We start from the raw sequence: 112,674 nt of genomic DNA on the forward strand, positions 1-112,674 counted from the left end.
ACCTCGTGCCGGGCCGCGCCCCCCGACCCCGGAGCCGCTCATGGGACGTTATGTGATCCGGCGTCTGCTGCAGATGATCCCGGTCTTCTTCGGCGCCACCCTGCTGATCTTCCTGATGGTGCACGTGATGGGCGACCCCGTCGCGGGCCTGTGCGGCGACCGCAGATGCGACCCCGCCACGGCCACCCGGCTCAAGGAGGAGTTCGGCCTCGACAAGCCGGTGGGGCAGCAATACCTGACCTACATGGGCAACGTCTTCGTCGGCGACTTCGGCACCGCCTTCAACGGCCAGAAGGTCACCGAGCTGATGGCGGCCGCCTTCCCCGTCACCATCCGGCTGACCCTCGTCGCCGTCGTCTTCGAGATCGTCATCGGCATCTCCCTCGGCGTCCTCACCGGACTGCGGCGCGGACGGCCCATCGACACCGGCGTACTGCTGCTCACCCTCGTGGTGATCTCCGTGCCGACCTTCGTCACCGGGCTCGTGCTCCAGCTGCTGCTCGGCGTCCGGTGGGGCGTCATCAGACCCTCCGTGTCAGCCGAGGCGCCCCTCGACGAACTGCTGATCCCCGGACTCGTCCTCGCCTCGGTCTCCCTCGCGTACGTCACCCGCCTCACCCGCACCTCCATCGCGGAGAACCGGCGCGCCGACTACGTCCGCACCGCCGTCGCCAAGGGACTGCCCCGGCGCCGCGTCATCACCCGCCACCTGCTGCGCAACTCCCTCATCCCCGTCGTCACCTTCATCGGCACGGACGTGGGCGCGCTGATGGGCGGCGCGATCGTCACCGAGCGGATCTTCAACATCCACGGCGTCGGCTTCCAGCTCTACCAGGGCATCCTGCGTCAGAGCACCCAGACCGTCGTGGGCTTCGTGACCGTACTCGTCCTGGTCTTCCTGCTGGCCAACCTCATCGTCGACCTCCTGTACGCCGTACTCGACCCGAGGATTCGCTATGCCTGAACCCCACCAGCCGGAGCGCGCGATCGCGGCGACCGGTGCGGGCGGCGCCATGGATCTCGCCGCGAGCGAGGCGACCTCGCTGGAGAAGACGCCCACCGGCCCCGACGGCACCGGCCCCGCCCGCAGCCTCTGGTCCGACGCCTGGCGCGACCTGCGGCGCAACCCCGTCTTCATCGTCTCGGGCCTGATCATCGTCTTCCTCGTCGTCATCTCCCTGTGGCCCTCGCTCATCGCCACCGGCAACCCGCTGGACTGCGACCTCGCCCGCGCGCAGAAAGGTTCCGCCCCCGGCCACCCCTTCGGCTTCAACGAACAGGGCTGCGACGTCTACACCCGGGTCGTCTACGGCACCCGGGTCTCCGTCACCGTCGGCGTCTGCGCCACCCTCGGCGTCGCCCTCCTCGGCAGCGTCCTCGGCGGCCTTGCCGGGTTCTTCGGCGGGGCGGGAGACGCGATCCTCTCCCGGATCACCGACGTCTTCTTCGCCATCCCCGTCGTCCTCGGCGGCCTCGTCCTGCTGTCCGTGGTGACCAGCTCCACCGTCTGGCCCGTGGTCGGCTTCATGGTGCTGCTCGGCTGGCCGCAGATCTCCCGCATCGCGCGCGGCTCGGTCATCACCGCCAAGCAGAACGACTACGTCCAGGCGGCGCGGGCGCTCGGCGCCTCCCACTCCCGGCTGCTCCTGCGCCACATCGCGCCGAACGCCGTCGCCCCCGTCATCGTCGTCGCGACCATCGCGCTCGGCACGTTCATCGCGCTCGAAGCCACGCTCTCCTACCTCGGCGTCGGACTGAAGCCGCCGACGGTGAGCTGGGGCATCGACATCTCGGCCGCCTCCCTCTACATCCGCAACGCCCCGCACATGCTGCTCTGGCCGGCCGGCGCGCTGGCCGTCACCGTGCTCGCGTTCATCATGCTCGGCGACGCGGTACGCGACGCCCTCGACCCGAAGCTGAGGTAGGCGCCATGGCAACCGCTTCCGAGGCGTTGACCGAAGCGCCGACCACGCTCCTCGAAGTACGCGACCTGCACGTCGAGTTCCGGACCCGCGACGGCGTCGCCAAGGCCGTCAACGGCGTCGACTACGCCGTCGCCGCGGGCGAGACGCTCGCCGTGCTCGGCGAGTCCGGCTCGGGCAAGTCCGTGACCGCCCAGGCCGTCATGGGCATCCTCGACACACCGCCGGGGAAGATCACCGCGGGCGAGGTCCTCTTCCAGGGCCGCGACCTGCTGCAGCTCAAGGAGGATGAGCGGCGCAAGGTCCGCGGCGCCGGCATGGCGATGATCTTCCAGGACGCGCTGTCGTCCCTGAACCCGGTGCTCAGCGTCGGCGACCAGCTCGCCGAGATGTACGTCGTCCACCGGGGCATGTCCAAGAAGGACGCCAGGGCCAAGGCCGTCGAACTGATGGACCGGGTGCGCATCCCGGCCGCCCGCGAACGCGTCGGCCAGTACCCCCACCAGTTCAGCGGCGGCATGCGCCAGCGCATCATGATCGCCATGGCGATGGCCCTGGAACCGTCGCTCATCATCGCCGACGAGCCGACCACCGCCCTCGACGTCACCGTCCAGGCACAGGTCATGGACCTCCTGGCGGAACTCCAGCGCGAGCTGCACATGGGCCTGATCCTCATCACCCACGACCTCGGGGTCGTCGCCGACGTCGCCGACACCATCGCCGTCATGTACGCGGGCCGCATCGTCGAGCGGGCCCCCGTCCACGAGATCTACCGGGCGCCCGCACACCCGTACACCCGAGGCCTGCTCGCGTCCATCCCGCGCCTGGACCAGAAGGGCCAGGACCTCTACGCGATCAAGGGCCTGCCGCCGAACCTCACTCGCATCCCGCCCGGCTGCGCCTTCCACCCCCGCTGCCCCATGGCCCAGGACGTCTGCGTCACCGAGGAACCGCCGCTCGCGCACGTGACGTACGAGGGCCTCGTCGCGGAACGCAGGAGCGCCTGCCACTTCTGGAAGGAGACGCTCGATGCCTCACGGTGAGCCCGGGCGCGAACCCGTCCTCCAGGTGCGCGGCCTGGTCAAGCACTACCCGCTGACCCAGGGCGTCGTCGTCCGCAAGCAGGTCGGCGCCGTCAAGGCCGTGGACGGCGTCGACTTCGACCTCTACCAGGGCGAGACGCTCGGCATCGTGGGGGAGTCGGGCTGCGGCAAGTCGACGGTCGCCAAGATGCTGGTCAACCTGGAGCGGCCGACGGCCGGTGAGATCCGCTACAAGGGCGAGGACATCACACGGCTCTCGGGCCGGGCCCTGAAGGCGGTCCGCCGCAACATCCAGATGGTCTTCCAGGACCCCTACACCTCGCTGAACCCGCGCATGACCGTCGGCGACATCATCGGGGAGCCCTTCGAGATCCACCCCGAGGTGGCCCCCAAGGGCTCACGCCGGCAGAAGGTCCAGGAACTCCTGGACGTGGTGGGCCTCAACCCCGAGTACATCAACCGCTACCCGCACCAGTTCTCCGGCGGCCAGCGCCAGCGCATCGGCATCGCCCGCGGCCTCGCGCTCAGACCCGAGGTCATCGTCGCCGACGAGCCGGTCTCCGCGCTCGACGTCTCCGTGCAGGCCCAGGTCATCAACCTCCTGGACCAGCTCCAGAGCCAGTTCGACCTCAGCTACGTCTTCATCGCCCACGACCTGTCGATCGTGCGGCACATCTCCGACCGGGTCGGGGTGATGTACCTCGGCCGGATCGTCGAGACCGGCACGGACGCCGAGATCTACGAACACCCCACGCACCCCTACACACAGGCGCTGCTCTCCGCCGTGCCCGTCCCCGACCCCGAGGCGCGCGAGCACCGGGAGCGGATCATCCTCAGCGGCGACGTGCCCTCGCCCGCGAACCCGCCCTCGGGCTGCCGCTTCCGCACCCGCTGCTGGAAGGCGCGGGAGCGGTGCGCCCTGGAGGTGCCCGCGCTCGCGGTGCCCGCCGAGTTCCGGTACACGGAAGGCCCCGCGGCGCACGACTCGGCCTGCCACTTCGCCGAGGAGAAGCAGGTCGTGCCGTAGCGCCCGCGCGGCCCCTACGCGAGCCCCAGCGACCGCTTCAGGAACCGCACCTGATGCAGCAACAGGTTCTCCGCGACGTCCTCCCGCCCCATCATGTGCGTCACCCCGGGCAGCGGCAGGACCTCGTGCGGGCGGCCCTCGGCGAGCAGCGCGGAGGACAGCCGCAGCGAGTGCGCCACCACCACGTTGTCGTCGGCGAGGCCGTGCACGATCAGCATCGGGCGGTGCGGCTCGGCCGCCTCCACCAGACCGTCGTCCCAGACCAGGGAGTTGTGGCGGTACGTCTGCGGGGTCCGGGTCGGGTCGCCGAGGTACCGCTCCTCGTAGTGGGTGTCGTACAGCCGCAGATCCGTCACGGGGGCGCCGACCACCGCCGCGTGGAAGACGTCGGGGCGGCGCAGCGCGGCCATCCCGGCGAGGTAGCCGCCGTAGGACCAGCCGCGGATCGCGACCCGGTCCAGGTCCAGGGGGTACGCCCCGGTCGCCGCGAGGGCGTGCAGGGCCTCGACCTGGTCGTCGAGGGTGAGCGTGAGGTCGTTCCTGATCGACTTCTCCCAGGCGGGGGAGCGGCCCGGGGTGCCGCGGCCGTCCGCGACGACCACCGCGAAGCCCTGATCGGCGAACCACTGCGAGGTGAGGAAGACGTGCTGCGCCCGCTGGACGCGCTGCCCGTGCGGCCCGCCATACGGATCGAGCAGGACCGGAAGCGGCCCGTCCGCCGCCTTGTAATCGGTGGGGAGCAGGACGGCGCACGGAATCCGCCGCGTGCCCCCTTCGGTCAGCGTCACGCGCGGCGTGAGCCCCGGACGCTGCGCGTGTGAGGCGACGGTGGCGATCCGCTTGCCGCCGCGCAGCACCTGGACCGACGCGCCGGGCCGCTCCAGGGAGGCCGAGACGAGTACGGTGACGCCGCCCGCGCGGACCGCCGAGTGCACGCCGGGCTCCCGCGAGAGGCGCTCCACGCCCAGCTCGTTGACCCGGTGGACGTGGATCTCACCGATCTCCGGATCGGCCGCCGCCTCGCCCGCCGACGCCGAGACGAGGATGTCCTCCTCGGTCACGTCGAGCACCGCGCGGACGTGCAACTGCGCTCCCGTCAAAGGCCGTTCGCCCCAGGCCAGGACCCGCGCGCCGCCCTCGTCGACGATCCGCACCAGCTTGCCGCTCGGTGACCAGCACGGCACCCCGGGGAACAGTTCCAGCCAGTCGGCGTCCTCCTCGGCATGCACCATTCGGGTCGTTCCGTCCCCGGGGTTCACCGCGAGGTACAACTGGCTCCGCTGGTCGCGGGACTGCACGAGCAGCAGCGGGGCACCGTCCGCCGACCAGTGCACCCGACCCAGATAGGGGAAGCGGACGCGGTCCCACACCACCTCCGTGCGCGACCCGTCCAGCCCGAGGATGAACAGCCGTACGTCCGCGTTGGCCGTGCCCGCGGCGGGATACGCGACCTTCGCGGGCTCGCGGTCCGGGTGCGCCGGGTCCGCGATCCACCACCGCTGGACGGGACTGTCGTCGACCCGCGCGACGAGCAGCCGCGTCGAGTCCGGCGACCACCAGAAGCCGCGGTGCCGCGCCATCGACTCGGCCGCGACATGCTCCGCGAGACCGTACGTGACCGTTCCCGTGTGGCCGGATTCCGGCTCCGCGAGCGCCCGGTCGCCCACGCCGTCGGCACCGGTCACCCGCAGGGCGCCCCCGGCGACGTACGCCACGTGCAGACCGTCCGGCGAGGGGCGCGGGTCGATCACCGGGCCCCGGGCGGGCAGTTCGCGCGCCGTGCCCGCGCGCAGCTCCGCCGTGAAGAGCCGGCCCGACAGCGCGAACGCCGCCAGCTCCACCGCCGCGTCCGTCGCGTACCCCACGATGCCCGCGCCGCCCTCCCGGCTGCGCTCGCGCCGCGTCCGCTCCCGCGCGGAGAGCCGCTCGGGCGCACCGCCCAGCAGCAGGCCCGGATCGGCCGCCAACCGCTCGCCCATGCCGTCCGCCAGGTCGAGGACCCAGAGCTGGTGCGTCCGGTCGGTCTCGGACGGCGAGCGCAGGAACACCACTCGGGAGCCGTCGGGCGCCACCGTGAACGCACGGGGCGCGCCCAGGGTGAACCGCTGCGTGCGGGCGCTCTGACGCGGGAAGGAGAGCCGTGGTGCCGGGCTCTCGTCGGGCCTGCGGATTCCGGGGTTCTCGGTGGTCATCCCCAGAGCCTAGGCCGCATGCGCCCCCCTGTGCTGCCGTGCTCCGAGTCATGCGTCCGCACGGATAGTTATGATCCGTAGCGCTTGGTGGGTATGAACCTGCTGGCGTCCGCACTGGGTTACGGCAACGACTTGGAGGTGACCGCCGTGGCACTCTCGATTTCGGCGGTGGTGCTGCTGGCGATCATCGTCTTCTTGCTGGTCAAGAAGTCAGGGCTGAAAGCGGGGCACGCTGTCGTCTGTACGCTGCTCGGCTTCTACCTGGCGAGTTCGTCCATCGCGCCGACGATCAGCGAGCTGACGACGAACGTCGCGGGGATGATCGGCGACATCAAGTTCTGACCCGGCCCCGGTCCTCGTGGGAGGGGCCGCCCCCCTCCTCGTAGGGTGGTCCCATGACGGAACCGCCCGCCCGGCGCCTGCTGCTCGTGCACGCGCACCCCGACGACGAGTCGATCAACAATGGCGCGACCATGGCCAAGTACGCGGCCGAGGGCGCCCATGTCACGTTGGTCACCTGCACGCTGGGCGAGGAGGGCGAGGTCATCCCGGACGGGCTCGCCCACCTCGCCGCCGACCGCGAGGACTCCCTGGGGCCCTGGCGCGTCGGCGAGCTGGCCGCCGCCATGAAGGAGCTGGGGGTCACCGACCACCGCTTCCTCGGCGGCCCCGGCCGCTACCGCGACTCCGGGATGATGGGCACCGAGCAGAACCACCGGCCCGGCGCCTTCTGGTCGGCCGACCTCGACGAGGCGGCCGCCCACCTCGTCGAGGTGATCCGCGAGGTGCGCCCGCAGGTCCTGATCACCTACGACCCCGACGGGGGTTACGGCCACCCGGACCACATCCAGGCGCACCGCGTCGCCATGCGCGCCGCCGACCTCGCGGCCGAGCCGGCCTTCCGCCGCGACCTCGGTCAGGCGCACGCCATCGCGAAGATCTACTGGAACCGCGTCCCGCGGTCCGTGGTCGAGGAGCGGTTCCGCCACATGGCGCGGGAACTGCCCCACTCGCCGTTCACGACCCCCGCCGCCGTCACGGACGTCCCCGGCGTCACCGACGACGAGCGGATCACCACGGAGATCGACGGCAGGCCCTTCACGGCGGCGAAAGCGGCGGCGATGCGCGCCCACGCCACGCAGATCACGGTGGCCGAGCCGCTCTTCGTCCTCTCCAACGACCTCGCGCAGCCACTCTTCGAGGTGGAGTACTACGAGTTGGCACGGGGAGAAACCTCGCCGGAAGGCGCTCGTGGACCAAGCGCGGTCCGCGAGCACGATCTCTTCTCGGGGCTCGAAAGGGTGACGGATGTGGCTGAGGTGACCGCGCTGTGAGTACGCGATCTCGAGCGTCGGCGGGCGCCGGTTCCGGGCCCGACAAGACTCCCGGAAGCTCGGGTTCCGCCTCCACGGCGGCCCCGACGGCCGCCGCGGCGCCCGCGGGCAGCTTCCTCGCACAGCCCCTGAGGGCGGGGCGGCTCGCCGCGTACGCCGGGCTGTTCGTGCTCGGCGCCGTCGTCGGTGCCGCGGGCGCGCTCGTCCAAGGGGGCTTCTTCCCGGCCGGGTTGCTGCTCGCGCTCCTCGGCGCCGCCGGCGCCTTTTACGGCGGGGCGCGCGCCCTCGGCAACACGGCGGGGGCCGTCGCGACCGCCGCCGGCTGGCTGGTCGCCGTCATGCTGCTCACCGCCACCAGACCCGAGGGGGACTTCCTCTTCGGCGCGGGCCTCGGATCGTACGGCTTCCTGTTCGGGGGCATGGCGGTGGCTGTGATGTGTGCCACGCTCGGTCAGCGGCCGCAACCGGGCCCGTCCGCCGCCCGACTTGGCAAGTGACGTACCACTTCAGCCCGTGTCGCGCACGGGTTTGACGCCGGTCACAGGATCAGCGCCGACGGCGGCCAGTATGGTGGTGCGGCCGCCGAGCCTCCCCAACCTCCGGCCGGGGGGACCCCGGACGAGGTCGAGACGGGCGGCGGAGTCAACCAGGAGAACCTGCCTTGAGTCGTGAAACTGACAGTTCGTCCTCCGGGCCCCAGGGGCGCGGTGGAGCCGCTTACCCCTCGGGGACGCCGCCGTACGGCTCCCCGGCGCAGGGCGCTGCCGCGGACGGCGGCGCGGACGGCGGGCGGCCCGGCGAACCCGAGACCCAGACCACGCTGACCACCCGCATCCGGATCAACATCCCCGGCTCGCGGCCCATCCCGCCGGTCGTCATGCGGACGCCCGTCGGCGACGAGGGCGGCTCCCGGGGCGACGCCTCGCGGGCGGACGACGAGAGCCGCCGTGACGGCGCGCCAGGGGCCCCTGGCGCGGCGGACGCGGGCGGAGCGGGCCTGGGCGGCGCCCCGGCCGCGTCCCACGCGAGCGGCGGCTCCGGCTCCCAGGGCTCCGGCTCCGGTTCCGGCAGCGATGCCGGGCCGGCCTCCGGTGCGGGCGGCGCGGGCGGTACCGGCGGTTCCGGTGGCCCTGCTGGCTCCAGCGGCTCCGGTGGCTCCGAGGAGAAGACCAGCGACTGGTTCGCGCCGCGCAGGCCCGCGCGGAGCGAGAGCGGCGGCGCGCCCGCGGCGAACGGTGCGGGCGGCGCGGGCGGCTCCGGCACCCCGGGCGGCTCCGGCACCCCGGGCGGCTCCGGCACCCCGGGCGGCTCCGGTTCCGGCTCCTTCGACGTGTCCGGCGCCGTGGCGTCGGGCCCCCTCGGCTCGGGCCCCCCGCAGGGCGGCGACCTGCCGTACTTCTCGCACGGCCCTGGCGCCGGTTCCGCGGGCTCCCAGGCCCCGCAGGACGCAAGGGGCCCCGCTGGCCCCACAGGCGGCCCTGTGACGGGCGACAGCCCGATGGCCGCGCCCGGCGCCCGCCCCTCGGGCCCCGGCGGCGGTTCCGGCAACCCCGCGGGAGGCCCGCCGCGTTCGGGTGCCATGAGCGACGACACCGCCATCCTGACCCCGCAGAAGGCCGGGCCCGGCTCGCCGCCCCCCGGTGGCCCCCGTCCGCCCGCGGGCGGCCCCGGCTCCCTGCCCGGCGGCCCCGGCGCCCCGACGCCCGGCACCAACGTCTCCGGGGACACGCTGACCAGCGGTATCCCCGTCGTGCCGCCCACGCAGGACAACTCGCCCTTCCCCGTCGGGCCGCAGAGTGACGGCGCGATGGCGCACACCCCGCCGAAGCTGCCGGACCCGGTGCGCTCCGACGTGCCGCCCGCCGCGCCCGCGAAGAAAAAGAAGGGCCGCAACAAACTGGTCCTCCTCGCGGTCGCCGCGGTCGTCGTGGCCTGCGGGGCGTACGGCGCAGGGCTGTTGATGAACCACGCGGACGTGCCGAAGGGCACCACGGTGCTCGGCGTCGACATCGGCGGCGGCACCCGTGACGAGGCCGTCAAAAAGCTCGACGACGCCCTCGGCGCGCGCGTCACCAAGCCGCTGAAGCTGTCGGTGGACGGCGAAACGGTCACGCTCAAGCCCGACCAGGCCGGCCTGACCCTGGACAGCCAGGCCACCGTCCGCGCGGCCGCGGGCAGCGACTACAACCCCGTCACCGTGATCGGCTCGCTCCTCGGCAACCAGCGCGTCGTCGAGCCGGTCATGCCCGTCGACGAGGAGAAGCTGGCGGCCGCCCTGGAGCGCGCCGCGGGCGGCTCGGGCTCGGCGCAGGACGGCACCGTCAAGTTCCTGCCCGGCAAGGCCGTTCCCGTCTACGGCAAGGTCGGCAAGGGCATCGACGCCGACGCCTCGACGACCGCCGTCGCCCAGGCGTACAAGAAGCAGGTCGAGACGGGCGGCGCGGGCGCCGTCCAGGTGCCGGTCACCACTCGCAAGCCGACGGTCTCCAAGGCCGAGGTCGACAAGTTCATGACCCGCTTCGCGAAGCCGGCGATGTCCGCCAACGTCACCATCAAGGCGGGCGGCCGGGAGATCCCGTTCGGCCCGGCGAGGTCCCTGCCGAAGATCCTGGAGGCGAGGGCCACCGACCACGGCACCCTCCAGCCGTACTACAACCTCGAAGAGCTCAAGAAGCTGTACGGCAACGTCTTCGACGGCGTCCTGATCCAGCGCGGCACCGGCGACAAGACGCCCGTCCAGCCCACGGACGTGGCCGGCGCCATGAACAAGGCGCTGGTCGGCAAGACGCCCGCCGAGCGCGTCGGGGTGATCGAGACCAACGCCGACTGACCCTCGTACGTCAGTGCGTCGCGCAGAGGCCGGACGGCCCGCCCGGGTGACCGGGCGAACCGTCCGGCCTCCCGCATGACATCTGTCATCCCGGAGACATCACTCCCGGCACTGCCACCCCCACCTGCGCTTTTGCCACGATGGTCGACATGACGACGACCTCAGCACCCACCGTGGCCACCAGCGCGGTCAGCTTCGAGCGGGTGACCAAGTCCTACGGCGACGTCCGCGCCGTGGACGGCCTCACGCTCGACCTGCGCCCCGGCGAGACGGTGGCGCTCCTCGGCCCCAACGGCGCGGGCAAGTCCTCCACCCTCGATTTGCTGCTCGGCCTGCGGCGCCCGGACAGCGGCACCGTCCGCGTCTTCGGGACGAGCCCGCGCGAGGCGATCGCCGAGGGCCGGGTCGGCGCCATGCTCCAGAGCGGCGGCCTGATGGGCGAGGTCACGGTGCGCGAGCTGGTCGAGCTGGCCTGCGCCCTGCACCCGAGGCGCCACCGCGTGAGCGACGTGCTCGCCCGCGCGGGGATCACCGAGATCGCTGGCCGCAAGGTCGACAAGCTCTCCGGCGGCCAGGAGCAGCGGGTGCGCTTCGCGCTCGCCACGGCCGGCGCGAACGACCTCATCGTCCTGGACGAGCCGACCACCGGCATGGACGTCACCGCCCGCCAGGCCTTCTGGGCCACCATGCGGGAGCAGGCGGACCAGGGCCGCGCGGTCCTGTTCGCCACGCACTACCTGGAGGAGGCCGACGCGATCGCCGACCGCGTCCTCGTCCTGCACCGCGGCCGCCTCCTCGCCGACGGCACCGCCGCCGAGATCAAGGCGAAGGCGGGCGCCCGCAAGGTCTCCTTCGACCTCGCGGAGATCGACGCCGACCTGGCCGCCCGGCTCCGGGAACTGCCGTTCCTGACCTCGCTGGACGTCGCCGGGCGCACGGTCCGCCTCCAGTCCACCGACGCCGACGCGACCGTGCACGCGCTGTACGGGCTCGGCGTCTACCCCTACAACCTCGAAGTCGCCGGTCTGGGCCTGGAGCAGGCCTTCGTGGCGATCACCGCGGCCGAGGAGGCCGCGTCGCAATGCTGAACACCTTGACGTCGTGGGCCCTGGTCCGGCTGGAGATCACCCGCGCCCTGCGCAACCGCAAATTCCTCTTCTTCTCCGTCATCTATCCCTCGCTGCTGTTCCTGATCATCGCGGGCAGCCAGAGCGGCTCGGACCAGGTCGACGACGGCTCGGGTCTGTCCCTGCCCGCGTATCTGATGGTCTCGATGGCGTCCTTCGGCGCCCTCACCGCCGTACTGATGGGCAACAGCGAGCGCATCGCCAAGGAGCGGGAGAGCGGCTGGGTGCGGCAGCTGCGCCTGACGACGCTGCCCGGCCGCGGCTACGTCCTCGCCAAGACGGCGAGCGCGGCCGTGGTCAGCCTGCCGTCCATCGTCGTGGTCTTCGTCGTCGCCGCGGTCTTCAAGGACGTCCGCTTCGAGGCCTGGCAGTGGCTGGCGCTGACCGCCGCCATCTGGGCGGGCAGCCTCTGCTTCGCGGCGCTCGGCGTGGCCATCGGCTATCTCGCCACCGGTGACGCGGTCCGTCCGATCACGATGATCGTCTACTTCGGGCTCTCGCTCCTCGGCGGCCTGTGGATGCCCACGACGACCTTCCCGCAGTGGCTGCGGGAGGTCGCGTCCTGGCTGCCGACCCGCGCGTACGCCGCCCTCGGACAGGCCATCGAGGCGGGCGGCGCCCCGCACGCGAAGGACGTCGCCCTGCTGGTCGCCTACTTCCTCCTCTTCGCGGGCGGCGCGGCGTGGCTGTACCGGAAGGACACACTGAAGGCGTGAGCGAGACCCCCCGCGCCGAGAACACGCGCGCCATCGACCGCCTCGAAGAGGCCCACCCGCTGTACACCTTCGGCCAGCCCGTCCGGGACCGCCGCCAGATCCTCGCCAAGTCCCTGTGGATCGGCATCTGGCTGGTCTTCCTGGCGAGCCCCGTGCGGGACCTGCTGACGGCGGAGCGCGGCGCCGCGGCCACGGCGCTGGGCTCGCTGGGCCTGACGGTCTTCGTGGTCTGCTACCTCTCGCTCGTCTTCCGGTACACCTCACGGGTGCTCGACTGGGGCCGGGTGCACGGCTGGCTGGCGGCGCAGTTCGCCCTCGCGGTGGTCCTCGCGTTCAGCTTCGGCACCAACTGGCTGGGCCTCTTCGTCTACGTCTCCGTGGCCGCGGGCGCGGTGCTGCCGGTGCGCCAGGCGGCCTGGACCATCCTCGCGGTCACCGCCGCGCTGATCGGGGTGGGCCTGCGCACCGACAACCTCCAGGACCTCCTCGGCAACCTCGCGGTGCTCAACGTCCTCATCGGCTTCGCGATGAGCGGCGTACGGCAGTTGGTGCGTACGGCGATCCAGCTCCGCCAGGCACGGGCCACCGTCGCCCAGCTCGCCGCCAACGAGGAGCGGCTGCGGCTGGCCCGGGACCTGCACGACCTGCTCGGCCACTCGCTCTCCCTGATCACGCTCAAGAGCGAACTGGCCGGGCGGATGCTCCCCGACCACCCCGACAAGGCCGCCCAGCAGGTCGCCGACATCGAACAGGTCAGCCGCCAGGCCCTGGTGGACGTGCGCGAGGCCGTCTCCGGATACCGCAGGCGCACCCTGGCCGGCGAGCTGGCGGGGGCCCGCACCGCGCTGACCGCCGCGGGCATCGAGGCGGACGTCCCGCTCCAGGTCCCCGCCGAACTGCCCGGCGAGGACGGCGAGGCGGCGCTCGCCTGGGCGCTGCGGGAGGCCGTGACCAACGTCGTGCGGCACAGCGGCGCCGGACGCTGCACGGTGGCGTTCACGGCCCGTCAGACCCTCACGGGGCCGCTCCTGGAACTTTCTGTGGAGGACGACGGCGTGGGCGGCTCGGGCGCGGCCGCGGGCAACGGCCTGACGGGCCTGGCGGAGCGGGTGCAGGCGGTCGGCGGCGCCCTGGAGACGGGTCCGGCGGGCCGCCGGGGCTTCCGCCTCGCGGCCCGCGTCCCGCTGGCCGGGGCGACCGTAGGATCGCCCTCATGACCAGCGAGGACGGCCACGCGGTGGCAGGGGACGGGAGCGCGACGATCAGGGTGCTCCTCGCCGAGGACCAGTCGATGGTCCGCGAGGCCCTCGCGGCGCTGCTCGGCCTGGAGCCGGACATCGAGGTGGTCGCCCAGGCGGCCCGCGGCGACGAGGTGCTCGCGGCGGCCCGCGCCCACGACGTGGACGTGGCGCTGCTCGACATCGAGATGCCCGGCTGCACGGGCATCGAGGCGGCGGCCCAACTGCACGCCGCCTGCCCCGAGGTGAAGATCGTGATCCTCACGACGTTCGGCCGCCCCGGCTACCTGCGCAGCGCCATGGAGTCCGGCGCCGACGCTTTCCTGGTCAAGGACGCCCCGGCCGCCCAGCTCGCGGCGGCGGTGCGCAAGGTCCTCGCGGGGGAGCGGGTCATCGACCCGACGCTGGCGGCGGCCGCCCTCGCGGAGGGCGCGAACCCCCTCACCGACCGCGAGCGCGAGGTGCTGCGGGCCGCGGCCGGCGGGGCCACCAACGCCGAGCTGGCCGCCGCCCTGCACCTCTCCCAGGGCACGGTCCGCAACTACCTCTCGACCGCCATACAGAAGCTCGCCGTCCGCAACCGCGCGGAGGCGGTCAGGACAGCCCGCGACAAGGGCTGGCTCTGACGGAAGGCGGCCCGGTCCAGTCCGGTCAGTTCAGCATGGCCCTTGCCGCCCGCGCCTGCTGGCGGACGCGCTCCGCCGTGGTCGGCTCCACGGCCGTCACCACGTCCGCGTACTCGTCCAGCTCGGCCGCGCCGCCCAGGAAGTCGCCCCGCTGGACGAGGAGTTGGGCGCGTTCGTAACGCAGCCGCGCCGGGTGCGCGGGCAGCAGCAGGGAGAGGTCGAGGGCCCACAGCGCGACCTCCGAGCGCTCGGGGCGCGCGGCCGCCCAGGCGCGGATGTTGTTCAGGATGCGCTGCACGATGTTCAGCGGGTCGGCGGGCGTCAGCATCGACGGCTGGATGCCGGTGCCCGCGGTCCCCGCCACCAGCAGCTCCGCGTCCTGCCCGGTCAGCAGCCGCCCGCCGTCGAAGGGGTCGGCGAGCACCTGGTCGTCGCGCGGCCCGAAGCCGACCACGAAGTGGCCCGGCAGCGCCACCCCGTACACCGGGGCGCCCGCGCGCCGCGCCACCTCCATCCACACCACGGAGAGCAGGATCGGCAGCCCCCTGCGGCGCCGCAGCACCTGGTGCAGCAGGGACGACTCCAGCCGCTGGTAGTCGCCCGGCCGCCCCTCGAACCCGCGCCGCTCGCCGAGGAGTTCGGCCATCGCGAGGGCCCACGCGCGCGGGCCGCCGGGCCGGAAGGGCAGCAGCCCCGCGAGCCGGTCCAGCTCGATCTCGGCGGCGTCGATGCCCGCCTCGTCCAGGGCGGGGTCGGCCTCCGCGCCGATCAGCAGGCACAGCAGGGCGAGTCCGGGCCGTTCGGACCGTGCCTCTTCGGCGAACCGCCGCCGCCATTCGCCGGACTCCGCGTGCATACGTGCCTCGTGTCTCATGCCCTCGCCGGGCTGCTTTCCGTGCCGTGCCGTTCTGCCGCCGGACCGTCCCGCTCCCTCGGGTCCCGCGTCGCGCCGGACCGTCCCGCTCAGGCCCCGCCGTGCCGGTAGTGGTGATAGGCGTGATGTGCCGCGAAGCCCATCCGGCCGTACAGCGACCGCGCGCCGTCGTTGCCGTCCTCGACCTGGAGCCAGGCCGCCGACGCGCCGTCGGACAGGGCCTGTCGGGCCAGCGCGGTCATCACCGCGGTGGCGAGCCCCTGCCGCCGGTGCTCCGGGTCCACCTCCACCGCCATGAACCCGGCCCAGCGCCCGTCCACCACGCACCGCCCGATCGCGGCCGTGGAGTCACCGCTCCCGGGCACGGAAGCGAACCACACCGAGGGCCCGCTCGCCAGCACCTTGGCCACATGAGGCGCCAACTCCCCTGCCCGCCCGTACCGTCGGAGCCACGCCTGATCGCAGGACCGGGACAGGTCTACGCGCGACACGTCCACGTCCAGATCGGCGACCGGCGCGAGGGCCCCGATGTGCAGCTCGGCGCTCACCTCGCGCTCCCACCCGCGCGCCTCCAACTCGGCGCACAGCAGCTTCTGCGTGCCCTCGGCGCCGGTCGCGGTCTGGACGTAGGGGGGCAGGTGGCGCGCCGCGTACCACTGGCGTACGTACGTCAGGGCCTCGTCCAGCGACCGTCCCGGATCGCCCAGCGGCAGCACCGAGTTGGCGCGCCGCGTGAAGCCGGAGGCGGCCCGCAGCTCCCAGTCGCCGAGCCGCTCGCTCTCCACCGGCCGCCAGGCCCGCGCGGTGACCCGGGCCAGCTCCGCGTACGAGGCGGCGGGCCCCCGGCGGCGCGCCGGCGCGGACGGCACCACCTTGCCCGCGACCAGCGAGCGTTCCGGAATGCGGACGCTCGCACCGTCCCGTCGTGTGATGAGCACCACACCATCGGTCCACGATGTGAGAACACCAACCGTGTCGGTGTACTTACCGCCAGGTGATGACGTCTCACTCAGGCGTCGGACGGAGACGCGTTTTCCCACGTCAGCAGGGGTGATGCGGACCTCAAGCCGTCCGCCCGCAGTGAATTCCACAGCTCTGTACGCCCCTCCTGTTCGGATCATGCCCGGGAACGGAGATACTAGGGGCGGGCATCGACGACGCCGCGCTCCCGCGCGCCAGGCGAGCGGAGCCTGAGGACGGCCCGCCAACGCCCGTATCGAGGAGGAACGACAGCGTGACCTACGTCATCGCGCAGCCTTGTGTCGACGTCAAGGACAAGGCGTGCATCGAGGAGTGCCCGGTCGACTGCATTTACGAGGGCTCCCGGTCCTTGTACATCCACCCGGACGAATGCGTCGACTGTGGTGCCTGCGAACCGGTCTGCCCGGTCGAGGCGATCTTCTACGAGGACGACACTCCCGAGGAGTGGAAGGACTACTACAAGGCGAACGTCGAGTTCTTCGACGAGCTGGGTTCGCCCGGTGGCGCGAGCAAGCTCGGCCTGATCGAGCGCGACCACGCCTTCATCGCCGCACTGCCGCCGCAGAACCAGTAACGGCAGCCTGAGCACCGCCCCGGTCCCGTACGGCACGTCCCGCGTACGGGACCGAGGTGTTTCCGCGGGGGCGCGCGAGCCGCCCCCGACGTAACAAGCGCACCACGGGAGTGAGCACGTGTCCGCAGTCTCCGATCGGCTTCCCGCCTTCCCCTGGGACAAGCTGGAGCCCTACAAGGCCACGGCGGCCGCGCACCCGGGCGGCATCGTCGACCTGTCCGTCGGCACGCCGGTCGACCCGGTCCCCGAGCTGATCCAGAAGGCTCTGGTCGCCGCCGCCGACTCGCCGGGCTATCCGACGGTGTGGGGCACCGCGGAACTGCGTGACGCGATCACCGGCTGGTGCGAGCGGCGCCTGGGCGCGCGGGGCATCACGCACCGCGAGGTCCTGCCGGTCGTCGGCTCCAAGGAGCTGGTGGCGTGGCTCCCGACGCAGCTGGGCCTCGGCCCCGGTGACGTCGTCGCCCACCCCCGCCTCGCCTACCCCACGTACGAGGTGGGCGCCCGGCTCGCCCGCGCCGACCATGTGGTCTACGACGAACCGACGGACCTCGACCCCACCCGCCTCAAGCTCCTGTGGCTCAACTCGCCCTCGAACCCGACCGGCCGGGTCCTCACGCGCGAGGAGCTGACCCGCACCGTCGCCTGGGCGCGCGAGCACGGCGTGCTGCTGGTCAGCGACGAGTGCTACCTGGAACTGGGCTGGGAGGCCGACCCGGTCTCGGTGCTGCACCCGGACGTCTGCGGCGGCTCGTACGAGGGCATCGTCGCCGTCCACTCGCTCTCCAAGCGGTCGAACCTCGCGGGGTACCGCGCCGCGTTCATCGCCGGTGACGCGGCTGTCCTCGGCGACCTGCTGCAGATCCGCAAGCACGGCGGGATGATGACCTCCGCGCCGACCCAGGCCGCCGTCGTCGCGGCGCTCGGGGACGACGAGCACGTGCGCGAGCAGCGTGAGCGGTACGCGGCCCGGCGCGCCGCCCTGCGCGACGCCCTCCTGAAGCACGGCTTCCGCATCGAGCACAGCGAGGCGAGCCTGTATCTGTGGGCGACGCGCGAGGAGTCCTGCTGGGACACCGTCGGCCACCTCGCCGAGCGCGGCATCCTGGTGGCCCCCGGCGACTTCTACGGCCCGGCGGGCGACCGCTTCGTGCGCGTGGCGCTGACGGCGACGGACGAGCGGGTGGCCGCGGCGGTCGAGCGCCTGGGCTGAGATCCCCTCGGGTGGTCGCACATCCGGACATGACGCGGGGCCCGGAGCCGATGGCTCCGGGCCCCGCGTCAGGACGGCCGGGTGATCAGCCGAGCGGCAGGCCCTGGGTCGGCAGGCCGCCCTTGGCCACCGCGTCGGTGGGCAGGCCGGCGCCGGTGGCCGTGCCCGCCGTCTCGCCGATCACCTCGCCGGCGCTGCCCGCGACCTCACCGGCGGCCTTCTGCGCGGCGGGGGTGGCGGTCTTGGCGCTCTTGCCGACGACCTTGCCCGCGGTCGGGACGCCCTTCTTCACGGCCTTGCTTCCGGTGTCACCGGCGACCTTGGTGGTCTTCTGGGCGGCGCTGTCGACGGTGTTGCCGAGGCCGGCACCGTCCATCGCGGTCAGCCCGCCCAGGTCGGGGGCGGCAGGCAGGCCAACGGCGCTCGCGGAGCCGGCCGCACCGACCACGGAAGCTGCGCCTGCTGCGCTGAGCAGCGCGGCGCGGGCGATCCGGCGGGTCAGGGGGAGGGACATGATGCTCCTTCAGACGGGGAGAGAACGTTGGGGTGTCCGGCCGGATCGGCTCCGGTCTCCCACCGGATGGCTTCCGGCGATCGGACACAGTGACTACCGCTCGAAGTCCGCGAAGGTTGCGGTGGGCCGACGTAAAGAGTTGGCAATGCGTCGCATTATCGGCTCTGGATAAAAACGGGCAAAAAGCTCGCGCTGCCGAAGTGCTGCCGAAACCTTCATCCCCTTGGCCCGCAAGGACTGTGCGAATGCCGTGACAGGATTCCGGGACATCCGGGCCGCGCGTCGCCCCGCCGTGATCGCCACCCCCCGAACGGGTGACCGGCCGCACTACTGCCCAGTGACGATTCGGACCTCGTCCGCGGCGCCGCCGGGCCCCGCGGCCCCTTCCCGGCGCACCGTGCGCCACGTCCCGGAGTCCGTGGCGCGCCACTCCCGGCCGCCGTACACGACGCGTTCGACCCGCAGCGCCGAGGCCTGCGCCACCGCCCAGTGCGCCAGCTCCCAGCCGCGCTGGGGCGCCCTGCCGTCGGCGGCGGCCGTCGCGGGCACCGGGACCGTCACCGTGCGCCCCCGGGCGTCGGGCCGCACCTCGCGGCCGAAGTCGCGCACGAGCGCGGCCCGCACCGCCGCCGGGCCACCGGGGTCCGTGCCCGGCCGGCCCTCGCAGGTGAACGTGGCGGGCGCGCGGCCGGTCAGCGCGGCGGCGAGCAGCACGGCGTCCGGCTCGTGCTTGGCGTAGGCCTGCGGGTAACCGCTGCGCTGCACGCGCTGCGCGGCGACCGTCAGCGGCAGCCGCGAATACCCCGGGACCTCGGCGAGGTGCTCGTAGAAACGCCCCGCCGAGTACGCCGGGTCCATGATCTGGCGCTCATCGCCCCAGCCCTGCGTGGGCCGCTGCTGGAAGAGGCCGAGCGAATCCCGGTCGCCGTGCCGGATGTTGCGCAGCCCCGACTCCTGGAGGGCGGTCGCCAGGGCGATGGTCACGGCGCGCTCGGGCATGCCGCGCGAGGTGCCGACGGCGGCGACCGTCGCCGCGTTCCGCGCCTGCTCCGCCGAGAACTCGTACGAGGCGCCGTCGTCGTTCGCCGACACCACCGTGCACCGGGGGGCGGGCTTGCCCCCGTACACGAACTGCACCGCCACATAGGCCGCCACGGCGAGCAGCACGAGGACCGCGACCGTGCGGCGGGGGAGGCGGCCGCGCCGGAGGAGGAGGGTGGGGGGCTCAGGCACGCGTCCAAGGTACTGGAGCCCGCCGACAGGCCGACGCGCCGGGGAGTCCGGCTGGCGCTAGGGTTTTCCGCATGCCTCACACCCCGCTTGACCTCACGCTGGACGCCGCCGAGCTGACCGCCCGGCTCGTCGACTTCCCGTCCCCGAGCGGCTCGGAGAAGGACCTCGCCGACGCCATCGAGACGGCGCTGCGCGGCCTTTCGCACCTCACGGTCGACCGGTACGGCAACAACGTGGTGGCCCGCACGAACCTCGGCCGCGCGGAGCGGGTCGTCCTCGCCGGGCACATCGACACGGTGCCGATCGCCGACAACCCTCCCAATGTGCCGTCCCGGCTCGACGAGGACGGCGTCCTGTGGGGCTGCGGCACCTGTGACATGAAGTCGGGCGTCGCCGTCCAGTTGCGCATCGCCCAGACGGTGACCGAGCCCAACCGCGACCTCACCTTCGTCTTCTACGACAACGAGGAAGTGGCCGCCCACCTCAACGGCCTCGGGCACGTCGCCGAGGCCCATCCCGACTGGCTGGCGAGCGACTTCGCGGTCCTCCTGGAGCCCACCGACGGCCAGGTCGAGGGCGGCTGCCAGGGCACCCTGCGGGTCCTGCTGAAGACCAGGGGCGTACGGGCGCACTCCGCGCGCGCGTGGATGGGCGCCAACGCCATCCACGCGGCCGGCCCGATCCTGGCGAAGCTCGCCGCGTACGAACCGCGCAAGCCGGTCGTCGAGGGCCTGGAGTTCCACGAGGGCCTCAACGCCGTCCGCATCGAGGGCGGCGTCGCCACCAACGTCATCCCCGACGAGTGCACCGTCACCGTCAACTTCCGCTACGCGCCCGACCGCACCGAGGAGGAGGCCGTCGCCTTCGTACGGGACTACTTCGCGGACTGCGGCGTCGACGAGTTCATCGTCGACGACCACACCGGCCCGGCCCGCCCGGGTCTCACCCACCCGGCGGCCGCCGCGTTCATGGCGGCCGTCGGCGGCGAGGCCCGCCCCAAGTTCGGCTGGACGGACGTGTCCCGCTTCAGCGCGCTCGGGGTGCCCGCCGTCAACTTCAGCCCCGGTGACCCGCTGCTCGCCCACAAGATCGACGAGCGTGTGAAGGCCTCGCTGATCCCCGAGGCGGAGGAGCGGCTCCGGAACTGGCTGACGTCGTAGGCGGCTCCCGGGCTCCTTCGAAGCGGCTGCCGGGCGGCCTCGGGGCCGGTCGTCCCGTCGTCCCTCGGGCGTAACCCGCGTGGATCTACGCTGTGAGTCACGCACGCATGGAGGGAGCAGACGATGACAAGTCCCGACAACGGTGGTGCCCCCGCTGCCAGGAAGCGTCCCGAGGAGCAGCGGCTCGGCCCGGTGCTGCGCCGGCGCGACAAGGTCCAGGCAGGCACCACCGATCAGCGTCTCCTCGACTCCGCCGGCCCGTCCGAGTGGGTGCACACCGACCCCTGGCGGGTCCTGCGCATCCAGTCGGAGTTCATCGAAGGTTTCGGCACCCTCGCCGAACTCCCGCCCGCCATCAGCGTCTTCGGCTCGGCGCGCACACCGGTGGACTCACCGGAGTACACGGCGGGGGTCGAGATCGGCAGGGCACTCGTGGAGGCCGGCTTCGCCGTCATCACGGGCGGCGGTCCCGGCGCCATGCAGGCCGCCAACCAGGGCGCGGTCGAGGCGAAGGGCACCTCGGTCGGCCTCGGCATCGAGCTGCCCTTCGAGCAGGGCCTGAACCCCTATGTCGACATCGGCGTGAACTTCCGCTACTTCTTCGTCCGCAAGACGATGTTCGTGAAGTACGCACAGGGGTTCGTGGTGCTGCCCGGCGGCCTCGGCACCCTCGACGAGCTGTTCGAGGCGCTCACCCTCGTCCAGACCCGCAAGGTGACGCGCTTCCCGATCGTCCTCTTCGGCTCGCAGTACTGGAACGGCCTGATCGACTGGCTGAAGAACACGGTCATCGCCCAGGGCAAGGCCTCGGAGGCGGATTTGCTGCTCTTCCACGTCACGGATGACGTGGAGGAGGCGATCTCCTTGGTGACGAAGGAAGTCGGGAAGTAGCCGCCCGCAGGGAAGTTCGGAGCCGGCCCCCGGTGGTTTAGCCCTGGCCCCCGGCAGTTCAGCCTTGGCCTCCGGCGGTTCAGCCCTGGCCTCCGGTGGTTCAGTCCGGGCCCCGGCGGTTCAGCGCCGGGGCCCGGGGTGGTTCTTCAGGCGGGGGCTCGTGGGCCGTTGCCGGGGGCCGGGGCGGTTCTTCAGGCCGGGGCTCGCCGGGCCGCTTCCGGGGGCCGGGGCGGCGGTTCCTGGGGCCAGGGCTCGCGGGCGGCTGCCGGGGGCTAGGCGCGGTTCTTCAGGCCGGGCCTCGCCGGGCCACCGCCGAAGGCTGGTGGCCAGTGGCCCGCCGTCGCCACCATGAGCCGTTCCTTCATGCCGCGCTCGCCCCACTCTGCGTCGGGGTGCCTGCGGGCTTCGCGTGGCTGTGCCGGGCCGTCCGACCGGTCGGGGCCGGGGCGGTTCCTCGGGCCGGGCCGCGCGGGCCGCTGCCGGGGCTGGGGCGGTTTCTGCGCCCAGGCCTCGCCTGGCCACCGCCCGGGGGTCGGTGGCCCGCGATCGTCGCCACCATGACCCGCTCTTCGGGCCGTCCTCGCACCACTCGGTGCCGGGGCTGCGGGGTTCGCGCGGCTGTGCCGGGCCGTCCAGGCCGGTCGGGGCCGGGGCGGGCCGTCAGGCTGGGCCTGCCGGTCCGCCGTCGGGGGTCCTCAGGCCAGGCCGCGCCTGGCCACCGCCGGGGGCCGGTGGCCCGCGATCGTTGCCACCATGTCGAGCACCTGCTTCGTCTCCGCGACCTCGTGCACGCGGTAGACCTGCGCGCCCAGCCAGGCCGAGACCGCCGTCGTCGCCAGGGTGCCGAGCACGCGTTCCTTGACGGGCTTGTCCAGGGTCTCGCCCACGAAGTCCTTGTTGGACAGGGAGACCAGCACCGGCCAGCCCGTCTCCACCATCTCGCCGAGTCTGCGGGTGGCTTCGAGGCTGTGCCGGGTGTTCTTGCCGAAGTCGTGCCCGGGGTCGATCAGCACCGACTCGCGCGGGACGCCCAGCTCGACCGCCCGCTCGGCGAGGCCCACCGTCACGCGCAGGATGTCGGCCATCACATCGTCGTACGTGACGCGGTGCGGCCTCGTGCGCGGCTCGGCGCCGCCCGCGTGCGTGCACACCAGCCCGGCCCCGTACCGCGCGGCGACCTCCGCGAGCCGGGGGTCGACACCGCCCCAGGCGTCGTTGAGCAGGTCGGCGCCCGCCTCGCAGACCGCCTCGCCGACGTCGTGCCGCCAGGTGTCGACGCTGATCACCACATCGGGGAACCGCCTGCGCACCTCGGCGACGAAGCCGACCGTGCGACGCGCCTCCTCCTCGGCCGTCACCTCCTCGCCGGGGCCCGCCTTGACCCCGCCGATGTCGATGACGGCGGCGCCCTCGGCCACCGCCTGCTCCACCCGGGCGAGCGCGGGCTCGTCGCGGAACGTGGCGCCCTGGTCGTAGAAGGAGTCCGGGGTCCGGTTGACGATCGCCATGATCACCGGCTCGTGCGCGTCGAACTCGCGCCTGCCAAGCCTGAGCATCCCCTGTGGCCCTCCTGGGTCCTCGTCACGTTCGGCCGCCTGCGACCTTAACTGTCACTGCCGCATGGCACGATCGGACCCTGACAGTTTCAGCACGGGCAGTCGAGCGTGGGGGCCTGACGACATGGTCTTGTTCTTGTTCCTGGTCATCGCCCTCGTGGTGGTGGTCGGTGCGGTGACCCTCGCCGTGGTCGGGGGCGGCGAGAGCGCGGCCCTGCCCGAAGCCGCGCCCGAGCGGTTCACCGACCCGCTGCCCGTCGACCGGCCGCTGCGCCGGGCCGACGTCGACGCGGTCCGCTTCCCGACGACCCTGCGCGGCTATCACATGGGCGAGGTGGACGACGTGCTCGGCCGCGTCGGCGCCGAGCTGGCCGAGCGGGACGCCCGCATCGCCGAGCTGGAGGCGGCCCTCGCCGGCGCCCAGGCCAAGGCGGTCGCGGGCCCCGCCCTCCTCGAGGGGTACGACCGGGGCCCGCGCGAGGCGGCCGCCGGCGACAAGGCCGAGGGCACCGCCCAGGCGCAGCACCAGAAGGGCGACGACGGCCGGTGAGCACCGAGATCGAAAGCGGCGCGGTCCCGGGCCCGGACGGCGCCCTGCGCTGCCCCTGGGGCCTGTCCACCGAGGACTACATCGCGTACCACGACGACGAGTGGGGCCGCCCGGTCCACGGCGACGACGCGCTCTACGAACGGCTCTGCCTGGAGGCCTTCCAGTCCGGCCTCTCCTGGATCACGATCCTGCGCCGCCGCGAGGGCTTCCGGGCCGCCTTCGCCGACTTCAAGATCGCTTCGGTCGCGGAGTTCACCGACGAGGACCGCGAGCGGCTCCTCGCCGACCCGGGGATCATCCGCAACCGTGCCAAGATCGACGCGACCCTCGCCAACGCGCGCGTGCTCGCCGACTGGCCCGAGGGCGAACTGGACGCCCTGATCTGGTCGTTCGCGCCGGACCCCGCCTCGCGTCCGGCCCCCAGGGCGCTGTCCGACGTGCCGGCGATCACACCGGAGTCCACCGCGCTGTCCAAGGCCCTCAAGAAGCGCGGCATCCGCTTCGTCGGCCCCACCACGGCGTACGCCCTCATGCAGGCCTGCGGTCTGGTCGACGACCACCTCGCGGACTGCGTGGCCCGCGAGGCGTCGCGCGGGACCTCCGCGGGCTAACGGCCCAGGTACTTCGGCTTCTCCTTGGCGATGAAGGCCTGGACGGCGATCGTGTGGTCCTGCGACGCGCCCGCCCGGCCCTGGAGTTCGTCCTCCTTGTCCAGCGCCTCGTCCAGGGAGTGGGAGGCGGCGTAGGCGAGGGACTCCTTGAGCGCCGCGTAGGCGAGGGTCGGACCCTCGGCCAGGGCGCGGGCCACCTTCGCGGCCTCGGCGGCCAGCTCGTCGGCGGGCACGACCTTGTTGGCGATGCCCAGGTCGTACGCCTCTTGGGCGCTGATGTTGCGCGGGAAGAGCAGCAGGTCGGCGGCGCGGCCGGGGCCGATCACGCGCGGCAGCGTCCAGGAGACGCCCGAGTCGGCGGTCAGGGCGACCCCGGCGAAGGAGGTGTTGAACGCGGCGGTGTCCGCGACCACGCGGTAGTCGGCGGCGAGCGCGAAGCCGAGGCCCGCGCCGGCGGCGACGCCGTTCACCCCGGCCACGACCGGCTTCGGCATGCCCGTCAGCGCCCGCACGATGGGGTTGTAGTGCTCCCTGACCGTGCTCATGGTCTGCCCGGTGCCCGCCTCACGGTCCGCCGCGAGGGAGCCGATGTGCTCCTTGAGGTCCTGCCCGACGCAGAAGGCGCGCCCGGTCGCGGTGAGCAGAACGGCGCGCACGGCGGCGTCCCCGGCGGCCGACCGCGCGGCCTCCCGCAGGGCGACCTTGGCCTCCGCGTTCATGGCGTTCATCGCCTCGGGACGGTTGATCGTGATCGTCGCGAGTCCGTCGCTCACCTCGTAGAGCACGCTGTCGGCCATGGTGTTCCCCTCCGTCGGTCCAATACGTGGACTTCAGCATGACGGAGATCATCGGGCTCCGGCATGAGGCCGGATATGTGACCTGCGTCAAAGAATTTCGGGTCTGTGAGGCGTATGGGGCGGCGAAGTATCGCAGCCACATCGGCGAATTGGGTGGTTTTGCGGGCGCGCGTTGCGCAAGCGATGCCGACCGATGTTGGTCATCGGGTCCCGCCATGCGGGATAATGACCTGGAAGCAATGTGTTCGATGCCGGTGACACCTGGGTTGTCGGCTGCGATGAGCTGGTTTCAGGAAGGGGAACGAGCATGGCGGCCATGAAGCCGCGGACGGGCGACGGCCCGCTCGAGGTGACCAAGGAGGGGCGGGGCATCGTCATGCGCGTTCCGCTCGAAGGCGGCGGACGACTTGTCGTCGAACTGACTCCGGACGAGGCCGACGCACTCGGCGACGCTCTGAAGAAGGTCGTCGGCTGACGCGCAAGCGCCACACTTTTTCACTGCCCCGGACCGGCCACGCCGACCCGGGGCAGTGCTGCGTCCGGCCCCAAAAGAAGCCGGCAGCCCCGAAAGCGTCGCGGGGAACTGCGCGCCGAGCCATGGACGGGCCCCGAAAGGGGCGCGGGGAACTGCGCGACCAGCCACAACCCACCCGCACCCGACAAACCACAGAAGCCACCCCCGGCGCCCCCGACCAGGCAGCACAGCCAACCGCCCAAGGCCAGCGCAGCGCTACCGCTTGACGGCGCAGAGCAGCCCGTCCCCCACCGGCAACAGCGAAGTAACCAGCTCCGGACTCTCCCGCACCGTCCGCAAAAGCTCCCGCAGATGCAGCACCTCGACCGGCTGCGGCCCGGAATCCACGGTCCTGCCGTCCGCGAAGGCACCCTCGAAACACACGAGACCGCCCGGCCTCAGCAGACGCAACGATTCAGCGAGGTACTCCAGGGACTCCACGCGGTCGCCGTCGCAGAACACGAGGTCGTAACCGCCGTCGGCGAGGCGCGGCAGGACATCCAGGGCCCGCCCCGGAATGAAGCGCGCGCGGTTGCCCGCGAACCCGGCGGCGCGGAAGGCCTGACGGGCGAACTGCTGGCGGTCCGGCTCCGGGTCGACCGTGGTCAGCACACCATCGGGCCGCATGCCGTGCAGCAGGTGAATCCCCGAGACTCCCGTGCCGGTGCCGATCTCGGCCACCGCTTTCGCGTCAACCGTGGCGGCGAGCATCCGCAGCGCGGCGCCGGTGCCGGGGGACACCGAGGGCAGCCCTGCCTCCCGGGCCCGGTCCCGGGCCCAGCGCACCGCCTCGTCCTCGGCGACAAACGCGTCGGCGAACGCCCAGCTCGTCTGCCGGTTGCCGGTAATGGCCCTCTCCTGTCCCCGTGGTTGCCTGGCCGTGACTGTATCCGTTGGGGCCGGGAACCCGCAGATGGGACCGCGCGTTTACAGGGGGTGGGAAGACAGCGGGGGGCACGGATGGACCGGGACCGGAAGCGGGCGCGTCGAAGCGGCAGGACAGCCGCGGCGAAGCCCGTACCAAATTCACGTAAAAACGCTTATCCGGAGCTAACGGGCGAGGTGGTTATGGTAGGGGCTCCACTGGACACCACCAGAGCCGACAGGGGAGGTGCGGCTGCGTCCGCAGATCGGGGAGGAGCGCTCCGGCGTTTTCTCGGATGGGCGGGTGAGCCGAAATCCGTGACCGACACCGCTGACCGCATCCGTGCCAACGACTCCGCTCAGACCGCGACCTTTGCCGCTGACGCGGAATCGCAGGCGTGGACTCCGCCCACCTGGGAGGAGATCGTCAGCACGCACAGCGGCCGCGTATACCGCCTGGCGTATCGCCTGACCGGCAATCAGCACGACGCCGAGGACCTCACCCAAGAAGTCTTCGTCCGTGTCTTCCGGTCCCTCTCGACCTACACCCCCGGCACGTTCGAGGGCTGGCTGCACCGCATCACCACGAACCTCTTCCTGGACATGGTGCGCCGCAAGCAGCGCATCCGCTTCGACGCCCTCGGGGACGACGCCGCGGAGCGCCTGCCGAGCCGCGAGCCGTCGCCCCAGCAGGTGTTCAACGACACGCACTTCGACGCGGACGTCCAGCAGGCGCTCGACACCCTCGCGCCCGAGTTCCGCGCCGCCGTGGTCCTCTGCGACATCGAGGGCCTTTCGTACGAGGAGATCGCCGCCACCCTCGGCGTGAAGCTCGGCACCGTCCGCAGCCGTATCCACCGGGGCCGTTCGCAGCTGCGCAAGGCCCTCCAGCACCGCTCTCCCGAGGCCCGCGCCGAGCGTCGTTCGCTCGCGGTCACGGGGGCTCTGGCGCTGGGAGGAGGGGGCGCGACCGCGTGAGTGGATCACGGTCGAATCCTGCCGAGCGGCATCTGGCCGAGGCCGAGCAGCATCTGGGGGACCGACTTGCCGCCCTGGTGGACGGCGAGTTGGGCCATGACGCGCGCGAGCGCGTCCTCGCACATCTGGCCACGTGTCCGATGTGCAAGACCGAGGCCGACGCCCAGCGTCGCCTGAAGAGCGTCTTCGCGCAGGCGGCGCCGCCGCCGCCGTCCGAGAGTTTCCTCGCCCGCCTCCAAGGCCTTCCGGCGGGCGGCACGGAGCCACCCGAGGACCCCGGACGGCCCGGTGAGGGGGGCGGCTTCGCCACCGGGTCCACCGGTTCAGCCGGCCTGCCGAGGACCGGCCTCTTCGGCATGCCCACCGAGCCCTTCATGAGGTACGCCCCTTCCGGCGCCCACGCCGCGGTGCTGCCCGGCACGGGCCGCGGTTTCCGCATCCACGACGTCACCCGGCATGACGGTGACCGCTCGCTCTGGCGCGGACGGCGCTTCGCGTTCGCCGCGGCGGGCGCGGTGTCGCTGGCCGCCATCGCGCTCGGCGGGGTCACCGCGGGCGTCCCCACCGACACGGGCGACCCGAGGGCCGGCGGTGCCAAGGCCAACAGCAATGTGACGCCCCAGCGGGCCCAGGGCTCAGGGGTCGCCGCGACCCCCGACTCCCTCCGGCGCCGCGGCGCGGGCAACCCGCTGTCGGCCCAGGGCCAGCGTCCCGGCGCCCTCTCCGCCCCGGTCGCCCCGACCGAGGCGACGGGCCCCCTGCTGCCCGGGACCGCGCGACCGCCCCGCACCCACGACGCGGTGTACGGACTGACGGCGCCGATGCTGGCGGGCGCCGCCACGATCTCCCCGCTGATACGCCCGCCGCAGCCGGACCACCGGCCCCTGGCTGCGCCCGGCCTCGCCCGGCCGCCCGCGGTGGGGCCCGTCGGCACGGCTGCGGACCCGCTGGAGACCACCGCCACCACCGACTCCGCCACGGCCGCCACGCCCCCGGGCTCGGGGCCTCTGCTGGGCGCCTCGCGGGGTTACTGAAGCGGCGGCCGAAGGGACGGTGCCCTGCGCTTCGGTGGGGGAACCTGGTTGAATCTCGGTGGGCCGTGCTTGCCGGGGGACTTGGCGGGCGCGGGATTCGAGCATCTAATCGGCGTCCGCCGCGGGCCAGTTGTGGGGAGAGCATGGACGAGGGCAGGCCCACGAAGGCCAAGTGGTGGAGCCGCCCCCGGCAGGAGTCGCCGGGGACCACGCAGCAGCCGCCCTCGGCGGAGGCGGAGCAGCCCGCCGCCGGGCACACCGGAGCCTTCGCGCAGGGCCCGGCCCCGCAGCAGACGGCCGCCCCGCAACCAAGCGGGCCCCAGGCCGAGCAGCGCCCCGCCGTTCCCGCGCAGAGCACCCCCGCCACAGGCACGGCACTGCCCGCCGAAGCCGCCCCGCCCCCGCAGGCCGAGCGGCCCCGCCCCCTGCACGACCCCGACCCGTACAGCACCCCGCCGTACGGCGAACCGGGCCCGTGGGCCCCCGCGCCCCCGGTCCAGCACCCGGCCGCGACCCCGGCCCACGGCACCACGCTCCCGGCGACCTCCCCGACCGGCACGCCCCCGCACGGCACGCCCGGCCAGCCCCCGATGCAGGCCGGTACGCCTCCGCACGGCACGCCCGGCCAGCCCCCGATGCAGGCCGGTACGCCTCCGCACGGCACGCCCGGCCACGCCTCGACGCAGAGCGGCACGCCCGCCCCGGCACCGACGTATGGCGGCACGCCTCCGCACGGCACCCCGGGCCAAGCCCCGATGCCGGGCGGCACCCCCGCTCCAGCGCCGACGTACGGCGGCACGCCCCCGCACGGCACCCCAGCCCCCGCTCCGATGCACGGGACCACGCCGCCCCCGCCCGGCGGAACCACCCCCGCCCCCTACGGAAGCGCCCCGCGCGCCCAGGCCCCGCAGCACGCCGAAGCCCCCGCGCCGCCCCACGCCCAGGCCCCGCAGCACCCCCAGGCGCCCACCCCGCACGGCCAGGCCCCGGCCCCGCACGCCCAAGCCCTCGCCGCGTCCCACGCTCCGCAGCCCCAGATCGCTCACGGAGTGCCCCGGCAGGCGTACGACCCCTGGAATCAGCCGCTCCAGCAGATCGGCTCGCTGCCTCCGGAGACGCGGGAGGGGCAGCGCAGGCGAGGCAGGCGGCTCCTCGTCCTCGGCGTCGCCCTCATCGCGCTGGTGTCCGGCCTCATCGGCGGTGCTCTCGGCTCGTACCTGGAGCGCAACGGCGTCGACGAGGTCGAACTCCCGCAGACCGGCGCGGAGTCCGCCGACCGCCCCAAGGGCAGCGTGGCCGGTATCGCCGCCGCGGCCCTGCCCGGCGTCGTGACCCTGCACGTCAGCGGCGACTCGGCGCAGGGCACCGGCACCGGATTCGTCCTCGACCGCAAGGGCCACATCCTCACCAACAACCACGTCGTCGAGCCCGCGGGCACCGGCGGCGAGATATCGGTGACCTTCAGCGGCGGCGACACCGCCGAGGCCAAGGTGATCGGCCGCGACTCCGGTTACGACCTCGCGGTCGTCAAGGTCTCCAACGTGCGGGGGCTGAAGCCCCTGCCCCTCGGCAACTCCGAGAACGTCCAGGTCGGCGACCCCGTCGTGGCGATCGGCGCCCCCTTCGACCTGGCGAACACGGTGACCTCCGGGATCATCAGCGCCAAGGAGCGGCCCATCACCGCGGGCGGCGAGAAGGGCGACGGCAGCGACGTCAGTTACGTCGACGCGCTCCAGACGGACGCCCCCATCAACCCGGGCAATTCGGGTGGCCCGCTGGTCGACGCCAAGGCGCGCGTCATCGGCATCAACAGCGCCATCCGCTCGGCCGGCGACGGCTCGGACATGAAGGGCGGCCAGGCCGGCTCCATCGGCCTGGGCTTCGCCATCCCCATCAACCAGGGCAAGCGCGTCGCCGAAGAGCTGATCAACTTCGGCAAGGCGACGCACCCCGTGATCGGCGTCACGCTCGACACCCGGTTCACCGGCGACGGCGCCCGTATCGCCGACAAGGGGAAGGACGGCGGCCCCGCGGTCAACGCCGGCGGCCCCGGCGACAAGGCGGGCCTCAAGCCGGGCGACGTCATCACCGAGGTGGACGGCGCCCCGGTGCACTCCAGCGACGAACTGATCGTCAAGGTCCGCGCCCACCGACCCAAGGACCGCCTGGACCTGACCATCGAGCGCGGCGGCCAGGACCGCGAGGTCACCCTGGTGCTCGGCTCGGCGGACGGCGACTGAGCGCAGCGGCCGGGCCGCTGGGCCGAGGTCCGGCCGCACGGGTCCGGCCATGTCCGCCCCGGGTTGTGGCGCAGCGGCTACCGGACAGACATGAGCGGCGGGTACCGTGGTCACGGTCCAGACCTCGGACGACGACCTGTTGCGGGCTGAGGACATCGCAAGGAGCTCTAGGTGTTCAATGACATTGGCGCACTCGAGATAGTGACGCTGGTCGTCCTCGCCGTGCTCATCTTCGGCCCCGACAAGCTGCCGAAGGTCATCCAGGACATCTCCCGCACGATCCGCAAGATCCGCGAGTTCTCGGACAGCGCGAAGGCGGACATCCGCGAGGAGCTGGGCCCGGAGTTCAAGGACTTCGAGTTCGAGGACCTGAACCCCAAGAAGTTCATCCGCAAACAGCTCGACAACGACGAGCTGGGGCTCAAGGAGATCCGCAACGGCTTCGACCTGAAGAAGGAGATGAACGAGGTCGCGGACGCCGTCCACGGCCGCGACAGCGACTTCTCCGACACCTCTTCGGGAGCCGCCGCCACCTCCTCGGCAGGGGCCCGCGTGGACATGCGGAAGAAGTCCCCCGAGCCCCGGACGCTCGACTCCGCCGACCGTCCGCCGTTCGACGCGGACGCCACCTAAGGGATCGCCTGAACCGCCGCCGCCGACCGGTGTGGCTATCCTGCCTTGTTGTCCGGCGTGAGGACGCCCGAGGGGGGCGGGCCGCTCCGGGCAGACGAGAGCGAGGAGGCGGCCGGGTACATGGAGACGACAAGTCGCGTAGGCGCGCAGGCGCCGGCCGCGGACGGCACCGCACAAGCGGTGCCCTCCGCCCGGCGCACGGTCGACGGCTACCTGCTGGCGCCCTTCCCCTGGTACGGCCTGGACGAGGCCTTCACGGGGCAGCGCTGGCTGATGCAGGTCGGCGCGACGGCGGACGGTTCCGTGGAGCACGGGTCGATCGGCCACGGCGACGAGCCGTCGGTCCGCGCCGAGGGCAGCCTCGGCAACAGCGACAAGGAGCGCTTCGCGGTGGTGGTGACCGTCGCGGCCAACCCCGTGCGGCGCAGCGCGGACGGCACCGGCCTGCTGGAGGCCACCTCGGTCTCCTCGGCGGCCTGGCTCGCCGGCGTCGGCCTGCTGTCCTACACCTGGCCGGGCCAGATGGACCACAGCCTGCGCGACGACTGGCTGGACCAGCAGACGGAGACGGCGTGGGTCCTCGCGGACGACCTGGAGGGCTCCGACTGGTCGACGCTCTCGCTGCCGGTGGACGGGGTGCCGACGCGCTTCCACTACCGCGAGTCGGAGTACGGGTGGGTCCTCGCCGGCTCCACGGAGCAGGGCGTCCACCTGGGGGCGTACGGGCGCGGCATGAGCGCGTACGGACTCGGCTTCGCCGTCATCCAGGACATCGGGGCGTACGCCTGACGCCCCGCGGGGCGCGTGGTCGGCTGCGCGCCGGTCGTGGCTGGTCGCGCAGTTCCCCGCGCCCCTGACGGGGGGCGCCCCTACGGGAGCGGGCTCAGAACTTGTTGCGGGGGGTGATCCCCAGCGACATGCCCGACAGGCCGCGCTGGCGGCCGCCCAGCTTGCCCGCGATGGTGCGCAGCGCCGAACCGGCGGGGGACTCCGGGTCCGTCAGGACGACCGGCTTGCCCTCGTCGCCGCCCTCGCGCAGGCGGACGTCGATCGGGATGGAGCCGAGGACCGGCACCGTGGCGCCCGTCGTCTTCGTGAGGCCCTCGGCGACCTTCTGGCCGCCGCCCGTGCCGAACACGTCGACCATCTCGTCGCAGTGCGGGCAGGGCAGCCCCGACATGTTCTCGACGACGCCCACGATCTTCTGGTGGGTCTGTACGGCGATGGAACCGGCTCGCTCGGCGACCTCGGCCGCCGCCTGCTGAGGCGTCGTCACGACGAGGATCTCGGCGTTCGGCACCAGCTGCGCCACGGAGATCGCGATGTCGCCGGTGCCCGGCGGCAGGTCGAGGAGCAGCACGTCGAGGTCGCCCCAGAAGACGTCCGCGAGGAACTGCTGGAGGGCGCGGTGCAGCATCGGGCCGCGCCACACCACCGGGGCGTTGCCCGGCGTGAACATGCCGATGGAGATGACCTTCACGCCATGTGCCGACGGCGGCATGATCATGTTCTCGACCTGGGTGGGCTTGCCGTCGGCGCCCAGCATGCGCGGCACGGAGTGGCCGTAGATGTCCGCGTCCACGACGCCGACCTTCAGGCCGTCCGCCGCCATCGCGGCCGCGAGGTTCACCGTCACCGAGGACTTGCCGACGCCGCCCTTGCCGGACGCGACCGCGTAGACGCGGGTGAGGGAGCCCGGCTTGGCGAAGGGCACCTCGCGCTCGGCCGTGGTGCCGCGCAGCGCGGCGGCCAGCTCCTTGCGCTGCTCGTCGCTCATCACGTCGAGGGTGACGTCGACGCGCGTGACGCCCTCGACGGCGCCGACCGCGTCGGTGACGTTCTCGATGATCGTCTCGCGCATCGGGCAGCCGGAGACCGTCAGGTACACGGTGACCGCCACCGTCCCGTCGGCGCCGATGTCCACCGATTTGACCATCCCCAACTCGGTGATGGGTCGCTGGATCTCGGGGTCGTTCACCGTCGCCAGTGCTTCACGCACCGCGTCTTCCGTAGCCATAGACCCGATAGTACGGCGCGGTAACCCCGCCCGGGGAAGGGCCGTCAGCGGTCGCCTGCGTCACGCTGCCCGTGCCGCTGCTCCTCCAGCTCCTTGACCAGGTCCTGGAGCTCGGAGCGCATCCAGTCGCGGGTGGCCACCTCGCCGAGGCCCATGCGCAGCGAGGCGATCTCCCGGGTGAGGTATTCGGTGTCCGCGATCGACCGCTCGTTCTGTTTGCGGTCCTGTTCGAGGTTGACGCGGTCGCGGTCGTCCTGGCGGTTCTGCGCGAGGAGGATCAGCGGAGCGGCGTACGACGCCTGGAGGGAGAGCATCAGCGTGAGGAAGATGAACGGGTACTCGTCGAAGCGCAGGTGGGCCGGGGCCGAGACGTTCCACACCACCCACAGGATGATGACGACCGTCATCCAGACGATGAACCTGCCGGTGCCCAGGAACCGCGCGATCCGCTCCGAGAGCCGTCCGAACGCCTCCGGGTCGTAGTCGGGCAGCAGTTTGGGCCGCGGGGTGCGCGGCTGGTCGAGGCGGAACCGGTGGCTCCGGGGCTCGGCGCGGTTCTCGCGCTCCCGGTCAGCCGCCGCCATGGTCCGCTCCCTCCTCCTCCAGATGGAACTCCGTCTCCCGCCAGTCGTCGGGCAGCATGTGGTCCAGTACGTCGTCCACGGTGACCGCGCCGAGCAGCGCGCCGCCCTCGTCGACGACGGGCGCGGCCACCATGTCGTACGCCGCGAAGAACCCGGCGACGGTGGGCAGCGTGGCGCCCGGGGCGAGGGGTTGCAGGTCATCGTCGAGGATCGAGCCGACGAGCGTGTACGGCGGGTCGCGCAGCAGCCGCTGGAAGTGCACGGTGCCCAGGTACTTGCCGGTCGGTGTCTCGTCGGGCGGCCGGCACACGTACACCTGGGCGGCGAGCGCGGGGGAGAGGTCCTCCTTGCGGACGCGGGCGAGGGCGTCGGCGACCGTCGCGTCGGGGCGCAGCACGATCGGCTCGGTCGTCATCAGACCGCCGGCCGTGCGCTCCTCGTAGGCCATCAGGCGCCGCACGTCGGCCGCGTCGGCCGGCTGCATCAGGGTGAGCAGGCGCTCCTTGTCGTCCTCGGGCAGCTCGGCGAGGAGGTCGGCGGCGTCGTCGGGGTCCATGGCCTCCAGGACGTCGGCGGCGCGTTCCTCCTTGAGCTTGCCGAGGATCTCGATCTGGTCGTCCTCGGGCAGCTCTTCGAGGACGTCGGCGAGCCGGTCGTCGTCGAGGGCGGCGGCCACCTCGGCCCGCCGCTTGGGCGACAGGTGGTGCAGCACGTTGGCGAGGTCGGCGGGGCGCAGCTGTTCGAAGGTGGCCAGCAGGTTCTCCGCGCCCTGCCCGTGCTCCTCCAGGGAGAAGCCGTCGACGGCGGACCAGTCGACGGTGAGCGTCTCGCCCTTGCGCCGGAACGTGCCGCCCTTCCCCTTGCGGACGAAGACCCGGTCGATCTCCCAGTCGCGGCGGGCCGGCAGCTGCCGCACCGACACGTCGAGGACGGTGACCTCCTCGCCGGTCTCCACCAGGTGGACCCGGCGGTCGAGCATCTCGCCGAGGACCAGCCGCTCGGTGGGCCGCTGTTCGAAGCGCCGTACGTTCAGCACGCCGGTGGTGATGACCTGGCCCGACTCGATGCCGGTGACGCGGGTCATGGGCAGGAAGATGCGGCGCCGGGTGGCCAGCTCGACGACGAGGCCGAGCAGCCGCGGGGGCTTGCGGCCGACGCGCAGTATCGTCACCAGGTCGCGCACCCGCCCGACCTGGTCACCGTTCGGGTCGAAGACGGGGATGCCGGAGAGGTGCGAGACGAAGACCCGGGGGGCGCCTGCCGCCATGCGCGCGCCTCCTTCTCGCTAGGTGATTCCTGCCGTTCTGTCCGGCAATACGGGCTTCAGGCTAGCCCGTCCCGGTCGGATACGCCCCGGCGGAGGGTCCGGACGGACTGGCTCCGCTCCGCCGCGCCGGCCCGGGTACGCTGCCGTACTGCCGAAGCCGTGAGGTCGTCCGTACGAGAGGCAGCGCCACCTGTGACCGTACTTCCCCTGGCCAGCCGCGCCCGTAGGGCAGCGTTCGTGAGTGCGATGTGCGTGGGTGTGGTCGCGGCGGTCACGGGCCTGACCGGCTGCGGCGGCGGCGCCGCCGAGGACCCGGACGCGGGCACGAACGGCGTCGGGAAGCTCTCCGCGCCGAAGATCCAGCGCAAGTCGACCGCGGTGGCGGAGGCGGCGTCGGCGGTGCGGCTCTCCGGCACGGTGGTGAGCAAGGGGCACACCTACACCCTCGACATGCGCCTCAAGGGGGAGGGCGGCACCGGTTCCGTCACGTCCAAGGGGCAGACGTTCCAGCTGCTGCGGGTGGGCGAACAGCTGTTCCTGAAGGCCGACTCGCGGTTCTGGACCCATGACAGCGGCAAGGACGGCGGGGCACCCCGGAAGGCGGACGAGGCGGCGGCGGCCAAGCTCGACGGCAAGTACGTGAAGGTCCCCGCGGGCGACCCCGCCTACGAGCAGCTCAGCGGCTTCACGGACAAGGACGTGCTCCTGGACGGCATGCTCACCCTCCACGGCGCACTGGCCAAGGGCGAGCGGGGCAAGGCGGGCGGCGTACGCACCATCAAGATCACCGGCGACGAGGGCGCGGGCGGCACGCTGAGCGTCTCCCTGGACGGGAAGCCGTACCCCCTGCGCCTGGACCGCGGCGGCCACGCGGGCACGCTCGAACTCACCGACTGGAACAAGGACTTCCCCCTCCAGGAACCGGAGAAGACCGAGATGGTCGACTACGGCAAGCAGCTCCCGACGTCGTAGCCGGAAGCGGACCCCGGAGGGGGTCAGTTTCAGCGCCGCTTGCGTTTGAACAGCAGCCGGGGAAGCCCCGCGGGCACCGCCTGCCGCGTGGTGGCCTCCGTGGGCAGCGGAACCGCCGCGAGGGACCCCGAGGGCAGCTCCGTCACCGCCTCACGCGGAGCGAGCCGCACGACTCGGCACTCCGAGGCCCACCGCTCGGCCATCCGCTCGGCGTCGACCGCGTTGAGCCGTTTCCCCTTCAGCTCGGCGACCGCCGCCTCCCAGGCCTCGGAGCGGGCCGCCAGCTCCCGCACCTGCGCCGTCCAGGCGATGACCCGGCCGCCCTTGTCCTTGCTCCGTACGGTCACCTCGGCGAGCCCGCCGTCGACGAGCCCCGGCAGCGGCTGCTCGCCGGGCCCGTCCCCGACGAGGCAGGCGGCGCCCTCGTGCCAGACGTGCCAGAGCGCCCGCTCGGGCGATCCCTGGCCGCGCACCCAGATGAGGCCGGACTTCTTGGTGGCCTCCTCGACGAGGGCACGGCCGAGCAGCGGGTCAGCAGTCATGGCGGCAGCCTATCGGTGGGCGCTCACAGCCAGCCGTTGCGCTTGAGCGTCCGGTGGATCGCGAAGCAGACGCCGCCGATGAGAGCGAGCACCATCGGGTAGCCGAACCGCCAGTGCAGCTCGGGCATGTGGTCGAAGTTCATGCCGTAGACCCCGCAGACCGCCGTCGGTACGGCGATGATCGCCGCCCACGAGGTGATCTTGCGCATGTCCTCGTTCTGGGCGACGGCGGCCTGCGCGAGGTTGGCCTGGAGAATCGAGTTGAGCAGCTCGTCGAAGCCGACGACCTGCTCCTGGACGCGCGTCAGGTGGTCGGCGACGTCACGGAAGTACTTCTGGATGTCGGGGTCGATGAGCCGCATGGGCCGCTCACTGAGCAGCTGCATCGGGCGCAGTAGCGGCGCGACGGCCCGCTTGAACTCCAGGACCTCGCGCTTGAGCTGGTAGATGCGCCCGGCGTCGACACCGCGCGCGGTCCCCTTGCCCTTGCTCGGGGCGGAGAACACCTCGGTCTCGACCTCGTCGATGTCGTCCTGCATCGCGTCGGCGACCGCGAGGTAGCCGTCGACGACGTGGTCGGCGATGGTGTGCAGGACGGCGGAGGGGCCCTTGGCGAGCAGCTCCGGGTCCTCCTGGAGGCGGCGGCGCAGCGCGCGCAGCGAGCCGTGGCCGCCGTGCCGGACGGTGATGAAGAAGTCCCGGCCGGTGAAGCACATCACCTCGCCGGTCTCCACGACCTCGCTGGTGGCGGTGAGTTCCTCGTGCTCGACGTAGTGGATGGTCTTGAAGACGGTGAACAGCGTGTCGTCGTAGCGCTCCAGCTTGGGCCGCTGGTGCGCGTGGACGGCGTCCTCCACGGCGAGCGGGTGCAGCCCGAACTCGGCGGCGATACCGGCGAATTCGGCCTCGGTCGGCTCGTGCAGGCCGATCCAGGCGAAGCCGCCCTGGCGGCGGACCTCCAGCATCGCCTCGTGCGGGGTGAGGGTGTCGGCGCAGGTCACGCGCCGCCCGTCCTGGTAGACGGCGCAGTCGACGACGGCGGAGGCGGCCTCACGGGTCGCGTCGTAGGCGTACGCGGACGATGACGACGCCGTGGCGGAGTAGGGGGAGGCGCCGTCCTTGCGCAGGGAGGGGCGGACGGCGGCACGAAGGTCGCGGATCATCGACATGGGCAGGCTCCTTCGAGGGAGGCGGCCTACGACGGGTGGAACTGCCCGGAATGGGGACGTCCTGCTGCGGAATGTTTGGCACGTCCACAAAGCGGGGAGCACCGCACCGTCGCGGTGGCAGCTTCGCTACTGACACAGATCAGGGAACTCAGACAGATCAGGTGGAAACGAAGTGCTCTTCCGTCGCACCCGGCACGACGAGCGCATGCGGTGCATGCGGCGCGCGCCTGTGCTTGTGCAGCTACCGAGCTGCGTGATTCACCGGGCGGAAGAGCGGGTGGTACTGCACGGTCGACTTCGGTCCATTGCAGCCCCACCTCCTCCGGCCGGTCCCCCGTAAGGGAAGTCCCATGCGCCCTCTGCGCCCGTGGCGCAAAGTCAGTGTCTGTCCGCAGGGCTTGAAAGCGACGCTTCTGCGTGCTGCCCTGGGCCAGCGGCCAACACTATCAGCCGACCGCAGTGTCAAGTCCCCGCTTTGCCTTTCACTGACGAGTTCTATGCTCTCGTCGGCGAGTTCTATGCTCACGTCATGGCTGATCTTCTTGCGCTGGTCGAGGCCCGTCTCCGCACTGGCCTCGGAGAACCGGACGCGCGTGCCGCGGTGACCTTCCTCGGCACCGACCGGATCGAAGTGCTGCGGTTCACGGACGGCGACGTCGTGCGCTACGCCACACTCGGCATGTCCGGCCAGCCGATGACCGACCCGACGGCCGCTCTCGCCGACCCCGTCAAGGGTCCACGGGCCGAACTGGTGCTCTCCGTACGGGCGGGACTCGCCGACACGGACAAGGTGCTGCGGCCCTTGGCGGTGCTGGCGGCCTCGCCACAGGTCGAGGGTCTGGTCGTGGCGCCCGGCGCCTCGCTGGACGTGGGTGAGCCGCTGTGGCCGGGGGCGCCGTTCACCTCGGTCCTGGTCGCCGAGCCCGGCGGCCTCGTGGAGGACCTGGACCTGGACGCCCCGATGGACCCCGTACGGTTCCTGCCGCTGCTGCCGATGACGCCGAACGAGGCGGCCTGGAAGCGGGTGCACGGCGCCGCGGCCCTCCAGGAGCGCTGGCTGAACGGCGGGACGGACCTGCGCGATCCCCTGCGCACGTCCGTCTCCCTGGCCTGAACGACCGCACGCGCGGCCTCAGTCGGCGAAGACGCCGACGCCGTCCTCCGCGGCGTGCTTCGGCTCCAGCTCCTCGGCCTCGTGGGTGAGGGAGGCGCGGCGCACCAAGACCACGACCGCGCCGAGCACCGCGGTGACGGCCGCGACGACGAACGGGACATGGATGTCGCTCCACTCCTCGATCTTCGGCGCGAAGAAGGGCGCGGCGGCCGCGGCGAACCACCGGACGAAGTTGTAGCCGGCGCTGGCCACCGGTCGCGGCGCGTCGGAGACGCCGAGGGCCAGCTCGGTGTAGACGGTGTTGTTCACGCCGATGAAGGCGCCGGACAGGATCGTGCAGACGATGGCCGTGGTGTGGTTGCCGTACCCGAGCACCAGCACGTCCGCGGCGAGCAGCACCAGCGAGCCGCCGAGCACCTTCAGGGACCCGAACCGTTCCTGGAGCCGGGGCGCGACGAGCACCGAGAAGACCGCGAGCAGCACACCCCAGGCGAAGAAGACGGCGCCCGACTTGTACGGGGTCATGTCCAGCACGAACGGCGTGAACGCCAGCACGGTGAAGAACGTGTAGTTGTAGAAGAAGGCCGAGGCCGCCGCCGAGGCGAGCCCGCCGTGGCCGAGGGCCCTGAGCGGGTCGAGCAGCGACGTCTTCCGGGCGGGCTTCGGCTGTTCCTTCAGGAACGCGGTGATGCAGAGGAAGCCGATCGCCATCAGCACGGCGGTGCCGAAGAACGGGTAGCGCCAGCTGGCGTCGCCGAGCAGCGCGCCGACCAGGGGGCCGCAGGCCATGCCGAGGCCGAGCGCCGATTCGTACAGCAGGATCGCGGCCGCGCTGCCCCCGGCCGCCGCGCCGACGATGACGGCGAGGGCGGTCGAGACGAAGAGGGCGTTGCCGAGGCCCCAGCCCGCGCGGAACCCGACGAGTTCACCGACCGACCCAGACGTGCCGGACAGGCCCGCGAAGACCACGACGACCGCGAGGCCCAGGAGCAGTGTCTTCTTGCCGCCGATGCGGCTGGAGACGAAGCCGGTCACCAGCATGGCGAGGGCCGTGATCAGGAAGTACGAGGTGAAGAGGAGGGAGACCTGGCCCGCGCTCGCGTCCAGGCCCTCGGCGATGGAGGGCAGGATCGGGTCGACGAGCCCGATGCCCATGAAGGCGACGACGGAGGCGCCGGCCGTGGCCCACACCGCCTTCGGTTGCCGCAGGATGCCACCCGCCCCGGCGTCGAACGGGTCCCCTTCGGCGGGCCCTCCCGCGGGGCCTCCTGTCCTGCTGTCGTTCATGCGGCCGCTCCTTCGCAGACTTCGCTGGTGTATGCATATATTAAGTTAGAGAGGCTAAAGAGTGCAAGCTACATCTAAATTCCCCGGGTGATGGGGCCACCGGACGGGTGATCGTCCTTGACGGGGCGGCGACCGAAGAGGACCGTTGGTCGTTATGAGGGGCGAACCCAGTTGCCCGAAGTGTGGTGGCCGGGTCAGGGCTCCCGGTCTCTTTGCCGACTCCTGGCAGTGCGATGTGCACGGCACCGTGCATCCGCTGCAGCCCGTGATCCCGCCCAGCGTCGAGGCCCTCCAGGTCGTGGTGCACCGCGCGCAGGTCCCGGTGTGGATGCCGTGGCCCCTGCCGGTCGGCTGGCTGTTCACGGGTGTGGCGTGCGCGGGCGACGACAGGAGCGGCGGTCGCGCGACCGCGGTGGCCTGTTCGGGCCCCGCACCGCTCGGCGGCGTCGGCGAACTGGTCCTGGTCGCCGAAGAGCTGGGCGTAGGCCTCGGCGCGCGGTACGCGGGCATCGACGGCCCCGACCCCGGCCCCTACATGAGCGTGGATCAGCCGGCGCACGCCAAGGTCCACGCCGCCGGGCGGCCCACGCCGCTGTGGCACGTCTCGGGGACGCCGGACGACCGCGCCGTCTTCGCGGGCGAGGCGCGGGGTCTGTGGCTGTGGGCCATCGCGTGGCCCGAGCAGTCGGGACTGCTGATGTACGACGAACTGGTGCTCACCGACCTTCGGGACGCGGGCGCCGAGGTGGACCTGCTGCCGTGCGGGGCGCTCTCGCCGCGGCTGCTCACGCCGTGAGCGACGCCTCCTCCGGGCGGGCGGGGGGCTGTTCGATTCCCGTTATCCTTGAGCGTCCCCTTCGTCATCCGTGAGCGTCCCTTCGTCCGCCCCGTTCAGAGCCTGGAGTCAGCCGCGTGCGCATCGATCTGCACACTCACTCCACCGCCTCCGACGGCACGGACACCCCGGCCGAGCTGGTGCGGAACGCGTCGGCCGCCGGTCTCGACGTCGTCGCGCTGACCGACCACGACACGACACGCGGGTACGCCGAAGCGATCGCCGCGCTCCCCTCCGGACTGACGCTCGTCACGGGCGCCGAACTCTCCTGCCGCCTCGACGGCGTGGGGCTGCACATGCTGGCGTACCTCTTCGACCCCGAGGAGCCCGAGCTGGCCCGCGAGCGCGAGCTGGTGCGCGACGACCGGGTGCCGCGCGCCAAGACGATGATCGGCAAGCTCCAGGGGCTCGGCGTGGACGTGACCTGGGAGCAGGTCGCGCGGATCGCCGGGGACGGCTCGGTCGGCCGCCCGCACATCGCCGAGGCGCTCGTCGAGCTGGGTGTCGTGCCCACCGTCTCCGACGCCTTCACGCCCGAGTGGCTCGCCGACGGCGGCCGCGCGTACGCCGAGAAGCACGAGCTGGACCCCTTCGACGCGATCCGCCTGGTCAAGGCGGCCGGCGGCGTCACCGTCTTCGCGCACCCCGCCGCCGCCAAGCGCGGCCGGCTGGTGCCCGAGAACGCGATGGCGGAGCTCGCCGCCGCCGGGCTCGACGGCATCGAGGCCGACCACATGGACCACGCGCCCGAGACGCGCGCCCGGCTGCACGGTCTCGCCGCGGACCTCGGCCTGCTGGTCACCGGCTCCAGCGACTACCACGGCAGCCGCAAGACCTGCGTGCTCGGCGAGTTCACCACCGACCCCGAGATCTACGGGGAGATCACGCGCCGGGCCACCGGGGCGTTCCCCGTGCCCGGGGCGGGCGGAAGCGGCAGCGCGAGCCCGGCCGCGTAACGCCCTCGCGCCGACGCGCACCCCTTCCTCGCCTTTCGCTCCACTGTTCCCTCGTTCCGGGCCGGTGGCGGCCGTGCCCTGCGCGCGGTGGCCGCCGGTGCGGCTCCTTCGTACGACTCTCTGCAAGGCCATCACTGTGTTCGACGTCGCCGTCTTCGGCTCCCTCTTCCTCACCCTCTTCGTGATCATGGACCCGCCCGGGATCACGCCGATCTTCCTCGGTCTCACCGCGGGCCGGCCCGCCAAGGTGCAGCAGCGGATGGCCTTCCAGGCCGTCTGCGTCGCCTTCGGCGTGATCGCCGTCTTCGGTCTCGTGGGCCATCAGATCCTCGACTACCTCCACGTGTCCGTCCCCGCGCTGATGATCGCGGGCGGCCTTCTGCTGCTGCTCATCGCGCTCGACCTGCTCACCGGCAAGACGGACGAGCCGAAGCAGACCAAGGACGTCAACGTCGCGCTGGTCCCGCTCGGCATGCCGCTGCTGGCCGGGCCCGGCGCGATCGTCTCGGTGATCCTCGCCGTCCAGGACGCCGACAGCGTCGGCACGCAGATCTCCGTGTGGTCGGCGATCGTGGCGATGCACGTGGTGCTGTGGCTGGTGATGCGGTACTCGCTGCTGATCATCCGCGTCATCAAGGACGGCGGCGTGGTGCTCGTGACGCGGCTCGCGGGCATGATGCTCTCCGCGATCGCGGTCCAGCAGATCATCAACGGCGTGCTGCAGGTGATCGAGGGGGCCTGAGGTCCCCGGGTTCCCGCACTTCCGGGTGCGGTGCCGCGCGCGGACGCACGAAGGGCCCCGTACGGCTTTCGTACGGGGCCCTGCGACGTCTGCGCTATGAGGCCGAGGAGTCGGCCGGTCGGATGTAGATGCGCTGGCCTATCGCTGCGGCCTGCTGCACGATCCGATTGACGGAGGCGGCGTCCACGACGGTGCTGTCCACGGCGTTGCCGTCGACGTCATCGAGTCGCATGATTTCGAAGCGCATGAGGCTTCTCCCTTCGTCTGGTCATCCTCCTGAAGGAGAACTACTGAAGATGGCCAGGCTGTTTCCCGGCCATGAAGTGTCGGTTGCGTGGCTCCTGTGCCCCGCGTTCCTGATGGGTACAACGAGTTGCCCCCTGCAAACATTCCCTACGCTAAGGAAATTTTTCGAGTACCTAATTACTGGGCGGTAGCGGCACCGGTTGTGTTCGCTGTGTGACCAGCGGGAGACTGGGACCCCTATGAACAACGCCGACGAAGACGGCGCCGCCGACCACGGTGTCGCCGCCCACATCAGCGCTCAGCTGGAGCGCGCCAACGGGCTGCTGGAGCGCGTGCTCGCGGAGGTGGCGAAGACCCCGTCCACCCACGCGATCTTCGTCGACGCCGGGTACCTGTACGCGGCCGCGGGACGGCTCGCCGCGGGCACCGAGGACCGGCGGTCCTTCGACCTCGACGCCGAGGGCCTCATCGAGGCGCTCATCGACAAGGCCCGCACGATCTTCGCGGACAGCCGGCTGCTGCGCGTCTACTGGTACGACGGGGCCAGGCGCCGCATCCACACCACCGAGCAGCAGTCGATCGCCGAGCTGCCCGACGTGAAGGTCAGGCTCGGCAACCTCAACGCCAACAACCAGCAGAAGGGTGTCGACTCCCTCATCCGCAGCGACCTGGAGTCACTGGCCCGGCACCGCGCCATCAGCGACGCGGCGCTCATCGGCGGCGACGAGGACCTGGTCTCGGCGGTCGAGGCGGCGCAGGGGTACGGCGCGCGGGTGCACCTGTGGGGCATCGAGGCACCCGACGGCCGCAACCAGGCGGAGCCGCTGCTGTGGGAGGTCGACAGCCAGCGCACCTTCGACCTCGACTTCTTCAAGCCGTACGTGTCCCGGCGCGCCGCCACCACGGCGTACGAGGCGGGGCCCGACGCGCAGCGCCCCACCCGCGAGGACGTCCGCTTCGTCGGCGCCCAGATCGCCGCGAAGTGGCTCGCGGCGCGGGGGCGGGAGGCGCTGGTGGGGCTGCTGCCCGGGCACCCCTACCTGCCCGGGTCGGTGGACCAGGAACTGCTGGTGGAGGCCGAGCGGATGCTCCAGTACTCGCTGCGGGGCCAGTCCGATCTGCGCAGGGCGCTGCGGGACGGCTTCTGGGACCACCTGCGGACGCAGTACTGAACCTCAGCCGTCCCGGCGTCCGCCGAGACCGTCCCAGAAGCCGGCCAGGGCGGCGGCCGTCTCCTTCGGGCGGTCCGTGTTGGGGGAGTGCTCGGCGCCGTCGATCACCGTGCGGTGGGCGCGCAGGCGGCGTGCCATGTCGTCCAGGAGCGGCACCGGCCAGGTGTCGTCGCGCTCGCCCGAGACGACGTGCTTGGGCAGCGCGGTGGCGGCGAGTTCCGCCACGCGGTCCGGCTCCGCGGAGAGCTGCCCGCCGGTCGCGATGAGCTGAGCGGGGTTGTGCCGCAGCCAGCGGGTGCGCAGGGCCGCGCTGTCGTCGCCGCCGTCCGCGCGGGCGCCGCCGGTGTCGGTGTCTTCCGGGGGCGGCGGCTCCATGGCCTGCATGGCCTGCCACACCTCCTCCATCGACAGCACCGCGAGGGCGTCCGCCAGCATCTTGGCGCGGGCCTGCTGGGACGGGGTGATGGCGGCGGGGCCCGAGGACATCAGCGTGAGCGAGGCGAAGGCCGCGGGGTCCAGGAGCACGGCGGCGCGGGCGATCTGGCCGCCGAGGGAGTGGCCGACGAGGTGCGGCAGTGCCGGCTCCGCCAGGGCCGCCGTCTGCGCCAGTACGTCGCGGGCCAACTCCGCCTGGGCGTACGCCGCTTGGTCGTCCGGGCCCGGCGACTCGTACTGGCCCCTGCCGTCCACGGCCACGGCGCGGTAGCCGGCGGTGGCCAGGGGTTCCAGGAGGGCGATGAAGTCCTCCTTGCTGCCGGTGAAGCCGGGGAGCAGGAGGGCGGTTCCGCGGACCCGGGTGCCCTCGGGCGGCAGCGCGTCGAGTACGGCGAAGTCGCCGCGGGCGGTGTGGAGCACGCGGGCGGTCGCGCACGGGGGCGGCGTGAAGGTGGGAGGCCTGCTCATGAGGCGAGGCTAACGGGTTCTGGCCGGTGGGCCTTGCGCGGGTTCTCGGGCCCGGTTCGGCGGTGCCCGGGGTCTCGGTGGCCGTTTCCGCCGCCGCGCGGCGGGCTGCCCCACCGACCCGCCCGGCGCCCCGGAGGGGATGAGTGGGCGTGGCCCTGTTCTGCTTAGCGGCCGGATGGCCGTGCGGGCGGGTGCTCGGACACGCGCGAAGGCCCGCCCCTGGCGCGGGGCGGGCCTTCAGTGGTGCGGGAAGGGCGGAGGGTCAGCTCTCCGTGGCCTGCGCGGGCTCCGCCTTCTTGCGCGTACGGCGGCGCGGGGCCGCGACAGGCGCCTCGGCCTCGGCCACGTCCGCGACCGGCGCGGCGGCGGCCTTGCGCGTACGGCGCTTCGGCTCCTCCGTCGACTGCGCGGGGATCTCGGCCTCGGCGGTCTTGCGGGTGCGGCGCTTGGGCTTTTCCTCGGCGGGGGCTTCGGCGTCGGCCACGGGCTCGGCAGCCTTGCGGGTGCGGCGCTTGGGCTTCACCTCGGCCGGGGCTTCGGCGTCGGCCACGGGCTCGGCGGCCTTGCGGGCGCGGCGCTTGGGCTTCTCCTCGACCGGGGCTTCGGCGTCGGTCACCGGCTCGGCGGCCTTGCGCGTGCGGCGCTTGGGCTTCTCCTCGGCGGGGGCTTCGGCGTCGGCCACGGGCTCGGCGGCCTTGCGGGTACGTCGCTTCGGCTTTTCCTCGGCGGGGGCCTCAGTGGCGGCGTCGGTCACCGGTTCGGCGGCCTTGCGCGTACGCCGCTTCGGCTTTTCCTCGGCGGGGGCCTCAGTGGCGGCGTCGGTCACCGGTTCGGCGGCCTTGCGGGTACGCCGCTTCGGCTTTTCCTCGGCGGGGGCCTCAGCGGCGGCTTCGGTCACCGGTTCGGCAGCCTTGCGCGTACGCCGCTTCGGCTTCTCCTCGGCGGGGGCCTCAGCGGCAGCTTCGGTCACCGTCTCCGCGGCCTTGCGCGTACGCCGCTTCGGCTTCTCGGCGGCGGGCGCTTCGGCGGCGGCCACCGGTTCCGCGGCCGGGGCCTGCGGTTCCGTGGCCGTCGGCTCGGTGGCGGTCACCGCTTCGGCGGTGGCGCCACCACGCGTGCGGCGGCGGCGACGCGGGGTGCGCGCCTCCGTCGGCTCGGCGGTCACCGGCGCGGTCTCCTCGACCACCGGCGCAGTGGCCGTGGCCACCGATGCCTGGGCCGCGGTGTCCAGGGGGGAACCGGCACGCGTGCGGCGACGGCGTCGCGGCGTACGCGCGGGGCGCTCCTGCTCGGCCGGTGCGGAGTCCGGACCCGAAGCGGAACGGGACCGGTCGCGGTCACGGCCACGATTGCGGTCGCCGTCACGCTCCTGCGAGCGGCCGCCGCGGCCGCCACGGCCACGCCCGCCGGTCTCGCCGAGGTCCTCGATCTCCTCCGCGCCCAGACCCGCACGGGTCCGCTCGGCACGCGGCAGCACACCCTTGGTGCCCGCCGGGATGTTCAGCTCCTCGTACAGGTGCGGGGAGCTGGAGTACGTCTCGACCGGGTCGTTGAAGCCCAGGTCCAGCGCCTTGTTGATCAGCTGCCAGCGCGGGATGTCGTCCCAGTCGACCAACGTGATCGCGATGCCCTTGGCGCCCGCGCGGCCGGTGCGGCCGATGCGGTGCAGGTACGTCTTCTCGTCCTCGGGCGACTGGTAGTTGATGACGTGTGTGACGCCACCGACGTCGATGCCGCGCGCGGCGACGTCCGTGCAGACGAGCACGTCCACCTTGCCGTTGCGGAACGCGCGCAGGGCCTGCTCGCGGGCGCCCTGGCCGAGGTCACCGTGGACGGCGCCCGAGGCGAACCCGCGCTTCTCCAGCTGCTCGGCGATGTCGGCGGCGGTCCGCTTCGTACGGCAGAAGATCATCGCGAGTCCGCGGCCCTCGGCCTGCAGGATGCGCGAGACCATCTCGGGCTTGTCCATGTTGTGCGCGCGGTACACGAACTGCTTCGTGTTGGCGACGGTCTGGCCCTCGTCGTCCGGCGCGGTGGCGCGGATGTGCGTGGGCTGCGACATGTAGCGGCGGGCGAGGCCGATGACCGCGCCCGGCATGGTCGCCGAGAACAGCATGGTCTGGCGCTTGGCCGGCAGCATGTTGATGATCTTCTCGACGTCGGGCAGGAAGCCCAGGTCGAGCATCTCGTCGGCCTCGTCGAGGACCAGGCACTTGACGTGCTTGAGGTCGAGCTTGCGCTGGCCCGCCAGGTCGAGCAGCCGGCCGGGGGTGCCGACGACGATGTCGATGCCCTTCTTGAGGGCCTCGACCTGCGGTTCGTAGGCACGGCCGCCGTATATGGCGAGGACGCGGACATTGCGCGCCTTACCGGCGGTCAGGAGGTCGTTCGTCACCTGCTGGCACAGCTCACGCGTGGGAACCACGATGAGGGCCTGCGGTGCCTCGGTCAGCTGCTCGGGCTTCGCGCGGCCCGCCTCGACGTCGGCGGGGACGATCACGCGCTCCAGGAGCGGGAGTCCGAAACCGAGCGTCTTGCCGGTGCCGGTCTTCGCCTGGCCGATGACGTCCTTGCCCGAAAGGGCGACGGGGAGCGTCATCTCCTGGATGGGGAAGGGGGTGATGATGCCGACGGCTTCAAGGGCTTCGGCTGTCTCGGGAAGAATCCCGAGCTCTCGGAAAGTCGTAGTCAGGGCTATGCCTCTTCTGTGAGACGCGGCGTGAGGCGAACGCTGGGGGTCGTGACCGTGCCACTACCGCCGGCTGCTGGGGGGCGGGCCGGGGGCGCGGGACCACTGCCTGCGCTCGAGCGCTCTTACCGCTGAGGTTCCCTCCTCATGCCGCACGCATCTGCGCGTACCGCCCGGAGGGCTGTCGGGTCGGAGCCGATCGGGCCACCGACCGGGCATCCTCATTCGTACGGCCCGTCGAATATTCGGCAGGCGCTTTACCACTGTACCCCGGAATCGCGCATGCGTGTCCGGCGAATTCGTCACATGGATGTTGTCACACTGACTGACCAGGGCCTTACGGCTTACGGCAGGCGGGCTATTGTGCGCTTCATGGAGACGCCTGACACCCCCGCCGAATCCGCCCCCGAGTCCCCCGCCGAAGTCACCGGAGTCGCCGCCCAGGACTGGGCGAAGGCTTCCGCCGAGCCCCACTACCGCGCCGCGGTCGTCGACCTGCTCGGCGCGCTCGCCTACGGGGAGCTGGCGGCGTTCGAGAGGCTCGCGGAGGACGCGAAGCTGGCGCCGACCCTCGGCGACAAGGCGGAGCTGGCGAAGATGGCGTCGGCGGAGTTCCACCATTTCGAGCAGTTGCGGGACCGGCTCTCGGCGATCGGCGCGGAGCCGACCGAGGCCATGGAGCCCTTTGTGGCGGCGCTGGACGGTTTCCACCGGCAGACCGCGCCATCCGACTGGCTGGAGGGCCTCGTCAAGGCGTACGTCGGGGACTCCATCGCCAGTGACTTCTACCGCGAGGTGGCGGCCCGGCTCGACGCCGACACGCGCGAGCTGGTCCTCGCCGTCCTCGACGACACCGGGCACGCGAGCTTCGCCGTGGAGAAGGTACGGGCGGCGATCGAGGCGGACCCGCGCGTCGGCGGCCGGCTCGCGCTGTGGGCACGGCGGCTGATGGGCGAGGCGCTCTCGCAGTCGCAGCGGGTGGTCGCGGACCGGGACGCGCTGTCGACCATGCTGGTCGGGGGTGTGGCCGACGGGTTCGACCTGGCCGAGGTCGGGCGGATGTTCTCCCGGATCACCGAGGCGCACACCAAGCGGATGGCCGCGTTGGGGCTGGCGGCCTGAGGCGCCATGCCGGGCAGTACCCCGCACTCCGTGCGGGGCGCTGCCGCGCGCTCCGGTCACGCCGTCGCTGAGCGGCGCATTCCGGATCGGGTCGGGCGCAGCAGCAGGGACAGCAGGGCCACCGAGACGGTGACCGCTCCCAGCATCACCGCGGGGGCATAGCCGGGGCCCAGTGCCATGTGAGTGATGAAGGCGCCGATGAGGGCGCCGGCGGGGCCCGTCGACAGGACGAGGCTGCGCGTGGGCAGCCGGTGTGCCAGCCGGTGGGCCGCGGCCCAGGCCAGCGCGAGGCCCAGCAAGGTGGAGCCGAGTGCTTCCAGAATCACGGTGGTGCCCTCCTTCGCGGCCAGGTGCAAATCGGTCGTAGCCGGTCTACCCCCGGCAGCCGGAACGCAACCCTCCATGATCCGGCGGCCCCGCTGTCACCCCCGCGCCACGCCCCTCCGTGGAGCACGCCAACGCACAAGTACGGCCCGGTGGTTGCGAGAACCACCGGGCCGTATCCGTATGCGCGTCATTCGTACGCGCGTCCTGAGCGGCGCGTACTACAGGGCGCTGAAGCCCACCTTGCGCGCCGTGGGCTCGCCGAGCTCCACGTACGCCAGGCGGTCGGCCGGAACCAGGACCTTGCGGCCGTGGTCGTCCACGAGGCTCAGCAGCGGCGACTTGCCGGTCAGCGCCTCGGACACCGCGTGCTCGATTTCCTCGGCGCTCTGGCCGCTCTCCAGCACGATCTCGCGGGGCGCGTACTGCACGCCGATCTTGACCTCCACGGCTTTGTCCCTCCGACGGTCAGTCTGTGCGCGGCCGTCCGCGCCGTACCCAGCACACATTAGCCCGGTGAGGGGACACGGACGGCCGCCGCCGTGCACGCCGGTAGCGAACACGGAACGGGAACAAAGGGACGAGAGGTCGGTCAGTGGCCCTCGGTGCCGTGCAGCGGGAAACCCGCGATGCCGCGCCAGGCGAGCGAGGTGAGCAGTTCCACCGCCTTGTCGCGCGGGACCGTGCTGCCGCTGGCCAGCCAGTAGCGGGCGACCACCTGTGAGTACCCGCCGAGACCCACGGCCAGCAGCATCGCCTCGTCGCGCGGCAGGCCGGTGTCCTCGGCGATGACCTCGCAGATCGCCTCCGCGCACTGGAGGGTGACGCGGTCCACGCGCTCGCGGACCGCGGCCTCGTTCGTCAGGTCCGACTCGAAGACCAGCCGGAAGGCGCCGCCCTCGTTCTCCACGTACGCGAAGTAGGCGTCCATCGTGGCCGCGACGCGCAGCTTGTTGTCCGTGGTGGACGCGAGAGCGGTACGCACCGACTGGAGCAGCGACTCGCAGTGCTGGTCGAGCAGGGCCAGGTAGAGGTCGAGCTTGCCGGGGAAGTGCTGGTAGAGCACCGGCTTGCTGACCCCGGCGCGCTCGGCGATGTCGTCCATCGCTGCCGCGTGGTAACCCTGTGCGACGAAAACTTCCTGGGCCGCGCCGAGAAGTTGATTGCGTCGGGCACGACGCGGCAGGCGTGTGCCCCGCGGGCGTGCCGCCTCTGTCTGCTCGATGGCTGTCACGCCGCCTCCCAAATCGTCCGATGTGCGGTGAGCGCCGCGCCGCCATCGTACTTTTCGGTAACAGCGATGTGTGCGGTGCGGGCGCAGAATTTCACGGACCGGACGCCGCGAAACCGCTTCGCGGCGGTGTGTAGCGGAGCAAACACGGTCAGGTCGTGCCCGGCCGTCGCTCCCGGGACGGCTCAGCGGTAGTCGTCCTCGTCGAGATCGACCACACGGGCCTGTTCGGCGAGGTCCGCCTCGCTGGCGGCGTTGGGATCGGCGTCCCGCAGTGAGTCGTCCCTGCTCGGGGTGAGATCGGCCTGCTGCTCGGCGGCGTCGGCCTCCGGGGCCTCCACGTCCGTCTCGGCCGTGCTCACGTCCTCGTCCGGCTCGAAGGTCTCGGGGTCGGTCGGGTCGACACTCATGTGTGGCTCTCTCTTCCCTTGCGGTACTGACGGCACTTCGTGGTGCGAGTGCCCTCTTCGCCCGCTTTCTATGAGCGTAGGAGAGTCCCGGATGTGGCGCTACGCGATCCGGGCGCGGCCCGCGGGCCATCTGTGACGGCGAACACGCGAGCCTGCGCGTGATCGTCTCGTAACATTGCCGCATGTCTTCGACCGAGCTGCCGAACCTGCTGGCCGCCACCGCCGCGCCCAAGCCCGGTGCCGTCGCGGTCGCGGAGGGTGAGCGGCTCGGCTCGGTCGGCCTGCCGGGGCTCACGCTGACCGTGCGCTCGCGGCCCTCGGTCCGCGCCGGACTCCCGCCCGCGCTGTTCGTGCACGGGCTCGGCGGCTCCTCCCAGAACTGGTCGGCCCTCATGCCGCTGCTCGAGGACGTCGTCGACTGCGAGGCCATCGACCTGCCGGGGTTCGGCGACTCGCCGCCACCGGACGACGGGAACTACTCGATCACCGGGCACGCCCGCGCGGTCATCCGCTACCTCGACGCCCGGGCCCGGGGCCCCGTCCACCTCGTCGGGAACTCGCTGGGCGGCGCCATCACCACGCGCGTCGCCGCGGTGCGGCCCGACCTCGTCCGCACGCTGACGCTGGTCTCGCCCGCCCTGCCCGAGCTGCGGGTGCAGCGCACGGCGGTGCCGACCGGACTGCTCGCGGTGCCGGGGGTCGCCGCGCTCTTCACGCGGCTCACCAGGGACTGGACCGCCGAGCAGCGGGTGCGGGGCGTCATGGGGCTCTGTTACGGCGACCCGGCCAAGGTCACGCCGGAAGGTTTCAGCGCGGCGGTCCGCGAGATGGAGCGCCGGCTTCAGCTCCCCTACTTCTGGGACGCGATGGCACGCTCGGCGCGCGGGGTCGTGGACGCGTACACACTGGGCGGACAGCACGGGCTCTGGCGGCAGGCCGAGCGGGTGCTCGCGCCGACCCTCCTGGTCTACGGCGCGCGCGACCTCCTCGTCTCGTACCGCATGGCGCACAAGGCGGCCGCGGCGTTCCGCGACTCGCGGCTGCTCACCCTGACCGAGGTGGGGCACGTGGCGATGATGGAGGACCCGCACAGCGTGGCCACGGCCTTCCGCGAACTGCTCCACGACGTGGGGGAGCTGGACGGGGTCCGGAGTGCCCGGGGGAGCCGCACCGCCGAGGCTGATGGTGCCTCCGGGGATGCCGGTGACACGCGTGACGCCCGTACGAGTGACGCCCGTACGGGTTCGGGGAGCTGAGGCGGCGCGTGGGACGACACAGCCGCCGAGGCCCGGCAGCCAACTCTGAGGACACGAACATCGCGGGTACTCCGCAGGCGCGGGGCGCCGAGGCGGGTGCGGGCGGTGCGCCCGGCGCGCAGCCGGGTGCTCGGTCCAGCGCGCAGTCGGGTGCTCGGTCCAACGCGCAGCCCGGCCCGGGCACAGGGCGTCGCAGGCGGCTGTCCCCGGGTGACGGCACTCCCGCTCACGGCACCCCGCAATCGGCGGAGTCCCCCGCCGACGCCCAGGTGCGCGGTGGGCACCCTGAGCAGCGCGAGCCCGGCGGTGGCTGGGGCGAGGCCGTCGCTGGCGGCGCGGGCTCGGGCGCCGGTGCCGGTCAGGGCGGGTTGCCGCGGCCGCCCCGCCGTCGGCGGGCGCGGTCAGGGCCCCGCCAGGACTACGTGGAGGCCTTCCCCGAGGGCGACCCGAAGGCTGCTGCCCCAGAGGCTGCCGACCCGAAGGCCGCCGCCCCGGAGCCTGCCGACCCCGAGGCTGCCGGGCCGGACGCTGCCGGTTCGAGCGCGCCGCTGCCGCCGTCCCCCGACCCGTACGCCTCGGTCACCGCATGGAACGACACCCCCGCGCCCCGGGCCGACGCCGCGGCCGACAGCGACAGCGGCGCCGAGCGAGATGCCGGGAAGGGCCGGCGGGCCCGCACGCTCACCGGCGTCGCGGCCGCCGCCGTGACCGTCGTGCTCGCGGTCGTCGTGGCGGGCCAGGTCACCGGCACCTCCGACGGCTCCGACGCCCGCCCCCAGGCCGCCCCCGGCGGTGGCGCGCGCGACACCGAGGACCCCGCCTCGCGCTCCGACGAGCGGCCGCCGCCGCCCAAGGGGCCCGTCAAGGGACCGGAAGCGGCCCCGGTGACGTACGAGCAGAAAATGGCCAGGAAATACCCGCTGGACGCCGAACTCACGGCATCCGGCGACTTCGAGGTCGTTCCCGGATTCGACAAGGCGCCCGGAAAGGGGCAGCTCTACCGTTATCGCGTCGACGTCGAGAGGGGGCTCGGTCTGGACGGCTCCCTCTTCGCGCAGGCCGTGCAGAAAACCCTGAACGACGACCGGAGTTGGGCCCACGACGGGGGCCGCGCCTTCGAGCGGATCTCGTCGGGAAAGCCCGATTTCGTCATCACGCTGGCGAGTCCCGGGACCACCGCGGCATGGTGCGCGAAATCCGGCCTCGACACGACCGAGGACAATGTCTCGTGCGATTCCGCCGCGACGGAACGCGTGATGATCAATGCTTTCCGGTGGGCGCAGGGCGCCAAGACCTATGGCGACGCGGTCAAGAAGAAGTACGGCAGCGCCATTTTCCCCTACCGCCAGATGCTGATCAACCACGAGGTCGGGCACCGGCTCGGTTTCAATCACACGGACTGCACGGAGGACGGCCAGCTCGCGCCGGTCATGCAGCAGCAGACCAAGTTCCTCAATCATGACGGGATCAAGTGCAAGGCCAACCCCTGGGCGTATCCCGAGGGTTGAGACATGGCGGGCGGGCCGGGGGCCGGTGACCGGTGAAGCGGCCGCTTTGACATCTGTCGGAAGTTCGTTCATATTTCTGCGCATGTCGAACCGTCACGCCCCTTCGAGCGCCGCCATCGAGCTGGCGCTTCTCGGCGTGACCGCGCTCTGCGTGGCCGACATCCACTGTTGCTGACGCCCGCCCCGGCGAGTGCGTCGCTTTTTCCCGCGGCTCCGTCGCGCTGAAGCGGTTCCCGCGGTCTCTTCCGCTCTGGTTCCGTCGCACGGCTCTGTGCCGCTTTTCTCTCCGCACCCTCCCCGGGGTCAGCTCTGCACCCTTCCCGCTGATCCGCCGCGTTCCCGCGGTGTTCCCCCGAGAGGTTCTCCCCGATGCGTCAAGCGTCCGCCATAGCCCGCCGCGTGGCAGCGGCATCCGTCAGCCTGGTCCTGGCCTCGGGCGCCGCCGCCTGCGCCGGCCCCAAGGGCAACGGCGCCGGGAGCGGCGGCGACGACGGCGAGCCGGTGAAGGGCGGCACGCTCACCGTCCTCAACCGCGACCCGCAGACCGACTTCGACCCCGCGCGGCTCTACACCTCCGGCGGCGGCAACATCCCCTCGCTCGTCTTCCGCACGCTGACCACCCGCAACCGCGAGGACGGGGCCAAGGGCGCCGAGGTCGTGCCGGACCTCGCCACCGACCTGGGCAGACCCAGCAAGAACGCCACGGTGTGGACGTACACCCTGAAGAAGGGGCTCAAGTACGAGGACGGCTCGCCGATCACCTCCACCGACGTGAAGTACGGCATCGAGCGCTCGTTCGCCGCCGAACTCAGCGGCGGCGCGCCCTACTTGCGGGACTGGCTGATCGGCGGGGACAAGTACCAGGGCCCCTACAAGGACAAGAGCGGCAAGGGGCTCACGTCCATCGAGACGCCGGACGAGCGGACCATCGTCTTCCATCTGAACAAGCCGGAGGGCGAGTTCCCCTACCTCGCCACCCAGACGCAGTTCACGCCCGTCCCCAAGAGCAAGGACAAGGGCACGAAATACGAGGAGCACCCGCTCTCCTCCGGGCCCTACAAGGTCGTGGCGAACGAGAACGACGGGGAACGGCTGCGGCTGGAGCGCAACCCGCACTGGTCCGCCGCCACCGACGCGGAGCGCAAGGCCTACCCGGACACCATCGACGTACGCTCCGGCCTCGACTCGTCCGTCATCAACCAGCGGCTCGCCGCGAGCCAGGGCGCCGACGCCGCCGCCGTCACCACCGACACCAACCTCGGCCCGGCCGAACTCGCCAAGGTCACCGGCGACAAGGAACTGGCCTCGCACGTCGGCACCGGCCACTTCGGGTACACGAACTACCTCGCCTTCAACCCCAAGGTGAAGCCCTTCGACGATCCCAAGGTGCGGCAGGCCATCTCGTACGCCGTGGACCGCTCCTCGGTGATCAACGCCGCCGGCGGCTCCTCGCTCGCCGAGCCCGCCACCACCTACCTGCCGAACCAGAAGTCCTTCGGCCACACGAAGTACGACCACTTCCCGGCGGGCCCGAACGGCAACCCGAAGAAGGCCCGCGAGCTGCTGAAGGAGGCCGGTCACCAGGACGGGCTGACCATCACGCTCACCCACTCCAACGCCAAGGACTTCGAGACGAGCCCCGAGATCGCGACCGCGATCCAGGACGCCCTGAAGAAGGCCGGCATCACCGTCAAGCTGGAGGGCCTGGAGGAGAACGACTACGCCGACAAGATCCACAGCGTCGAGGACGAGCCCGGCCTCTTCCTCTCCCACTGGGGCGCCGACTGGCCCTCCGGCGGACCCTTCCTCGCCCCGATCTTCGACGGCCGCCAGATCGTGGAGGACGGCGCCAACTTCAACACCGGCTTCCTCGACGACAAGGCCGTCAACGACGAGATCGACGAGATCAACAAGCTGACGGATCTCGACGCGGCCGCCGAGCGCTGGGGCGCCCTCGACAAGAAGATCGGCGAGAAGGCGCTGACCGTCCCGCTCTTCCACCCGGTCTACAAGCGGCTGTACGGCAAGGACGTCCGCAACATCGTCATCAGCGACTGGACCGGTGTCCTCGACGTCTCCCAGGTCGCGGTGAAGCAGTCGTGACGCTGTTCCGGCGGCGGTTGCGCGAGCAGCGCGCCGCCCTCGTCGCGGCGGGCGTCGTCGCGCTGCTCGTCCTCGTGGCGCTCGCCGCGCCGCTGCTCACGGCCCTGGAGGGGCAGGACCCCACCACGTACCACCCGGATCTGATCGACTCGGCGCGCGGTGGCGTGCCGGTCGGTCCGTTCGGCGGGATCAGCGGCGAGCACTGGCTCGGCGTCGAACCGCAGACCGGGCGGGATCTCTTCGCCCGTCTCGTGTACGGGGCGCGGGTCTCGCTCGGCGTCGCCCTCGCGGCGACCGTCGTCCAGGTGTTCATCGGAGTCGTGGTCGGCGTCGCGGCCGGCTTCGGCAACCGCTGGGTGGACCAGGTGCTCAGCCGCGCCACCGACGTCATCGTGGCGCTGCCGCTGATGGTCCTGGCGCTCGCGCTGATGGCCGTCGTGCCGAGCGGGTTCCCGCGGCCGGTGCTCGTCGCCCTGGTCATCGGGCTCGTCGCCTGGGGCAATGTGGCCAAGATCGTCCGCGCCCAGACGGTCACGCTCAAGGAACTCGACCATGTGGCCGCGGCACGGCTCAGCGGCTGGGGCTCCGTGCGGATCGCCCGCCGGGAACTGCTGCCCGCGCTCGCCGCGCCCGTCATCACCTACGCCGCGCTGCTCGTCCCCGCGAACATCACGGTCGAGGCCGCGCTCTCCTTCCTCGGCGTCGGCGTGAAGCCGCCGACGCCGTCGTGGGGGCAGATGCTCACCTCGGCGGACGTCTGGTACCAGGCGGCGCCGCAGTACCTGCTGTATCCGGCGGGCGCGCTGTTCGTGACCGTCCTCGCGCTCACCGTCCTCGGCGACGGGGTGCGTACGGCCCTCGACCCGCGGGCCGCCTCCCGGCTGCGGATCGGGACCGGGCGCGGACGGGAGGCCCACTCATGACGGGCCTCACAGGTCTCACGGGTCTCAGAGGCCTCAAGGGTCTCCCAGGGCTCACGGGTTTCCCGGGTCTCTCCGGCTTCCTGCTGCGGCGGCTCCTCGGCGCCCTCGTCACGCTCCTCGCCCTCTCCGTGATCATCTATGGGGTGTTCTACGCCGCCCCCGGCGACGTCGCCCAGATCACCTGCGGCCCGCGCTGCCCACCCGCCCAGGTCCAGCAGGTCGCCGGGCAACTGCGCCTCGACGACCCGCTGTACGTGCGCTACTGGGACTTCCTCCAGGGCCTCTTCGTCGGCCACGACTACTCCACCGGCACGGGCACCGAGCACTGCGCCGCACCCTGCCTCGGCCTCTCGTACCAGAGCGACCAGCAGGTCACCGCGCTGATCTGGGCGAAGCTGCCGGTCACGGCGTCGCTGGCGCTGGGTGCCATGGTGATGTGGCTGATCCTCGGCGTGGGCACCGGCGTGCTCTCCGCCTGGCGGCGCGGCCGGGTCAGCGAGCGCGTCCTGACCGCCCTCACCCTCGCGGGCACCGCCACACCCGTCTTCGTGATCGGCCTGCTGCTGATGATCCTGGTCTGCGGCACGCTCCAGTGGCTGCCCTTCCCGCAGTACGTGGCCTTCGGCGACGACCCGACGCAGTGGGCGTGGAACCTCCTGCTGCCCTGGCTCTCGCTCGCGCTCATCGAAGCCGCGAAGTACGCGCGGCTCACCCGCTCCTCGATGCTGGAGACCCTCGCCGACGACCATGTGCGGACCTTCCGCGCGTACGGCGTGGGGGAGCGGTCGATCATCGGCAGGCACGCGCTGCGGGGGGCCGTCGCGCCGGTCATCGCGCTGACCGCCAACGACGTCGGGTCGATGTTCGGCGGCGCCCTGCTCACCGAGACCCTGTTCGGCCTGCCCGGCGTCGGACGGGAACTCGTGCACGCGGTCAAGACCGTCGACCTGCCGGTGGTGGTCGGGATGGTCCTGGTCACCGGCTTCTTCGTGGTGCTCGCCAACGCCGTCGCGGACGTGCTGTACGCGGTGGCCGACCGAAGGGTGGTGCTGTCGTGAGTCTCGTCGACGTACGGGATCTGAGCGTGGAGTTCGCCTCCGGCGTCCGCGCCGTCGACGGGCTCTCCTTCACCCTGGAGGCGGGCGGCGCCCTCGCCCTCGTCGGTGAGTCGGGGTCCGGCAAGTCGACCGTGGCATCCGCGCTGCTCGGGCTCCACCGGGGCACCGGAGCGCGCGTCACCGGGTCCGTGCGGGTCGACGGCATCGACGTACAAGAGGCGTCCGAGGCCGAACTGCGGCGGCTACGGGGCGGGAAGGCCGCGATGGTCTTCCAGGACCCGCTCTCCTCCCTCGATCCGTACTACGCCGTGGGCGACCAGATCGCCGAGGTGTACCGCGTGCACACCGGGGCGTCCCGGCGGGCGGCACGCGCGCGTGCCGTGGACGTGCTCGACCGGGTGGGCATCCCCGACGCCGTACGCCGCTCGCGCTCGCGCCCGCACGAGTTCAGCGGCGGCATGCGCCAGCGGACGCTCATCGCCATGGCCCTGGCGTGCGAACCCGCGCTCCTGATCGCCGACGAGCCGACCACCGCGCTCGACGTCACCGTCCAGGCCCAGATCCTCGACCTGCTGCACACGCTGCGGGAGGAGACCGGCATGGCGCTGCTCCTGGTCACCCACGACGTGGGCGTCGCGGCGGAGAGCGCCGAGGAGGTCCTCGTCATGCGGGGCGGGCGCGCGGTGGAGCGGGGCGAGGTGCGGGACGTCCTCGCGGCGCCCCGGGAGGCGTACACGCGTGAACTCCTGGGCGCCGTGCCGCGGATCGACGCGCCGCTCCTGCCGCCCGCCAAGGAGGAGGCGGGGGAGGCCGATGTCGTGCTCGAAGCGGTCGGTCTGCGCCGGGAGTTCGGGCGCGGGAAGCGCGCCGTCACCGCCGTCGACGACGTCTCGCTCGCCGTCCGCCGCGGCGAGACCCTCGGCGTCGTGGGCGAGAGCGGCAGCGGCAAGACCACCCTGGGGCGCATGCTCGTGGGCCTGCTGGAGCCGAGCGCCGGACGGCTGCTGCACGAGGGCGCCGAGCGGCCCGGCGGCCGGGTGGACCCGAAGGTGCAGATGGTCTTCCAGGACCCCGTCTCCTCCCTCAACCCGCGCCGCTCGGTCGGCGAGTCGATCGCCGACCCGCTGCGCGCGCGGGGCGAGAGCGACACCTTCGTCCGCGGGCGTGTGCGCGAACTCCTGGGGCGCGTGGGGCTCGAACCGGCGCACTACGACCGCTATCCGCACGAGTTCAGCGGCGGACAGCGGCAGCGCGTCGGCATCGCGCGTGCGCTGGCCGCCGAGCCGCGGATCATCGTGTGCGACGAACCCGTGTCCGCGCTCGACGTGACGACACAGGCCCAAGTGATGGCGCTGCTCGCCGCGTTGCAGCGGGAGCTGGGCCTCACGCTCGTCTTCATCGCGCACGATCTCGCGGTCGTACGCCAGGTCAGTGACCGGGTCGCGGTGATGAGGCGGGGGCGGCTCGTCGAGTACGGAAGCGTGGACGAGGTCTACGGCTCGCCGCGCGCCCCGTACACGAGGCAGCTGCTGGCGGCCGTGCCGTCACTCGATCCGGCGGTGGCCGCGCGGCGCCGCACGGTCGCCGGGGAGCCCGCTGCGGTCTGACTCTCCGTAGCGGAAGAGGGGCCGTTGGACCCCATAGCGCGACGGAACGCCGCCGAAGCGAGAAAGTTACGGCCGTTCACCCCTTTTGGTGGCGCGATGGACAACCGTCCGTCGCGCCACCTGCATGACCGCATACGTTCGTCCCGCTGCGAGCCGCCGACCCAACGGCGGCTCCCCAAACGGGAGATCGGGGGTGCACTCGTGCGCGTTGCACTGCTTACGGAGGGTGGCTATCCGTATGTGAGGGGTGAGGGACGGCTCTGGTGCGACCGGCTCGTGCGCGGGCTCGGGCAGCACGAGTTCGACGTCTACGCGCTCAGCCGCGACCAGCGGCAGGAGGCCTTCGGCCGGCTCGACGTCCCGCCTCACGTCACGCGGGTGCGCACGGCCCCGCTGTGGCACGCCGACGACGCGGCGCTCTCGCACGCCGGACCGCGCGGAGGGCGCGGGCGCCGGGCCCGACGGCGGTTCGCTGAGTGCTTCGGTGAGCTGGCCGATGTCGTCTGCCGGGGTGGCGTCACTGGGCTCGGCAGCTCTTCGCGGTCCGGCGCGGCGGCCCTTCCGCGAAGCCTCGGCACCGGCCCGCAGGACCGCTCCGACGATGTGGCGGACCGTTTCGCCAACGCGCTGTACGGGCTCGCCGAACTCGCCCGCGACGAAGGCGGTCTGGCCGGCGCGCTGCGCTCCGAGACCGCCGTGCGCATCCTGGAGAGCGCCTGCCGCGCGCCGGGCGCGCAGCGGGCCGCCCACGGCGCGCGGGTGGCAGACCTGCTCGTCGCCGCGGGCCAGATGGAGCGGGCGCTGCGGCCGCTCTCCCTCGACTGGTACGACGACGACGGGCTCGGCGCGGTCGACCTGTGCCACGCCACCTCCGGGGGGCCCGCGGCGCTGACGGGGCTGCTCGCCGGGCACTTCGCGGGAGTGCCGCTCCTCGTGACCGAGTACGGCGTACACCTGCGCGCGCACCACCTCGCCGCGGGGGACAGGGAGCTGAGTGCGCCGGCGCGGGCGCTGCTCGCCTCCTTCCACGGCCGCCTCGCCGCCGAGGTGTACCACCGGGCCGCGCTGATCACCCCCGGCAACACCCACGCCCGCCGCTGGCAGGAGCGGTGCGGCGCCGACCGGGCCAAGCTGCGCACGGTCCACCCCGGCATGGACTCCGACCGCTTCGCGCGGATCGGCGAGAGGGGTTACGACGACGTGGCCCCCGACACGCTCCTGTGGGTGGGCCGCGTCGAGCCCGCCAAGGACCTGATCTCACTGCTCCACGCCTTCGCCGAGGTACGGGAGAAGCGGCCGGGGGCTCGCCTGCGGATCGTCGGGGCACCGGCGGAGGGGCGCGCGGCCGACGAGTACCTCGCGCAGTGCCGGGCGCTCGCCGCGCGGCTCTTCCCGGATGAGGCGCCGGGGGCGCACGCCGTCGGCGACAGCCCCGCCTCGGTGGGGGACAGCCCCGTCTCCTTCGAGGAGATCGGCGGACCCGAGGTGCCCGGGGTCGCCGAGGCGTACGCCGCGGGCGCAGTGGTGGTGCTCTCCAGCGTCGTCGAGGGCTTCCCGGTCAGCCTGGTGGAGGCCATGTTCTGCGGGCGGGCGACCGTCTCGACGGACGTCGGCGCGGTGGTGGAGGTCATCGGCGGCACGGGCCTCGTCGTGCCGCCGGGCAACCCGCGGGCGCTCGCGGAGGCGTGCGTGGCGCTGCTGCGCGACCCCGAGCGGTGCGCGCGCCTGGGCGCGGCGGCGCGGGCGCGGGCCCTCGAACTCTTCACCGTCGAGCAGAACATCGCGGCATTTCGCGGCATTTACCTGGAGATCGTCTCGCACTGCCCGGTGCGGCGGGAGGCGCTGGACGAGGCGGGCGAGCCAATGCCGTTCGCGCACCCGGCCGAGGCATACGTGCCGGGCCGGTGGGCGGCGGCGGGACAGGCGTCGACCACGGAGAGCGCGGGGGCGCCCAGCTGGGCCGCCCAGGAGCCGGAGGAGCGCGAGCAGTTGAAGGGAGCGGGCGTATGACGCGGCAGGAGAGCGTCGCGGAGGGGGGCGGTGCCCTGCCCGGGACGACGGCCGGTCTCCCGCAGGGCTCCCCCCGGACGCCCGCCACCCCCGACCCCGTGAAGGCCCTCATGCACCGCCATCGCGCACTGTGTGAGCGGGCGGTCGACCCCTTGGAGATCGCGGCGGGACTGGAGGCGCACGGCGTGACCGACCGGGCCGCCGCGCAATACCGGCACCGGGACGTGTTCGCCCTGGCCGAGGAGATGTACGCGCGCGTGCCGCGCGGCGACGACGACAGCGACGGTGGGCCGCACTTAGGCACCGCGGGGCGCGCGCACGCCGTGCCTGAAGTGGCGGCGCGGTGGGTTCTGTTCGTGTTGCTGCCTGGTGCTGTGTGCGCGGCGGTTGTGGCTGGGCTGGGGGTGGTCTCCGGGGGCGTGCGGTTCGTGGTGGTTCTCGGCGGGGTGGTTGCCGTGGCTGTGGCGTTGTGGATCGCCCTGGGGAAGGGGTCACTGCGCGCCGCCACTCGCCCGACGTCTGGCGGAGACCGCGCGCACGCCGTGCCTGAAGCGTCCGCCCGTTGGGCTCTGTTCGCGTTGCTGCCCGGTGCTGTGTGTGCGGCGGTTGTGGCTGGGCTGGGGGTGGTCTCCGGGGGCGTGCGGTTCGTGGTGGTTCTCGGCGGGGTGGTTGCCGTGGCTGTGGCGTTGTGGATCGCCTTGCGGGAGGGGCCACTGCGCGTCGCCGGCCGCGCGGCGCCCGTCACGCGCGCGTGGGTGTGCTGGCTCCTCGCGTACGCACTGCTCGGCGACGGGCTGCTGGCGAGCGCCCTCGCGGGCGGGCCCGACGAGGCGGGTGAACTCTGGCGGCCCGCCACCGCCGCGCTCCTCGCCCTTGCCTTCGCCGTCGCGCCCGCGGCCTGGTGCGCCCACCTCTTCGCCGTACGGGCCGGGGCACAGCTGCGGACCGGCCGAGGCCTCGGCGAATTCACCGCCTCCGCGCGGCCGTTGCTGCTCGGCGTGGTCACGCTGTTCCTCGCCGCGCTCGGGGCCCTGCTCGCGGCGGCCTACGCGCTGCTCGGCGCTGCTCCCGACGGCACCTCGGCCCTCACCGGAGCCTGGGCGCTCGGCGCGCTGCTGCTGCTCGCCCGGCTCCTCGGCGTCTACGGCTCCACCCGTGCGCCCGCCCTGCTCCTCGCCGCCGCGGGCACCTGCGAAGTGACGGCCCTGTGCCTGGTCTTCGCGGGGCGCCTGCCGGGATGCGAGGCGGCGGCGGTACCCCTGACGGCCGCCGTCGACGCCTTCGGACCGGGCGCCGTGCCCACCGCCGTGTGCGGGGTCGCCGCCCTCGTCCTCCTGATCCACGCGGCCAGGACCCTCGCCCTGGCCTCCGCCCACGCCGGCCCCGGTGACGCGCCATGAGCCGCCCGCCCCAGACCCACCAGACCACTCTCCCGCGGGGCCGACACCGCGGGCCGAATCCCGTGACCCACGGCGACATCTCGAAGGAGAACACCAGATGACCACCCGCAGCCGCCTCCGCCTCCGAGCGGCCACTCCAGGAGGCGCCCGATGAGGGTGCTGCTGATCGGAGCCAACGGATACCTCGGCCGGTTCGTAGCCGACCGGCTGCTCGCCGACCCCGCGGTGCAGCTCACCGCGCTCGGCCGCGGCGACGACTCGGACGTACGGTTCGACCTCGCCAGCGGCAGCCCCGGGGCGCTCACCCGCTTCCTGGACGCCGTCCACCCGGGCGTCGTCATCAACTGCGCCGGTGCCACCCGCGGCGGCGCCCGCGAGCTGACCCGGCACAACACCGTCGCCGTCGCCACCGTCTGCGAGGCCCTGCGCCGCAGCGGCTGCGGGGCCCGCCTCGTGCAGCTGGGCTGCGGCGCCGAGTACGGACCGAGCCAGCCCGGCTCCTCCACCGCGGAGGACGCCGTGCCGCGCCCCGGCGGCCCCTACGGCGTCAGCAAGCTGGCCGCCACCGAGCTGGTCCTCGGCTCCGGGCTCGACGCCGTCGTCCTGCGGGTCTTCTCGCCCGCGGGCCCCGGCACGCCCGCCGGGTCACCGCTCGGCCGCCTCGCGGAGGCCATGCGGCGCGCGATGCAGGCGGGGGACGGCGAGCTGAAACTCGGCGGCCTCGGCGTGCAGCGGGACTTCGTCGACGTACGCGACGTGGCGCGGGCGGTGCACGCCGCCTCGCTCTCCGCCGCCCAGGGCGTCGTCAACATCGGCTCGGGCCGCGCCGTACGGCTGCGGGACGCGGCCGCCGTGCTGGCCCGCGTCGCCGGGTACGGCGGCGCCCTGCACGAACTCGACCAGGTGCCGATGCGGGCGGCCATCGGCCACCCCCGCGCCGAGTCGGAGCACGGCATGCCAACCGCGTACCCCTACCCCGACGGCTGCGGCAGCTGGCAGCAGGCCGATGTGCGCACCGCGCGCGACCGGCTCGGCTGGCGGCCCCGCATCAACCTCGAGGAGTCACTCGCCGACATCTGGATGGAGGCGGCATGCCGCATCTGACCAGGACCACGCGGGGTGCCGCGAGCACCGAGGTGCGCATCGGCTTCGGCGTCCCGGGCTTCGCCCACCCCCTCGTCGCCCCCGTCGAGTGGGCCGAACTCGCCCGCCCCGGCACCCCTTTGAAATGGGTTGTCCTGAATGTCGCGAACGGCCCGGGTGAGCGGCCCGACCCGCACTGCCTGGAGGCGGCGGGCCGCCTGCGGAACGCGGGCGTCCGCGTCCTCGGCCACCTCGACACGATGTACGGCGCCCGGCCCTTCGGGGAGCTGATCTCCGACGCGCACCGCTACCTCGACTGGTACCTGGTCGACGGCTTCCGCCTGGACCGCTGCCCGAGCGGGCGGGCGGCGCTCCCGGAGGTGGACAGGACCGTCACCACCCTGCGCGCGCTCGTCGACGGCGCGCACATCGTGCTCGGCCACGGAACGCACCCGCACCCCGGATACGCCGAGACGGGCGACGAGTTGGTGACCTTCGCGGGCCCGTGGAGCGACTACCGCTGGTCGCAGGTGGCGGAGTGGACCGCCGACCACCCGCCCGAGCGCTTCTGCCACCTCGTGCACGGCGTGCCGCGCGGGCATCTGGACGAGGCGCTGCGCATCGCCCGCTGGCAGGGCGCCTCGACGATCTACTTCACCGACCGCGTGGACGGGGCCGGGGCGGGCGACCCCTGGGAGTCCATGCCCGGCTACTGGGACGACATCGTCTCGCGGGTCGGAACAGGTGTCTCGGAATGAAGAAGGGCGTGGCAGTGTTACGCAGAGAACAACCGTACGTAGGAACCGACCAACGGAGTCCCCGTGTCGCTGCCACCCCTGGTCGAGCCCGCATCTGAGCTCACCGTCGACGAGGTCCGCCGGTACTCCCGCCACCTGATCATCCCGGATGTCGGGATGGACGGGCAGAAGCGGCTGAAGAACGCCAAGGTGCTCTGTGTGGGCGCCGGAGGCCTCGGGTCGCCGGCGCTGATGTACCTCGCCGCGGCCGGTGTCGGCACGCTCGGCATCGTGGAGTTCGACGAGGTCGACGAGTCCAACCTCCAGCGGCAGATCATCCACAGCCAGGCGGACATCGGCCGCTCGAAGGCGGAGTCCGCGAAGGACTCGGTCCTCGGCATCAACCCGTACGTGAACGTGATCCTCCACGAAGAGCGGCTCGAGGCCGACAACGTGATGGACATCTTCAGCCAGTACGACCTGATCGTCGACGGCACGGACAACTTCGCGACGCGCTACCTGGTCAACGACGCCTGCGTGCTCCTCAACAAGCCGTACGTCTGGGGTTCGATCTACCGCTTCGACGGCCAGGCCTCGGTCTTCTGGTCCGAGCACGGCCCCTGCTACCGCTGCCTCTACCCGGAGCCCCCGCCGCCCGGCATGGTCCCCTCCTGCGCCGAGGGCGGCGTGCTCGGCGTGCTGTGCGCGTCGATCGGCTCCATCCAGGTCACCGAGGCGATCAAGGTCCTCACGGGCACGGGCGAGCCGCTGGTCGGCCGCCTGATGATCTACGACGCCCTGGAGATGCAGTACCGCCAGGTCAAGGTCCGCAAGGACCCCGACTGCGCGGTCTGCGGCGAGAACCCCACCGTCACCGAACTCATCGACTACGAAGCCTTCTGCGGCGTCGTGTCCGAAGAGGCCCAGGAGGCGGCGGCCGGTTCGACGATCACTCCCAAGCAGCTCAAGGAGTGGATCGACGACGGCGAGAACATCGAGATCATCGACGTCCGCGAGATCAACGAGTACGAGATCGTCTCGATCCCCGGCGCCAAGCTGATCCCGAAGAACGAGTTCCTCATGGGCACCGCCCTGGAGAGCCTCCCGCAGGACAAGAAGATCGTCTTGCACTGCAAGACGGGTGTCCGCAGTGCGGAAGTCCTCGCGGTCCTGAAGTCGGCGGGCTTCTCCGACGCGGTCCACGTCGGCGGCGGCGTGATCGGCTGGGTCCACCAGATCGAGCCCGAGAAGCCGGTCTACTAGGCGTCAGAGCGGCCTCGGAGCGGCTTCAGGCGGGCCTCGAAGGGGCTTCAGGGCGACCTCTGAGCGGCCGCAGAGCGGCAAAGGGCCCCGCACCAAGTGGTGCGGGGCCCTTCCGTTTCGGTGCCGGCGGTCAGGACTCGCAGACCTTGCCGTCCTTGGGGACCTCGCCCTTCAGCAGGTAGTCGTCGACCGTGTCGTCGACACAGTCGCTGCCGTTGCCGTACGCCCCGTGGCCCTCGCCCTTCCACGTCATGTGGATGCCCACGCCCTTGCCCAGCTCGTCGGCCATCTTGCGGGCGCCCTCGTAGGGGGTGGCCGGGTCGCCGGTGTTGCCGATGACCAGGATCGGGGCGGCGCCCGGCGCGCTGACCTCGGGGGAGTCGTGCTGTCCGGCGACCGGCCAGTCGTAGCACCAGCCTGCCGTGTCCCAGCCGAGGAACCCTCCGAAGACCGGCGAGATCTCCCGGAACCGGTCCAGGCGCTTCTTGGCCTCCTCGGGAGTGGAGCGCGCCTTGGTGTCCAGGCAGGAGATCGCCCGCTGCGCGTGGCTCTGCGTGCTGTAACGCCCGGACGGGTCGCGTTCGTTGTACGCGTCGGCGAGCCGGAGCAGCGCCGTGCCGTCGCCCTTCTCGGCGTCGGCGAGGGCGCTGGTCAGCATGGGCCAGGTCTCCTTGCTGTACAGGGTGACCAGGACGCCTGTGCTCGCCAGGGACTCCGTCAGCTTCCGGTCGCCCGAGGTACGCATCGGTTCGGCGTCCAGGCGCTCGAACAGCTTCGCGACCTTCTTGGTGCCGGCCTTCGGGTCCTGGCCGCGGGAGGTGAAGTAGTTGTCGAGGGCGCGCTGGAAGCCCCGCGCCTGGTTCTCGGCGTGGCCGACGGAGTCCGCACTGGGGTCGACGACCGCGTCCATGGCGAGGCGGCCGACGCGCTTGGGGAACAGGTGGGCGTACGTCCCGCCGAGTTCCGTGCCGTACGAGATGCCCATGTAGTGCAGTTTGTCGTCGCCCAGGACCTGGCGCATCAGGTCCATGTCGCGGGCCGCGTCGGCGGTCGAGATGTGACCGATGAGCTTCTTCGCGCCGCGCGCGCAGCCGGCGCCGAAGTCGGCGGCGTCCTTGAAGTACGCCTTCTCCTCGGCCGGGGTGTCCGGCGTGAGGTCGACCTTCTCCTCGGCGGCCTGGGTGGTCTTGTCGTCGCGGCAGCGCACGCCCTCGCTGGCCCCGACGCCCCGCGGGTCGAAGCTCACCAGGTCGTACCGCTCGCGCAGCGAGCCGTACATGTCGGCGAAGGAGGGCAGGCCGGAGACTCCGGAGCCGCCGGGTCCGCCGAAGTTGAAGACGAGGGAGCCGATGCGGTCGCCCTTGCCGGTGGACTTGGCGCGGATCAGGGCGAGGCCGATGGTCTCGCCGCTCGGCTTCGCATAGTCCAACGGGACCTTGAGCGTGGCGCACTGCCACTCGGAGCCCGGGGCGGAGCCACCCTCGGGGGCCTCGCAGCGGCCCCAGTCCAGCTTCTGGGAGGCGAGGCCCTTCCCGCCGCCCTTGGCGTCCCCCTTGCCGTCGCTCTTGCCGCCGTCGGACGAACCGCCGCAGCCGACGGCGAGCCCGGCCATCAGCACCCCTGCGGCGGCCAGTGCCGCGGATCGTACGTAACGCTGCATGAAGGCGCTTCCCCCCTTGGAAGACAGTCCAGCCATAGTAGGCGCAGCCACTGACAGTGACGTGGAGGGGTTTCGGCGGGGACGTGGAGGGGGTTCCGCCCGGGATATGGGTGGGTTTCGACCGGGACTTGCGTGGGTTCCGGCGAGGTCAGGAGCAGACCGTGCCCGCCTTCGGGACCTTGCCGTCGAGGAGGTAGCCGTCCACCGCCTCGCGCACGCAGGTGTTCTTGCTGTCGTAGGCCCCATGCCCCTCGCCCTTGTACGTCAGCTCGACGCCGACGCCCTTGCCCAGCGCCCGCGCCATCTTGCGCGCGCCCTCGTACGGCGTGGCCGGGTCGCCGGTGTTGCCGATGACGACGATGGGCGGCGCGCCCGGGGCGCTGACGTCCGGGTGGTCGGCCTGGCCCTCGACCGGCCAGTCGGTGCAGCCGACCATGCCCCACGCCAGGTACTCGCCGAAGAGCGGCGAGGCCTCGCGGAAGGCGGGCAGCTTCTTCTCCACGTCCTGCCGGGAGTAACGCGCCTTGTCGTCGGCGCAGTTGATGGAGACGTTGGCGGCCTGGATGTTGCTGTACTCGCCGTCCTCGGTGCGCCCGTTCATCGAGTCGGAGAGGAGCATGAGGATCTTGCCGTCCCCGTCGTAGGCCTCTTCGAGACCTTGGGTGAGGTAGGGCCAGAAGTCCTTGGAGTACAGGGACTGCACGATGCCGTTGGTGGCGGCGGTCTGGGTCAGCTCGCGCGGCGGCAGGCCCGGGATCGGCTTGGTGTCCAGGTCCTTCAGGAGTTTGGCGATCCTGTCCTTGACGTCCTGCTCGGTGTCGCCGACGGGACAGTCCGCCTCCTGTGAGGTGCAGTCCTTCGCGAAGTTGTCGAGCGCGAGCTGGAAGCCCTCGGCCTGGCCGAGCGAGCCCTGTTCGGCGGTCTGGACGGGGTCCACGACGGCGTCGAACACGGCCCGGCCCACCCGCTGGGGGAACAAGTGCGCGTAGACGCCGCCGAGTTCGGTGCCGTACGAGACGCCGAAGTAGTGCAGCTTGTCGTCGCCGAGGACCTGGCGCAGCAGCTCCATGTCGCGGGCCGCGTCGGTGGTGCGGACGTGGGGGAGCGTCCGGCCGGAGTTCTTCTCGCAGGCGCCGTTGAACTCCTTGACGTTGTCGAGCAGCTTCTTCGTCTCGGCGTCGTCGTCGGGCGTGGAGTCCTCCTGGAAGTACGCGTCCAGCTGCTCGGCGTCCTCGCACTCGATCCCCGCGCTGCGGCCGACGCCGCGCGGGTCGAAGCTCACCAGGTCGTAGCGGGTGCGGAGCTTGGCGTAGTCCGGGGCGAAGGCCGGCAGCGTGGTGACGCCGGAACCGCCGGGTCCGCCGAAGTTGAAGACGAGGGACCCGATGCGCTTCCCCTTGTCGCCGCTCGCGGCGGCCCTGATCAACGCGATGCCGATCGTGTCGCCCTGCGGCTTCGCCCAGTCGAGGGGCGCCTTCATGGTGGCGCACTGCCACTCGGCGCCACCGGGCAGCGGGGAGGGGGCCTCGCCGCCGCCCTGGGAGTCGGTGGGCGCGGGGCACTCCTTCCAGCTCAGCTTCTGGGCCGACAGGTCATCGTCCTTGGCGGCCTTGGAGCCCTTGGAGTCGCCGCCGCACGCGGCGAGCGTGGCGGACACGAGCAGGGCGGCGGCGGCCAAGGCGGCGGCGCGTGGCGGGGACTGTGAGGGCATGTGCCCCATCCTGACCGGGGTCCTGACGGAGCGCTCGGGGCGCGGGCCGTGCGGGTGAGCCGCGCGCCGCCGAAGCGGCACGGGCGGGCCCGGCGGAGCGTTAGAGCAGCCCCTTCCTTGTGAGGTGGTTGAAGAACAGCCACCCCGGGAGCACGGGAAGCCACAGCGTCAGCAGCCGGTAGAGCAGCACAGCGGGCGCCGCCACGTCCTTCGGGACGCCGACCGCGATCAGACCGACGGTCAGCGTCGCCTCGACCGCGCCCACGCCACCGGGCGTCGGTGCCGCCGACCCCAGCGCGTTGCCCGCGAGGAAGACCACCGCGACGCTCGCGAGGCTCAGCGAGGTCATCTCCTTATTGCCGAAGGCCCGCACCGAGGCGTCCAGGCAGAGCACGAACATGAGGGTCAGCAGCAGCATGCCGCCGATGCCGGTGAGCAGCTTCTGAGGCCGCTGCAGCACGTCCAGCATGCGCGGCACGACACCCGCGAAAAGTGACCGCACGCGCGTGACGACGAATTTCCGCAGGAACGGGATGGCCGTCACCACGAGGACGAGCACCGCGACCGACAGGAGGCCGGCGATGACCGTGCGGGAGGGCGTGAACGACGGCGTCTTCTCCGTCCCCGTCAGATAGCCGAAGACGAGCAGCAGCAGGATGTGCGAGCCGAGCCCGAAGAGCTGCGAGGCCCCGACGCTCGCCACCGCGAGCCCCGAGCGCACCCCGGACCGCTGCAGGAACCGGGTGTTCAGCGCGACACCGCCGACCGCCGCGGGCGCCACGATCTTCACGAACGACCCGGCGACCTGCGCCGCCACCGTCCGCAGGAACGGCACCCGCTCCGGTACGAAGCCGAGCAGGCTCATCGCCGCCGCGAAGTAGCTCAGCGCGGAGAAGCCCACGGCGGCGGCCACCCAGCCCCACTCCGCCTCCTGGAAGAGCGTGCCGAATTCGACGTGCGTGAGCTGCGACAGCAGGAAGTAGGCGCCGATGGCCCCGGCGATGAAACTGATCAGCGTGCGGGGCCTGATCCGCTCCAGCTGCGCCGGCTCGACCGGTGCCGTCGGGCGGATGAGCAGCACCTGGTGGCGGATCTGGGTGAGCAGATCCTCCTCGCGCGCCTGCTCCAGGGCGTCGTCTATGGCCTGCTTCTCGGCCTGCTGCTCCTGCTTGGCCGCCTGCTTCTCCTGCCGGGCGGCCTGCTTGTCCGTACGGGGCTCCGCGGGCAGCTCGGCGCGTACGGCCTGCCGGGCCCTGCGGGAGGCCTCCAGGACCGCCTCGCGCTCGCGCTGTGAGCGTTCCCGCGCCAGCTTGCGCAGCGTGCCGCGGGTGGACCGGGTGAGGGCGATCGGCTGGAGCAGCGGCAGACAGTCGGCCACCGCGTCGGGTCCGATGATCTCGACGGCGGCGGCGACCGCGCGCTCGGCGCCCACGCGCAGTCCGAGCGTGGTCAGGAGCTGGGCGATGTCCATCCGCAGGACGAGGTCGCCCGCGGCGATCTCACCGCCGCGCAGGTCCGTGAGGATCACGGTGCCGGAACGATCCACCAGGACGGCGTCGCCCGCGAGCCTGCGGTGTGCGATCCGGCGGGACTGGAGCGCCCGTACCTGCCGCCAGGTGTCGCGCAGCAGATCGTCGGTGATGACGTCGTCCGGCAGGGAGTCCAGGGAGCGCCCGCCGGTGTGCTCGTAGACGAGCATCACCGCGTCGGGGCCGAGTTCGGAGGTGGCGATCAGCTTCGGCGCGTTGGCCCCGGCGGCGATCGCCGCGTACGCGAGCAGGGCCTCCTGCTCCAGGGCCTGGCGCAGTGACTGGAGGCTGCGCCGCTGGGTGATGCCGCGCAGCGTCATCCGGCGCCACACGCGGTAGAAGAAGCCCTGCGCCTGCTGTTCGCGGTCGATGACCGTGACGTCCAGGGGCGGGCCGTCCTCCAGGGTGACGAAGTACCGGCGCCCGCGGTCGCCGTGCTCGCTGTCCGGGGACTCCTCGCGGGAGGCGTTCACGGGGCGGAAGCCGACGTGGCGCAGGCCCGCCAGGAGCGTCTGTCCGGTGGGCCGTACGTTCGGCGAGCCGACGGCGTAGAGGGTGCCGTACGCCACGGTCCACCCGATGAGCACCGTCAGGAGGATCGAGAACGGCGTCGTGTAGCCGGTGACCAGCATCGTGAACGCGTCGAGCAGCAGCACCACGAAGAGCACCAGGCGCCAGCGCGGTCTGCGGGACATGCCGACGGCCGTCATGTACGCGATGACGGGCGCGAGGTAGCCGTGCACCGGGTCGGTGAACGCGTGGAGGTCCGCGGGGGACGGCTTCGTCAGCGCGTCCTGGATGGAGTCGGGGGCGGCCTTGGCGACCCACAGGTCGGTGGCGAGTGTCACACCGTGCGCGAGGACGGCCGCGAGGACGCCGTCGGCGATGCGCAGCCCGTCCCGCTTGATCAGACGTTCGATCGCGAAGGCGACGGGGACGAGGAGCACCCCGATGCTGGCGACCAGCCCCGCCACCTTGATCAGCAGGTCGGGCGCCTGCTCCGTGCCCTTGTCGATGTCCTGTTCGAGCCCGGAGGTCGTGCCGTGCGCGAACGCGGCGATCGCGAGGAGCACGACGATGGCGAGGACGCCGACGAGCAGCCGCATCAGGTCCGAAGGGCGGTGCACGCGCGCGGAGAGGAGCGGTTCGTCACGCTCGACCTGGTCGGTGTGGGCTCCGCCGCCCTCGTCGCGGTCGTCACAGCCGTCGCCGCCGAAGGCCCCGCCCTCGTCGCCGTTGCCGCCACGGCCACCGCTGCCGTCGTGGCCGTGGTCGCTGTCGTCCTGGGGGTTCAGGGCAGGCTCACCGGTGTCCAGGTGTGACTCGGACGCAGAGCTGCCCGCCTTCTCATCGGGGTGCACGCCCTGCCGCTCCGTCGTCTCTTCTCGATCTCGTATCACCAGTCACCGCCCGCACGATGGTGGCATGCCCGGCCGCTACAGGGAGGCAGCAGGGGGCAACGCAAGGATGCGAAGTGGTCACGAAACGACACTTCGCGCCCTGCCGGCCGCCCGACGGGACGCTCTGTGGCGGGCCGGTCACGGTGTCGGTGGGGTACGGCAGGATGGTCCGGATGAGCGAGGAGAGCGGAGAGCGACAGGCGCCGATCGGGGCCGCGGGCGACGCGACGACGGAGCCCTCGGAGCACGCGTCGCCGGAGTACCCCGAGTACGCAGAGCGGGTGCTCGACGTCGCGGAGATGATCCCTCCGGGGCGTGTGATGACGTACGGGGACGTCGCCGAGTGGCTGGAGGAGGGCGGCCCGCGCCAGGTGGGCCGGGTGATGGCCCTCTACGGAGGCGCCGTCCCCTGGTGGCGCGTCGTCCGCTCGGACGGGGTCCTGCTGCCCGGCCATGAACTGCGGGCCCTGGAGCGCTACCGCGAGGAGGGCACCCCTTTGCGGCAGGCTTCGCGCGCCGCCCAGGGGCACGTGCCGAAGCTCGACATGCGGCGGGCGCGGTGGGACGGCGGCGCGGGCGGCGACGCCGCGGGGGACGCGCGCCCGCAGGCTCCGGAGGCTCACACCTGACAGCTTCCGGCATCCGGCGGCGCGAGGGGGGACCGGTGGCCCGTACGGGGGAAGCCACGCGTCCACCGCGGCCACTGGCGTAGCGTCGACAGCACACATCCCCCTCACCCCGCGGCTCCCGCGCGGCCACTTCTCCACCAGCACACCCACCAGGACCGGCGACCCACGTGAGTTCCCCCTCTTCTGCCCGGCACGTTCGGCACCCGTCGCACCACCAGGTACGACAGGGGACTCCGGGTGCCTACCGACTGGTGCGTACGCCGCCGGCCCCGTTGGAGCCCCCTCGCTTGGACGCAGGTCAGCGCGCGGTGGTTGACCACAAGGGCGGACCACTCCTCGTCCTGGCGGGCCCCGGTACCGGCAAGACGACCACCCTCGTGGAGACCGTCGCCGAACGCGTCGCCCGCGGGGCGGACCCCGCCCGGCTGCTGGTCCTCACCTTCAGCCGCAAGGCCGCGGTCGAACTGCGCGACCGCATGGCGCTGCGCATAGGGGCGGCCCGCGCCCCGCAGGCCACGACGTTCCACTCCTTCTGCTACGCCCTCGTCAGGGCCCACCAGGACACCGACCTGTTCGTCGAGCCGCTGCGGCTCCTGTCGGGTCCCGAGCAGGACGTGGCGGTACGTGAGCTGCTGGCGGGCCAGATCGACCTCGCGAAGGAAGGCCGCGGGCACGTCCGCTGGCCGGACGAACTGCGCGCCTGCCTCACCACCCGCGGCTTCGCCGACGAGGTGCGCGCGGTGCTCGCCCGCAGCCGCGAGCTGGGCCTCGGCCCGGACGCCCTGGACGCCTTCGCCCGCCGCAGCGGCCGCCCGGACTGGGGAGCGGCGGCGGCCTTCCTCGCCGAGTACCTGGACGTACTCGACCTGCAAGGAGTGCTCGACTACGCGGAACTGGTGCACCGCGCGGTCCTGCTCGCGCGCCGCCCCGAGGTCGCGCGCGCCCTGGGCGCCCAGTACGACGCCGTCTTCGTGGACGAGTACCAGGACACCGACCCGGCGCAGGTCCGGCTGCTGCACACGCTCGCCGGGGGCGGCCGGACACTCGTCGCCTTCGGAGACCCCGACCAGTCGATCTACACCTTCCGGGGCGCCGATGTGAACGGCATCCTGGAGTTCCCGTACGACTTCCCGCGCGCGGACGGCACCCCGGCCCCGGTCGAGGTCCTGACGACGTCCCGCAGGTCCGGCGCGCAGCTGCTCGCCGCCACCCGGCTGCTCACCCGGCGCATGCCGCTGACCCGACTGCCCGCGGAGAAGGTGCGGGCCCACCGGGAGCTGACGCCGGTCCGGGACGGCGGCCGGGTGGAGGTGTACACGTACCCGACGGCCGGCACGGAGCTGGACAACATCGCGGACATCCTGCGCCGCGCGCACCTGGAGGACGGTGTCCCCTGGGGCGACATGGCGGTCCTGGTCCGCGCGGGCGCCCGCACGATCCCCGCGGTCCGCCGCAGCCTCAGCGCGGCGGGCGTCCCCCTGGAGATCGACGGCGACGACATCGCCCTGCGCCATGAGCCGGCGGTGACGCCGCTGCTGACGGCACTGCGGGTGGTGGCCATGGCGGTGATCTCGGAGTCGTCGTCTCCGGAGACCGAGGCTGAGCCTGGGGCCGAGGCCGAGCCCGAAACCAAGCCCGAGCCGGAGACCAAGCCCGGGGCCGAGATCGAGACCGAAGCCGAGACCGAAGCCGAGGCGGCGACCGAGACCGGGGCTGAGCCTGAGACTGAGGCCGGGGCCAAGCCCGGGGCCGAGCCCAGGGCCGGGGCCGAGCCTGAGCCCGAAGCCAAGCCCGAGCCGGAGACCAAGCCCGGGGCCGAAACCGAGACCGGACCCGAGACCGAGCCCGAGACCAGGCCCGGAGCCGAAACCGAGACCGGACCCGAGGCCGCCCCCGAGCCCGCGGCGGCGGTCTCGGAAGCCGATGTCGTGGGGGAAGCCGAGGCGTCCTCGCCCGCCGTCACCCGGACCGTCCCCTCCTGGCTCGACACCGAGACCGCGCTGACCCTGCTGACCTCGCCCCTCGCCGGGATGGACGCCGCCGACCTGCGCCGGCTCGGCCGTGCGCTGCGTGAGGAGGAGCGCGCGGCGGGCAACCATCTGCCGCCGCCCTCCGACGAACTGCTGGCCCGCGCCCTCGCCGAGCCGGAGCGGCTCGTCGCGCACGACCCGACGTACGCCAGGGGCGCCCAGCGGCTCGGCGCGCTGCTCCGCAAGGCCCGTGAGCGCCTCGCGGGCGGCGGCACGGCCGAGGAGGCGCTGTGGGAGCTGTGGGACGGCACACCGTGGCCCGGGCGCCTGGAGCGCGCGGCGCGGCGCGGTGGCGCGGCGGGACGCAACGCCGACCGCGACCTCGACGCGGTGTGCGCCCTGTTCGCCGCCGCCGCCCGCGCGGAGGAGCGTACGGGCGGCCGTGGCGCCCTCAACTTCCTTGAGGAGACCGAGGCGCAGGACATCGCCGCCGACACGCTCACGCGCCGCGCGGCACGCCCCGACGCCGTGCGCCTGATGACGGCGCACCGCTCCAAGGGCCTTGAGTGGCGCCTCGTCGTGATCGCGGGCGTCCAGGAAGGGCTCTGGCCCGACCTGCGCCGCCGCGGCTCCCTGCTGGAGGCCGACCGCATCGGCCGCGACGGCCTCGCCGAACCGCTCACTCAGGGAGCGCTCCTCTCCGAAGAACGCCGGTTGTTCTACGTGGCGGCCACGCGCGCGCGTGAACGCCTCGTCGTGACCGCGGTGAAGGCGCCCGCGGACGACGGCGACCAGCCCTCCCGCTTCCTCACCGAACTCGGCGTCGAACCCAAGGACGTGACGGGCCGCCCCCGCCGCCCCCTGTCGGTCGCGGCGCTCGTCGCCGAGCTGCGCGCCACCACCGTCGACCCGCGCGTCTCGGAGACCCTGCGTGAGGCGGCGGCCCAGCGGCTGGCCCGCCTCGCCGCGCTCAGCGACGGAGACGGCCGTCCGCTCGTGCCGTCCGCGCATCCGTACCGCTGGTGGGGCATGTACGAGCCGACGGTGAGCGAGGTGCCCCTGAGGGACCGTGACAAGCCCGTGGTGCTCTCCGGAAGCGCCCTGGACCAGCTCGCCAACACCTGTTCCCTGCAGTGGTTCCTGGGCAGGGAGGTGAAGGCGGACGCCCCCGCGACCGCCGCCCAGGGCTTCGGCAACGTGGTGCACGTCCTGGCCGACGAGGTCGCCTCCGGACGCACACCCGCCGACCTGGACGTCCTCATGGCACGCCTGGACTCGGTGTGGGACGCCCTCGCCTTCGACGCCCCGTGGAAGTCGGCCCAGGAGAAGGAGCACGCGCGCGTGGCGCTCGAACGCTTCCTCCAGTGGCACGTCGACTCCAACGGCGCCCGCGGCACCCGCACCCCCGTCGCGAGCGAACACGGCTTCGACGTGACGCTCGAAGCGGGCCCCTACGAAGTGCGCGTACGAGGCTCGATGGACCGCGTCGAACAAGACGCGGAAGGCCGTGCCTACGTAGTGGACTTCAAGACCGGCAAGCAGGCCCCGAGCGCCGCGGAGGTCGCCCGCCATCCGCAGCTGGCCGTCTACCAGTTGGCGGTCCGTGAGGGCGCCGCGGACGAGGCCTTCGGAGGGGTGCGTCCCGAGCCGGGCGGCGCCGAGCTGGTGCAGCTGCGCCAGGGCGCCGCGAAGAAGAACGGCGGTGACACGCTGCCCAAGGTGCAGGCCCAGGAACCTCTGTCCGGGGACTGGATCGGCGACCTCCTCGCGACGGCCGCGGGCAAGGTGCTCGACGAACGCTTCACCCCGACCACCGGACAGCACTGCACGCACTGCGCGTTCCGCGCCTCGTGCAGCGCGCGGCCGGAGGGGCGGCAGGTGGTGGAGTGACCTGGTGCCGGAGCACCCTCTCCAGCGATCTAAAGTCTCAGTAAAGACGTGCTGTGCGCCCCGGCCGGGGTGCACCATTTTTGAGGAGATACACACATATGGCAGCCAATCGGAAGCTCCTTGCGGTGGCCGTCGCCTGCTCCGCCGCCGTCATCGGCCTGGCGGGCTGCGGCAGCGACGAGGAGAAGGACCCCTTCGAGGGCATGAGCGCGGACAAGATCGCCGACAAGGCGGCCGACGCGTCCAAGGACGCCGGCTCCTTCAAGGTCTCGGGCGAGGGCAAGCAGGACGGCAAGCCGCTCAAGGTGGACTTCGCCATCGCCAAGTCCGGCGAGTGCAAGGGCAAGGCGGACGGTGGCGCGCAGGGCGGCACCGCCGAGTTCCTCGTGACGGGCGACACCCAGTACATGAAGGGCGACGAGGCTTTCTGGAAGGACGCCATGGGCGGCGCCCAGGGCTCCCGCCTGAAGGACAAGTGGGTCAAGACGCCGAACGAGAAGAAGGGCTTCTGCAACGCGGACGACATGTTCAAGTCGAGCGAGCTGAAGGGCCTCAAGCGTGAGAAGGACGCCGAGGTCGACGGCGAGAAGGCGGCCGTCCTGACGAAGAACAAGTCGGGCAAGAAGTCCACCTTCTACGTCGCCACCGAAGGCAAGCCCTACTTCCTGAAGGTCGTCACCTCGGGCAAGGAAGACCCGGGCACGATGTACTTCAGCGACTACGGCAAGCCCGTCGTGGTCAAGGCCCCGCCGGCCAACGAGGTCATGGACCTCAAGGAACTCATGGCCTCCTGACGCCACGCGTGAGGCGGTGGTCACGGACGCCCGGATTCGTCCCGGTTGTCAGTGGCCACCGCTAGCCTCTCTGACGTGCCCCCTCGCATCACCGACCCCGAGCAGCTCAAGGAGCTCCTCGGGATTCCGTTCACCCCGGAGCAGACGGCCTGCATCACCGCGCCGCCTGCTCCTCAGGTGATCGTTGCCGGAGCCGGCTCCGGCAAGACGACGGTGATGGCGGCACGCGTGGTCTGGCTGGTCGGTACCGGTCAGGTCGCCCCCGAGCAGGTCCTCGGCCTGACGTTCACCAACAAGGCGGCGGGCGAGCTGGCCGAGCGCGTGCGCCAGGCCCTGATCAAGGCCGGCGTGACCGACCCCGAGGCCGTCGACCCGGACAACCCCCCGGGCGAGCCGGTCATCTCCACGTACCACGCCTTCGCGGGCCGCCTCCTGACCGACCACGGCCTGCGCATCGGCCTGGAGCCGACCTCCCGCCTCCTCGCCGACGCCACCCGCTTCCAGCTCGCCGCGCGCGTGCTGCGCGAGGCCCCCGGGCCCTACCCCGCGCTGACCCGGTCCTTCCCCGACCTCGTGAGCGACCTCCTCGCCCTCGACAGCGAGCTGGCCGAACACCTCGTACGCCCCGACAGGCTCCGCGCGTATGACACCGAGCTGCTGCGCGTCCTGGACGGCGCGAAGCTCACCAACGCCGACCTGCGCAAGGTTCCGGAGACGGCGGCGGCCCGGCTGGAGCTGGCCGAACTCGTCGAGCGGTACCGCGCGGCCAAGCGCTCCCGGGACCTCCTCGACTTCGGCGACCAGATCGCCCTGTCCGCGACGCTCGCCCGCACGCGCGCGGAGGTCGGCGAGATCCTCCGGGACGAGTTCCGCGTCGTACTCCTCGACGAGTACCAGGACACGTCGGTCGCCCAGCGCATCCTTCTGTCCGGCCTGTTCGGCGGCGGCACGGGCCACCCGGTGACCGCGGTCGGCGACCCCTGCCAGGCGATCTACGGCTGGCGTGGCGCCTCCGTCGCCAACCTCGACGACTTCCCCGAGCACTTCGCATACGCCGACGGCCGCCCCGCCACGCGCCACGCGCTCAGCGAGAACCGCCGCAGCGGCGGCCGCCTCCTGGACCTCGCCAACGGCCTCGCGGAGCCCCTGCGCGCGATGCACGCGGGCGTGGAGGCCCTGCGCCCCGCACCCGGCGCCGAGCGCGACGGCGTGGTCCGCTGCGCCCTGCTGCGCACGCACGCCGAGGAGATCGACTGGCTGGGCGACTCGATCGCCCACCTCGTGCGCACCGGCAAGGCGCCCGGCGAGATCGCCGTCCTGTGCCGCACGGCCACCGACTTCGCCGAGATCCAGGGCGCGCTCGTCGCCCGCGACATCCCGGTGGAGGTCGTCGGCCTCTCCGGGCTCCTGCACCTCCCGGAGGTCGCCGACCTCGTCGCCGTCTGCGAGGTCCTCCAGGACCCCGGGGCGAACGCCTCGCTGGTGCGGCTGCTCACCGGCCCGCGCTGGCGCATCGGCGCCCGCGACCTCGCCCTCCTGGGCCGCCGCGCCCGCCTGCTCGTCCGCCCCGGACACACCGCCCCCGACGACCCCGACCGGCGCCTCGCGGAAGCCGTCGAAGGGGTCGACCCGGCCGAGGTGATATCGCTCGCGGACGCCCTCGACACCTTCCTGGAGTCGCCCCTCGACCCGGCCGACGCCTCCAGGGACGACGGCCTGCCCTTCTCGGCGGACGCCAGGGTGCGCTTCGCCCGGCTCGCCGCCGAACTGCGCGACCTGCGCCGTTCGCTGTCCGACCCGCTCATGGACGTACTGCACCGGGTGCTCGCCGTGACCGGCCTGGAAGTGGAGCTCTCCGCGTCGCCGGGCGCCCTGGCGGCCCGCCGCCGCGAGACCCTCTCGAACTTCCTGGACGTCGCCGCCTCCTTCGCCGCGAACGACAACAGCGCCACGCTCCTCGCCTTCCTCGGCTTCCTGCGCACCGCCGCGCAGTACGAGAAGGGCCTCGACAACGCCCTGCCCGGAGGCGAGAACACCGTCAAGGTGCTCACCGCCCACAAGTCCAAGGGCCTCGAATGGGACGTCGTCGCCGTCCCGGGGCTTGTCAACGGCACCTTCCCGAGCGCGCAGGGCCGCGAGAAGTGGACCGCGCAGGCCAAGGTCGTCCCGCACGGACTGCGCGGCGACGCGGCCACCCTGCCCGACATCGAGGCGTGGGACGCCAAGGGCATGAAGGCCTTCCACGAAGCCATGAAGGACCACCAGCGCACCGAGGAACTCCGCCTCGGCTACGTGACCTTCACCCGCCCCCGCTCCCTCCTCCTGGGCTCCGGCCACTGGTGGGGCCCCTCCCAGAAGAAGCCGCGCGGCCCCTCGGACTTCCTGTGGGCCCTGCACGACCACTGCGCGGCGGGCCACGGCGAGATCGAGGCATGGGCGGACGAACCGGCCGAGGACGAGGAAAACCCCGCCCTGTGCGAGGCGAGCGCCGAGCACGCGTGGCCGCTCCCGCTGGACGAGGCGTCCCTCGCCCGCCGCCGCGCCGCGGCCCGCACCGTCCTCGACCACCTGGAGCGCCTCACGGGCGACCCGGAGGCCGCCGCCCACTCCCACGAGTCGGCGCACCCGTCGGCGTACGACGACGTCCCGCCGGCCGACGACCCGGAGTGGCCGCCCCCTCCGGAGGACGAAGAAGCGCCCTACGGAGACGGCGGATTTCCGGACGCCGACCTCCCCGGCGCTGCTCTCCCCGACGCCGACTTCGCCGACCCGGCCGACGCCGACCTGGACCCGGCCGCGTGGGACTCCCTGCCGACGGAGCGCCCGATGGTCCCGCACCCCGCCGAGGCCCCGGAGACCATAGGGACCCCGGAGCCAGAAGACACCGCCCACGCGCGCGTGCCGCTCCCCGCCCAGCCCTCGGGAGCCCGCCCGCACCCGGACGGCGACCGGGTCACGCGCGCCCGCCTCACCCCCGAGGAGGCCCGCACCCTCGCCTCCTGGGACCGCGACCTCGACGCCCTCACCGGCGAGCTCCTGCGCGCCCGCGAGGCGGTCAGGGACGTCCCCGTACCGCCCTCGCTCACCGCGTCCGAACTGATGCGCCTGGCCGCCGACCCCGACGGCTTCGCCAAGGACCTCGCCCGGCCCATGCCCCGCCCGCCGCAGCCCGCGGCCCGCCGCGGCACCCGCTTCCACGCCTGGGTCGAGTCCCGCTTCGAAGAACTCCCGCTGCCGATGCTCGGTCCGGAGGAGCTGCCGGGCGGCGCCCTGGGCGAGGCGGAGATCGCCGACGAGCGTGACCTGGAAGCACTCAAGGAAGCCTTCGAGCGCACCGAGTACGCCCGCCGCACGCCGCACCGCGTCGAGGTGCCCTTCCAGTTCGTCATCGCCCACCGTGTGATCCGGGGCCGCATCGACGCCGTCTACAAGGAAGGCGACGGCGACGACACCACGTACGAGATCGTCGACTGGAAGACCAGCCGCAACCGCACCGCCGACCCTCTCCAGCTCGCCGTCTACCGCCTCGCCTGGGCCGAGCAGCAGGGCGTACCGCCCGAGTCGGTGAAGGCCGCCTTCCTGTACGTGCGCAGCGGGGAGGTCGCCCGCCCCAGGGACCTCCCGGGCCGCGCCGATCTCGAACGTCTCCTGCTCGACGAACCGGCCGGTGCCCCGGGCGGCGAACCGTCGGACGAGCCCACCCCGGATGGCGGATAGGCTCGTGACCATGAGCGAGACACCGGACAGCGCCGTCCGTACGTACATCCAGAACCACCGTGCCGCCTTCCTCGACGACCTCGCCGAGTGGCTGCGCATCCCGTCCGTGTCGGCCCAGCCCGACCACGCCGGGGACGTGCGCCGCAGCGCCGAGTGGCTCGCCGCCCACCTCAAGGAGACCGGCTTCCCGACGGCGGAGGTCTGGGAGACCGCGGGGGCGCCCGCGGTCTTCGCCGAGTGGCCCTCGGACGACCCTCAGGCGCCCACCGTCCTCGTCTACGGCCACCACGACGTCCAGCCCGCGGCCCGCGAGGACGGCTGGCACACCGACCCCTTCGAGCCCGTCGTGCAGGGAAACCGCCTCCACGCGCGCGGGGCGGCCGACGACAAGGGCCAGGTCTTCTTCCACACCCTCGGCGTCCGCGCCCACCTCGCCGCCACCGGCCGTACCGCCCCGGCCGTGCACCTGAAGCTGCTCGTCGAGGGCGAGGAGGAGTCCGGCTCCCCGCACTTCCGGCAGCTCATCGAGGCCCACAAGGACCGCATCGCCGCCGACGCGGTGATCGTCTCCGACACCGGCATGTGGTCGGAGGACACCCCGACCGTCTGCACCGGCATGCGCGGCCTCGCCGAGTGCGAGATCGAGCTGCACGGCCCCGACCAGGACATCCACTCCGGTTCCTTCGGCGGCGCCGTGCCCAACCCCGCCACCGAGGTCGCCCGCCTGGTCGCCGCCCTGCACGACGAGCACGCGCGCGTGGCGATCCCCGGCTTCTACGAAGGCATCGTCGAACTCACCGACGCGGAGCGCGCGCTCTTCGCCGAGCTGCCCTTCGACGAAGAGCGCTGGCTGCGCACGGCCAAGTCGCACGGCGCCCACGGTGAGGCCGGGTACACCACTCTGGAGCGCATCTGGGCCCGCCCCACGGCCGAGGTCAACGGCATCGGCGGCGGCTACCAAGGAGCGGGCAGCAAGACGATCATTCCGTCGTCCGCCCTCGTGAAGCTCTCCTTCCGGCTGGTCGCGGGCCAGGACCCGGACCGTCTGGAGGAGGCCGTGCGCGCCTGGGTGGCGGACACCGTCCCCGCCGGAATCCGGCACACCGTCACCTTCAGCCCCGGCACCCGCCCGTGCCTGACCCCGCTGGACCACCCGGCCCTGAAGTCCGTGGCCCGCGCGATGGGCCGCGCCTTCGAGCAGCCGATCCTCTTCACGCGTGAGGGCGGCTCCGGGCCGGCCGCCGACCTCCAGGACGTCCTCGCCGCACCCGTGCTCTTCCTCGGGATCTCCGTCCCGTCCGACGGCTGGCACGCGCCGAACGAGAAGGTCGAGATCGACCTGCTCCTCAAGGGCGTCGAGACGACCGCCTACCTGTGGGGTGACCTCGCACAGACCTGGCGGGACGCCCATGCCCACTGACCGCCCCGGCGAAGCCGAGCCCGTCCCGCCGCACCACCCATTCCATCGGGGGAGTTGGAAGCACCTGTGACCACCTGGACCGACCGCACCGCAGACCGCCCCGTCTCGCTGACCGCGCCGAGCGGCATCGACCGCGCGGCGCATCACCGCATGGACGAGGCGTGGCTCGCCGCCGCCTGGAGCCACCCGACGACCCGGGTCTTCGTGGTGTCCGGCGGTCAGGTGCTCATCGACGAGACCCCCGAGGGCCACACCGAGCTGCTGATGACCCCGGCCTTCGAGGCGCCGCTCACCGAGGAGCACCGCTACTTCCTCGGTACGGACGACGACGGCGTCAGCTATTTCGCGCTCCAGAAGGACACCCTGCCGGGCCGTATGGACCAGTCGGCGCGTCCCGCGGGGCTGCGCGAGGCGGGCATGCTGCTCTCACCCCGGGACGCGGGCCTGATGGTGCACGCCGTCGCCCTGGAGAACTGGCAGCGTCTGCACCGCTTCTGCTCGCGCTGCGGCGAGCGCACCGTCATCGCCGCGGCGGGTCACATCCGCCGCTGCCAGGCGTGCGGCGCCGAGCACTACCCGCGTACGGACCCCGCCGTGATCATGGCGGTCCGCGACAGCGAGGACCGCATCCTCCTCGGCCGCCAGATGCACTGGCCCGAGGGGCGCTTCTCCACCCTCGCCGGCTTCGTCGAGCCGGGGGAGTCCATCGAGCAGTCGGTGCGCCGCGAGGTCTTCGAGGAGGCGGGCGTCACGGTCGGCGACGTGGAGTACGTCGCGAGCCAGCCCTGGCCGTTCCCCTCCAGCCTGATGCTGGGCTTCATGGCCGACGCGACCTCTTCGGAGATCAACGTCGACGGTGAGGAGATTCACGAGGCCCGCTGGTTCTCCCGGGAAGACCTGCGGGCCGCATTCGAGTCCGGGGAGGTCGTGCCTCCCTACGGCATCTCGATTGCGGCCCGACTGATCGAACTCTGGTACGGCAAGCCCCTGCCGAAGCCGGGGACCGTGGGGTGACGCCGAGCGTCCGACTCAGACGTCCAGCTTCTGCTTGACCTGTGCCAGCGACGGGTTCGTGAGCGTCGAGCCGTCCGGGAAGAGAACGGTGGGGACCGTCTGGTTTCCGCCGTTCGCCTTCTCGACGAAGGCCGCCGATTCCGGGTCCTGCTCGATGTTGATCTCGGTGTACGCGATGCCCTCGCGGTCCATCTGGCCCTTCAGGCGGCGGCAGTAGCCGCACCACGTGGTGCTGTACATCGTCACAGTGCCCGGCATGTCTCGTGTGCTCCTTCGTCGCTCGGGGTGCGTCATCGCGATGACGCGGGGGTCCGTCATCATCGCAATGAAGCGAACGTACGAGACACGGCCGCCATTCCCGTATTAGTACGACCGCAGCGACGCCCCTGTGGACAACCGACTCACCCGCCCCTGGCGACCTGGCAGCATGGCGGGGTGACATCAGCAACGCACTCCCCCCTCTTCCCGCAGGTCCCGGACTCTGCCGACGCGGTGCTCGCCGGGCTCGACCCCGAGCAGCGCGAGGTGGCCACCGCCCTGCACGGGCCGGTGTGCGTCCTCGCGGGCGCCGGCACGGGCAAGACACGGGCGATCACCCACCGGATCGCCTATGGGGTGCGCGCCGGAATCCTCCAGCCCGCCAGCGTCCTCGCCGTCACCTTCACCAACCGCGCCGCGGGAGAGATGCGCGGCCGCCTGCGCCAGCTCGGCGCCTCCGGCGTCCAGGCCCGCACCTTCCACTCCGCGGCCCTGCGGCAGCTCCAGTTCTTCTGGCCGAAAGCAGTCGGTGGCTCCCTGCCCAGGATCGTCGACCGCAAGATCAAGCTCGTCGCGGACGCGGCCGCCGCCTGCCGCATCCGCCTGGACCGCAACGAGCTGCGCGACCTGACCAGCGAGATCGAGTGGTCCAAGGTCACCCAGACGGTCCCCTCGGACTACGCAGCGGCGGCCGCCAAGTCCGGCCGAGACGTCCCCCGCGACCCCGCCGAGATCGCCCAGCTCTACGCGGCGTACGAGGACCTCAAGCGCGACCGCGCCGTCATCGACTTCGAGGACGTCCTGCTCCTGGCCGTCGGCATCCTCCAGGACCGCCACGACATCGCCGAACAGGTCCGCGCCCAATACCAGCACTTCGTGGTCGACGAGTACCAGGACGTGAGCCCCCTCCAGCAGCGGCTCCTGGAGCTGTGGCTCGGGGACCGCGACAGCCTTTGCGTCGTCGGCGACGCCAGCCAGACGATCTACTCCTTCACCGGAGCGACCCCGGACCACCTGCTGAACTTCCGCACCCGCCACCCGGGGGCGACGGTCGTCAAGCTGGTCCGCGACTACCGCTCAACGCCCCAGGTCGTCCACCTGGCCAACGGTCTCCTCTCCCAGGCCCGGGGCCGCGCCGCCGACCACCGGCTGGAGCTGATCTCCCAGCGCGAGTCCGGCGCCGAGCCGGTCTACACCGAGTACGCGGACGAACCGGCGGAAGCCGAAGGCGCCGCCCGCCGCATCCGCGCCCTGCTCGCCGACGGCGTCCCCGCCAGCGAGATCGCCGTCCTCTTCCGCACGAACTCCCAGTCGGAGATCTACGAACAGGCGCTGGCCGACGCGGGCGTGCCCTACCAGCTGCGCGGCGCCGAGCGGTTCTTCGAGCGCACCGAGGTCCGGGAAGCGGGCGCGGCCCTGCGCGGCGCCGCCCGCTTCGGGGGCAACGACGCGCTTCTGGACGACGTGGTCGACCTGCCCTCCCAGGTGCGGGCCGTGCTCTCCACGAAGGGCTGGACGACCCAGCCCCCGGCCGGCTCCGGCGCCGTCCGCGACCGCTGGGAGTCCCTGGCCGCGCTGGTGCGCCTCGCCGAGGACTTCGTGCGGGCCAAGCCGGACGCGACGCTCGCCGACCTCGTGGCCGAACTCGACGAGCGGGCCAACGCCCAGCACGCCCCCACCGTCGAAGGCGTCACCCTGGCCTCGCTGCACGCGGCCAAGGGCCTGGAGTGGGACGCCGTGTTCCTGGTCGGCCTCGCCGAGGGCATGATGCCGATCACCTACGCCAAGACGGACGAGCAGATCGAGGAGGAGCGCCGTCTCCTCTATGTGGGAGTGACCCGCGCCCGCGTCCACCTCTCGCTCTCCTGGGCCCTGTCCCGCTCGCCGGGCGGGCGTCCGAACCGCCGCCCCAGCCGCTTCCTGGACGGGCTGCGCCCGGGCTCCGGAGCGGGTGCGGCGGGCCGGGCCGCGGGCGGCGGCCCCGGCGGCGTCGAGCGCGGCAGCGCCGGTGAGGCCGCGGCCCCGGTGGTCGGCCGCCGTCAGCGCACGACCCGCACCCCCGCCCGCTGCCGGGTCTGCGGCCGGACGCTCACCGACGCCGGCGAGATGAAGCTCATGCGGTGCGAGGACTGCCCGTCCGACATGGACGAAGGACTCTACGAGCGGTTGCGGGAGTGGCGGTCGGCCCAGGCGAGGCAGCTGGGACAGCCCGCGTACTGCGTTTTCACGGACAAGACCCTGATCGCCATCGCGGAGGCCGTGCCCGAGGACGAGGGCGAGCTGGCGCGTATCCCCGGCGTCGGGGTTCGCAAGTTCCGCCGCTTCGGCGCCGAGGTGCTCGCCATCTGCGCAGGCCAGGAGGGTGTAAGGGGCGCCGACGGAGAATGATTCAAACTCGTCGAAAAAATAGTTTGCGCATGCGCAAGGAAGACCCATAGGTTCTTAAGCACGGAACAGCGGCTTCTCCGAAGCCCCTGGGCCGTGTTGTACTTGTCAGTCCGCAGGATCGGTTCCGGTCGATCCCATAGACGCCGAGAGGAGGCGAATTCCAGTGATCAGCATCAACGAGAGCTTCATCAGCACCGCCAAAATGACCGATCGCTCGGTCGTCGCTTCCTGCCTGCTCGGCCTCTCGAACCAGGGCACCGGTCTGTCCGGCGGCATGCCCGCCGTCCGTCCGCTGTCCCTCTCGCTGCCTCTCACCGGTCTCTCCATTCGTGAGGCCAATGAGGGCAATGAGCGACCGACCGAGGCACCGGAAGCAGCAGTAGCGGAGGCGCAGGCCCAGGCCTATGCCTTTGCGGCGGCCGGTGCCGGTTTCCGGAAGCAGACGACGCAGCACCACACGATGTGGGCCTTCCGTGGGCTCGAACCCTGGAGTGATCCAGTCTGATCCTCGATCAGACCGGCGCCTTCAGGGCCGCGGAACCCCACCCGGGAACCGCGGCCCTTCTGTTTTCCCCAAAACAGGGAGACAGAGCGAAGGGGCCAAGAGCAAGACCCGGTACCAGCCGCCAACCGGCCGACCCAGGCCGGCACGACCAGACGAGGAAACCACCACCGTGCAACTCGAAGCGCACGCCCCGTCCGTACCGCCTTCACAGGTGATCTCCCCGCCCACTCCCACGGAGGACCCGACCTTGACTCCCCTCACCGCGCTCACCGCGCTCGACGACGCCATCGAGAACCTCGGCGTACCCGTCCCCTGCCGCGCCTACGACCCCGAGGTCTTCTTCGCCGAGTCCCCGGCCGACGTCGAGTACGCGAAGTCCCTCTGCCGCACCTGCCCGCTGGTGGAGGCCTGCCTCGCCGGCGCCAAGGAGCGGCGAGAGCCGTGGGGCGTCTGGGGCGGCGAGCTGTTCGTCCAGGGCGTGGTCGTTGCCCGCAAGCGGCCCCGTGGCCGCCCGCGCAAGAACCCGGTCGTCGCATGAGCACCGCCGGAACCATCGACCGCCCCCTGACGCACGACCCCAAGAAGCAGGCCCCGATGAAGGCAGCCACCCGCGAGCCCGCAGGCTCCGCGACCCGAGACTTCACCACCACCGGCGCGCACACCTCGCGCCAGAACAGGACCCGAGAAATGCAACTCATCCCAGAAGCCATGGCTCGTGCGCATATGCACGAACGACTGCGTGAAGCCGAGGCGGAACGCCCGGCCGAGCGCCTGATGGCGGCCCGCCGTATGCAGCGCCGCGCGGAGCGCGCCTCGCTGCGTGCCCGGCGCGCGCTCGCCCTGGCGGTCATGCAGTAAGAGCACGATGACGCACGACGACGGGGGCCGGTCCAACGGACCGGCCCCCGTCGTGCGTTGTGCCCACTGAACCAGACTGCCCGGCGATATGGTCGCCGGGTGGACGAGCAGAAGCCTCAGCACCCCGCCGCCGAGGACCGCGTGTGCTCCCGCTGCGGCACGGTGGCCGAAGGCATACCGCCGACCTGGACCTGCTCCGTGGAGAACGGCGTCCGTCGCTACTACTGCGAAGCCTGCGCGCGGGAGAACATCCGAGCCATCGAGGGCCGCCTCGACTCCGACTGGTGGTAGCCCCTGAGACACCTGAGGCCGCTGCCGGCTCAGGTGCCTCAGACTTAAGGTCTCAGGCCCCCGCCACGGCCTCGCCCTCCTCGACGACGAAGCCGGGCAGCCACTCCTCCAGCTCCGTCCTCATCCGCACCGTCGCGTTCAGCTGACACAGCACCCCGATCGTGCTCAACGTCACACGGTGTATCAGCAGATACGACGGCGGGAGGTTCAGCCGCTTGCCCAGCTGGTAGGCGGGGGAGCGGGGATCGGCCACCCGGGCCGCCTGGCTGCGCATCCAGCCGCGGGTGAACGTGAACTCCTCCACCAGCATCGGCTCGATGATCGGCAGGAGGTAGTCGAGCACCGCGTCGGGTTCCAGCTCGACGGTCTCCTTGACGAAGCCCTCCTCGCACAACATCTCGTAGACCGCGTCGGCCTCGCCGTCCAGCGTCATCCGCAGCGATTCACCGATGGTGGTGGGCAGACCGCCCGGCAGCCGGTCCACCGTGCCGAAGTCCAGGACACCCAGGCGCCAGCCGCCCTTCTCGTCGGGCAGCAGGCGGAAGTTGCCCGGGTGCGGGTCGGCGTGCAGGAGTCCCGTGCGCGCCGGGCCGGAGAAGAGGAAGCGGGCCAGCAGCTGGCCTGCCCGGTCGCGCTGCTCCTGCGTGCCGTCGGCAATCACCTCCGACAGCGGGATGCCGTCGATCCACTCCGTGATCAGGACCTGCTCGCCCTGGTGCACCACCTCGGGCACCACCACGTCGGGGTCGTCGGCGAACTCCGAGGCGTGCGCCTGCTGCGCCTGCGCCTCCAAGCCGTAGTCCAGCTCTTCCGAGACCCGGTCCCGCAGCTCCGCGATGAGCGGCTTGATGTCCATCCCCGGGATCAGCGGCCCCAGGAGGCGGGCGAACCGGCTGAGTTGGGTCAGATCGGAGAGCAGCGCCTCGCCCGCTCCCGGATACTGCACCTTGACCGCGACCTCGCGTCCGTCCGCCCACACCGCCCGGTGCACCTGGCCGATCGACGCGGCGGCCGCGGGCTTGTCCTCGAACTCCAGGAACAGGTCGCGCCAGTCCTCACCGAGCCGCTCCACGAGCACCGAGTGCACGGTGCTCGTCGGCATCGGCGGCGCCGCCTCCTGCAACTTCGTCAGCGCCGCGCGGTAGGGCCCGGCGACCTCCTCCGGCAGCGCCGACTCGAAGACGGACAGGGCCTGCCCGAACTTCATGGCGCCGCCCTTGAGCTCGCCGAGGACCTTGAACAGCTGCTCCGCCGTGCGCTGTTGCAGCTCGCGCCCGACGATCTCCGCCGACTTGCCCCCGATCCGCTTGCCGAGCCCCCAGGTCGCGCGTCCCGCGAAGCCGAGTGGCAGCGCGGCCAATTTGGCGGTTCGGGTGACCGCCTTCCGGGGAAGATCAGACATGCGCCCCTCCAAGTCCCAGACAGCCACGCCTTCTCAGGCGGTTACCCGGCCATTGTTGCGTGCCGCTCCCCGGCTGCGGTGAGCCGATCCCCCTTAACGTCCTTCTTCGCGTCCGCACCCGCCCCGCACGGACAGGCGGGATGCGGCCAAACCGGACGCGCGTGCCAGTCGAATCCCGGGACGGACGCCTCCCAACGGACTCCTGAAGCGGCCATGGACGTCCCGTCCAGGAAGGCCAGCGCATGCCCCGCGACCAGCCCGGCGACCGAGGTCGACAGGGCGAGGTCACACGCGGGTACCGGCCGCGCACGCCCCGAGCGCCACTGCGCCAGCATCCGGCCCCACGTGGGATCGCGGTCCGCCCGCTGCCGGAAGAGGCAGCCCGCGCAGGCGGTCGCGCCGGGCAGGACCAAGGGGCCGACCACTCCCGTCCCTTCGACCACCCCGGCGTAGAGGTGAGGCGTGCCGGCCGAGAGGAGACCCTCGGTGTGGAGCGGGTCGGGGGCATAGGCGTCCAGGCCGTCACGTGGGGCGATGATCACGAGCGACAGTCCGGCCTGGCCCTCGGCCGCCGAGGCCTGCCAGGCCGCCAGTGGCGCGGCCTGTGACCCGGGCGACGCGGGGCGGTGCGCGCGGGGCGGCCGGTCCGGCGCCGACTGCCGCACCAGCCGACGCGCGGTCGTGTCCCGGCGCTCCCCGATCGCCTCCGCCGGCAGCCCGCCGGGCGCGACGTCCCACGGCTCCACATGCCCGCCGTCCAGCACCTCGACCCGGCCCACCCCGGCTCCCGCGAGGACCGAGGCCACCACGGCGCCCACCCGCCCCGCTCCCTGAACGCGGACATGCATGGCCCGGCGGGCCGCCAGCCGCTCGACCGCTTCACCCGGCTCTGACGAGAGAAGCGACAGCGAGGCCAGGTCGGACCGCAGCCGGTCCATGGTGCCGCTGCGCTTGCGCAGGGCGTCGGCCGCGGGGCCGCCGCCCGTCGCGTCGTCGAGCAGGCCGGCCCGCGACAACTCGGTCAGCAATTTGTCCACGTGGCCGTCGGGCAGTCCCATCCGCCTGGCCTCCTCGCGCAGGAGCGGCAGCCCGCGGGTGCCGTCCAGCAGGGTCAGGAAGCTGCCGGTCGCGGTGTCCATCGGGCCGAGCACCAAGGCGTGCGCGGGCGCCACCCCGAACTGCATGGTGCTCATGTCCCGCCAGCCGCGCCGCAGCGCGGGCTTCAGGGTCGGATGCATGGTGGTCCCCCGTCCTCCGCCCGGCGCGGCCCCGTCCGCCGCGCCCGATCGACTGCCAGAATGCCCGCCCCGCCGCCTGCTCGCGTCGCGTTGTCCACAGGCGCGTGATGCTTGTCGTACTAATCAGTCGCACCGGCCCCACCACCGGAAAGCGGATCGCCGCCGAACCGTCCCGGAGGCGGGACTTCCCCCACGCCCAGCGGGTAACGTCGGGGCGTGCCCGCCGACCCGTCCTCTCGCGTCGCTGGGGAGACCTCAGCGCGTCGCGCCGGAACTCCGCAGCGCAGCACGACCAGTCCGCCGCCCTCCGGCGCGGGCCCCAGTGCGGTCGAGGTCAGACGCAGCGCCCGCCGGCGCCGTACGGTCTCGGCGTACCGCGAGGGCGACCGCACCGTCGTCCTCATCCCCGCCCGCATGTCCGAGGCGGAGGAGCAGCGCTGGGTCAACGTGATGCTCGACAAGCTGGCGGCACAGGAGAGCAAGCGGCTCCTCGGTGACGCGGAGCTCTGCGAGCGGGCCGAGCGGCTCTCCGACCAGTACTTCGACGGCCGCGCGAGACCCGCCTCCGTGCGCTGGGTCACGAACCAGAACACCCGCTGGGGGTCCTGCACCCCGTCGGAGGGCAGCATCCGCCTTTCGCACCGGCTTCAGGGCATGCCGGAGTACGTCGTGGACTACGTCCTCGTCCATGAACTCGCCCACCTCCTCGTCCCCGGGCACGGGCCCCGTTTCTGGCGCTTGCTGGAGGCCTATCCGCGGACGGAAAGGGCCAGGGGCTACCTCGAAGGGGTGGTCGCCGCCGGGCGGCTGCCGCATCTGCCCGCCGCCCGCGAGGAGTGAACGTCCGCCGCGTCCCACCGTTGTGTAGCGGGTCTGTACCGGCTTCGCTCGCTGTCAGACTTTGCGGTTAGCCTGGCGCGACGCATTCACATTCGGGATGGGGGACGGTCGTTACGTATGGCCAGGGAATTCCAACGCGGCCACAAGGCCAAGATCAGTGACCTCACCGCGGGCACCGATCTGTACGTAGGCGTGCAGATCTCGGCTCCCGGGCTGACCTTCGACATCAGCTGCTTCGGCCTCGACGCGAGCGAGCGACTGTCGGACGACCGTTACTTCATCTTCTTCAACCAGCCGAAGTCCCCCGAGGAGTCGATCCAGCTCCTGGGCGCGCAGGCGGGCGACACCGAGTCCTTCCGCGTGACGCTCGACCGTATCCCGCAGCAAATCCACCGGCTCTCGTTCACGGCGACGATCGACGGCGCCGGGCAGATGTCGCAGGTCGCCTCCGGGTACATCCGCATCGTCGCGGGCGGCGAGGAAGTGGCGCGCTACGCCTTCACCGGCGCGGAGTTCTCCACGGAGCGCGCCGTCATGCTGGGCGACTTCTACCTGAAGGACGTCTGGCGGTTCGCCGCGATCGGCCAGGGCTTCGACGGCGGACTCGAGGCCCTCCTGCGGAACTTCGGCGGCGAGGTCGCCGAGGAGGAGCCCGCGCCCCAGCAGCCGCAAGCCGCAGCGCCCTCTTTCGCGCCCCCGGCGCAGGCCGCGGCCCCGCCCGCGTTCGGCGCGCCCGCCGCCCCGGCCCCGGCGGCACCTGCGCCCGCCCCCGTGCAGAGCTTCGCGCCGCCGCAGGGCGCCACGCCGCCCCCGGCGCCCGCCCCGGCCGAGCCGCCGGTGCACACCGCGCAGACCATCGTGGCGCCGGTGCACCAGCCGGCTGGTGGCACGCTGCCGCCCGCGCCGGCGCCGTACGGCCAGCCCGGTCAGCAGCCCGCGCAGCAGCCCCAGTACGGCCAGATGCCCGGCCAGCAGCAGGCTCCCGGCCAGACCGCGCCCCTGCCGCCGGGCTACGGCCAGCAGCCGCACGCCCCGATGCCGCAGGCCCCCATGCCTCCCGGTTACGGTCAGCAGCCGCCGAGCGGTCAGTTCCCCGGCCGGCCCCCGGCACCCCAGGGAGCCCCGCAAGGTGCGGCTCCTCAGGGCGCCGGTGTCGCCGCCGCCCTCCAGAAGTACCGCGAAGCCCCCACCGGCCAGCGCTGGACGCAGCAGAACGAGAAGCTGATCCGCGTCGACCTCGGCGTCGCCGACCAGCCGATCCTCGCCCGCCAGGGCTCCATGGTGCTCTACCAGGGCAAGGTCGAGTTCAGTTACAAGGGCGCGGGCTTCGCCGGCCGCATCGTCGGCAACGCCACCGGCCAGGAGATGCAGCTGATGCGCTGCTCCGGCCGCGGCCAGGTCTTCCTCGCCGAAAAGGGCACGCACCTGCACCCCATCGAACTCCAGGGCGACGCGATCTGCGTCTCCGCGGAGAACGTCCTCGCCTTCGACGAGTCCCTCCAGCACGAGGTGCGCAGGATCGAGGGCCACGGCATCCCCGGCGGCGCACTGTTCGTCATGCAGTTCCAGGGCAACGGCACCGTCATCGTGAAGACCCACGGTGTGCCCGTCGTGCTGCCTGTCACGCCGACGACGTTCGCCGACTGCCATGCCGTCGTCGCCTGGTCGGCCGCCGCGCAGGCGATCGTTTCCAGCCAGGTGCGGCTGCGCAGCAACGCGTACGCGGGCTCCACGGGGGAGAGCGTGAACCTCCAGTTCCGTGGCGCGCCCGGCAATTTCATCGTCGTCCAGCCGTACGAGGTCTGAGGGAGCCCGTCATGAACCAGCAACTCGCGGGCTTCGCCCCCGCACCCGTCACCGCCCGCATGGAGAACCACGGCCACCACATGGTCAAGGTCGCCATGCAGACCGGCAACGACCTCCTCGCGCGCGTGGGCTCGATGGTCGCCTACGAAGGGTTCGTCCAGTACGAGCCGAACCCGCCCGCCGTCCGCCAGGTCGCGCGCGAGTGGATGACCGGCGAGGGCGCGCCCTTGATGAAGTGCTCCGGAGACGGCCTGCTCTATCTCGCCGACTACGGAGCGGACGTCGTCGTCATCAACCTGGCGGGCGACTCCCTCTCGGTGAACGGCACCAACCTGCTCGCCTTCGACGCGTCCCTCCAGTGGGGCGTCGAGCGGGTCAAGGGCATGGCCAAGTTCGCCGGGCAGGGCCTGTGGAACATCACGATCTCCGGCCAGGGATGGGTCGCGCTGACCTCCCGCGGCACGCCCATCGTCGTCGACTGCGGTCGCGGCGAGGACGAGACGTACGTCGACCCGGACGCCCTGATCGCCTGGTCCCCGAACCTCAAGGTGAAGGGCAAGCGCAGCTTCAAGGCCGGCTCCCTCATCGGGCGCGGCAGTGGCGAGGCCTACCAGATGGGCTTCTCCGGAGAGGGCATCGTCGTCGTACAGCCCAGTGAGGACAGCACCGACCGTCTCCGAGCCCGGGGCTGAGGGGGAGCAACACACCATGCAGAGCCCGCTTTTCGCACACGCAGAACAGCAGACCCAGGAGCGCTACTCCGTCCAGAACCCGCAGCTGCTGCGGGTCGCCCTGGAGGGGCACGACGACGTCCTGGCCCGCAAGGGCGCCATGGTCGCCTATCAGGGGATGATCGAGTTCGACGCCGAGTACCAGAGCCAGGGCAGCCAGCGTGCCCGCGCGCAGACCGGTGAGGGCCTGGACCTGATGCGCTGCCACGGCCAGGGCACCGTCTATTTCGCCAACCTCGCCCAGTACATCCACGTGGTGGATGTGGACCAGGACGGCCTGACCGTGGACAGCAGCTACGTCCTCGCGATGGACTCGTCGCTGACCCACCAGGTCATCGCCGTGGACAGCCAGTACGGCATCTCCGGCTCGGGCAAGTACCAGCTCAACATCTCCGGGCGGGGCAAGGTCGCCCTGATGACGTCCGGTCAGCCGCTGATGCTCCAGGTCACGCCCGACCGGTACGTCAACGCGGACGCGGACGCCGTCGTCGCCTGGTCCAACGGCCTGCGGGTGCAGATGCAGGCCCAGACCCACTCCTCGGGCGTCTGGCGGCGCCGCGGCAACACCGGCGAGGGCTGGGAGCTGAGCTTCATGGGGCAGGGGTACGCGCTCGTCCAGCCGAGCGAGATGCTGCCGCCGCAGAACGCGGTCATCGGGCGGGGCACTCAAGCGCAGTTCGGGGTGGGCCAGCAAGGGGCCCGGGAGCAGAACCAGGGGAACGTCTGGAGTTGAGCCCCACGGGGCTACAGGAGCGCGGGGAACCGCGAGCCGGCGGTGGCTGGTCGCGCAGTTCCCCGCGCCCCTTCGGGGGCGCGTCCCCAGAAGGCGCTCTACAGGCGCGCCCTCGTCGCCTCCATCAGGCGTACGACCGACTCGTCGGCCACGGACGCCACCTCGTCGTACGCGAACCAGCGCAGGTCCAGGGATTCGTCGCTGATGGCCTCGACGGCGTCGGCCGGGGCGAGCGCCGCGTACTGCACGTCGAGATGCTGGGTGCAGGGCCCGGGGATCGGGTGCTGGTCCAGGCGGACCGGGCCGCCCGGGAGCAGCGTCAGACCGGGCACACCGGACTCCTCCGTGGCCTCGCGCAGCGCGGCAGCGGCCAGCGACGTGTCGCCCGGCTCGCAGTGGCCGCCCATCTGGAGCCACATCCGCAGCTTCTTGTGCAGGGTGAGCAGGACCCGCCCGCGCGACGGGTCGACCACCAGGGCGCTCGCCGTCACATGGCCCGCGGTGCAGGCCTTCCACATGCCGTCGTCCCCGTGCGTGGACAGGTGGTCCAGATAGGCCTGGCGCAGCTCAGCCTGGCCGCCCCGTCCCTCGTACCCCTTCAGGACGAGGACGGCGTCGTCGTAGAGGCTCACTTGCCGCCGTCCTCCGGGGACTGGTCGTCGCGCTCGTCCTTCGTGAGGTCCGGCTTCGCGGAGGAACCGCCGCCCGCGGCCTCGCCGAGCATCTTGTCCAGCTCGGAGAAGTCCATCTGCTCCCGGTGGACGAAGCCGTCGGGGTCGTCCAGGTCAGACGCCGTCGGCAGCATGTCCGGGTGCTCCCACAGGCCGTCGCGGCCGTCGACACCGCGCGCGTCCGTGAGCGAGGCCCACAGGCGCGAGGCGTCCCGCAGGCGGCGCGGGCGCAGCTCCAGGCCGATCAGCGTGGCGAACGTCTGCTCCGCGGGGCCGCCCGAGGCACGGCGGCGGCGCAGCGTCTCCCGGAGGGCGTCGGCGGACGACAGACGGGGCTTGGCCGCGGCGTGCACCACGGCGTCCACCCAGCCCTCCACGAGCGCCAGCGCGGTCTCCAGGCGCGCCAGGGCGGCCTTCTGGGCCGGGCTGTCCTCCGGCTGGAACATGCCCTGCTGCAGGGCCTCCTGCAGCTGCTCGGGGTTCTGCGGGTCGAGCTGGCCGACGACGTCCTCCAGCTTGGCCGTGTCGACCTTGATCCCACGGGCGTACCCCTCGACGGCGCCGAACAGGTGCGAGCGCAGCCACGGGACGTGCGAGAAGAGCCGCTGGTGGGCGGCCTCGCGCAGCGCCAGGTAGAGCCGCACCTCGTCCTTGTCGATACCGAGGTCCTTGCCGAACGTCTCGATGTTCACCGGGAGGAGCGCGGCCTTCCCGGAGGGGCCGAGCGGCAGACCGATGTCGGTGGAGCCGACGACCTCACCGGCGAGGACACCGACAGCCTGTCCGATCTGCTGGCCGAACATGGCGCCACCCATGGAGCGCATCATGCCGATCAGCGGGCCCGCCATGGCCTGCATCTCCTCGGGCAGGACGTCGCCCATGGCGAGGCCGACGCGCTCGGCGACCGGGTCGACCAGCTCCTTCCACACCGGCAGGGTCGCCTCGACCCACTCGGCGCGGCTCCACGCCACGGCCGTGCCGGACCCGGACGGCAGCGACGTCGCGTCGTCCAGCCACAGGTCGGCCAGGCGCACGGCCTCCTCGACGGCGGAGCGCTCGGCGGGGCCGACGCTGGCGTCCTTGACGCCGTCCGCCGTCCCCTGGGAGACGGTCTGGCGGGCGATGTCCTTGGCCATGTCCCAGTTCACCGGGCCGCCCTCGTACGAGAGCATCTGGCCGAGCTGCTGGAAGGCGGCCCCCAGGTCGTTCGGGTTCATGGAACCGAACATGGCGGCGAACGGGTTGTCCCCGCCGCCCGGGCCGCCCGCGCCGGGGAACCCGAAACCGAACGGGTTGCCGGGGCCACCGGCGGCACCCTGCCCCCCGCCCTGGCCCTGTCCGGGGGATTCCTTCTTCTTGCCCTCGTCGCCGTCTTCCGGCTCCTCCGGCGGAAGGCCGAATCCGAATGGGGTGTCACTCACGGGATTCCTCGGCTCGTCAGGCCGCCGGTATCGTTCCGGCGGCGGCTGCCCTACAACACCACCCAGCGTAGACACCGTGACGGGTTCGGGCCTCGGTGCTTCGCCGACCGGTGGCCTGCGGCAGGATGGATGCCACCTGGTACGTACGCGTCATTCGCGTACGTACTGAAGACAACCGCTGGAGACGCCCGGTGAGTTCCCCAGATCCACAGGTTCGCGCAGCGCGAAACCCGTCAACCCCGCCGCCCGCCCGTGGCCCCGTCGTGGCCGTCACCGGCGCCGCCTCCGGCGTGGGCGCGCTGCTGACCGAGCGCCTCGCCGCCTCGGAGGAGATCAAGCAGGTCATCGCCATCGACGAGCGCCGAGGTGACTCCTCGCAGGTCCAGTGGCACATCCTGGACGTGCGGGACCCGGCGATCGCCGAGAGGCTGCGCGGCGCGGACGTCGTCGTGCACCTGGCGCTCGATCTCGACCTGGAGACCGATGGCGCGGCCCGTACGGCGTACAACGTACGGGGCACGCAGACCGTCCTGACCGCCGCTGCCGCCGCGGGCGTCCACCGTGTCGTCCTGTGCACCTCGGCGATGGTCTACGGAGCGCTGCCCGAGAACGAACTGCCCCTCTCCGAAGACGCCGAGTTGCGCGCGACCGCGGAGGCCACCGGGGTCGGTGACCTTCTGGAGGTCGAGCGGCTCGCCCGCCGGGCGCCGCGCGCGCACCCCGGGCTCAACGTCACCGTCGTACGGCCCGCGATCCTGGTGGGCGGCACCGACACGGCGCTGACCCGCTACTTCGAGTCGCCCCGCCTGTTGGTCGTGGCGGGCTCCCGGCCGGCCTGGCAGTTCTGTCACGTCGAGGATCTGTGCAGTGCCCTGGAGTACGCCGTCCTGGAGAAGGTCGACGGCGAGCTGGCCGTGGGGTGTGACGGCTGGCTGGAGCAGGAGGAGGTCGAGGAGCTGAGCGGCATCCGCCGGATGGAGCTGCCCTCGGCGGTCGCGCTCGGCGCGGCGGCCCGGCTGCACCGCATCGGGCTCACCCCGTCGCCGGCCGGTGACCTCGCCTACACGATGTATCCCTGGGTGGTCAGTGTCAGCCGCCTGCACGATGCCGGGTGGCGGCCGCAGTGGACCAACGAGGAGGTCCTCGCGGAGCTGCTCGAGGAGGTCGCCGGACGGCGGACCGTGGCCGGGCGGCGGCTCGGCCGCAAGGACGCGACGGCGGCGGGGGCCGCGGGGGCGACGGTGGCGCTGTTGGGTGCGGCGGCGGTGGTGCGGAGGGCGCGGAAGGCGCGGCGGCGGATCTGAGGGTTGGGGTGGTGCCGTCGTGCTGCCCACCCTGTGGGCGGTTTGGCGGGCGCCGCCTTGCTGTGCACTCCGTAGGCAGCTTGGTAGGCGCTGCCCTGCTGTGGGCTCCGCGCAGGTGCCTTGGCGGGCCGCCTCTTTAACCGCACCCGGCAGCCGGCGCTGTGCCCACCCGTTCCGCCGTGCGGAACGCCTGCCCACAGCGAGGGATGGGAGCCGCCATGCGGAACTGTCTGTCCGCAGCCAGGGTCGGTGCCGTGTGGAATGCCTGGCCGTGGGCCGGGCCGCTGTATGGATGTCCTATTCCGTGTCGTGGCTGCGTGCGGCACCATGGCCGCATGGCACGTACCACGATGGACCATCCGGGCGAGCAGGGCGCGCAGGAACCGATTCGCCTTCTCGCGATCCGTGACACCCCGCTCTCCCTGGACGAGGTCTTCCGGGCCGTCGGCGACGACGCGGCGGGTGGCACGGCGCTCTTCGTGGGGACCGTGCGCAACCACGACGGCGGCGCCGACGTCGACGAACTGGGTTACTCGACGCACCCGACCGCCGAGGCCGAAATGCGCCGCGTGGCCGAAAAGGTCGTCGCCGAGTTCCCGGTGCGCGCCCTGGCCGCCGTGCACCGCGTCGGTGATCTCGCGGTCGGCGACCTCGCGGTGGTCGTGGCGGTCTCCTGCCCGCATCGCGCCGAGGCCTTCGACGCCTGCCGCAAGCTGATCGACGACCTCAAGCACGAGGTGCCGATCTGGAAGCACCAGCGGTTCTCCGACGGCAAGGAGGAGTGGGTCGGCGCCTGTTGAGACCCGCTCCCGGGGAGGGCTCGGCCCCGGTCCCTGTGACGAATCGTGCGGCTCCGGTTGCGTAACCCGACCCCTGCCGCGAGCGTTGACCTTGCGGATGATTAATCTGCTGATCAGTCAGTTGTGGTCGCTCATGGGGTCGGGAGTTCGACATGGCATCACTTGCCTGGTTGCTGATTCCGCTGCTGGCGGCCGTCGGGGCGGGACTGTGGGGCGGCTGGGCCGCCCGTAACCGCAAGTCCGGCAGGACCGGCGACAACGTGGAGCTCAACGGCTACGCCGCCTTCCGTGAGGCGATGGAGAAGTCCCGCTCCGGTACGTGACGTCCCGCTCCGGGAGCCGCGGTGGCCGTGTCCCCGTACGGACCGGCCCCACAGGTGCGGCGATGGGCCTGTCCCGTACTGTCGTTCCATGCCACGCCGCACTGCGACGATGCTCGCCTCCACCCTGATGCTGATCGCGCTGCTCTGCGCCGGAGTGCTCAGCAAAGTGCCCTACTCGGAGATGTCCCCGGGCCCCACGGTGAACACCCTCGGTGATCACGACGGCGAGCCGGTGCTGCAGATCTCGGGGCACAAGACGTACCCCACGAGTGGCAACCTCAACATGACGACCGTCAGGGTGACCAGCGCCGATTACAAGATGAACCTCGCGGAGGCCGTCTACGGCTGGCTGGCGCACGACAACATCGTGGTGCCGCACGACACGCTCTACCCGAACGGCAAGACCGAACAGCAGTCCACCCAGGAGAACGCCGAGGAGTTCAGTCAGTCCCAGGAGAGCGCCAAGGTGGCGGCGCTCAGGGAACTGAAGCTTCCGGTGGAGTCCCAGGTCATCGTCGCCACCGTCTTCAAGGGAGACCCGGCCGAGGGCAAGCTGCACGCGGGGGACGTTATCCAGAAGGTCGACGGGAAGCCCGTCAAGGAGATGACGGACGTCGCCAAGCTCGTCACCGAGCACAAGCCCGGCGAAACCGTGACCTTCACGGTCGTCCCGGTCAAGGAAGCGGCCGCCGCCGAGAAGTCGGGCAAGAAGGCGACCAGGACCGAGAACATCACGATCACGACGAAGAAGGCGGACAGCGGCGACCGTGCGGTCGTCGGCATCGAGGCGGGCACCGACCACACGTTCCCGTTCACGATCGACATCAAGCTGGCCGACGTGGGCGGTCCCAGCGCCGGACTGATGTTCGCCCTCGGCATCGTCGACAAGCTGACGCCGAAGGACCTGACCGGCGGCAAGTTCGTGGCCGGCACCGGCACCATCAACGAAAAGGGCAAGGTCGGCCCGATCGGCGGCATCGAGATGAAGACCGTCGGTGCGCGCGAGAAGGGCGCCGAGTACTTCCTGACGCCGAAGGACAACTGCGCGGCGGCCGCGACCGACGTCCCGGACGGGCTCACCCTGGTCAAGGTCGACACCATCGACGACGCCGTGAAGTCCCTGGAGAAGATCCGCAAGGGCGACACCGACGCCCTGCCGAGCTGCACCGCGAAGTAACGCACCACGAAGTAACGCACCGCGAAGCAGCGGCTCGGCCCGGGAGGCGGGACAGCCGTACGCCGGTACGCGGGTGGAGGCACCGCTCGGCGCCACCCACCCGCGCGCGTACGTGCGGACGCGGGCGCTACGCGAAGGTCGCCGCCAGGGCGTCCGCGAGGCCGGGCACCAGGTCGGAGCCCGTGAGGACCTCGGTCGGCGAGTCCTTCTCGCGCAGCCGCAGCGCGGACTCGCGCGCCCCGTCACGGAGCACCGCCACCGTCATGCGGACCTCCTGGCGGTCGGGGTGCTTCGCCACCCACTTCGCCAGCTGGGCCTCACTCAGGCCCTCGGGTACGGACGTCTCGGCGGACGGCGGCAGCATCAGGCGCTCCACCGTGAGGGCGCAGCCCGTCACCGCGTCCGGCCAGGCGATGGTGCCGAGGAACTCGTCCAGCGGCTTGTCCGCGGGGATCTCCTCCTGCTCGATGGGGGTGAAACCGGCGTGTTCCACGCCGTCGTCGAGGCCGAGCTGGGAGGCGAGGCCGGGTTCTTGGGTGCGCAGTCGCGCCGTGTCGACGAGCGCGAAGAGGCGGGCGGGCCGGTCCCAGCCGAGGCCGGAGACGTACTCGTCGATCTCGAGGACGGCCCGGGTGAGGGGGCTCGCTGCCATGGGAGTGTTGGACATGGTCACAATCCTGCCTCGTTCGTCCCCAGAATCGGGAACCGAGTAAAGCGTGAGTAAGTTGCATAGGTGTGGGTCCGCGATCTCGGGGGCCTGACGGACCAACACGAATCAACAGCGAACTTCGAGGTGCGCACCTTGGCTTTCCAGATGCCGGACCGCGGCGGAGGCCCGACGGGGCCACGGATCAGAGTGGGCCGACCCTCCCGTCGCGTCCGGACCCTGCTCATGACATTGGGCGTGCTGGCCGTGCTGGCCATGGCCTTCGTCATGTTCTCCGGGTTCTGGACGGACTGGTTGTGGTACCGCTCGGTCAACTACTCCTCGGTCTTCAAGACGACCCTGTGGACCAAGATCGGCCTGTTCTTCTTCTTCGGCCTCCTCATGGCGGCCGCGGTCGGCGTGAACATCTGGCTGGCGCACCGGCTGCGCCCGCCGCTCAGCGCGATGTCGATGGAGCAGCAGAGCCTCGACCGGTACCGCATGGGCATCGCCCCCTACAAGAAGTGGCTGCTGATCGGGGTCACCGCCCTGGTGGGACTGATCGCGGGCGCCTCCGCGGCGGGACAGTGGCGCACCTGGCTCATGTGGGTCAACGGCGTGCCCTTCGGCCAGAAGGACCCGCAGTTCCACATGGACGTGTCGTTCTTCGCGTTCGACCTGCCCTGGTACCGCTTCCTGCTGGGCTTCGGCTTCGCGGCGGCGGTGCTCTCCCTGGTGGCCGCCGCTCTGACGCACTACCTGTACGGCGGACTGCGGATCACCAGCCCCGGCGCGCGCGCGACCGCGGCGGCGACCGGCCACCTCTCGGTGCTGCTCGGTGTCTTCGTCTCGCTCAAGGCCATCGCGTACTGGCTCGACCGGTACGGCCTCGCGGTGAAGTCCAGTGACTTCAAGGCGACGGGCAACTGGACCGGCCTGAGGTACGTCGACGCCAACGCCTACCTGCCGGCGAAGACGATCCTGTTCTGCATCGCCGTCATCTGCGCCCTGCTCTTCTTCGCGACGCTGTGGCGCCGCACCTGGCAGCTGCCGGTCATCGGCTTCGGCCTGATGGTCCTCTCGGCGATCCTCATCGGCGGGCTCTACCCCGCGATCGTCCAGAAGTTCCAGGTCCAGCCGAACGAGCAGGCCAAGGAAGCGCCCTACATCGAGAAGAACATCCAGGCCACCCGCGACGCCTACGGCATCAGCGGTGTGAAGCCCGAGGACTACCGGGGCGCGGGCAGGGTCGACGAGGACCGCCGGAAGAAGCGCGAGGACGCCGACACGGCGGCCAACTACCGGCTGAACGACCCGAACATCGTCTCGCCGACGTTCCAGCAGCTGGAGCAGGAGCGCAGCTACTACCAGTTCCCGACGACACTCGACGTGGACCGCTACAACGGCCAGGACACCATCGTCGGTCTGCGCGAGCTGAACGTGAACAAGCTCGACAAGCGGAACTGGATCAACGACCACTTCGCGTACACGCACGGCTACGGCGTCGTCGCGGCCAAGGGCACGGAGACCAAGGAGGGCTCCAAGGGCGCCCCCGCGTTCACCGAGTCCGGGCTGCCCACCAAGGGCAACCTCGGCAAGTACGAGCAGCGGATCTACTACGGCGAGAAGACGACGCAGTACTCGATCGTTGGCGGGCCCCAGAAGGAGCTCGACTACGAAGAGGACCACGGCGGCCAGAAGACGTACAGCTACAAGGGCGACAGCGGCGTCAACCTCTCCAACCCGATCAACCGTGCCGCGTACGCGGTCTCCTTCGGAGAGCCCCAGATCCTGTACTCCGGGGCGATCGGCGAGGGCTCGCGGATTCTCTACAACCGCACCCCCAAGGAGCGCGTCGAGGCGGTGGCCCCCTGGCTGACGATCGACGGCGACGTCTACCCGACGGTGGTCGACGGCCGCATCCAGTGGGTCGTCGACGCCTACACGACCACCAACGGCTATCCGTACGCCTCGCGCACCACGCTCGGTGACACCACGGCTGACTCCTTGTCGCAGGCGGACAGTCAGCGCACGGTGATCGCCCAGCAGAACCAGGTCAACTACATCCGTAACTCGGTGAAGGCGACCGTCGACGCGTACACCGGTGACGTCAAGCTCTACACCTGGGACGAGAAGGACCCGGTCCTGAAGACCTGGAAGAAGGCGTTCCCGGGCACGGTCAAGGACAAGAGCGAGATCCCCTCGGCGCTCAACGACCACCTGCGCTACCCGCAGGACATGTTCAAGGTCCAGCGTGAACTGCTGACGCTCTACCACGTCACGGACCCCGGGCAGTTCTACAACGCGAGTGACGCCTGGCAGGTGCCGAACGACCCGACGAAGAAGGACGACAGCGCGGTCCCGCCGTACTACCTGTCCTTGAAGGCGCCGGGTCAGGACCGGCAGCAGTTCGCGCTGACGACGACGTTCACCCCGAGTGAGCGGCCCAACCTGCGGGCCTTCATGACGGTCGACGCCGATGCCAGAAGCAAGAACTACGGCAAGATGAAGCTGCTGAGAGTGACCGGCGACGTCGACGGCCCTGAACAGGTCCAGAACAAGCTGAACTCCATGAAGGAGGTCGGCACCTTCGTCCGCGACATGAAGGGCGCCGACTCCGACGTCCTCTACGGCAATCTGCTGACCGTGCCACTGGACGACGGCTTCCTCTACGTCGAACCCGTCTATGTGCAGGGCCGCAAGTCGGCGTATCCGCTGCTGAAGAAGGTGGCCGTGTCGTACGGCACGGAGACCGTCTTCGCGGACTCCCTGGGCGAGGGCCTCGATCAGGTCTTCGGCGCGGCGGGCGGCACGAAGCCGCCGGCCCAGGACCAGGACGGGGACGCGGACACGGACGAGCCGACCAAGCCGCCCAGGACGAACGACCCGACGGTCCAGGCCGCGCTCGACGACGCCCAGAAGGCGTTCGACGACGGCGAGAAGGCCATGAAGGAAGGCGACTGGAAGAAGTACGGCGAGGCCCAGGAGCGGCTCCAGGAGGCACTGGAGCGGGCCGAGGAGGCGTCGGCCAAGGCGGCGGAGAAGGAAGCCGCCGACGGCGCGGACAAGAACGCCGACAAGAGCCCGGAGAAGGGTGCCGACAAGGGCGCGGACAAGGCCTCCGACAAGGAGGGCGACAAGGCGTCCGACAAGGAGGGCGGCAGCGGCGGCTAGCAGCTGGTCAGAGCGCCACCTCGCGCCGTGGTACGGTTTGAACACAACGGCGCGGGGTGGAGCAGCTCGGTAGCTCGCTGGGCTCATAACCCAGAGGTCGCAGGTTCAAATCCTGTCCCCGCTACTGCAAGACGAAGGCCCGGATCGATCCATAAGGATCGATCCGGGCCTTCGTCGTGTGCCATGGGCCGATGCCGGTCGTGTGCGGGTGTCCTATGCCAAGTCAAGTGAACGGCGCGGTGACGGGGGAGAGTTGGGGGATCTGTGTTTCACTTATCTCTCTGTGGGCATGTCGACAAAACGCTGAAGTGACCTCACTGGCTGCGGTATACCAGGTATACCCAGGTTGCAGGTGGTGCGACGATGGACGTTATGGGGGACAAGGCAACTCTGTTGGATACAGGGCGGTTTGTGCAGGCGGCCGACCGGGAGGACGATCCCGGGACGGCCGCCGAAGAGATGCGCCATCGGCTGGCCGCCGAGGCCGGGGACGTCGACGCGATGAGCGTCCTGGGGAGCCTTCTGCTGCGCCGCGGTGATCTCGACGGGGCCGAATCCCTGCTGCGCGCGGCGACCGCCGAGGGCGACCGCGCCGCCGCCAACAACCTCGGCGTCCTCCTTCACCAGCGCGGTTACGCGGACGAGGCGGCCGGCTGGTGGCGGGTCGCCGCCGTCGCCGGTTCCGCCGCGGCCGCGCACGCGCTCGGCCGGTACCACCGCGAGCGCGGCGACGAGCCCGCCGCCGAGTACTGGCTGCGCCAGTCCGCCGAGCAGGGCCACACCCTCGGGGCGTACGCGCTCGCGGACCTCCTGGAACACCGCGGTGACGTCGGCGCCGAGCGCTGGATGCGGGTCGCCGCCGAGCGCGGCCACCGCGAGGCCGCGTACCGCCTGGCCCGTGCGCTCGACCGGCGGGCGGCGGCGGAGCGCGGTGAGCCCGCCGAGCGCGGCGAGGGCCCCGTGCCGGTCCGCCGCGCCGCGCGCGCCGGGCGTGCGGACGTGAGCACCCCGGCCGGTGAGGCCGAGCAGTGGTACCGCCAGGCCGCCGCGCGCGGCCACCGGCGGGCCGCGCTGCACCTCGGCGCGATCCTGGAGCACCGCGGCGAGCTGAAGGAGGCCGGCCGCTGGTACCTCAACTCCGCCAAGGACGGCGAGTCCCGGGCTGCCTGTGCGCTCGGCTTCCTGCTGCGGGACGCGGGGGACGAGGAGAGCGCCGCCGTGTGGTGGCTCAAGGCCGCGCAGGACGGCGACGGCAACGCCGCGAACGCGCTGGGCGCGCTGCACGCCGAGCGCGGCGAGACGCAGACCGCCGAGCGGTGGTACCGCGCCGCCATGGACGCGGGCGACGTGAACGGCGCGTACAACCTCGGGCTGCTCTGCGCCGAGCAGGGCCGCACCGCGCAGGCCGACCAGTGGTACCGCCGCGCCGCGTACGCCGGGCACCGCGAGGCCGCGAACGCCCTGGCCGTGCTGCTGCTCCAGGGCGGGGACGCGGCCGGCGCCGAGCCGTGGTTCTCCAAGGCCGCCGAGGCGGGCAGCGTCGACGCGGCGTTCAACCTCGGCATCCTCTACGCGAGCAGGGGTGACGAGGCCGCGGCCCTGCGCTGGTACGAGCGCGCGGCCGCCGACGGGCACACCGACGCCGCCCTCCAGGTCGGCACCGCGCGGCTGCGCGAGGGCGACGAGCAGGAGGCCGAGCGGCATCTGCGGTGCGCGGCCGGGGGCGGCAGCGCGGAGGCGGCGTACCGGCTCGGCACGCTGCTCGACGCGCGGCGCCCCGCGGCGGCGCCGCCCGCGCTCGGTGAGCCCGCGGCGGAGAAGACGGAGTGCGAGGAGTGGTACGAGCGCGCGGCCGAGCAGGGGCACCGCCGGGCCCAGGTCCGAGTCGGCATGCTGGCCGCCGGGCGGGGTGACGTCGTCGAGGCCGCGCGGTGGTACCGCAAGGCCGCGGAGGCCGGCAGCCGCAACGGCGCGTTCAACCTCGGGCTGCTGCTCGCCCGCGAGGGGAGCGAGCCGGAAGCCGCCCTGTGGTGGACGCGGGCCGCCGACGCCGGGCACGGCAGGGCGGCCCTGCGGCTGGCCCTCCTCTACGCCCGGCGCGGGCAGCTGGCGCAGGGGCAGCGGTGGGCGTCGCGAGCGGTAGAGCTGGGCCCCGCGGAGGTCGCCGAGCGGGCGGGGCGCCTGCGCGAGGCACTGCGGCAGGAACTGTCGGCGTAATCGCGCTGCGGGGAACGTGACCGCGCTACGGGGACGTGTCCGCGTTGCGGGGACGTGGCCGCGCCACGAGGACATGACCCGCGCCGTGGGGACGTGACTCGCGCCATGGGGACGTGACCGCGCCAGGAGGGCGTGGCCGTGCCACGGGGACGTAACCGCGCCACGAGGACGCGACCCGTGCCATGGGGCCATGCTCGCGCCACGAGGGCGCGACCCGCGCCACGGGGCCATGCCCGCGCCACGGGGGCGCGCCCCGCGCCACGAGGACGTGTCCCCGCCATGGGGATGTGACCGCGCCACGCGGACGTGTTCGCGTCACAAGGATGTGACCGCGCCGCGTCGACGGACCGGGCCGCGGCGACGGACCGCGCCACGAGGACGTGTCCGCGCTGCAAGGATGTGACCGCGCCGCGGCGACGGACCGCGCCACGAGGACGTGTCCGCGCCACGGGGATGTGACCGTGCCACGAGGACGTGTCCGCGCCACGGGGACGTGTCCGCGCCGCGAGGACATGACCGTGCCACGGCGACGCAGCCGCCCCAGGGGGGTGGTCATGGTGCCGGAGGCGGTTACCCCGGCGTGGGGCGGGTCATGTCCTCGGCACCATGCCCGCCCCCCCCGCCACCCCGGAACGGATTTGCGCTGGTCGTAGCCCTGACGTAGTGTTGTGTTCACCGACGCGGGGTGGAGCAGCTCGGTAGCTCGCTGGGCTCATAACCCAGAGGTCGCAGGTTCAAATCCTGTCCCCGCTACTGAAACCGAAGGCCCGGAATCCGAATGGATTCCGGGCCTTCGGCGTGCGTGCGCGATGCCGAGCCTCGCATGGCCGCCGCACGCCGAAGGGCCCGGCGCCTTTCGGTGCCGGGCCCTTCAGTGACGTACGAAAAATGGGCGCTACGCCGCCGCGCAGCTCGGGCAGACGCCGCGGTACGTGACCTCGACGCCCTCGACCGTGAAGCCGAAGCGCTCGGAGTCGGGGAGGCTGGTCAGGGGGTTGCCCGTGGGGTGCACGTCACGGATGGCGCCGCAGCGGGCGCAGACCAGGTGGTGGTGGGGGCGGTGGGCGTTCGGGTCGTACCGCTTCGCGCGGCGGTCCGTCGAGACCTCGAGGATCTCGCCGAGGCTCACCAGCTCGCCCAGCGTGTTGTAGACGGTCGCCCGGGAGATCTCGGGCAGCTTGTCCGCGGCGCGGGCGTGCACCTCGTCCGCCGTCAGGTGGACGTGGTCCCCGTCGAGGACCTCGGCCACGACGCGCCGCTGTGCGGTCATGCGCCAGCCGCGTCCGCGCAGTCGTTCCAACAGGTCACTCATGAAAACCAGCCTAACAGGCAGGGGAGCCAGTCCCGAACGGGTGTGACTTTGGATGGTTGCTTGACTTAGACAGAGTCCATTGTAGGATCAGGCACGGCATTGGCCAAGGGACAGGACCCGCAGGCTTTGAATACGCAGGAGGCGCACGTGACGCAGGGACCGCTCACCACGGAGGCCGGGGCGCCGGTCGCCGACAACCAGAACAGCGAGACCGCGGGCGCCGGCGGGCCGGTTCTGGTGCAGGACCAGCTGCTGCTGGAGAAGCTCGCCCACTTCAACCGCGAGCGCATCCCGGAGCGCGTCGTGCACGCTCGCGGCGCGGGCGCCTACGGCACCTTCACCGTCACCCGTGACGTCACGCAGTGGACGCGGGCCAAGTTCCTCTCCGAGGTCGGCAAGCAGACCGAGACGTTCCTGCGCTTCTCCACCGTGGCCGGGAACCTCGGCGCGGCCGACGCGGTGCGCGACCCGCGCGGCTGGGCGCTGAAGTTCTACACCGAAGAGGGCAACTACGACCTCGTCGGCAACAACACCCCGGTCTTCTTCATCCGGGACGCCATCAAGTTCCCCGACTTCATCCACACCCAGAAGCGGGACCCGTACACGGGCTCGCAGGAGGCGGACAACGTCTGGGACTTCTGGGGGCTGAGCCCGGAGTCGACGCACCAGGTGACCTGGCTCTTCGGCGACCGCGGCATCCCCGCCTCGTACCGCCACATGGACGGCTTCGGCTCGCACACGTTCCAGTGGAACAACGAGGCCGGTGAGGTCTTCTGGGTCAAGTACCACTTCAAGACCGACCAGGGCATCAAGAACCTCACCCAGGCCGAGGCCAACAAGCTCGCCGGTGAGGACCCCGACTCCCACCAGCGCGACCTGCGCGAGGCCATCGAGCGGGGCGAGTACCCGACCTGGACCGTGGGCGTGCAGATCATGCCGGCGGCCGAGGCGGCGACGTACCGCTTCAACCCGTTCGACCTCACCAAGGTGTGGCCGCACGCGGACTACCCGGTCATCGAGATCGGCAAGCTGGAGCTCAACCGCAACCCGGAGAACGTCTTCGCCGAGGTCGAGCAGGCCATCTTCAGCCCCGCCCACTTCGTGCCGGGCATCGGTCCCTCCCCGGACAAGATGCTCCAGGGCCGCCTCTTCGCGTACGGCGACGCCCACCGCTACCGCGTCGGCATCAACGCCGACCACCTGCCGGTGAACCGCCCGCACGCCACCGAGGCGCGCACCCACTCCCGTGACGGCTTCCTGTACGACGGCCGCCACAAGGGCGCGAAGAACTACGAGCCGAACAGCTTCGGCGGACCGTTCCAGACGGACCGGCCGCTGTGGGGGTCCGTCCCGGTCACGGGCGGCACCGGAACCCACGAGACGCCGCGGCACGCCGAGGACAACGACTTCGTGCAGGCGGGCAACCTCTACCGCCTGATGACCGAGGACGAGAAGAACCGCCTGATCGAGAACCTGTCGGGCTTCATCGCCAAGGTCTCGCGCGACGAGATCGCCGAGCGCGCGATCAACAACTTCCGCCAGGCGGACGGCGACTTCGGCAAGCGGCTGGAGGCCGCGGTCCAGGCCCTGCGCGGCTGACCAGTACCACTTGTCGTCGAGACGGCGGGCCGGAACCCCTCGGGGTCCGGCCCGTCGCCGTTCTCCGGCTCCCGCCGACCGCTGGGCGACCGCTCAGACCGCCAGCTCCTGGGCCGCCGCGCGCCGGACCGGGGCCCAGCACCGGATGATGTCGCGGACCGAGACGATGCCCGTGGGCTCGCCCGCCTCCAGCACGATCAGGTGCCGGAAGCCGCCGTGCGCCATGGCGTCCGCCGCGTCCTCCAGGGTCCACGCCGGGGTGGCGAAGACGACGTCGGTCGTGGTGTGGGCGCCCGCGGTCTCGGTGTCCGGACTCTGGCCGAGGGCCACGGAGTTGAGGACGTCGCGCTCGGTCAGAATCCCCAGCCCGCAGGTGTCGGGGTCGAGGACGACGGCGGCGCCGACACGGCGCTCGGACATCAGCCTGGCCGCCTGGCGCAGGGTGTGGGTCGGGCCGATGGTCAGGACCACCGTGCTCATGGCGTCGCGGACGAGCATGGGCGTGAGCCACCTCCTTGGTGAATCCACGGTCTCCCGGTGGGCGAAGGATTGCCTCCGCTCCCTGCTTGGAGAAAGGATTCACAAGTTCACAAGTGGGGGGACTCTCAATGTCGCAGCCGGAGCGGAGCCCAACAAGGGGGCGTGCGAGGTCAGTTCGGGGTGCGCGAGGGGAACATCCGCACGGGGGAGGGTCAGTAGCGCTGGTTCAGATAACCCAGCAGTTCGTCGTGGAGCAGGCCGTTCGACGCCGCGGCGTTGCCGCTGTGCGGGCCCGGCCTGCCGTCGAGGCCGGTGAAGCTGCCGCCCGCCTCGGTGACCACGATCGCGGGCGCCGCCATGTCCCAGAGCGACAGCTCGGGCTCCGCGCAGAGGTCGACCGCGCCCTCCGCCACCATCATGTACGGCCAGAAGTCGCCGTAGCCCCGCGTCCGCCACACCGCCCGCGTGAGGTCCAGGAAGCCGTCCAGGCGGCCCTGTTCCTCCCACCCCGAGAGCGAGGAGTACGCCAGGGACGCGTCCGAGAGCCGGGAGACCTTCGAGACGTGCAGCCGGGTCGCCGAGGTGAGGCTGCGCCCCGTGTAGGCGCCGCCGCCCTTCGCCGCCCACCAGCGGCGGCCGAGCGCGGGCGCGGAGACGACGCCGACCACCGGCTGGTAGCCCCCCTCGACCGCTTCCATCAGGGAGATGAGCGTGGCCCAGACCGGGACACCGCGTACGTAGTTCTTGGTGCCGTCGATCGGGTCGATCACCCAGCGGCGCGGTCCCGTGCCCTCGACGCCGTACTCCTCGCCGAGGATCGCGTCCCGCGGCCTCGCGCGCTGGAGCTGGGAGCGGATCAGCTCCTCGGCCGCCTTGTCGGCCTCGCTCACCGGCGTCATGTCCGGCTTGGTCTCCACCTTGAGGTCGAGAGCCTTGAACCGGCCCATGGTCTGGGCGTCGGCGGCGTCCGCGAGGACGTGGGCGAGACGCAGATCATCGTGGTAGTCGGGCATGGGTGAACAGTATCGATCTCCCTCCCCCCGAGCCACAGCGCCATATCGCACGCCCTTGCGCGGGCTCACGCCGGAGCCCTTGACAGTGCATCCGAGCGCGTCAACCCTGGCAGCCGGAACCGCGTCGGCCCGGGGAGGCGACGATGCCAGCACGGGAATCCTTACTGGACGCGGCCGGCGCGGCGCTCGCCCGGCGCCCCTGGTCGCGGGTGCGCATGGTCGACGTCGCGGCCGGCGCCGGGTTCTCCCGGCAGACCCTCTACAACGAGTTCGGCAGCAAGGAAGGCCTGGCGCGCGCCCTGCTGCGCCGCGAGACCGACGGTTACCTGCGCGGAGTCGACCGCGCGCTCGCCCAGGAGCGCGAGCCGGCCGAGCGGCTGGCCGCCGTGGCCGCCTGGACAGTGGGCGCCGCGCGCGCCAACGCCCTGGTGCGGGCCGCGCTCACCGGCTGCTGGAGCGAACGGCTGCCCGTGCCGAGCAGGGTCGCCGGGTCCACGTCGTCGGTGCCCGCGCAGCGCCGGGCGGACGCGGGGACGCCGTCGTCGGCGGAGCTGCTCGGGCTGGTACGGGACCGAGCGGTGGCCGCGCTCGGCGGCCGGGGCCGGGGCGGGGACCCGGAGCTGGCCCTGGCCTGCGAGAGCGCCCTTCGCCTCGCCCTGTCCTACATCGTCGCGCCCGCCCGGGACGACGACGACCCCGCGGAGCTGGTCCGCGGGGCCATAGGGCGGTGGGTGGCGGGGCGGTGAGCGCGCGGTGCGCTCAGTGCGCCGAGCCGGACAGCTGGAGTCCCACCACACCGATGATGACGAACGAGATCGAGACGATCTTGAGCGTGGAGACCAGGTCACCGAGGAAGATCATGCCGTAGATCGCGGTGCCCGCCGCGCCGATGCCGGTCCAGACCGCGTACGCCGGCCCGACGTCCAGCTTCTTCAGCGCCAGCGTGAGCAGGCCGAAGCTGCCGAGTGCGAAGCAGGCGAACGCGATCGTCGGCCAGAGCCTGGTGAAGCCGTGCGAGAGCTTCAGACAGACCGCGAAGCCGGTCTCCAGAATCCCCGCCACGATGACCAGCAGCCACGCCATGTGTCCCCTGCCTCCCGCACTCGTCCACGTTCCGCGACCGCTTCGCCCGGCTCGGCCCGATCGACCCGGCTTGGTGCGATTATGCATTTACCTGCGCCACGGGGGGCGCAAACAACGGGGAGGTCATCGCGGCGACCGGCAGATCAGTCGTCCTCGCGCCGCTCGCGCGTGGCCAGCAGCCGGCGCAGGGAGTACAGGCGCTGCGGGTCCGCGTGGCCGTCGGCGACCCAGGCGTCCAGCGCGCAGTCCTTCTCGTCGTGGCTGCACCCGCGCGGGCAGTCCACCGTCCCCGGCTCCAGGTCGGGGAAGGCGAGGATGACGCGCGACGGGTCGACGTGGTTGAGGCCGAAGGACCGCACGCCAGGGGTGTCGATCACCCAGCCGCCCACATCCGCCAGCGGCAGCGCGAGCGCGGAAGTGGTGGTGTGCCTGCCGCGGCCCGTGACCGCGTTGACGTGGCCCGTCGTACGCCGCCGCTCCTCGGGCACCAGCGCGTTCACCAGCGTGGTCTTGCCGACCCCGGAGTGCCCGACGAAGGCCGTGATCTTGCCGTCGAGCAGTTCGTGCACCCGGGCCAGCTCGGCGCCGTCGGTGAACTCCTCGCGGCTGGTGACCACGTAGGGGATGTCGAGGGTGGCGTACGTCTCCAGGATCTTGTCGGCCGACGCCAGGTCCGACTTGGTCAGCACGAGGATCGGTTCGAGGCCGCCGTCGTACGCCGCCACGACGCACCGGTCGATCAGCCGCGGGCGCGGCTCCGGGTCGGCGAGGGCGGTGACGATGGCGAGCTGGTCGGCGTTGGCGACGACCACCCGCTCGTAGGGGTCGTCGTCGTCGGCGGTGCGCCGCAGGACGGAGGTGCGCTCGC

Annotated in this window: 102 protein-coding genes and 2 tRNA genes (1 of these 104 running past the window's edge); 69 read left to right on the top strand and 35 right to left on the bottom strand. The window is 72.1% G+C overall.

Features of this window, described 5'->3' with window-relative positions:
- Window positions 1–40: 40 nt before the first annotated feature.
- The 4 genes from J2N69_RS24195 to J2N69_RS24210 are packed head-to-tail and all read left to right on the top strand — an operon-like array spanning window position 41 to window position 3,992.
- Entirely contained in the window at window positions 41–964 is a 924-nt protein-coding gene (locus J2N69_RS24195; RefSeq protein WP_230902607.1) for an ABC transporter permease, read from the top strand.
- Entirely contained in the window at window positions 957–1,925 is a 969-nt protein-coding gene (locus J2N69_RS24200) for an ABC transporter permease (RefSeq protein WP_230902608.1), read from the top strand. The genes J2N69_RS24195 and J2N69_RS24200 overlap by 8 nt, the downstream gene beginning before the upstream one ends.
- A gap of 5 nt (window positions 1,926–1,930) precedes the next feature.
- A complete protein-coding gene (locus tag J2N69_RS24205) occupies window positions 1,931–2,965 on the top strand; it encodes an ABC transporter ATP-binding protein (protein WP_230902609.1) in 1,035 nt (344 codons plus the stop codon).
- Complete coding sequence (locus J2N69_RS24210) at window positions 2,952–3,992, top strand: ABC transporter ATP-binding protein (RefSeq protein ID WP_230902610.1); 1,041 nt, start codon at window positions 2,952–2,954, stop codon at window positions 3,990–3,992. Before J2N69_RS24205 ends, J2N69_RS24210 begins: the two co-directional genes overlap by 14 nt.
- A 14-nt stretch (window positions 3,993–4,006) precedes the next feature.
- Here J2N69_RS24210 and J2N69_RS24215 read toward each other — a convergent pair whose 3' ends face one another.
- The gene (locus J2N69_RS24215) at window positions 4,007–6,184 is read right to left on the bottom strand and encodes a S9 family peptidase (protein WP_230902611.1); all 2,178 of its coding nucleotides are present in this window, start codon (window positions 6,182–6,184) and stop codon (window positions 4,007–4,009) included.
- A 147-nt stretch (window positions 6,185–6,331) separates the two neighbouring features.
- Here J2N69_RS24215 and J2N69_RS24220 point away from each other — a divergent pair, with 147 nt between their 5' ends.
- From J2N69_RS24220 to J2N69_RS24255, 8 genes are all read left to right on the top strand, one after another.
- A complete protein-coding gene (locus J2N69_RS24220) occupies window positions 6,332–6,526 on the top strand; it encodes a hypothetical protein (protein ID WP_127909498.1) in 195 nt (64 codons plus the stop codon).
- A 53-nt stretch (window positions 6,527–6,579) separates the two neighbouring features.
- Window positions 6,580–7,518: an N-acetyl-1-D-myo-inositol-2-amino-2-deoxy-alpha-D-glucopyranoside deacetylase gene (mshB, locus tag J2N69_RS24225; RefSeq protein WP_230902612.1), complete on the top strand. Its 939-nt coding sequence runs from the start codon at window positions 6,580–6,582 to the stop codon at window positions 7,516–7,518.
- Between the two features lie 128 nt (window positions 7,519–7,646).
- Window positions 7,647–8,015, top strand: coding sequence for a DUF6113 family protein (locus J2N69_RS24230; RefSeq protein ID WP_230904849.1), 369 nt, complete (start codon window positions 7,647–7,649; stop codon window positions 8,013–8,015).
- Window positions 8,016–8,179: 164 nt separating this feature from the next.
- A complete protein-coding gene (locus J2N69_RS24235) occupies window positions 8,180–10,348 on the top strand; it encodes a hypothetical protein (RefSeq protein ID WP_230902613.1) in 2,169 nt (722 codons plus the stop codon).
- 149 nt (window positions 10,349–10,497) lie between these two features.
- On the top strand, window positions 10,498–11,436 hold the full coding sequence (locus J2N69_RS24240; RefSeq protein WP_127909475.1) for an ABC transporter ATP-binding protein: 939 nt from the start codon (window positions 10,498–10,500) through the stop codon (window positions 11,434–11,436).
- A complete protein-coding gene (locus tag J2N69_RS24245) occupies window positions 11,430–12,191 on the top strand; it encodes an ABC transporter permease (RefSeq protein ID WP_230902614.1) in 762 nt (253 codons plus the stop codon). Before J2N69_RS24240 ends, J2N69_RS24245 begins: the two co-directional genes overlap by 7 nt.
- The gene (locus J2N69_RS24250; protein ID WP_408056786.1) at window positions 12,188–13,408 is read left to right on the top strand and encodes a sensor histidine kinase; all 1,221 of its coding nucleotides are present in this window, start codon (window positions 12,188–12,190) and stop codon (window positions 13,406–13,408) included. The genes J2N69_RS24245 and J2N69_RS24250 overlap by 4 nt, the downstream gene beginning before the upstream one ends.
- Window positions 13,405–14,055 (top strand): response regulator transcription factor, encoded by a 651-nt coding sequence (locus J2N69_RS24255; RefSeq protein WP_230902615.1) that lies wholly within the window; start codon window positions 13,405–13,407, stop codon window positions 14,053–14,055. The genes J2N69_RS24250 and J2N69_RS24255 overlap by 4 nt, the downstream gene beginning before the upstream one ends.
- A gap of 25 nt (window positions 14,056–14,080) precedes the next feature.
- Here J2N69_RS24255 and J2N69_RS24260 read toward each other — a convergent pair whose 3' ends face one another.
- Complete coding sequence (locus J2N69_RS24260) at window positions 14,081–14,929, bottom strand: transglutaminase family protein (protein WP_230902616.1); 849 nt, start codon at window positions 14,927–14,929, stop codon at window positions 14,081–14,083.
- An 89-nt stretch (window positions 14,930–15,018) separates the two neighbouring features.
- Complete coding sequence (locus J2N69_RS24265) at window positions 15,019–16,020, bottom strand: GNAT family N-acetyltransferase (protein ID WP_230902617.1); 1,002 nt, start codon at window positions 16,018–16,020, stop codon at window positions 15,019–15,021.
- 143 nt (window positions 16,021–16,163) lie between these two features.
- On the opposite strand from J2N69_RS24265, the gene fdxA reads away from it, so the two are divergent.
- Together fdxA and J2N69_RS24275 are read left to right on the top strand one after the other, a co-directional pair.
- Window positions 16,164–16,484, top strand: coding sequence for a ferredoxin (gene fdxA, locus J2N69_RS24270; protein WP_030573070.1), 321 nt, complete (start codon window positions 16,164–16,166; stop codon window positions 16,482–16,484).
- 118 nt (window positions 16,485–16,602) lie between these two features.
- Window positions 16,603–17,697, top strand: a complete 1,095-nt coding sequence (locus tag J2N69_RS24275) for a bifunctional succinyldiaminopimelate transaminase/glutamate-prephenate aminotransferase (protein WP_230902618.1) — start codon at window positions 16,603–16,605, stop codon at window positions 17,695–17,697.
- Window positions 17,698–17,782: 85 nt separating this feature from the next.
- Here J2N69_RS24275 and J2N69_RS24280 read toward each other — a convergent pair whose 3' ends face one another.
- Window positions 17,783–18,211 (bottom strand): ATP-binding protein, encoded by a 429-nt coding sequence (locus tag J2N69_RS24280; RefSeq protein ID WP_230902619.1) that lies wholly within the window; start codon window positions 18,209–18,211, stop codon window positions 17,783–17,785.
- 327 nt (window positions 18,212–18,538) lie between these two features.
- Window positions 18,539–19,444 (bottom strand): VldE C-terminal domain-containing protein, encoded by a 906-nt coding sequence (locus J2N69_RS24285; RefSeq protein WP_230902620.1) that lies wholly within the window; start codon window positions 19,442–19,444, stop codon window positions 18,539–18,541.
- A gap of 71 nt (window positions 19,445–19,515) precedes the next feature.
- Between J2N69_RS24285 and dapE the strand changes: the two genes are divergently transcribed.
- A complete protein-coding gene (dapE, locus tag J2N69_RS24290) occupies window positions 19,516–20,604 on the top strand; it encodes a succinyl-diaminopimelate desuccinylase (RefSeq protein WP_230902621.1) in 1,089 nt (362 codons plus the stop codon).
- 123 nt (window positions 20,605–20,727) lie between these two features.
- Window positions 20,728–21,495: an LOG family protein gene (locus tag J2N69_RS24295; RefSeq protein ID WP_230902622.1), complete on the top strand. Its 768-nt coding sequence runs from the start codon at window positions 20,728–20,730 to the stop codon at window positions 21,493–21,495.
- 695 nt (window positions 21,496–22,190) lie between these two features.
- Here J2N69_RS24295 and folP read toward each other — a convergent pair.
- On the bottom strand, window positions 22,191–23,051 hold the full coding sequence (folP, locus tag J2N69_RS24300) for a dihydropteroate synthase (RefSeq protein ID WP_230902623.1): 861 nt from the start codon (window positions 23,049–23,051) through the stop codon (window positions 22,191–22,193).
- A 124-nt stretch (window positions 23,052–23,175) separates the two neighbouring features.
- Between folP and J2N69_RS24305 the strand changes: the two genes are divergently transcribed.
- Both J2N69_RS24305 and J2N69_RS24310 read left to right on the top strand, forming a co-directional pair.
- Window positions 23,176–23,601: a DivIVA domain-containing protein gene (locus tag J2N69_RS24305; RefSeq protein WP_230902624.1), complete on the top strand. Its 426-nt coding sequence runs from the start codon at window positions 23,176–23,178 to the stop codon at window positions 23,599–23,601.
- Between the two features lie 8 nt (window positions 23,602–23,609).
- On the top strand, window positions 23,610–24,212 hold the full coding sequence (locus J2N69_RS24310) for a DNA-3-methyladenine glycosylase I (protein ID WP_272595888.1): 603 nt from the start codon (window positions 23,610–23,612) through the stop codon (window positions 24,210–24,212).
- On the opposite strand, the gene chcB is transcribed toward J2N69_RS24310, so the two are convergent.
- Window positions 24,209–25,009 carry a 2-cyclohexenylcarbonyl CoA isomerase gene (gene chcB / locus J2N69_RS24315; protein ID WP_230902625.1) on the bottom strand — a complete coding sequence of 267 codons (801 nt, stop codon included), beginning with the start codon at window positions 25,007–25,009 and terminating at the stop codon, window positions 24,209–24,211. The genes J2N69_RS24310 and chcB overlap by 4 nt on opposite strands.
- Window positions 25,010–25,047: 38 nt before the next feature.
- Between chcB and J2N69_RS24320 the strand changes: the two genes are divergently transcribed.
- A complete protein-coding gene (locus J2N69_RS24320) occupies window positions 25,048–25,329 on the top strand; it encodes a hypothetical protein (RefSeq protein ID WP_230902626.1) in 282 nt (93 codons plus the stop codon).
- Window positions 25,317–25,484, top strand: coding sequence for a DUF3117 domain-containing protein (locus J2N69_RS24325; RefSeq protein ID WP_003966491.1), 168 nt, complete (start codon window positions 25,317–25,319; stop codon window positions 25,482–25,484). The genes J2N69_RS24320 and J2N69_RS24325 overlap by 13 nt, the downstream gene beginning before the upstream one ends.
- Window positions 25,485–25,739: 255 nt before the next feature.
- On the opposite strand, the gene J2N69_RS24330 is transcribed toward J2N69_RS24325, so the two are convergent.
- On the bottom strand, window positions 25,740–26,438 hold the full coding sequence (locus J2N69_RS24330) for an O-methyltransferase (protein ID WP_230904852.1): 699 nt from the start codon (window positions 26,436–26,438) through the stop codon (window positions 25,740–25,742).
- A gap of 153 nt (window positions 26,439–26,591) precedes the next feature.
- On the opposite strand from J2N69_RS24330, the gene sigE reads away from it, so the two are divergent.
- The 5 genes from sigE (at window position 26,592) to J2N69_RS24355 (ending at window position 32,061) form a co-directional block, all read left to right on the top strand.
- Window positions 26,592–27,365: an RNA polymerase sigma factor SigE gene (sigE, locus tag J2N69_RS24335; RefSeq protein WP_205039785.1), complete on the top strand. Its 774-nt coding sequence runs from the start codon at window positions 26,592–26,594 to the stop codon at window positions 27,363–27,365.
- On the top strand, window positions 27,362–28,399 hold the full coding sequence (locus tag J2N69_RS24340) for an anti-sigma factor family protein (protein ID WP_230902627.1): 1,038 nt from the start codon (window positions 27,362–27,364) through the stop codon (window positions 28,397–28,399). The genes sigE and J2N69_RS24340 overlap by 4 nt, the downstream gene beginning before the upstream one ends.
- A 143-nt stretch (window positions 28,400–28,542) precedes the next feature.
- Window positions 28,543–30,639, top strand: a complete 2,097-nt coding sequence (locus J2N69_RS24345) for a S1C family serine protease (RefSeq protein WP_230902628.1) — start codon at window positions 28,543–28,545, stop codon at window positions 30,637–30,639.
- 171 nt (window positions 30,640–30,810) lie between these two features.
- Window positions 30,811–31,272 carry a sec-independent translocase gene (locus J2N69_RS24350; RefSeq protein WP_230902629.1) on the top strand — a complete coding sequence of 154 codons (462 nt, stop codon included), beginning with the start codon at window positions 30,811–30,813 and terminating at the stop codon, window positions 31,270–31,272.
- A gap of 120 nt (window positions 31,273–31,392) precedes the next feature.
- Window positions 31,393–32,061: a hypothetical protein gene (locus J2N69_RS24355; protein WP_230902630.1), complete on the top strand. Its 669-nt coding sequence runs from the start codon at window positions 31,393–31,395 to the stop codon at window positions 32,059–32,061.
- A 94-nt stretch (window positions 32,062–32,155) separates the two neighbouring features.
- Here the strand turns inward: J2N69_RS24355 and J2N69_RS24360 are convergent, their stop codons facing one another.
- Genes J2N69_RS24360 through J2N69_RS24370 form a run of 3 tightly spaced genes read right to left on the bottom strand, consistent with a single transcriptional unit; the run spans window position 32,156 to window position 35,140 of the window.
- On the bottom strand, window positions 32,156–33,289 hold the full coding sequence (locus tag J2N69_RS24360) for an Mrp/NBP35 family ATP-binding protein (protein WP_230902631.1): 1,134 nt from the start codon (window positions 33,287–33,289) through the stop codon (window positions 32,156–32,158).
- A 44-nt stretch (window positions 33,290–33,333) separates the two neighbouring features.
- Window positions 33,334–33,873: a DUF1003 domain-containing protein gene (locus J2N69_RS24365; RefSeq protein WP_127912417.1), complete on the bottom strand. Its 540-nt coding sequence runs from the start codon at window positions 33,871–33,873 to the stop codon at window positions 33,334–33,336.
- Window positions 33,860–35,140, bottom strand: coding sequence for a magnesium transporter MgtE N-terminal domain-containing protein (locus J2N69_RS24370; RefSeq protein WP_230902632.1), 1,281 nt, complete (start codon window positions 35,138–35,140; stop codon window positions 33,860–33,862). The genes J2N69_RS24365 and J2N69_RS24370 overlap by 14 nt, the downstream gene beginning before the upstream one ends.
- A gap of 246 nt (window positions 35,141–35,386) precedes the next feature.
- Here J2N69_RS24370 and J2N69_RS24375 point away from each other — a divergent pair, with 246 nt between their 5' ends.
- A complete protein-coding gene (locus J2N69_RS24375) occupies window positions 35,387–36,112 on the top strand; it encodes a hypothetical protein (protein WP_230904853.1) in 726 nt (241 codons plus the stop codon).
- A 29-nt stretch (window positions 36,113–36,141) separates the two neighbouring features.
- On the opposite strand, the gene J2N69_RS24380 is transcribed toward J2N69_RS24375, so the two are convergent.
- Both J2N69_RS24380 and J2N69_RS24385 read right to left on the bottom strand, forming a co-directional pair.
- Entirely contained in the window at window positions 36,142–36,654 is a 513-nt protein-coding gene (locus tag J2N69_RS24380) for a hypothetical protein (RefSeq protein WP_230902633.1), read from the bottom strand.
- A gap of 23 nt (window positions 36,655–36,677) precedes the next feature.
- Window positions 36,678–37,823, bottom strand: a complete 1,146-nt coding sequence (locus tag J2N69_RS24385; protein WP_127912413.1) for a magnesium and cobalt transport protein CorA — start codon at window positions 37,821–37,823, stop codon at window positions 36,678–36,680.
- Between the two features lie 529 nt (window positions 37,824–38,352).
- On the opposite strand from J2N69_RS24385, the gene J2N69_RS24390 reads away from it, so the two are divergent.
- Entirely contained in the window at window positions 38,353–38,937 is a 585-nt protein-coding gene (locus J2N69_RS24390) for a suppressor of fused domain protein (protein ID WP_127912412.1), read from the top strand.
- A gap of 18 nt (window positions 38,938–38,955) precedes the next feature.
- Here J2N69_RS24390 and J2N69_RS24395 read toward each other — a convergent pair whose 3' ends face one another.
- Window positions 38,956–40,224: an MFS transporter gene (locus J2N69_RS24395; RefSeq protein WP_230902634.1), complete on the bottom strand. Its 1,269-nt coding sequence runs from the start codon at window positions 40,222–40,224 to the stop codon at window positions 38,956–38,958.
- A gap of 154 nt (window positions 40,225–40,378) precedes the next feature.
- On the opposite strand from J2N69_RS24395, the gene J2N69_RS24400 reads away from it, so the two are divergent.
- From J2N69_RS24400 to J2N69_RS24410, 3 genes are all read left to right on the top strand, one after another.
- Complete coding sequence (locus J2N69_RS24400) at window positions 40,379–41,020, top strand: DUF6758 family protein (protein ID WP_127912410.1); 642 nt, start codon at window positions 40,379–40,381, stop codon at window positions 41,018–41,020.
- A gap of 116 nt (window positions 41,021–41,136) precedes the next feature.
- Window positions 41,137–42,015 carry a PHP domain-containing protein gene (locus J2N69_RS24405; RefSeq protein WP_230902635.1) on the top strand — a complete coding sequence of 293 codons (879 nt, stop codon included), beginning with the start codon at window positions 41,137–41,139 and terminating at the stop codon, window positions 42,013–42,015.
- Window positions 42,016–42,151: 136 nt separating this feature from the next.
- Complete coding sequence (locus tag J2N69_RS24410; RefSeq protein WP_230904854.1) at window positions 42,152–42,757, top strand: MarC family protein; 606 nt, start codon at window positions 42,152–42,154, stop codon at window positions 42,755–42,757.
- Window positions 42,758–42,851: 94 nt separating this feature from the next.
- Here J2N69_RS24410 and J2N69_RS24415 read toward each other — a convergent pair whose 3' ends face one another.
- Window positions 42,852–43,004 (bottom strand): hypothetical protein, encoded by a 153-nt coding sequence (locus tag J2N69_RS24415; protein ID WP_164551819.1) that lies wholly within the window; start codon window positions 43,002–43,004, stop codon window positions 42,852–42,854.
- A gap of 238 nt (window positions 43,005–43,242) precedes the next feature.
- On the opposite strand from J2N69_RS24415, the gene J2N69_RS24420 reads away from it, so the two are divergent.
- Window positions 43,243–44,175 carry an NYN domain-containing protein gene (locus J2N69_RS24420; protein WP_230902636.1) on the top strand — a complete coding sequence of 311 codons (933 nt, stop codon included), beginning with the start codon at window positions 43,243–43,245 and terminating at the stop codon, window positions 44,173–44,175.
- Window positions 44,176–44,178: 3 nt separating this feature from the next.
- On the opposite strand, the gene J2N69_RS24425 is transcribed toward J2N69_RS24420, so the two are convergent.
- Together J2N69_RS24425 and J2N69_RS24430 are read right to left on the bottom strand one after the other, a co-directional pair.
- Window positions 44,179–45,078, bottom strand: a complete 900-nt coding sequence (locus J2N69_RS24425) for an alpha/beta fold hydrolase (RefSeq protein ID WP_230902637.1) — start codon at window positions 45,076–45,078, stop codon at window positions 44,179–44,181.
- A 262-nt stretch (window positions 45,079–45,340) separates the two neighbouring features.
- Window positions 45,341–47,677: a DEAD/DEAH box helicase gene (locus J2N69_RS24430; protein WP_230902638.1), complete on the bottom strand. Its 2,337-nt coding sequence runs from the start codon at window positions 47,675–47,677 to the stop codon at window positions 45,341–45,343.
- A 453-nt stretch (window positions 47,678–48,130) separates the two neighbouring features.
- On the opposite strand from J2N69_RS24430, the gene J2N69_RS24435 reads away from it, so the two are divergent.
- Entirely contained in the window at window positions 48,131–48,889 is a 759-nt protein-coding gene (locus tag J2N69_RS24435) for a ferritin-like fold-containing protein (protein WP_230902639.1), read from the top strand.
- A 56-nt stretch (window positions 48,890–48,945) separates the two neighbouring features.
- Here the strand turns inward: J2N69_RS24435 and J2N69_RS24440 are convergent, their stop codons facing one another.
- The 4 genes from J2N69_RS24440 to J2N69_RS24455 form a co-directional block, all read right to left on the bottom strand.
- Window positions 48,946–49,215, bottom strand: coding sequence for a hypothetical protein (locus tag J2N69_RS24440; RefSeq protein ID WP_230902640.1), 270 nt, complete (start codon window positions 49,213–49,215; stop codon window positions 48,946–48,948).
- 219 nt (window positions 49,216–49,434) lie between these two features.
- The gene (locus tag J2N69_RS24445) at window positions 49,435–49,662 is read right to left on the bottom strand and encodes a DUF3107 domain-containing protein (RefSeq protein ID WP_194138286.1); all 228 of its coding nucleotides are present in this window, start codon (window positions 49,660–49,662) and stop codon (window positions 49,435–49,437) included.
- A 143-nt stretch (window positions 49,663–49,805) separates the two neighbouring features.
- On the bottom strand, window positions 49,806–50,447 hold the full coding sequence (locus J2N69_RS24450) for a TetR/AcrR family transcriptional regulator (protein WP_205040194.1): 642 nt from the start codon (window positions 50,445–50,447) through the stop codon (window positions 49,806–49,808).
- 182 nt (window positions 50,448–50,629) lie between these two features.
- The gene (locus tag J2N69_RS24455) at window positions 50,630–50,854 is read right to left on the bottom strand and encodes a hypothetical protein (RefSeq protein ID WP_230902641.1); all 225 of its coding nucleotides are present in this window, start codon (window positions 50,852–50,854) and stop codon (window positions 50,630–50,632) included.
- Between the two features lie 182 nt (window positions 50,855–51,036).
- Between J2N69_RS24455 and J2N69_RS24460 the strand changes: the two genes are divergently transcribed.
- The 12 genes from J2N69_RS24460 to moeZ all read left to right on the top strand — a co-directional run bounded on the left by J2N69_RS24460 (window position 51,037) and on the right by moeZ (window position 65,802).
- Window positions 51,037–52,110: an alpha/beta fold hydrolase gene (locus J2N69_RS24460; RefSeq protein WP_230902642.1), complete on the top strand. Its 1,074-nt coding sequence runs from the start codon at window positions 51,037–51,039 to the stop codon at window positions 52,108–52,110.
- Window positions 52,111–52,118: 8 nt separating this feature from the next.
- Window positions 52,119–53,618, top strand: a complete 1,500-nt coding sequence (locus J2N69_RS24465) for a DUF3152 domain-containing protein (protein ID WP_230902643.1) — start codon at window positions 52,119–52,121, stop codon at window positions 53,616–53,618.
- Window positions 53,619–53,700: 82 nt separating this feature from the next.
- Window positions 53,701–53,793 (top strand): Ms4533A family Cys-rich leader peptide, encoded by a 93-nt coding sequence (locus tag J2N69_RS36540; RefSeq protein WP_317850838.1) that lies wholly within the window; start codon window positions 53,701–53,703, stop codon window positions 53,791–53,793.
- Window positions 53,794–53,987: 194 nt separating this feature from the next.
- Complete coding sequence (locus J2N69_RS24470; protein WP_230902644.1) at window positions 53,988–55,721, top strand: ABC transporter substrate-binding protein; 1,734 nt, start codon at window positions 53,988–53,990, stop codon at window positions 55,719–55,721.
- Window positions 55,718–56,644: an ABC transporter permease gene (locus J2N69_RS24475; RefSeq protein WP_230902645.1), complete on the top strand. Its 927-nt coding sequence runs from the start codon at window positions 55,718–55,720 to the stop codon at window positions 56,642–56,644. The genes J2N69_RS24470 and J2N69_RS24475 overlap by 4 nt, the downstream gene beginning before the upstream one ends.
- On the top strand, window positions 56,641–57,702 hold the full coding sequence (locus J2N69_RS24480; protein ID WP_230902646.1) for an ABC transporter permease: 1,062 nt from the start codon (window positions 56,641–56,643) through the stop codon (window positions 57,700–57,702). Before J2N69_RS24475 ends, J2N69_RS24480 begins: the two co-directional genes overlap by 4 nt.
- Window positions 57,699–59,309 carry a dipeptide ABC transporter ATP-binding protein gene (locus tag J2N69_RS24485; RefSeq protein WP_230902647.1) on the top strand — a complete coding sequence of 537 codons (1,611 nt, stop codon included), beginning with the start codon at window positions 57,699–57,701 and terminating at the stop codon, window positions 59,307–59,309. Before J2N69_RS24480 ends, J2N69_RS24485 begins: the two co-directional genes overlap by 4 nt.
- Window positions 59,310–59,510: 201 nt before the next feature.
- Window positions 59,511–61,319 carry a DUF3492 domain-containing protein gene (locus J2N69_RS24490; RefSeq protein WP_230902648.1) on the top strand — a complete coding sequence of 603 codons (1,809 nt, stop codon included), beginning with the start codon at window positions 59,511–59,513 and terminating at the stop codon, window positions 61,317–61,319.
- A gap of 674 nt (window positions 61,320–61,993) precedes the next feature.
- Window positions 61,994–62,719: a hypothetical protein gene (locus J2N69_RS24495; protein WP_230902649.1), complete on the top strand. Its 726-nt coding sequence runs from the start codon at window positions 61,994–61,996 to the stop codon at window positions 62,717–62,719.
- 150 nt (window positions 62,720–62,869) lie between these two features.
- Window positions 62,870–63,823, top strand: coding sequence for an NAD-dependent epimerase/dehydratase family protein (locus tag J2N69_RS24500; protein WP_127912674.1), 954 nt, complete (start codon window positions 62,870–62,872; stop codon window positions 63,821–63,823).
- Window positions 63,811–64,560 carry a spherulation-specific family 4 protein gene (locus tag J2N69_RS24505; protein WP_230902650.1) on the top strand — a complete coding sequence of 250 codons (750 nt, stop codon included), beginning with the start codon at window positions 63,811–63,813 and terminating at the stop codon, window positions 64,558–64,560. The genes J2N69_RS24500 and J2N69_RS24505 overlap by 13 nt, the downstream gene beginning before the upstream one ends.
- A gap of 63 nt (window positions 64,561–64,623) precedes the next feature.
- Window positions 64,624–65,802 (top strand): adenylyltransferase/sulfurtransferase MoeZ, encoded by a 1,179-nt coding sequence (gene moeZ / locus J2N69_RS24510; protein ID WP_127912672.1) that lies wholly within the window; start codon window positions 64,624–64,626, stop codon window positions 65,800–65,802.
- Window positions 65,803–65,932: 130 nt separating this feature from the next.
- Here the strand turns inward: moeZ and J2N69_RS24515 are convergent, their stop codons facing one another.
- The 3 genes from J2N69_RS24515 to J2N69_RS24525 all read right to left on the bottom strand — a co-directional run bounded on the left by J2N69_RS24515 (window position 65,933) and on the right by J2N69_RS24525 (window position 72,102).
- Window positions 65,933–67,462 carry an alpha/beta hydrolase gene (locus J2N69_RS24515; protein WP_230902651.1) on the bottom strand — a complete coding sequence of 510 codons (1,530 nt, stop codon included), beginning with the start codon at window positions 67,460–67,462 and terminating at the stop codon, window positions 65,933–65,935.
- Window positions 67,463–67,610: 148 nt separating this feature from the next.
- On the bottom strand, window positions 67,611–69,173 hold the full coding sequence (locus J2N69_RS24520) for an alpha/beta hydrolase (RefSeq protein WP_230902652.1): 1,563 nt from the start codon (window positions 69,171–69,173) through the stop codon (window positions 67,611–67,613).
- Between the two features lie 100 nt (window positions 69,174–69,273).
- Entirely contained in the window at window positions 69,274–72,102 is a 2,829-nt protein-coding gene (locus J2N69_RS24525) for a lysylphosphatidylglycerol synthase domain-containing protein (protein ID WP_230902653.1), read from the bottom strand.
- Between the two features lie 164 nt (window positions 72,103–72,266).
- On the opposite strand from J2N69_RS24525, the gene J2N69_RS24530 reads away from it, so the two are divergent.
- The 6 genes from J2N69_RS24530 (at window position 72,267) to nudC (ending at window position 83,536) form a co-directional block, all read left to right on the top strand.
- Complete coding sequence (locus tag J2N69_RS24530; RefSeq protein WP_230904855.1) at window positions 72,267–72,731, top strand: MGMT family protein; 465 nt, start codon at window positions 72,267–72,269, stop codon at window positions 72,729–72,731.
- A 167-nt stretch (window positions 72,732–72,898) separates the two neighbouring features.
- Entirely contained in the window at window positions 72,899–76,591 is a 3,693-nt protein-coding gene (locus J2N69_RS24535; protein WP_230902654.1) for a UvrD-helicase domain-containing protein, read from the top strand.
- 98 nt (window positions 76,592–76,689) lie between these two features.
- Window positions 76,690–77,385 carry a LolA-like protein gene (locus J2N69_RS24540; RefSeq protein ID WP_230902655.1) on the top strand — a complete coding sequence of 232 codons (696 nt, stop codon included), beginning with the start codon at window positions 76,690–76,692 and terminating at the stop codon, window positions 77,383–77,385.
- Between the two features lie 75 nt (window positions 77,386–77,460).
- On the top strand, window positions 77,461–81,102 hold the full coding sequence (locus tag J2N69_RS24545) for an ATP-dependent helicase (protein WP_230902656.1): 3,642 nt from the start codon (window positions 77,461–77,463) through the stop codon (window positions 81,100–81,102).
- 10 nt (window positions 81,103–81,112) lie between these two features.
- Window positions 81,113–82,522 (top strand): dipeptidase, encoded by a 1,410-nt coding sequence (locus J2N69_RS24550; protein ID WP_230902657.1) that lies wholly within the window; start codon window positions 81,113–81,115, stop codon window positions 82,520–82,522.
- Between the two features lie 66 nt (window positions 82,523–82,588).
- A complete protein-coding gene (gene nudC, locus J2N69_RS24555; RefSeq protein ID WP_175613708.1) occupies window positions 82,589–83,536 on the top strand; it encodes an NAD(+) diphosphatase in 948 nt (315 codons plus the stop codon).
- Window positions 83,537–83,551: 15 nt separating this feature from the next.
- Here nudC and J2N69_RS24560 read toward each other — a convergent pair whose 3' ends face one another.
- A complete protein-coding gene (locus tag J2N69_RS24560) occupies window positions 83,552–83,794 on the bottom strand; it encodes a mycoredoxin (RefSeq protein WP_230902658.1) in 243 nt (80 codons plus the stop codon).
- Between the two features lie 96 nt (window positions 83,795–83,890).
- Between J2N69_RS24560 and J2N69_RS24565 the strand changes: the two genes are divergently transcribed.
- From J2N69_RS24565 to J2N69_RS24585, 5 genes are all read left to right on the top strand, one after another.
- The gene (locus J2N69_RS24565; protein ID WP_408056910.1) at window positions 83,891–86,182 is read left to right on the top strand and encodes an ATP-dependent DNA helicase UvrD2; all 2,292 of its coding nucleotides are present in this window, start codon (window positions 83,891–83,893) and stop codon (window positions 86,180–86,182) included.
- Between the two features lie 163 nt (window positions 86,183–86,345).
- Complete coding sequence (locus J2N69_RS24570; RefSeq protein WP_127913290.1) at window positions 86,346–86,687, top strand: hypothetical protein; 342 nt, start codon at window positions 86,346–86,348, stop codon at window positions 86,685–86,687.
- 169 nt (window positions 86,688–86,856) lie between these two features.
- On the top strand, window positions 86,857–87,225 hold the full coding sequence (locus J2N69_RS24575) for a WhiB family transcriptional regulator (protein ID WP_127913289.1): 369 nt from the start codon (window positions 86,857–86,859) through the stop codon (window positions 87,223–87,225).
- Window positions 87,222–87,545 carry a hypothetical protein gene (locus J2N69_RS24580; RefSeq protein WP_230902660.1) on the top strand — a complete coding sequence of 108 codons (324 nt, stop codon included), beginning with the start codon at window positions 87,222–87,224 and terminating at the stop codon, window positions 87,543–87,545. The genes J2N69_RS24575 and J2N69_RS24580 overlap by 4 nt, the downstream gene beginning before the upstream one ends.
- Before the next feature lie 99 nt (window positions 87,546–87,644).
- Window positions 87,645–87,836: a hypothetical protein gene (locus J2N69_RS24585; protein ID WP_230902661.1), complete on the top strand. Its 192-nt coding sequence runs from the start codon at window positions 87,645–87,647 to the stop codon at window positions 87,834–87,836.
- 52 nt (window positions 87,837–87,888) lie between these two features.
- Here the strand turns inward: J2N69_RS24585 and J2N69_RS24590 are convergent, their stop codons facing one another.
- Together J2N69_RS24590 and J2N69_RS24595 are read right to left on the bottom strand one after the other, a co-directional pair.
- Complete coding sequence (locus tag J2N69_RS24590) at window positions 87,889–89,238, bottom strand: ABC1 kinase family protein (RefSeq protein WP_230902662.1); 1,350 nt, start codon at window positions 89,236–89,238, stop codon at window positions 87,889–87,891.
- Between the two features lie 41 nt (window positions 89,239–89,279).
- Window positions 89,280–90,476 (bottom strand): TOMM precursor leader peptide-binding protein, encoded by a 1,197-nt coding sequence (locus J2N69_RS24595; RefSeq protein ID WP_230902663.1) that lies wholly within the window; start codon window positions 90,474–90,476, stop codon window positions 89,280–89,282.
- Between the two features lie 216 nt (window positions 90,477–90,692).
- On the opposite strand from J2N69_RS24595, the gene J2N69_RS24600 reads away from it, so the two are divergent.
- The 4 genes from J2N69_RS24600 to J2N69_RS24615 all read left to right on the top strand — a co-directional run bounded on the left by J2N69_RS24600 (window position 90,693) and on the right by J2N69_RS24615 (window position 94,586).
- Window positions 90,693–91,316, top strand: coding sequence for a M48 metallopeptidase family protein (locus tag J2N69_RS24600; protein ID WP_127913378.1), 624 nt, complete (start codon window positions 90,693–90,695; stop codon window positions 91,314–91,316).
- 117 nt (window positions 91,317–91,433) lie between these two features.
- Window positions 91,434–93,122 (top strand): TerD family protein, encoded by a 1,689-nt coding sequence (locus J2N69_RS24605; protein ID WP_230902664.1) that lies wholly within the window; start codon window positions 91,434–91,436, stop codon window positions 93,120–93,122.
- A gap of 11 nt (window positions 93,123–93,133) precedes the next feature.
- On the top strand, window positions 93,134–93,814 hold the full coding sequence (locus J2N69_RS24610) for an AIM24 family protein (protein WP_127913057.1): 681 nt from the start codon (window positions 93,134–93,136) through the stop codon (window positions 93,812–93,814).
- A 16-nt stretch (window positions 93,815–93,830) separates the two neighbouring features.
- On the top strand, window positions 93,831–94,586 hold the full coding sequence (locus J2N69_RS24615) for an AIM24 family protein (RefSeq protein WP_230902665.1): 756 nt from the start codon (window positions 93,831–93,833) through the stop codon (window positions 94,584–94,586).
- Between the two features lie 98 nt (window positions 94,587–94,684).
- On the opposite strand, the gene J2N69_RS24620 is transcribed toward J2N69_RS24615, so the two are convergent.
- Both J2N69_RS24620 and J2N69_RS24625 read right to left on the bottom strand, forming a co-directional pair.
- On the bottom strand, window positions 94,685–95,218 hold the full coding sequence (locus J2N69_RS24620; RefSeq protein ID WP_230902666.1) for an NUDIX hydrolase: 534 nt from the start codon (window positions 95,216–95,218) through the stop codon (window positions 94,685–94,687).
- On the bottom strand, window positions 95,215–96,678 hold the full coding sequence (locus tag J2N69_RS24625) for a zinc-dependent metalloprotease (RefSeq protein WP_230902667.1): 1,464 nt from the start codon (window positions 96,676–96,678) through the stop codon (window positions 95,215–95,217). Before J2N69_RS24625 ends, J2N69_RS24620 begins: the two co-directional genes overlap by 4 nt.
- Window positions 96,679–96,869: 191 nt before the next feature.
- On the opposite strand from J2N69_RS24625, the gene J2N69_RS24630 reads away from it, so the two are divergent.
- From J2N69_RS24630 to J2N69_RS24645, 4 genes are all read left to right on the top strand, one after another.
- Window positions 96,870–97,982 (top strand): SDR family oxidoreductase, encoded by a 1,113-nt coding sequence (locus tag J2N69_RS24630; RefSeq protein WP_230902668.1) that lies wholly within the window; start codon window positions 96,870–96,872, stop codon window positions 97,980–97,982.
- A gap of 335 nt (window positions 97,983–98,317) precedes the next feature.
- Window positions 98,318–98,782 (top strand): molybdenum cofactor biosynthesis protein MoaE, encoded by a 465-nt coding sequence (locus tag J2N69_RS24635; protein ID WP_127913062.1) that lies wholly within the window; start codon window positions 98,318–98,320, stop codon window positions 98,780–98,782.
- A gap of 152 nt (window positions 98,783–98,934) precedes the next feature.
- Window positions 98,935–99,105: a hypothetical protein gene (locus J2N69_RS24640; RefSeq protein ID WP_167516019.1), complete on the top strand. Its 171-nt coding sequence runs from the start codon at window positions 98,935–98,937 to the stop codon at window positions 99,103–99,105.
- An 88-nt stretch (window positions 99,106–99,193) separates the two neighbouring features.
- Window positions 99,194–100,282, top strand: coding sequence for a YlbL family protein (locus tag J2N69_RS24645; protein ID WP_230902669.1), 1,089 nt, complete (start codon window positions 99,194–99,196; stop codon window positions 100,280–100,282).
- Between the two features lie 127 nt (window positions 100,283–100,409).
- On the opposite strand, the gene J2N69_RS24650 is transcribed toward J2N69_RS24645, so the two are convergent.
- Window positions 100,410–100,949, bottom strand: coding sequence for a PPA1309 family protein (locus J2N69_RS24650; protein ID WP_167516036.1), 540 nt, complete (start codon window positions 100,947–100,949; stop codon window positions 100,410–100,412).
- 147 nt (window positions 100,950–101,096) lie between these two features.
- On the opposite strand from J2N69_RS24650, the gene J2N69_RS24655 reads away from it, so the two are divergent.
- The 4 genes from J2N69_RS24655 (at window position 101,097) to J2N69_RS24670 (ending at window position 107,072) form a co-directional block, all read left to right on the top strand.
- Window positions 101,097–104,102, top strand: a complete 3,006-nt coding sequence (locus tag J2N69_RS24655; RefSeq protein WP_230904856.1) for a UPF0182 family membrane protein — start codon at window positions 101,097–101,099, stop codon at window positions 104,100–104,102.
- 50 nt (window positions 104,103–104,152) lie between these two features.
- Window positions 104,153–104,226, top strand: a tRNA-Met gene (locus tag J2N69_RS24660).
- Window positions 104,227–104,465: 239 nt separating this feature from the next.
- Window positions 104,466–106,319: a tetratricopeptide repeat protein gene (locus J2N69_RS24665; RefSeq protein ID WP_230902670.1), complete on the top strand. Its 1,854-nt coding sequence runs from the start codon at window positions 104,466–104,468 to the stop codon at window positions 106,317–106,319.
- A gap of 679 nt (window positions 106,320–106,998) precedes the next feature.
- Window positions 106,999–107,072: transfer RNA gene (locus tag J2N69_RS24670), tRNA-Met, on the top strand.
- Window positions 107,073–107,214: 142 nt separating this feature from the next.
- Here the strand turns inward: J2N69_RS24670 and J2N69_RS24675 are convergent.
- Window positions 107,215–107,631: a Fur family transcriptional regulator gene (locus J2N69_RS24675; RefSeq protein WP_230902671.1), complete on the bottom strand. Its 417-nt coding sequence runs from the start codon at window positions 107,629–107,631 to the stop codon at window positions 107,215–107,217.
- 147 nt (window positions 107,632–107,778) lie between these two features.
- Here J2N69_RS24675 and J2N69_RS24680 point away from each other — a divergent pair, with 147 nt between their 5' ends.
- A complete protein-coding gene (locus J2N69_RS24680) occupies window positions 107,779–109,230 on the top strand; it encodes a catalase (protein ID WP_127911084.1) in 1,452 nt (483 codons plus the stop codon).
- A gap of 93 nt (window positions 109,231–109,323) precedes the next feature.
- On the opposite strand, the gene J2N69_RS24685 is transcribed toward J2N69_RS24680, so the two are convergent.
- Both J2N69_RS24685 and hisN read right to left on the bottom strand, forming a co-directional pair.
- Window positions 109,324–109,728, bottom strand: coding sequence for a CBS domain-containing protein (locus tag J2N69_RS24685; protein ID WP_230902672.1), 405 nt, complete (start codon window positions 109,726–109,728; stop codon window positions 109,324–109,326).
- Between the two features lie 194 nt (window positions 109,729–109,922).
- Window positions 109,923–110,723: a histidinol-phosphatase gene (gene hisN / locus J2N69_RS24690; protein WP_127911082.1), complete on the bottom strand. Its 801-nt coding sequence runs from the start codon at window positions 110,721–110,723 to the stop codon at window positions 109,923–109,925.
- Window positions 110,724–110,866: 143 nt separating this feature from the next.
- Between hisN and J2N69_RS24695 the strand changes: the two genes are divergently transcribed.
- Window positions 110,867–111,469: a TetR/AcrR family transcriptional regulator gene (locus J2N69_RS24695; RefSeq protein ID WP_230902673.1), complete on the top strand. Its 603-nt coding sequence runs from the start codon at window positions 110,867–110,869 to the stop codon at window positions 111,467–111,469.
- A gap of 13 nt (window positions 111,470–111,482) precedes the next feature.
- On the opposite strand, the gene J2N69_RS24700 is transcribed toward J2N69_RS24695, so the two are convergent.
- Both J2N69_RS24700 and rsgA read right to left on the bottom strand, forming a co-directional pair.
- Window positions 111,483–111,806 carry a DMT family transporter gene (locus J2N69_RS24700; RefSeq protein ID WP_127911081.1) on the bottom strand — a complete coding sequence of 108 codons (324 nt, stop codon included), beginning with the start codon at window positions 111,804–111,806 and terminating at the stop codon, window positions 111,483–111,485.
- 143 nt (window positions 111,807–111,949) lie between these two features.
- Window positions 111,950–112,674, bottom strand: the 3' portion of a protein-coding gene (rsgA, locus tag J2N69_RS24705) for a ribosome small subunit-dependent GTPase A (protein ID WP_127911080.1). 286 nt of this gene lie beyond the right edge of the window; only the last 725 of its 1,011 coding nucleotides appear in the window; its start codon lies beyond the right edge, outside the window; the stop codon is at window positions 111,950–111,952.

Source organism: Streptomyces huasconensis (assembly GCF_021028635.1).
In the GTDB taxonomy this organism is placed as follows: domain Bacteria; phylum Actinomycetota; class Actinomycetes; order Streptomycetales; family Streptomycetaceae; genus Streptomyces; species Streptomyces huasconensis.

What these genes read in the sequence shown, in the direction of transcription:
- J2N69_RS24195 (WP_230902607.1), top strand. Translation starts at nt 41, where the DNA reads ATGGGACGTTATGTGATCCGGCGTCTGCTGCAGATGATCCCGGTCTTC.
- J2N69_RS24200 (WP_230902608.1), top strand. Translation starts at nt 957, where the DNA reads ATGCCTGAACCCCACCAGCCGGAGCGCGCGATCGCGGCGACCGGTGCG.
- J2N69_RS24205 (WP_230902609.1), top strand. Translation starts at nt 1,931, where the DNA reads ATGGCAACCGCTTCCGAGGCGTTGACCGAAGCGCCGACCACGCTCCTC.
- J2N69_RS24210 (WP_230902610.1), top strand. Translation starts at nt 2,952, where the DNA reads ATGCCTCACGGTGAGCCCGGGCGCGAACCCGTCCTCCAGGTGCGCGGC.
- J2N69_RS24215 (WP_230902611.1), bottom strand. Translation starts at nt 6,184, where the DNA reads ATGACCACCGAGAACCCCGGAATCCGCAGGCCCGACGAGAGCCCGGCA.
- mshB (WP_230902612.1), top strand. Translation starts at nt 6,580, where the DNA reads ATGACGGAACCGCCCGCCCGGCGCCTGCTGCTCGTGCACGCGCACCCC.
- J2N69_RS24240 (WP_127909475.1), top strand. Translation starts at nt 10,498, where the DNA reads ATGACGACGACCTCAGCACCCACCGTGGCCACCAGCGCGGTCAGCTTC.
- J2N69_RS24245 (WP_230902614.1), top strand. Translation starts at nt 11,430, where the DNA reads ATGCTGAACACCTTGACGTCGTGGGCCCTGGTCCGGCTGGAGATCACC.
- J2N69_RS24255 (WP_230902615.1), top strand. Translation starts at nt 13,405, where the DNA reads ATGACCAGCGAGGACGGCCACGCGGTGGCAGGGGACGGGAGCGCGACG.
- J2N69_RS24260 (WP_230902616.1), bottom strand. Translation starts at nt 14,929, where the DNA reads ATGAGACACGAGGCACGTATGCACGCGGAGTCCGGCGAATGGCGGCGG.
- J2N69_RS24280 (WP_230902619.1), bottom strand. Translation starts at nt 18,211, where the DNA reads ATGTCCCTCCCCCTGACCCGCCGGATCGCCCGCGCCGCGCTGCTCAGC.
- dapE (WP_230902621.1), top strand. Translation starts at nt 19,516, where the DNA reads ATGCCTCACACCCCGCTTGACCTCACGCTGGACGCCGCCGAGCTGACC.
- J2N69_RS24295 (WP_230902622.1), top strand. Translation starts at nt 20,728, where the DNA reads ATGACAAGTCCCGACAACGGTGGTGCCCCCGCTGCCAGGAAGCGTCCC.
- folP (WP_230902623.1), bottom strand. Translation starts at nt 23,051, where the DNA reads ATGCTCAGGCTTGGCAGGCGCGAGTTCGACGCGCACGAGCCGGTGATC.
- J2N69_RS24305 (WP_230902624.1), top strand. Translation starts at nt 23,176, where the DNA reads ATGGTCTTGTTCTTGTTCCTGGTCATCGCCCTCGTGGTGGTGGTCGGT.
- chcB (WP_230902625.1), bottom strand. Translation starts at nt 25,009, where the DNA reads ATGGCCGACAGCGTGCTCTACGAGGTGAGCGACGGACTCGCGACGATC.
- J2N69_RS24320 (WP_230902626.1), top strand. Translation starts at nt 25,048, where the DNA reads ATGACGGAGATCATCGGGCTCCGGCATGAGGCCGGATATGTGACCTGC.
- J2N69_RS24325 (WP_003966491.1), top strand. Translation starts at nt 25,317, where the DNA reads ATGGCGGCCATGAAGCCGCGGACGGGCGACGGCCCGCTCGAGGTGACC.
- sigE (WP_205039785.1), top strand. Translation starts at nt 26,592, where the DNA reads ATGGTAGGGGCTCCACTGGACACCACCAGAGCCGACAGGGGAGGTGCG.
- J2N69_RS24345 (WP_230902628.1), top strand. Translation starts at nt 28,543, where the DNA reads ATGGACGAGGGCAGGCCCACGAAGGCCAAGTGGTGGAGCCGCCCCCGG.
- J2N69_RS24355 (WP_230902630.1), top strand. Translation starts at nt 31,393, where the DNA reads ATGGAGACGACAAGTCGCGTAGGCGCGCAGGCGCCGGCCGCGGACGGC.
- J2N69_RS24360 (WP_230902631.1), bottom strand. Translation starts at nt 33,289, where the DNA reads ATGGCTACGGAAGACGCGGTGCGTGAAGCACTGGCGACGGTGAACGAC.
- J2N69_RS24365 (WP_127912417.1), bottom strand. Translation starts at nt 33,873, where the DNA reads ATGGCGGCGGCTGACCGGGAGCGCGAGAACCGCGCCGAGCCCCGGAGC.
- J2N69_RS24370 (WP_230902632.1), bottom strand. Translation starts at nt 35,140, where the DNA reads ATGGCGGCAGGCGCCCCCCGGGTCTTCGTCTCGCACCTCTCCGGCATC.
- J2N69_RS24375 (WP_230904853.1), top strand. Translation starts at nt 35,387, where the DNA reads ATGTGCGTGGGTGTGGTCGCGGCGGTCACGGGCCTGACCGGCTGCGGC.
- J2N69_RS24380 (WP_230902633.1), bottom strand. Translation starts at nt 36,654, where the DNA reads ATGACTGCTGACCCGCTGCTCGGCCGTGCCCTCGTCGAGGAGGCCACC.
- J2N69_RS24385 (WP_127912413.1), bottom strand. Translation starts at nt 37,823, where the DNA reads ATGTCGATGATCCGCGACCTTCGTGCCGCCGTCCGCCCCTCCCTGCGC.
- J2N69_RS24390 (WP_127912412.1), top strand. Translation starts at nt 38,353, where the DNA reads ATGGCTGATCTTCTTGCGCTGGTCGAGGCCCGTCTCCGCACTGGCCTC.
- J2N69_RS24395 (WP_230902634.1), bottom strand. Translation starts at nt 40,224, where the DNA reads ATGAACGACAGCAGGACAGGAGGCCCCGCGGGAGGGCCCGCCGAAGGG.
- J2N69_RS24400 (WP_127912410.1), top strand. Translation starts at nt 40,379, where the DNA reads ATGAGGGGCGAACCCAGTTGCCCGAAGTGTGGTGGCCGGGTCAGGGCT.
- J2N69_RS24415 (WP_164551819.1), bottom strand. Translation starts at nt 43,004, where the DNA reads ATGCGCTTCGAAATCATGCGACTCGATGACGTCGACGGCAACGCCGTG.
- J2N69_RS24420 (WP_230902636.1), top strand. Translation starts at nt 43,243, where the DNA reads ATGAACAACGCCGACGAAGACGGCGCCGCCGACCACGGTGTCGCCGCC.
- J2N69_RS24425 (WP_230902637.1), bottom strand. Translation starts at nt 45,078, where the DNA reads ATGAGCAGGCCTCCCACCTTCACGCCGCCCCCGTGCGCGACCGCCCGC.
- J2N69_RS24430 (WP_230902638.1), bottom strand. Translation starts at nt 47,677, where the DNA reads ATGACGCTCCCCGTCGCCCTTTCGGGCAAGGACGTCATCGGCCAGGCG.
- J2N69_RS24455 (WP_230902641.1), bottom strand. Translation starts at nt 50,854, where the DNA reads ATGAGTGTCGACCCGACCGACCCCGAGACCTTCGAGCCGGACGAGGAC.
- J2N69_RS24460 (WP_230902642.1), top strand. Translation starts at nt 51,037, where the DNA reads ATGTCTTCGACCGAGCTGCCGAACCTGCTGGCCGCCACCGCCGCGCCC.
- J2N69_RS36540 (WP_317850838.1), top strand. Translation starts at nt 53,701, where the DNA reads ATGTCGAACCGTCACGCCCCTTCGAGCGCCGCCATCGAGCTGGCGCTT.
- J2N69_RS24470 (WP_230902644.1), top strand. Translation starts at nt 53,988, where the DNA reads ATGCGTCAAGCGTCCGCCATAGCCCGCCGCGTGGCAGCGGCATCCGTC.
- J2N69_RS24480 (WP_230902646.1), top strand. Translation starts at nt 56,641, where the DNA reads ATGACGGGCCTCACAGGTCTCACGGGTCTCAGAGGCCTCAAGGGTCTC.
- J2N69_RS24500 (WP_127912674.1), top strand. Translation starts at nt 62,870, where the DNA reads ATGAGGGTGCTGCTGATCGGAGCCAACGGATACCTCGGCCGGTTCGTA.
- J2N69_RS24505 (WP_230902650.1), top strand. Translation starts at nt 63,811, where the DNA reads ATGCCGCATCTGACCAGGACCACGCGGGGTGCCGCGAGCACCGAGGTG.
- J2N69_RS24515 (WP_230902651.1), bottom strand. Translation starts at nt 67,462, where the DNA reads ATGCAGCGTTACGTACGATCCGCGGCACTGGCCGCCGCAGGGGTGCTG.
- J2N69_RS24520 (WP_230902652.1), bottom strand. Translation starts at nt 69,173, where the DNA reads ATGCCCTCACAGTCCCCGCCACGCGCCGCCGCCTTGGCCGCCGCCGCC.
- J2N69_RS24530 (WP_230904855.1), top strand. Translation starts at nt 72,267, where the DNA reads ATGGTCCGGATGAGCGAGGAGAGCGGAGAGCGACAGGCGCCGATCGGG.
- J2N69_RS24540 (WP_230902655.1), top strand. Translation starts at nt 76,690, where the DNA reads ATGGCAGCCAATCGGAAGCTCCTTGCGGTGGCCGTCGCCTGCTCCGCC.
- J2N69_RS24550 (WP_230902657.1), top strand. Translation starts at nt 81,113, where the DNA reads ATGAGCGAGACACCGGACAGCGCCGTCCGTACGTACATCCAGAACCAC.
- J2N69_RS24560 (WP_230902658.1), bottom strand. Translation starts at nt 83,794, where the DNA reads ATGCCGGGCACTGTGACGATGTACAGCACCACGTGGTGCGGCTACTGC.
- J2N69_RS24580 (WP_230902660.1), top strand. Translation starts at nt 87,222, where the DNA reads ATGAGCACCGCCGGAACCATCGACCGCCCCCTGACGCACGACCCCAAG.
- J2N69_RS24590 (WP_230902662.1), bottom strand. Translation starts at nt 89,238, where the DNA reads ATGTCTGATCTTCCCCGGAAGGCGGTCACCCGAACCGCCAAATTGGCC.
- J2N69_RS24595 (WP_230902663.1), bottom strand. Translation starts at nt 90,476, where the DNA reads ATGCATCCGACCCTGAAGCCCGCGCTGCGGCGCGGCTGGCGGGACATG.
- J2N69_RS24605 (WP_230902664.1), top strand. Translation starts at nt 91,434, where the DNA reads ATGGCCAGGGAATTCCAACGCGGCCACAAGGCCAAGATCAGTGACCTC.
- J2N69_RS24610 (WP_127913057.1), top strand. Translation starts at nt 93,134, where the DNA reads ATGAACCAGCAACTCGCGGGCTTCGCCCCCGCACCCGTCACCGCCCGC.
- J2N69_RS24615 (WP_230902665.1), top strand. Translation starts at nt 93,831, where the DNA reads ATGCAGAGCCCGCTTTTCGCACACGCAGAACAGCAGACCCAGGAGCGC.
- J2N69_RS24635 (WP_127913062.1), top strand. Translation starts at nt 98,318, where the DNA reads ATGGCACGTACCACGATGGACCATCCGGGCGAGCAGGGCGCGCAGGAA.
- J2N69_RS24640 (WP_167516019.1), top strand. Translation starts at nt 98,935, where the DNA reads ATGGCATCACTTGCCTGGTTGCTGATTCCGCTGCTGGCGGCCGTCGGG.
- J2N69_RS24645 (WP_230902669.1), top strand. Translation starts at nt 99,194, where the DNA reads ATGCCACGCCGCACTGCGACGATGCTCGCCTCCACCCTGATGCTGATC.
- J2N69_RS24650 (WP_167516036.1), bottom strand. Translation starts at nt 100,949, where the DNA reads ATGTCCAACACTCCCATGGCAGCGAGCCCCCTCACCCGGGCCGTCCTC.
- J2N69_RS24655 (WP_230904856.1), top strand. Translation starts at nt 101,097, where the DNA reads ATGCCGGACCGCGGCGGAGGCCCGACGGGGCCACGGATCAGAGTGGGC.
- J2N69_RS24665 (WP_230902670.1), top strand. Translation starts at nt 104,466, where the DNA reads ATGGACGTTATGGGGGACAAGGCAACTCTGTTGGATACAGGGCGGTTT.
- J2N69_RS24675 (WP_230902671.1), bottom strand. Translation starts at nt 107,631, where the DNA reads ATGAGTGACCTGTTGGAACGACTGCGCGGACGCGGCTGGCGCATGACC.
- J2N69_RS24685 (WP_230902672.1), bottom strand. Translation starts at nt 109,728, where the DNA reads ATGCTCGTCCGCGACGCCATGAGCACGGTGGTCCTGACCATCGGCCCG.
- hisN (WP_127911082.1), bottom strand. Translation starts at nt 110,723, where the DNA reads ATGCCCGACTACCACGATGATCTGCGTCTCGCCCACGTCCTCGCGGAC.
- J2N69_RS24695 (WP_230902673.1), top strand. Translation starts at nt 110,867, where the DNA reads ATGCCAGCACGGGAATCCTTACTGGACGCGGCCGGCGCGGCGCTCGCC.
- J2N69_RS24700 (WP_127911081.1), bottom strand. Translation starts at nt 111,806, where the DNA reads ATGGCGTGGCTGCTGGTCATCGTGGCGGGGATTCTGGAGACCGGCTTC.